General features: G+C 65.0%; 112 protein-coding genes (2 of these 112 running past the window's edge). 54 read left to right on the top strand and 58 right to left on the bottom strand.

Going from position 1 to position 112554, the window contains the following annotated elements:
• A protein-coding gene (locus tag JQ616_RS11690; RefSeq protein WP_212014449.1) for a sterol desaturase family protein crosses the window boundary here: on the top strand, nucleotides 1-178 show its 3' end. Its footprint begins 953 nt before the window's first position; 178 of the gene's 1131 nt are visible here — the last part of the coding sequence; its start codon lies beyond the left edge, outside the window; the stop codon is at nucleotides 176-178.
• 233 nt (nucleotides 179-411) lie between these two features.
• Here the strand turns inward: JQ616_RS11690 and JQ616_RS11685 are convergent, their stop codons facing one another.
• Both JQ616_RS11685 and JQ616_RS11680 read right to left on the bottom strand, forming a co-directional pair.
• The gene (locus JQ616_RS11685) at nucleotides 412-1029 is read right to left on the bottom strand and encodes a hypothetical protein (RefSeq protein WP_212014448.1); all 618 of its coding nucleotides are present in this window, start codon (nucleotides 1027-1029) and stop codon (nucleotides 412-414) included.
• 3 nt (nucleotides 1030-1032) lie between these two features.
• Nucleotides 1033-1635, bottom strand: a complete 603-nt coding sequence (locus JQ616_RS11680) for a PAS domain-containing protein (protein WP_212014447.1) — start codon at nucleotides 1633-1635, stop codon at nucleotides 1033-1035.
• Nucleotides 1636-1975: 340 nt separating this feature from the next.
• Between JQ616_RS11680 and JQ616_RS11675 the strand changes: the two genes are divergently transcribed.
• The 7 genes from JQ616_RS11675 to JQ616_RS11645 all read left to right on the top strand — a co-directional run bounded on the left by JQ616_RS11675 (nucleotide 1976) and on the right by JQ616_RS11645 (nucleotide 8539).
• Nucleotides 1976-2731: an ABC transporter ATP-binding protein gene (locus JQ616_RS11675; protein ID WP_050419084.1), complete on the top strand. Its 756-nt coding sequence runs from the start codon at nucleotides 1976-1978 to the stop codon at nucleotides 2729-2731.
• A complete protein-coding gene (locus JQ616_RS11670) occupies nucleotides 2724-3467 on the top strand; it encodes an ABC transporter ATP-binding protein (protein WP_212014445.1) in 744 nt (247 codons plus the stop codon). Before JQ616_RS11675 ends, JQ616_RS11670 begins: the two co-directional genes overlap by 8 nt.
• Nucleotides 3468-3506: 39 nt before the next feature.
• Nucleotides 3507-4727, top strand: coding sequence for an ABC transporter substrate-binding protein (locus tag JQ616_RS11665; RefSeq protein WP_212014443.1), 1221 nt, complete (start codon nucleotides 3507-3509; stop codon nucleotides 4725-4727).
• A 64-nt stretch (nucleotides 4728-4791) separates the two neighbouring features.
• A complete protein-coding gene (locus JQ616_RS11660) occupies nucleotides 4792-5655 on the top strand; it encodes a branched-chain amino acid ABC transporter permease (RefSeq protein WP_212014441.1) in 864 nt (287 codons plus the stop codon).
• A 1-nt stretch (nucleotide 5656) separates the two neighbouring features.
• Entirely contained in the window at nucleotides 5657-6625 is a 969-nt protein-coding gene (locus JQ616_RS11655) for a branched-chain amino acid ABC transporter permease (RefSeq protein ID WP_212014440.1), read from the top strand.
• A 164-nt stretch (nucleotides 6626-6789) separates the two neighbouring features.
• Nucleotides 6790-7434 carry a DUF47 domain-containing protein gene (locus JQ616_RS11650; protein ID WP_212014439.1) on the top strand — a complete coding sequence of 215 codons (645 nt, stop codon included), beginning with the start codon at nucleotides 6790-6792 and terminating at the stop codon, nucleotides 7432-7434.
• A gap of 100 nt (nucleotides 7435-7534) precedes the next feature.
• Nucleotides 7535-8539, top strand: a complete 1005-nt coding sequence (locus tag JQ616_RS11645) for an inorganic phosphate transporter (RefSeq protein ID WP_212014438.1) — start codon at nucleotides 7535-7537, stop codon at nucleotides 8537-8539.
• Here the strand turns inward: JQ616_RS11645 and sugE are convergent, their stop codons facing one another.
• Entirely contained in the window at nucleotides 8540-8854 is a 315-nt protein-coding gene (gene sugE, locus JQ616_RS11640; protein ID WP_212014437.1) for a quaternary ammonium compound efflux SMR transporter SugE, read from the bottom strand.
• Nucleotides 8855-9010: 156 nt separating this feature from the next.
• Between sugE and JQ616_RS11635 the strand changes: the two genes are divergently transcribed.
• The 9 genes from JQ616_RS11635 to JQ616_RS11595 all read left to right on the top strand — a co-directional run bounded on the left by JQ616_RS11635 (nucleotide 9011) and on the right by JQ616_RS11595 (nucleotide 18890).
• Complete coding sequence (locus JQ616_RS11635; protein WP_212014436.1) at nucleotides 9011-10630, top strand: peptide chain release factor 3; 1620 nt, start codon at nucleotides 9011-9013, stop codon at nucleotides 10628-10630.
• Nucleotides 10631-11014: 384 nt separating this feature from the next.
• Nucleotides 11015-11572 carry a hypothetical protein gene (locus tag JQ616_RS11630; protein WP_433995962.1) on the top strand — a complete coding sequence of 186 codons (558 nt, stop codon included), beginning with the start codon at nucleotides 11015-11017 and terminating at the stop codon, nucleotides 11570-11572.
• An 81-nt stretch (nucleotides 11573-11653) separates the two neighbouring features.
• Nucleotides 11654-12238: an NnrU family protein gene (locus tag JQ616_RS11625; RefSeq protein ID WP_212014433.1), complete on the top strand. Its 585-nt coding sequence runs from the start codon at nucleotides 11654-11656 to the stop codon at nucleotides 12236-12238.
• Between the two features lie 2 nt (nucleotides 12239-12240).
• The gene (gene panB / locus JQ616_RS11620; protein ID WP_212014431.1) at nucleotides 12241-13062 is read left to right on the top strand and encodes a 3-methyl-2-oxobutanoate hydroxymethyltransferase; all 822 of its coding nucleotides are present in this window, start codon (nucleotides 12241-12243) and stop codon (nucleotides 13060-13062) included.
• A gap of 10 nt (nucleotides 13063-13072) precedes the next feature.
• Nucleotides 13073-14662 carry a class I adenylate-forming enzyme family protein gene (locus JQ616_RS11615; RefSeq protein WP_212014430.1) on the top strand — a complete coding sequence of 530 codons (1590 nt, stop codon included), beginning with the start codon at nucleotides 13073-13075 and terminating at the stop codon, nucleotides 14660-14662.
• Between the two features lie 157 nt (nucleotides 14663-14819).
• The gene (locus tag JQ616_RS11610) at nucleotides 14820-15476 is read left to right on the top strand and encodes a tetratricopeptide repeat protein (protein ID WP_212014427.1); all 657 of its coding nucleotides are present in this window, start codon (nucleotides 14820-14822) and stop codon (nucleotides 15474-15476) included.
• Nucleotides 15477-15514: 38 nt separating this feature from the next.
• Nucleotides 15515-16069: a hypothetical protein gene (locus JQ616_RS11605; RefSeq protein WP_212014425.1), complete on the top strand. Its 555-nt coding sequence runs from the start codon at nucleotides 15515-15517 to the stop codon at nucleotides 16067-16069.
• Nucleotides 16070-16204: 135 nt separating this feature from the next.
• Nucleotides 16205-17593: a ribosome biogenesis GTPase Der gene (gene der, locus JQ616_RS11600; protein ID WP_212014423.1), complete on the top strand. Its 1389-nt coding sequence runs from the start codon at nucleotides 16205-16207 to the stop codon at nucleotides 17591-17593.
• Between the two features lie 40 nt (nucleotides 17594-17633).
• Nucleotides 17634-18890, top strand: a complete 1257-nt coding sequence (locus JQ616_RS11595) for an MFS transporter (RefSeq protein ID WP_212014421.1) — start codon at nucleotides 17634-17636, stop codon at nucleotides 18888-18890.
• A 95-nt stretch (nucleotides 18891-18985) separates the two neighbouring features.
• On the opposite strand, the gene JQ616_RS11590 is transcribed toward JQ616_RS11595, so the two are convergent.
• The gene (locus JQ616_RS11590; RefSeq protein WP_212014419.1) at nucleotides 18986-19378 is read right to left on the bottom strand and encodes a YybH family protein; all 393 of its coding nucleotides are present in this window, start codon (nucleotides 19376-19378) and stop codon (nucleotides 18986-18988) included.
• 198 nt (nucleotides 19379-19576) lie between these two features.
• Between JQ616_RS11590 and JQ616_RS11585 the strand changes: the two genes are divergently transcribed.
• The 4 genes from JQ616_RS11585 (at nucleotide 19577) to JQ616_RS11570 (ending at nucleotide 22314) form a co-directional block, all read left to right on the top strand.
• Nucleotides 19577-19837, top strand: coding sequence for a hypothetical protein (locus tag JQ616_RS11585; RefSeq protein WP_212014417.1), 261 nt, complete (start codon nucleotides 19577-19579; stop codon nucleotides 19835-19837).
• Nucleotides 19838-19974: 137 nt separating this feature from the next.
• Nucleotides 19975-20649 (top strand): TetR/AcrR family transcriptional regulator, encoded by a 675-nt coding sequence (locus JQ616_RS11580; protein ID WP_212014415.1) that lies wholly within the window; start codon nucleotides 19975-19977, stop codon nucleotides 20647-20649.
• A gap of 383 nt (nucleotides 20650-21032) precedes the next feature.
• Nucleotides 21033-21695, top strand: coding sequence for a DUF3313 domain-containing protein (locus JQ616_RS11575; protein WP_212014413.1), 663 nt, complete (start codon nucleotides 21033-21035; stop codon nucleotides 21693-21695).
• A 52-nt stretch (nucleotides 21696-21747) separates the two neighbouring features.
• The gene (locus tag JQ616_RS11570) at nucleotides 21748-22314 is read left to right on the top strand and encodes a DUF2147 domain-containing protein (protein WP_212014411.1); all 567 of its coding nucleotides are present in this window, start codon (nucleotides 21748-21750) and stop codon (nucleotides 22312-22314) included.
• Between the two features lie 109 nt (nucleotides 22315-22423).
• Here the strand turns inward: JQ616_RS11570 and JQ616_RS11565 are convergent, their stop codons facing one another.
• The 3 genes from JQ616_RS11565 to JQ616_RS11555 all read right to left on the bottom strand — a co-directional run bounded on the left by JQ616_RS11565 (nucleotide 22424) and on the right by JQ616_RS11555 (nucleotide 26151).
• Nucleotides 22424-23650, bottom strand: coding sequence for an ABC transporter substrate-binding protein (locus JQ616_RS11565; RefSeq protein WP_212014409.1), 1227 nt, complete (start codon nucleotides 23648-23650; stop codon nucleotides 22424-22426).
• A 150-nt stretch (nucleotides 23651-23800) separates the two neighbouring features.
• A complete protein-coding gene (locus tag JQ616_RS11560) occupies nucleotides 23801-24940 on the bottom strand; it encodes a hypothetical protein (protein ID WP_212014407.1) in 1140 nt (379 codons plus the stop codon).
• A 74-nt stretch (nucleotides 24941-25014) separates the two neighbouring features.
• Nucleotides 25015-26151 carry a hypothetical protein gene (locus JQ616_RS11555; protein ID WP_212014405.1) on the bottom strand — a complete coding sequence of 379 codons (1137 nt, stop codon included), beginning with the start codon at nucleotides 26149-26151 and terminating at the stop codon, nucleotides 25015-25017.
• Nucleotides 26152-26300: 149 nt separating this feature from the next.
• On the opposite strand from JQ616_RS11555, the gene JQ616_RS11550 reads away from it, so the two are divergent.
• Nucleotides 26301-27971 carry a hypothetical protein gene (locus JQ616_RS11550; RefSeq protein ID WP_212014404.1) on the top strand — a complete coding sequence of 557 codons (1671 nt, stop codon included), beginning with the start codon at nucleotides 26301-26303 and terminating at the stop codon, nucleotides 27969-27971.
• Nucleotides 27972-27991: 20 nt separating this feature from the next.
• Here the strand turns inward: JQ616_RS11550 and JQ616_RS11545 are convergent, their stop codons facing one another.
• The 12 genes from JQ616_RS11545 to JQ616_RS39635 all read right to left on the bottom strand — a co-directional run bounded on the left by JQ616_RS11545 (nucleotide 27992) and on the right by JQ616_RS39635 (nucleotide 40460).
• Nucleotides 27992-28732, bottom strand: a complete 741-nt coding sequence (locus JQ616_RS11545; protein WP_212014403.1) for an SDR family NAD(P)-dependent oxidoreductase — start codon at nucleotides 28730-28732, stop codon at nucleotides 27992-27994.
• 158 nt (nucleotides 28733-28890) lie between these two features.
• The gene (gene purF, locus JQ616_RS11540; RefSeq protein ID WP_249136719.1) at nucleotides 28891-30390 is read right to left on the bottom strand and encodes an amidophosphoribosyltransferase; all 1500 of its coding nucleotides are present in this window, start codon (nucleotides 30388-30390) and stop codon (nucleotides 28891-28893) included.
• 64 nt (nucleotides 30391-30454) lie between these two features.
• Nucleotides 30455-31090: a CvpA family protein gene (locus JQ616_RS11535; RefSeq protein WP_212014401.1), complete on the bottom strand. Its 636-nt coding sequence runs from the start codon at nucleotides 31088-31090 to the stop codon at nucleotides 30455-30457.
• 188 nt (nucleotides 31091-31278) lie between these two features.
• Nucleotides 31279-32760, bottom strand: coding sequence for a DNA repair protein RadA (gene radA, locus JQ616_RS11530; RefSeq protein ID WP_212014400.1), 1482 nt, complete (start codon nucleotides 32758-32760; stop codon nucleotides 31279-31281).
• Nucleotides 32761-32913: 153 nt separating this feature from the next.
• Complete coding sequence (locus JQ616_RS11525; protein WP_212014399.1) at nucleotides 32914-33522, bottom strand: hypothetical protein; 609 nt, start codon at nucleotides 33520-33522, stop codon at nucleotides 32914-32916.
• A 173-nt stretch (nucleotides 33523-33695) separates the two neighbouring features.
• Entirely contained in the window at nucleotides 33696-33980 is a 285-nt protein-coding gene (locus JQ616_RS11520) for a hypothetical protein (protein ID WP_212014398.1), read from the bottom strand.
• 355 nt (nucleotides 33981-34335) lie between these two features.
• Entirely contained in the window at nucleotides 34336-35061 is a 726-nt protein-coding gene (locus JQ616_RS11515; protein WP_212014397.1) for a sulfite exporter TauE/SafE family protein, read from the bottom strand.
• A 123-nt stretch (nucleotides 35062-35184) separates the two neighbouring features.
• The gene (locus JQ616_RS11510; RefSeq protein WP_212014396.1) at nucleotides 35185-35988 is read right to left on the bottom strand and encodes an outer membrane protein; all 804 of its coding nucleotides are present in this window, start codon (nucleotides 35986-35988) and stop codon (nucleotides 35185-35187) included.
• Between the two features lie 404 nt (nucleotides 35989-36392).
• Complete coding sequence (locus JQ616_RS11505) at nucleotides 36393-37163, bottom strand: exodeoxyribonuclease III (RefSeq protein WP_212014395.1); 771 nt, start codon at nucleotides 37161-37163, stop codon at nucleotides 36393-36395.
• A 30-nt stretch (nucleotides 37164-37193) separates the two neighbouring features.
• A complete protein-coding gene (alr, locus tag JQ616_RS11500; protein ID WP_212014394.1) occupies nucleotides 37194-38498 on the bottom strand; it encodes an alanine racemase in 1305 nt (434 codons plus the stop codon).
• 48 nt (nucleotides 38499-38546) lie between these two features.
• Complete coding sequence (locus JQ616_RS11495; protein WP_212014393.1) at nucleotides 38547-40049, bottom strand: replicative DNA helicase; 1503 nt, start codon at nucleotides 40047-40049, stop codon at nucleotides 38547-38549.
• A gap of 288 nt (nucleotides 40050-40337) precedes the next feature.
• Nucleotides 40338-40460, bottom strand: a complete 123-nt coding sequence (locus JQ616_RS39635; RefSeq protein WP_283812622.1) for a hypothetical protein — start codon at nucleotides 40458-40460, stop codon at nucleotides 40338-40340.
• Between the two features lie 34 nt (nucleotides 40461-40494).
• On the opposite strand from JQ616_RS39635, the gene JQ616_RS11490 reads away from it, so the two are divergent.
• Complete coding sequence (locus JQ616_RS11490) at nucleotides 40495-40815, top strand: hypothetical protein (protein ID WP_212014851.1); 321 nt, start codon at nucleotides 40495-40497, stop codon at nucleotides 40813-40815.
• 20 nt (nucleotides 40816-40835) lie between these two features.
• Here the strand turns inward: JQ616_RS11490 and JQ616_RS11485 are convergent, their stop codons facing one another.
• Nucleotides 40836-42089, bottom strand: a complete 1254-nt coding sequence (locus JQ616_RS11485) for an SAM-dependent methyltransferase (protein WP_212014392.1) — start codon at nucleotides 42087-42089, stop codon at nucleotides 40836-40838.
• 257 nt (nucleotides 42090-42346) lie between these two features.
• On the opposite strand from JQ616_RS11485, the gene JQ616_RS11480 reads away from it, so the two are divergent.
• From JQ616_RS11480 to JQ616_RS11470, 3 genes are all read left to right on the top strand, one after another.
• Nucleotides 42347-43303, top strand: coding sequence for a hypothetical protein (locus JQ616_RS11480; protein ID WP_212014391.1), 957 nt, complete (start codon nucleotides 42347-42349; stop codon nucleotides 43301-43303).
• Between the two features lie 107 nt (nucleotides 43304-43410).
• Nucleotides 43411-44016 (top strand): TetR/AcrR family transcriptional regulator, encoded by a 606-nt coding sequence (locus JQ616_RS11475; protein ID WP_212014390.1) that lies wholly within the window; start codon nucleotides 43411-43413, stop codon nucleotides 44014-44016.
• Complete coding sequence (locus tag JQ616_RS11470) at nucleotides 44013-44474, top strand: PaaI family thioesterase (protein WP_212014389.1); 462 nt, start codon at nucleotides 44013-44015, stop codon at nucleotides 44472-44474. The genes JQ616_RS11475 and JQ616_RS11470 overlap by 4 nt, the downstream gene beginning before the upstream one ends.
• Nucleotides 44475-44514: 40 nt before the next feature.
• Here the strand turns inward: JQ616_RS11470 and rplI are convergent, their stop codons facing one another.
• The 4 genes from rplI to rpsF all read right to left on the bottom strand — a co-directional run bounded on the left by rplI (nucleotide 44515) and on the right by rpsF (nucleotide 46975).
• Complete coding sequence (gene rplI / locus JQ616_RS11465; RefSeq protein WP_176531775.1) at nucleotides 44515-45117, bottom strand: 50S ribosomal protein L9; 603 nt, start codon at nucleotides 45115-45117, stop codon at nucleotides 44515-44517.
• A 52-nt stretch (nucleotides 45118-45169) separates the two neighbouring features.
• On the bottom strand, nucleotides 45170-46135 hold the full coding sequence (locus JQ616_RS11460) for a hypothetical protein (RefSeq protein ID WP_212014387.1): 966 nt from the start codon (nucleotides 46133-46135) through the stop codon (nucleotides 45170-45172).
• Between the two features lie 126 nt (nucleotides 46136-46261).
• Nucleotides 46262-46501: a 30S ribosomal protein S18 gene (gene rpsR, locus JQ616_RS11455; protein ID WP_016844287.1), complete on the bottom strand. Its 240-nt coding sequence runs from the start codon at nucleotides 46499-46501 to the stop codon at nucleotides 46262-46264.
• Nucleotides 46502-46507: 6 nt separating this feature from the next.
• A complete protein-coding gene (rpsF, locus tag JQ616_RS11450) occupies nucleotides 46508-46975 on the bottom strand; it encodes a 30S ribosomal protein S6 (protein WP_163155312.1) in 468 nt (155 codons plus the stop codon).
• A 350-nt stretch (nucleotides 46976-47325) separates the two neighbouring features.
• Here rpsF and JQ616_RS11445 point away from each other — a divergent pair, with 350 nt between their 5' ends.
• The 9 genes from JQ616_RS11445 to gmk all read left to right on the top strand — a co-directional run bounded on the left by JQ616_RS11445 (nucleotide 47326) and on the right by gmk (nucleotide 56119).
• Nucleotides 47326-48030: a TetR/AcrR family transcriptional regulator C-terminal domain-containing protein gene (locus JQ616_RS11445; RefSeq protein WP_212014385.1), complete on the top strand. Its 705-nt coding sequence runs from the start codon at nucleotides 47326-47328 to the stop codon at nucleotides 48028-48030.
• A complete protein-coding gene (locus tag JQ616_RS11440; protein WP_212014379.1) occupies nucleotides 48027-49052 on the top strand; it encodes a fatty acid desaturase family protein in 1026 nt (341 codons plus the stop codon). The genes JQ616_RS11445 and JQ616_RS11440 overlap by 4 nt, the downstream gene beginning before the upstream one ends.
• Before the next feature lie 221 nt (nucleotides 49053-49273).
• Nucleotides 49274-50227: an ACP S-malonyltransferase gene (fabD, locus tag JQ616_RS11435; protein ID WP_212014377.1), complete on the top strand. Its 954-nt coding sequence runs from the start codon at nucleotides 49274-49276 to the stop codon at nucleotides 50225-50227.
• A 20-nt stretch (nucleotides 50228-50247) separates the two neighbouring features.
• Nucleotides 50248-50985 carry a 3-oxoacyl-[acyl-carrier-protein] reductase gene (gene fabG / locus JQ616_RS11430; protein WP_018271293.1) on the top strand — a complete coding sequence of 246 codons (738 nt, stop codon included), beginning with the start codon at nucleotides 50248-50250 and terminating at the stop codon, nucleotides 50983-50985.
• Nucleotides 50986-51274: 289 nt separating this feature from the next.
• Nucleotides 51275-51514 carry an acyl carrier protein gene (locus tag JQ616_RS11425; protein ID WP_011441358.1) on the top strand — a complete coding sequence of 80 codons (240 nt, stop codon included), beginning with the start codon at nucleotides 51275-51277 and terminating at the stop codon, nucleotides 51512-51514.
• 96 nt (nucleotides 51515-51610) lie between these two features.
• The gene (gene fabF / locus JQ616_RS11420) at nucleotides 51611-52876 is read left to right on the top strand and encodes a beta-ketoacyl-ACP synthase II (RefSeq protein WP_212014376.1); all 1266 of its coding nucleotides are present in this window, start codon (nucleotides 51611-51613) and stop codon (nucleotides 52874-52876) included.
• 225 nt (nucleotides 52877-53101) lie between these two features.
• The gene (gene mltG / locus JQ616_RS11415; protein ID WP_212014375.1) at nucleotides 53102-54364 is read left to right on the top strand and encodes an endolytic transglycosylase MltG; all 1263 of its coding nucleotides are present in this window, start codon (nucleotides 53102-53104) and stop codon (nucleotides 54362-54364) included.
• A gap of 210 nt (nucleotides 54365-54574) precedes the next feature.
• Nucleotides 54575-55462: a YicC/YloC family endoribonuclease gene (locus JQ616_RS11410; protein ID WP_212014374.1), complete on the top strand. Its 888-nt coding sequence runs from the start codon at nucleotides 54575-54577 to the stop codon at nucleotides 55460-55462.
• A gap of 3 nt (nucleotides 55463-55465) precedes the next feature.
• On the top strand, nucleotides 55466-56119 hold the full coding sequence (gene gmk, locus JQ616_RS11405) for a guanylate kinase (protein ID WP_212014373.1): 654 nt from the start codon (nucleotides 55466-55468) through the stop codon (nucleotides 56117-56119).
• Between the two features lie 73 nt (nucleotides 56120-56192).
• Here the strand turns inward: gmk and JQ616_RS11400 are convergent, their stop codons facing one another.
• From JQ616_RS11400 to lptF, 9 genes are all read right to left on the bottom strand, one after another.
• Nucleotides 56193-57248, bottom strand: a complete 1056-nt coding sequence (locus JQ616_RS11400; protein WP_212014372.1) for a hypothetical protein — start codon at nucleotides 57246-57248, stop codon at nucleotides 56193-56195.
• A gap of 165 nt (nucleotides 57249-57413) precedes the next feature.
• Complete coding sequence (locus JQ616_RS11395; RefSeq protein WP_212014370.1) at nucleotides 57414-58625, bottom strand: ABC transporter substrate-binding protein; 1212 nt, start codon at nucleotides 58623-58625, stop codon at nucleotides 57414-57416.
• A gap of 48 nt (nucleotides 58626-58673) precedes the next feature.
• The gene (locus JQ616_RS11390; RefSeq protein WP_076860320.1) at nucleotides 58674-59732 is read right to left on the bottom strand and encodes an alcohol dehydrogenase; all 1059 of its coding nucleotides are present in this window, start codon (nucleotides 59730-59732) and stop codon (nucleotides 58674-58676) included.
• Nucleotides 59733-59751: 19 nt separating this feature from the next.
• A complete protein-coding gene (rsmA, locus tag JQ616_RS11385) occupies nucleotides 59752-60606 on the bottom strand; it encodes a 16S rRNA (adenine(1518)-N(6)/adenine(1519)-N(6))-dimethyltransferase RsmA (protein WP_212014369.1) in 855 nt (284 codons plus the stop codon).
• Entirely contained in the window at nucleotides 60607-61608 is a 1002-nt protein-coding gene (gene pdxA / locus JQ616_RS11380) for a 4-hydroxythreonine-4-phosphate dehydrogenase PdxA (RefSeq protein WP_212014368.1), read from the bottom strand. It abuts the gene before it with no gap.
• 17 nt (nucleotides 61609-61625) lie between these two features.
• Nucleotides 61626-62576: a SurA N-terminal domain-containing protein gene (locus JQ616_RS11375; RefSeq protein WP_212014367.1), complete on the bottom strand. Its 951-nt coding sequence runs from the start codon at nucleotides 62574-62576 to the stop codon at nucleotides 61626-61628.
• Between the two features lie 75 nt (nucleotides 62577-62651).
• Nucleotides 62652-65069: an LPS-assembly protein LptD gene (locus JQ616_RS11370; RefSeq protein ID WP_249136623.1), complete on the bottom strand. Its 2418-nt coding sequence runs from the start codon at nucleotides 65067-65069 to the stop codon at nucleotides 62652-62654.
• Between the two features lie 77 nt (nucleotides 65070-65146).
• A complete protein-coding gene (lptG, locus tag JQ616_RS11365; protein ID WP_212014365.1) occupies nucleotides 65147-66244 on the bottom strand; it encodes an LPS export ABC transporter permease LptG in 1098 nt (365 codons plus the stop codon).
• Nucleotides 66241-67407, bottom strand: a complete 1167-nt coding sequence (lptF, locus tag JQ616_RS11360; protein ID WP_212014364.1) for an LPS export ABC transporter permease LptF — start codon at nucleotides 67405-67407, stop codon at nucleotides 66241-66243. The genes lptG and lptF overlap by 4 nt, the downstream gene beginning before the upstream one ends.
• Before the next feature lie 372 nt (nucleotides 67408-67779).
• On the opposite strand from lptF, the gene JQ616_RS11355 reads away from it, so the two are divergent.
• From JQ616_RS11355 to JQ616_RS11345, 3 genes are all read left to right on the top strand, one after another.
• Nucleotides 67780-69282: a leucyl aminopeptidase gene (locus JQ616_RS11355; RefSeq protein WP_212014363.1), complete on the top strand. Its 1503-nt coding sequence runs from the start codon at nucleotides 67780-67782 to the stop codon at nucleotides 69280-69282.
• A gap of 18 nt (nucleotides 69283-69300) precedes the next feature.
• Nucleotides 69301-69753, top strand: a complete 453-nt coding sequence (locus tag JQ616_RS11350) for a DNA polymerase III subunit chi (RefSeq protein WP_212014362.1) — start codon at nucleotides 69301-69303, stop codon at nucleotides 69751-69753.
• A 103-nt stretch (nucleotides 69754-69856) separates the two neighbouring features.
• On the top strand, nucleotides 69857-70417 hold the full coding sequence (locus tag JQ616_RS11345) for a hypothetical protein (RefSeq protein ID WP_212014361.1): 561 nt from the start codon (nucleotides 69857-69859) through the stop codon (nucleotides 70415-70417).
• Nucleotides 70418-70434: 17 nt separating this feature from the next.
• Here the strand turns inward: JQ616_RS11345 and JQ616_RS11340 are convergent, their stop codons facing one another.
• The 3 genes from JQ616_RS11340 to JQ616_RS11330 all read right to left on the bottom strand — a co-directional run bounded on the left by JQ616_RS11340 (nucleotide 70435) and on the right by JQ616_RS11330 (nucleotide 73104).
• The gene (locus JQ616_RS11340; RefSeq protein WP_212014360.1) at nucleotides 70435-72300 is read right to left on the bottom strand and encodes an ABC-F family ATP-binding cassette domain-containing protein; all 1866 of its coding nucleotides are present in this window, start codon (nucleotides 72298-72300) and stop codon (nucleotides 70435-70437) included.
• A gap of 109 nt (nucleotides 72301-72409) precedes the next feature.
• Nucleotides 72410-72592 (bottom strand): hypothetical protein, encoded by a 183-nt coding sequence (locus JQ616_RS11335; RefSeq protein WP_212014359.1) that lies wholly within the window; start codon nucleotides 72590-72592, stop codon nucleotides 72410-72412.
• Between the two features lie 245 nt (nucleotides 72593-72837).
• Nucleotides 72838-73104: a sulfur globule protein precursor gene (locus tag JQ616_RS11330; RefSeq protein ID WP_212014358.1), complete on the bottom strand. Its 267-nt coding sequence runs from the start codon at nucleotides 73102-73104 to the stop codon at nucleotides 72838-72840.
• A gap of 349 nt (nucleotides 73105-73453) precedes the next feature.
• Here JQ616_RS11330 and ndk point away from each other — a divergent pair, with 349 nt between their 5' ends.
• Both ndk and JQ616_RS11320 read left to right on the top strand, forming a co-directional pair.
• Complete coding sequence (gene ndk, locus JQ616_RS11325; protein ID WP_076860309.1) at nucleotides 73454-73876, top strand: nucleoside-diphosphate kinase; 423 nt, start codon at nucleotides 73454-73456, stop codon at nucleotides 73874-73876.
• Nucleotides 73877-73988: 112 nt separating this feature from the next.
• Complete coding sequence (locus tag JQ616_RS11320; RefSeq protein WP_212014357.1) at nucleotides 73989-74828, top strand: TerC family protein; 840 nt, start codon at nucleotides 73989-73991, stop codon at nucleotides 74826-74828.
• 25 nt (nucleotides 74829-74853) lie between these two features.
• Here the strand turns inward: JQ616_RS11320 and ppx are convergent, their stop codons facing one another.
• The 4 genes from ppx to JQ616_RS11300 form a co-directional block, all read right to left on the bottom strand.
• Entirely contained in the window at nucleotides 74854-76356 is a 1503-nt protein-coding gene (gene ppx / locus JQ616_RS11315; protein ID WP_212014356.1) for an exopolyphosphatase, read from the bottom strand.
• A gap of 12 nt (nucleotides 76357-76368) precedes the next feature.
• A complete protein-coding gene (locus JQ616_RS11310) occupies nucleotides 76369-78573 on the bottom strand; it encodes an RNA degradosome polyphosphate kinase (protein WP_212014354.1) in 2205 nt (734 codons plus the stop codon).
• A gap of 131 nt (nucleotides 78574-78704) precedes the next feature.
• A complete protein-coding gene (locus JQ616_RS11305) occupies nucleotides 78705-79382 on the bottom strand; it encodes a chromosomal replication initiator DnaA (RefSeq protein WP_212014351.1) in 678 nt (225 codons plus the stop codon).
• Between the two features lie 81 nt (nucleotides 79383-79463).
• A complete protein-coding gene (locus tag JQ616_RS11300) occupies nucleotides 79464-80006 on the bottom strand; it encodes a CDP-alcohol phosphatidyltransferase family protein (RefSeq protein WP_212014349.1) in 543 nt (180 codons plus the stop codon).
• 160 nt (nucleotides 80007-80166) lie between these two features.
• Here JQ616_RS11300 and purM point away from each other — a divergent pair, with 160 nt between their 5' ends.
• A complete protein-coding gene (purM, locus tag JQ616_RS11295; protein ID WP_212014347.1) occupies nucleotides 80167-81240 on the top strand; it encodes a phosphoribosylformylglycinamidine cyclo-ligase in 1074 nt (357 codons plus the stop codon).
• On the top strand, nucleotides 81237-81887 hold the full coding sequence (purN, locus tag JQ616_RS11290) for a phosphoribosylglycinamide formyltransferase (RefSeq protein WP_212014345.1): 651 nt from the start codon (nucleotides 81237-81239) through the stop codon (nucleotides 81885-81887). Before purM ends, purN begins: the two co-directional genes overlap by 4 nt.
• 89 nt (nucleotides 81888-81976) lie before the next feature.
• On the opposite strand, the gene JQ616_RS11285 is transcribed toward purN, so the two are convergent.
• The 5 genes from JQ616_RS11285 to JQ616_RS11265 form a co-directional block, all read right to left on the bottom strand.
• Nucleotides 81977-82180, bottom strand: a complete 204-nt coding sequence (locus JQ616_RS11285; protein ID WP_021079877.1) for a cold-shock protein — start codon at nucleotides 82178-82180, stop codon at nucleotides 81977-81979.
• A 361-nt stretch (nucleotides 82181-82541) separates the two neighbouring features.
• Nucleotides 82542-83690, bottom strand: coding sequence for a ribonuclease D (gene rnd / locus JQ616_RS11280; RefSeq protein WP_212014343.1), 1149 nt, complete (start codon nucleotides 83688-83690; stop codon nucleotides 82542-82544).
• A gap of 417 nt (nucleotides 83691-84107) precedes the next feature.
• A complete protein-coding gene (locus JQ616_RS11275) occupies nucleotides 84108-85262 on the bottom strand; it encodes an acyltransferase family protein (protein ID WP_212014341.1) in 1155 nt (384 codons plus the stop codon).
• Between the two features lie 68 nt (nucleotides 85263-85330).
• Nucleotides 85331-86554, bottom strand: coding sequence for a chromate efflux transporter (gene chrA, locus JQ616_RS11270; protein ID WP_212014339.1), 1224 nt, complete (start codon nucleotides 86552-86554; stop codon nucleotides 85331-85333).
• An 82-nt stretch (nucleotides 86555-86636) separates the two neighbouring features.
• On the bottom strand, nucleotides 86637-87572 hold the full coding sequence (locus JQ616_RS11265; protein ID WP_212014337.1) for an AEC family transporter: 936 nt from the start codon (nucleotides 87570-87572) through the stop codon (nucleotides 86637-86639).
• A gap of 117 nt (nucleotides 87573-87689) precedes the next feature.
• Here JQ616_RS11265 and JQ616_RS11260 point away from each other — a divergent pair, with 117 nt between their 5' ends.
• Complete coding sequence (locus JQ616_RS11260) at nucleotides 87690-88583, top strand: LysR family transcriptional regulator (protein ID WP_249136619.1); 894 nt, start codon at nucleotides 87690-87692, stop codon at nucleotides 88581-88583.
• Here JQ616_RS11260 and JQ616_RS11255 read toward each other — a convergent pair.
• The 3 genes from JQ616_RS11255 to JQ616_RS11245 all read right to left on the bottom strand — a co-directional run bounded on the left by JQ616_RS11255 (nucleotide 88544) and on the right by JQ616_RS11245 (nucleotide 91575).
• On the bottom strand, nucleotides 88544-89848 hold the full coding sequence (locus tag JQ616_RS11255) for an SLC13 family permease (RefSeq protein WP_212014334.1): 1305 nt from the start codon (nucleotides 89846-89848) through the stop codon (nucleotides 88544-88546). The genes JQ616_RS11260 and JQ616_RS11255 overlap by 40 nt on opposite strands.
• Nucleotides 89849-89954: 106 nt before the next feature.
• Nucleotides 89955-90347 (bottom strand): VOC family protein, encoded by a 393-nt coding sequence (locus tag JQ616_RS11250; protein WP_212014333.1) that lies wholly within the window; start codon nucleotides 90345-90347, stop codon nucleotides 89955-89957.
• Between the two features lie 328 nt (nucleotides 90348-90675).
• A complete protein-coding gene (locus JQ616_RS11245) occupies nucleotides 90676-91575 on the bottom strand; it encodes a LysR family transcriptional regulator (RefSeq protein ID WP_212014823.1) in 900 nt (299 codons plus the stop codon).
• Nucleotides 91576-91678: 103 nt separating this feature from the next.
• Between JQ616_RS11245 and JQ616_RS11240 the strand changes: the two genes are divergently transcribed.
• Nucleotides 91679-92668 (top strand): zinc-dependent alcohol dehydrogenase family protein, encoded by a 990-nt coding sequence (locus JQ616_RS11240; protein ID WP_212014332.1) that lies wholly within the window; start codon nucleotides 91679-91681, stop codon nucleotides 92666-92668.
• Between the two features lie 94 nt (nucleotides 92669-92762).
• On the opposite strand, the gene JQ616_RS11235 is transcribed toward JQ616_RS11240, so the two are convergent.
• Nucleotides 92763-94235, bottom strand: coding sequence for a protein adenylyltransferase SelO (locus JQ616_RS11235; RefSeq protein ID WP_212014331.1), 1473 nt, complete (start codon nucleotides 94233-94235; stop codon nucleotides 92763-92765).
• Nucleotides 94236-94431: 196 nt separating this feature from the next.
• On the opposite strand from JQ616_RS11235, the gene aspS reads away from it, so the two are divergent.
• On the top strand, nucleotides 94432-96204 hold the full coding sequence (gene aspS, locus JQ616_RS11230; protein ID WP_212014330.1) for an aspartate--tRNA ligase: 1773 nt from the start codon (nucleotides 94432-94434) through the stop codon (nucleotides 96202-96204).
• A 240-nt stretch (nucleotides 96205-96444) separates the two neighbouring features.
• Here aspS and JQ616_RS11225 read toward each other — a convergent pair whose 3' ends face one another.
• Nucleotides 96445-98460: a hypothetical protein gene (locus JQ616_RS11225; protein WP_212014329.1), complete on the bottom strand. Its 2016-nt coding sequence runs from the start codon at nucleotides 98458-98460 to the stop codon at nucleotides 96445-96447.
• Nucleotides 98461-98684: 224 nt separating this feature from the next.
• Here JQ616_RS11225 and JQ616_RS11220 point away from each other — a divergent pair, with 224 nt between their 5' ends.
• Together JQ616_RS11220 and JQ616_RS11215 are read left to right on the top strand one after the other, a co-directional pair.
• Entirely contained in the window at nucleotides 98685-100994 is a 2310-nt protein-coding gene (locus tag JQ616_RS11220) for an NADP-dependent malic enzyme (protein WP_212014328.1), read from the top strand.
• Between the two features lie 154 nt (nucleotides 100995-101148).
• Nucleotides 101149-101601 carry a DoxX family protein gene (locus tag JQ616_RS11215; RefSeq protein WP_212014326.1) on the top strand — a complete coding sequence of 151 codons (453 nt, stop codon included), beginning with the start codon at nucleotides 101149-101151 and terminating at the stop codon, nucleotides 101599-101601.
• 101 nt (nucleotides 101602-101702) lie between these two features.
• Here JQ616_RS11215 and JQ616_RS11210 read toward each other — a convergent pair whose 3' ends face one another.
• From JQ616_RS11210 to JQ616_RS11200, 3 genes are all read right to left on the bottom strand, one after another.
• Nucleotides 101703-102260, bottom strand: a complete 558-nt coding sequence (locus tag JQ616_RS11210) for a dihydrofolate reductase (protein WP_212014325.1) — start codon at nucleotides 102258-102260, stop codon at nucleotides 101703-101705.
• A gap of 20 nt (nucleotides 102261-102280) precedes the next feature.
• On the bottom strand, nucleotides 102281-103279 hold the full coding sequence (locus JQ616_RS11205; RefSeq protein WP_212014324.1) for a polysaccharide deacetylase family protein: 999 nt from the start codon (nucleotides 103277-103279) through the stop codon (nucleotides 102281-102283).
• Nucleotides 103280-103451: 172 nt separating this feature from the next.
• Complete coding sequence (locus JQ616_RS11200; protein WP_212014323.1) at nucleotides 103452-104021, bottom strand: glutathione peroxidase; 570 nt, start codon at nucleotides 104019-104021, stop codon at nucleotides 103452-103454.
• Nucleotides 104022-104268: 247 nt separating this feature from the next.
• On the opposite strand from JQ616_RS11200, the gene JQ616_RS11195 reads away from it, so the two are divergent.
• Nucleotides 104269-104859 (top strand): hypothetical protein, encoded by a 591-nt coding sequence (locus JQ616_RS11195; RefSeq protein ID WP_212014322.1) that lies wholly within the window; start codon nucleotides 104269-104271, stop codon nucleotides 104857-104859.
• Between the two features lie 18 nt (nucleotides 104860-104877).
• On the opposite strand, the gene JQ616_RS11190 is transcribed toward JQ616_RS11195, so the two are convergent.
• Nucleotides 104878-106647 (bottom strand): L,D-transpeptidase family protein, encoded by a 1770-nt coding sequence (locus JQ616_RS11190; protein WP_212014321.1) that lies wholly within the window; start codon nucleotides 106645-106647, stop codon nucleotides 104878-104880.
• A 225-nt stretch (nucleotides 106648-106872) separates the two neighbouring features.
• On the opposite strand from JQ616_RS11190, the gene JQ616_RS11185 reads away from it, so the two are divergent.
• A complete protein-coding gene (locus tag JQ616_RS11185; protein WP_212014319.1) occupies nucleotides 106873-107433 on the top strand; it encodes a CreA family protein in 561 nt (186 codons plus the stop codon).
• A 43-nt stretch (nucleotides 107434-107476) separates the two neighbouring features.
• On the opposite strand, the gene JQ616_RS11180 is transcribed toward JQ616_RS11185, so the two are convergent.
• Nucleotides 107477-107704: a hypothetical protein gene (locus JQ616_RS11180; RefSeq protein WP_212014318.1), complete on the bottom strand. Its 228-nt coding sequence runs from the start codon at nucleotides 107702-107704 to the stop codon at nucleotides 107477-107479.
• Between the two features lie 233 nt (nucleotides 107705-107937).
• Here JQ616_RS11180 and JQ616_RS11175 point away from each other — a divergent pair, with 233 nt between their 5' ends.
• The 3 genes from JQ616_RS11175 to JQ616_RS11165 are packed head-to-tail and all read left to right on the top strand — an operon-like array spanning nucleotide 107938 to nucleotide 108739.
• Nucleotides 107938-108132, top strand: coding sequence for a hypothetical protein (locus JQ616_RS11175; RefSeq protein ID WP_212014317.1), 195 nt, complete (start codon nucleotides 107938-107940; stop codon nucleotides 108130-108132).
• A gap of 13 nt (nucleotides 108133-108145) precedes the next feature.
• Nucleotides 108146-108304 (top strand): hypothetical protein, encoded by a 159-nt coding sequence (locus JQ616_RS11170; protein ID WP_171947546.1) that lies wholly within the window; start codon nucleotides 108146-108148, stop codon nucleotides 108302-108304.
• Nucleotides 108305-108343: 39 nt separating this feature from the next.
• A complete protein-coding gene (locus JQ616_RS11165) occupies nucleotides 108344-108739 on the top strand; it encodes a hypothetical protein (RefSeq protein ID WP_212014316.1) in 396 nt (131 codons plus the stop codon).
• A gap of 50 nt (nucleotides 108740-108789) precedes the next feature.
• Here JQ616_RS11165 and JQ616_RS11160 read toward each other — a convergent pair whose 3' ends face one another.
• Genes JQ616_RS11160 through JQ616_RS11150 form a run of 3 tightly spaced genes read right to left on the bottom strand, consistent with a single transcriptional unit; the run spans nucleotide 108790 to nucleotide 110742 of the window.
• Nucleotides 108790-109032 (bottom strand): DUF6719 family protein, encoded by a 243-nt coding sequence (locus tag JQ616_RS11160; RefSeq protein WP_249136617.1) that lies wholly within the window; start codon nucleotides 109030-109032, stop codon nucleotides 108790-108792.
• A gap of 11 nt (nucleotides 109033-109043) precedes the next feature.
• Entirely contained in the window at nucleotides 109044-109193 is a 150-nt protein-coding gene (locus JQ616_RS11155) for a hypothetical protein (protein ID WP_212014314.1), read from the bottom strand.
• A 46-nt stretch (nucleotides 109194-109239) separates the two neighbouring features.
• On the bottom strand, nucleotides 109240-110742 hold the full coding sequence (locus JQ616_RS11150; protein ID WP_212014313.1) for a PLP-dependent aminotransferase family protein: 1503 nt from the start codon (nucleotides 110740-110742) through the stop codon (nucleotides 109240-109242).
• Nucleotides 110743-110848: 106 nt separating this feature from the next.
• Here JQ616_RS11150 and JQ616_RS11145 point away from each other — a divergent pair, with 106 nt between their 5' ends.
• Together JQ616_RS11145 and JQ616_RS11140 are read left to right on the top strand one after the other, a co-directional pair.
• Entirely contained in the window at nucleotides 110849-111541 is a 693-nt protein-coding gene (locus tag JQ616_RS11145; RefSeq protein ID WP_249136709.1) for a pyridoxamine 5'-phosphate oxidase family protein, read from the top strand.
• Between the two features lie 53 nt (nucleotides 111542-111594).
• Nucleotides 111595-112554, top strand: the 5' portion of a protein-coding gene (locus JQ616_RS11140; protein ID WP_212014310.1) for an ArgE/DapE family deacylase. 318 nt of this gene lie beyond the right edge of the window; only the first 960 of its 1278 coding nucleotides appear in the window; its start codon is at nucleotides 111595-111597; its stop codon lies off the right edge, out of view.

Raw genomic sequence — 112554 nt, 5'->3', positions numbered from 1 at the left:
GAACTACGCGGCGCATACGCCGCTGTTCGATATGCTGGGCGGAACCTGGCACCTGCCCAAAGACCGCTGGCCGGTCAACTACGGTACGGTGAAGCCGATCCCCGGCGGCATGCTCGGCCAGTTCGTGCACCCCTTCGTCGGGCCGGTGAAGGAATTCCTCGAACATCGGAATCCATGAAGCGGCGTATTCCGCCGTCGCCAGCACGAGAGTCGCAGCCTGTTTGCTCACTGGGGAAAATCGGCTGGGCGACCGGGTGGAGCGCGCCGTCCATGTCCGAGTCGACGTCCGTAGCGGACACAGCTGAGGCTGCGGCTGAGGTTTGCCTTTGGCCCGAAACCGACATGCCATGGTCGCCCGAAGATGTCTGGCTTGAGGGTAGGGCCGACATGGCGGATTTATAGGGATGCGCCCTAGATCAGCTCGACCGAATCCTGGCTCGCCGGACGATCCGCCGGCACGAACCTGCGATCGATCACCGCCCGCACCGTGACGACCGGGACCGACTTCGGCGTCACGCCCATCAGATTGTGCAGCCGGAAGCCGCCCTCGATGCTGATCGCCTTGTAGGAGCCGATGATGTGCTCGATGTTGTCGCCACGTCCGAACGGCAGCAGCAGCCGTTCATAGGAGACATCCTTGCCGTCGGCGTCGGTGACCTCTGCGACCGTATAGGTCGGGCGCTTTCGCTCGAGGCAGGCGCGGTAGGACCGGATCACGCCGGCGTAGCGCTCGGGACCAATCGCATCATCGAGATAGCGGTTGGTGCGCAGCCGCGGCTCGACATGCTCGTTGCCATAGGCGGTGGTCAGCCGGGCGCCTTCCTGCGTGATGATGAAACGGGCGGCGTCGCCGCTGCCCTCGACGTCAAAGCCCATCATGTCGGCGCGCTCATCGGCGCCGCCGTCGGTGTGGAAATCGCCGAGCGTGGGAAGCGCGTCCGGCGTGCGTAGCGCGCGCAGCCAGGCATTCAGCAGCACCCGCTGCGTGATCGATCTGATCACCGATGGATCGGCGCTCTTGAACGGCATGGGCTAGCCGAATTCAACCACATCCGCGGGCGGGATGCGGCCGGGCGGACGGTGGAACAGGTCGCGGTCGATGATCGCGCACAGCTTGAAGTTCGGCAGCGCGTCGTTGCCGCGCATCAAATTGCGGATCTCGAAACTGCCGTGCTCGCTGATCGTCTTCAGTGACGCGACGAGATGAGTCACAGCATCGCCATCCGAGAACGGCAGCAGCAGCCGCTCATAGGCCACGACATGACCGTAGATGTCGTCGATATCGGTGATGGTGTAAGCGGGCAGCCGCCGCGCGATGCATTCGCGGTAGACCGGCATCACGACCGGCGCGAGCCGCGGTCCGAGATAGTCGTCGAGCAGGCGGCCCTTGCCGCTATGTCCGTAGGCGGTGGCCATCCGCGTGCCGTCGCTCTCGATCGTCAGTTGCGGCGGCTGCATCGTCGCGTCGACGGTGAAGAACACGGTGTCCGGCAGATCGTCCTCGATCCGTTCCGGCTGAAATTCATCGAAGCGGGGGAGGGTCTGAGCGCGGGCATAAAGCCGCAGCCACGTGTTCAGGAAATCACGTTGCCGGATCGACTTGACGACGGAGGAATTGGCGCTCTCGAAATGCAAGGCTGTAGCCGTTCATCATGTAATGGCCAAAGCTTCGGCGAGAAGGCGGAAATATTCTATGAAAGGGAAAGTCCGGAGCAAAACAGCCTTAATGGCGACTTTCCGAGGCGCAAAGCGCGCTCAAATACCATTCGACTAAGGATCAACCGGAACATCCCGTGCCGATACTGCACTGCACAGCTTTCCACCTTGCGTAACCGCCGCAGATGACGGCATATTCCGGCCCGGAGGCGACAGGCCCCCGGACGGTTTCCAAGACGTACGGACAACCTGTCGGACACGAAAAAAGCTGGCCACGCGGGCGAGGCGCTTCGCGGCGATGGCGTATGGGGGAATCTATTTGGCCGATGAGTTCATTCTCGAAACCAGCGGACTGACCAAGGAATTCGCGGGTTTCTTCGCCGTTCGCGACGTCGCGCTGAAGGTGCGTCGCGGCAGTATCCATGCGTTGATCGGGCCCAACGGCGCCGGCAAGACGACCTGTTTCAATCTGCTGACCAAATTCCTGAAGCCGACGGGCGGGCAGATCCGCTACAAGGGCCAGGACATCACCGCGATGCCGCCGGCCGACGTGGCGCGGCTCGGGCTGGTCCGCTCGTTCCAGATTTCGGCGGTATTCCCGCATCTGACCGCGCTGGAAAACGTGCGTGTGGCGCTGCAGCGCCAGCACGGTTCGTCATTCGATTTCTGGCGCTCCAAGAGCGTGCTCGACCGCTTCAATCCGCGCGCCCATGAGCTCTTGAACGACGTCGGCCTGAGTGAATTCGCCAACACGCCCGCGGTCGAGATGCCATATGGCCGCAAGCGCGCACTTGAAATTGCAACGACGCTCGCGCTCGACCCCGAGATGATGCTGCTCGATGAGCCGATGGCCGGCATGGGCCACGAGGACATCGACAAGATCGCGGCGCTGATCAAGCGGATCTCGGCCAAATACACCATCCTGATGGTCGAACATAACCTCTCGGTGGTGGCCAACCTCTCCGACATCATCACCGTGCTGACGCGCGGGCAGGTGCTGGCGGAGGGCAACTACGCCGACCTCTCCAAGGACGAGCGCGTGAAGGAAGCCTATCTGGGAGCGGGTCATGGCTGAAGCACAACTGGCGGAAAAACCCGTCGCTGCGACCGGCGCCGAGGTGCTGACGGTCAAGGACCTGCAGGCCTGGTACGGCGAATCGCACATTCTTCACGGCATCAATTTCAACGTGAAAGCCGGCGAGGTGGTGACGCTGCTCGGCCGCAACGGCGCCGGCAAGACCACCACGCTGAAGTCGATCATGGGCGTCATCAACAAGCGCGCCGGCTCGATCCGCTTCGACAACAAGGAGATCATCCGCGCCACGTCGGACAAGATCGCGCGGATGGGAATCGCGTTCTGCCCCGAAGAACGCGGCATCTTCTCCAGCCTCGATGTGAAGGAGAACCTGCTGCTGCCGCCGGTGGTGCGGCCGGGCGGGCTGCCGCTCGACCAGATCTTCACGCTGTTTCCCAACCTGAAGGAGCGTCTCACCAGCCAGGGCACCAAGCTCTCGGGCGGCGAGCAGCAGATGCTGGCGATCGCGCGCATCCTGCGCACCGGCGCGCGCTTCCTGATGCTGGACGAGCCGACCGAAGGCCTTGCGCCGGTCATCATTCAGCAGATCGGGCACACCATTGCGCGCCTGAAATCGCAGGGCTTCACGATCCTTTTGGTCGAGCAGAATTTCCGTTTCGCCTCGACCGTTGCCGACCGCTACTACATCGTCGAGCACGGCAAGGTGATCGACGGCTTCGCCAATTCCGAGCTGTCCGCCAACATGGACAAGCTGCATACCTATCTCGGCGTTTGATCGCCCGAGCCAGAAAATTTAAGGACTGAGGGAATCCCCATGAAGAACACGATTTCTGCGCTTCTGCTCGGCACCGCGATGGCGCTCAGTGTGGCGAGCATTGCCTCCGCCGACGACAAGGTCGTCAAGATCGGCGTGTTGTCGGATCAGTCCGGCCTCTACGCGGACCTCGCCGGTCCCGGCTCGACGCTGGCGGCGCAGATGGCGATCGAGGATTCCGGCCTCAAGGCCAAGGGCTGGACCATCGACCTGATCTCCGGCGATCACCAGAACAAGCCCGATATCGGCACCACCATTGCCCGCCAGTGGTTCGACGTGGACAAGGTCGACACCATCGTCGACGTGCCGAATTCCGGCGTCGCGCTCGCGGTGAATAACGTTGTGAAGGAAAAGAACGGCGTCTACATCAATTCGGGCGCCGCGACCTCGGACCTCACCAACGCGCAGTGCTCGCCGAACACCGTGCACTGGACCTACGACACCTACATGCTCGCCCACGCCACCGGCCAGGCGCTGGTGAAGGCGGGCGGGGACACCTGGTTCTTCCTGACCGCGGACTACGCGTTCGGCGCGGCGCTGGAGCGCGACACCACCGCGGTTGTCCTCGCTAACGGCGGCAAGGTGGTCGGTAGCGTCAAGCATCCGCTCAACACCGCTGACTTCTCCTCGTTCCTGCTGCAGGCGCAGGCCTCCAAGGCCAAGATCATCGGCCTTGCCAATGCCGGCGGCGACACCACCAACTCGATCAAGCAGGCGGCCGAGTTCGGCATCGTCAAGGGCGGCCAGAAGCTCGCCGCGCTGTTGCTGTTCCTCACCGACGTCAAGGCGATTGGCCTGGAGACTGCGCAGGGCCTCAACTTCACCGAGACGTTCTACTGGGACCTCAACGACAACACCCGTGCCTTCTCCAAGCGCTTCTCGGAGAAGATGAAGAGCGGCGCGCCCCCGACCATGGTGCAGGCCGGCGTCTATGCGGGCTTGATGCATTACTTCAAGGCGCTCGAAGCGCTCGGCGGCAATCCGCATGACGGCGCCAAGGTGGTCGCCAAGATGAAGACGATCCCGACCGACGATCCGCTGTTCGGCAAGGGCGAGGTCGAGGCCAACGGCCGCGTCACCCACGACGCCTATCTGTTCGAGGTGAAGAAGCCGTCGGAGTCCAAGGGGCCGTGGGACTTCTACAAGCTGGTCGGCACCGTGCCGGGCAACCAGGCCTTCACGCCGCTCGACAAGAGCACCTGTGCGCTTCTGAAGAAGTGACGATCATGCCCGCCGGCCATCCGCGTGGCCGGCGGGCTTCATCTATCCAGCGAAAGCTCATTCGATGCAGGCTCTCTACGCACAGCTTCTGGTCGGACTGATCAACGGCTCGTTCTACGCGCTGCTCAGTCTCGGGCTTGCCGTCATCTTCGGCATGCTCAACATCATCAATTTCGCGCATGGCGCGCTCTACATGATGGGCGCCTTCGTGGCGTATTTCCTGCTCAATCTGGGCGGCATCAACTACTGGTGGGCGCTGCTGATCGCACCCATCGTGGTGGGCGTCTTCGGCATGATCCTCGAGCGCACCATGCTGCAATGGCTGGCCGGGCTCGACCATCTCTATGGACTGCTCTTGACCTTCGGCATCGCGCTGATCGTGCAGGGCGTATTCCAGAACTATTTCGGCTCCTCCGGCCTGCCTTACTCGATCCCGGATCAGCTCAAGGGCGGCGTCAATCTCGGCTTCATGTTCTTACCCGTCTATCGCGGCTGGGTCGTGATCTTCTCGCTGGTGGTGTGCCTTGCCACCTGGTTCCTGATCGAGAAGACGCAGCTCGGCGCTTATCTGCGTGCGGCGACCGAGAACCCGACGCTGGTGCGGGCGTTCGGCATCAACGTGCCGCGCATGATCACGCTGACCTACGGGCTCGGCGTCGGCCTTGCCGCGCTCGCCGGCGTGCTGTCCGCGCCGATCAACCAGGTCCGGCCGCTGATGGGCGCCGATCTCATCATCGTGGTGTTCGCGGTGGTCGTGATCGGCGGCATGGGCTCGATCATGGGCTCGATCATCACCGGCTTCGCGCTCGGCGTGATCGAGGGACTGACCAAGTATTTTTATCCCGAGGCCTCCAACACCGTGGTGTTTGTCCTGATGGTGGTGGTGTTGCTGGTGAAGCCAACGGGACTGACGGGACGGGCGGCTTGATATGTCAGCATTGACCGACGATACACTTCCGGTGACGCCGCGCGCGATGCGCGACGAGATGATCGTATTCGCCGCGATGGCGGCGCTGCTGGCGGTGGTGCCGTTCACGGGGATCTATCCCTTCTTCGTGATGCAGGCGCTATGCTTTGCGCTGCTGGCCTGCGCCTTCAACCTGCTGATCGGCTATGGCGGCCTGCTGTCATTCGGCCACGCCATGTTCCTCGGCACCGCCGGCTACGTCTCTGCGCACGCGCTGAAGGTGTGGAACCTGCCGCCGGAGCTCGGCATCGTGGTCGGCACCGCGGCCGCGGCCTTGCTCGGCCTCGTCACCGGCTACATCTCGATCAAGCGGCAGGGCATCTACTTCTCGATGATCACGCTGGCGCTGTCGCAGCTGCTTTACTTCCTGTATTTGCAGGCGCCGTTCACCCATGGTGAAGACGGCATCCAGGGCATCCCCCAGGGGCACTTGTTCGGGATCTTCGACCTCTCCAAGCCGCTCGTGCTATATTATGTCGTGCTGGTCGGATTCCTCGCCGGCTTCCTGCTGATCTACCGCACCATCAACTCGCCGTTCGGCGAGGTGCTGAAGTCGATCCGCGAGAACGAGCCGCGCGCGATCTCGCTCGGCTACAAGACCGACCAGTACAAGCTGCTCGCCTTCATCCTGTCGGGCACGCTGGCGGGCTTTGCCGGCTCGCTGAAGGTGTTCGTGGCGCAGAACGCCTCGCTCACCGACGTGCACTGGTCGATGTCCGGTGAAATCGTGCTGATGACGCTGGTCGGCGGCCTCGGCACCATTTTCGGCCCGGTGGTCGGCGCGTTCGTGATCATTGCCATGCAGCAATATCTCGCCGGTTTCGGCCAGTGGGTGACGGTGATCCAGGGCGTGATCTTCGTGTCCTGCGTGCTGCTGTTCCGCCGCGGCCTGGTCGGTGAGCTGGCCCATCTGCTCAGGCGGTCGCTGTAAGGGCAGGGCGGGCACGAGCGCGCGCGCCCCGCGATTTTCGACCGACATAGCGGTGGACGACCGCCCGTTCGGGCGGTCGTTTCCGGTGTTTTCCCCGCCAGATGCTCTATGACAGTTCTGTGACAGTCGCTAAAAGGGCTGTCCCGGAATGATGGAACTGAGACATGCTGCGCTGGTTTCGCGCCTTCCTGCCCAAGGAAGAGCGGTTTTTCGAGCTGTTTGCCCGCCACGCCCAGACCTCTGTGCAGTGCTCCTTGGCGCTGCAGGACATGCTGAAGGGCGGGGATGAGACCCCGGTCTTCTGCCAGCGCGTCAATCAGTTCGAGAACGACGCCGACAGCGTCACCCGCGAGGTGCTGACCGCGGTTCGCCGCACCTTCATCACCCCGTTCGACCGCAGCGACATCAAGAACCTGATCACCGCAATGGACGACGCGGTCGACCAGATGCAGGCGACCGCCAAGGCGGTGATGTTGTTCGAGGTGCGCGAGTTCGAGCCGCCGATGCGCGAGATGGGCACCCTGATCGTCGAATGCGCCAATCTGGTCGTCCGTGCGCTGCCTCTGTTGCAGTCGATCGGCCAGAACGTCTCGATGCTGACCCAGATCACCGAGGAACTGACCAAGCTCGAGGGCCGGGTCGATGATCTCCAGGATATCGGGCTCAAGGAATTGTACCTGAAGCACCGCGACGCCAACACGATGGACTTCATCGTTGGCGCGGAGATCTACGACCATCTCGAGAAGGTGGCCGACCGCTTCGACGACGTCGCCAACGAGATCAACTCCATCGTGATCGAGCAAGTGTGAGCATGATCCGGAAAAGTGTGGAGCGGTTTTCCCTGCGACAAACGCGACGCGTTTGCGCGGAGATCATGCTCAAGAAAACACAATAGAGCGGGGCTATCACGTGGACGCCACGCTGGGTCTTCCGGTTCTGACCATCCTGATCGCGGTCGCGCTGCTGTTCGACTTCCTGAACGGGCTGCACGATGCCGCGAACTCGATCGCGACCATCGTCTCGACCCGGGTGCTGCGGCCGCAATATGCGGTGTTCTGGGCGGCGTTCTTCAATTTCGTCGCCTTCGCGGTGTTCGGCCTGCACGTCGCCAACACCATCGGCACCGGGATCATCGATCCGGCGGTGGTGGATGCCACCGTGATCTTTGCCGCGCTGGTCGGCGCGATCGTCTGGAACGTGATCACCTGGGCGCTCGGCATTCCCTCATCGAGCTCGCACGCGCTGATCGGCGGCCTGGTCGGCGCCGGCATGGCGAAGGCGGGCATTTCAGCGGCGGTATGGGGCGGACTCACCAAAACCTTGCTCGCGATCGTGCTGTCGCCGCTGGTCGGCTTCCTGCTGGCGCTGGTGCTGGTCGCGATCGTGTCCTGGCTCTCGGTGCGCTCGACGCCGTTCGCGGTCGATCGCGCCTTCCGCATCCTGCAATTCGCCTCGGCCTCGCTGTATTCGCTCGGCCATGGCGGCAACGACGCGCAGAAGACCATGGGCATCATCGCCGTGCTGCTCTACTCGCAGGGCCATCTCGGCGACACCTTCAGAATCCCGTTCTGGGTCGTGCTGGCCTGCCAGAGCGCGATGGCGCTGGGCACGCTGATGGGCGGCTGGCGGATCGTCCGCACCATGGGGCTGCGGATCACCAAGCTGACGCCGATGCAGGGGTTCTGCGCCGAGACCGGCGGCGCCGCGACGCTGTTCATCGCGACCTATCTCGGGGTTCCCGTCTCGACCACCCACACCATCACCGGCGCCATCGTCGGCGTCGGCGCCGCACGGCGGCTCTCCGCCGTGCGCTGGAACGTGGCGAGCTCGATCGTCTACGCCTGGGTGATCACGATCCCGGCGTCGGCCGCGGTCGCCGCCGCGACCTATTGGGCCGTTCAGATTTTGAAGTAATTAACCGACGAGTTTCAGCCCGACGATGCCGGACACGATCAGCCCGATGCTGGCCAGCCGCATCGCGGTCGCGGGTTCACCGAGCAGGATTATGCCGAGCGTTGCGGTACCGACCGCGCCGATCCCGGTCCAGACCGCGTAGGCGGTTCCAATCGGCAGCGTCTTCAGCGCGAGGCCGAGCAGCAGCACGCTGCCGGCCATCGCCGCCAGCGTCAGCACCGACGGCACCAGCCGCGAGAAGCCTTCGGTGTATTTCAGCCCGATCGCCCAGCCGATCTCGAGCAGGCCTGCGGTGAACAGAATGGCCCAAGCCATGACGAACCCTCCGGATAAGGCAGGGTCGTCCCCGCGGATGGTATGGTGAGGCGAAAGTCGTCTTTCTCGTGCCTATATGGGGATGGTCCGACCAGTCCGTATTGCGACAAAACGCCCTTGATTGCGCCCGTTTTCCCTGCCAAACGCTGCCCCGCCATGTCCGATACCGCCGCAACCACCGAATCGCCGTCCCGCTCGCCGCTGTCAGAAGAAGTGGCGCGCCGGCGCACCTTTGCGATCATCTCGCACCCGGACGCCGGCAAGACCACGCTGACGGAAAAGCTGCTGCTGTTCGGCGGCGCCATCAACCTCGCGGGCCAGGTCAAGGCCAAGGGCGAGCGCCGCAACACGCGTTCGGACTGGATGAAGATCGAGCGTGAGCGCGGCATCTCGGTCGTCACCTCGGTGATGACCTTCGAATTCAACGACCTCGTGTTCAACCTCTTGGACACGCCGGGCCACGAGGACTTCTCGGAAGACACCTATCGCACGCTGACCGCGGTCGACTCCGCCGTCATGGTGATCGACGCCGCGAAAGGCATCGAGGCGCGCACGCGAAAACTGTTCGAGGTGTGCCGGCTGCGCGACATCCCGATCATCACCTTCATCAACAAGATGGACCGCGAGAGCCGCGACACCTTTGATCTGCTCGACGAGATCGAGAAGACGCTGGCGCTCGACACCACGCCGATGACCTGGCCGGTCGGCCGCGGCCGCGACTTCCTCGGTACCTACGACGTCGTCAATGGCGGCGTGCGGCTGCTCGAAGGCGGCGGCGCAAAGACCGGCGCCACCGAGCAGATCGACATCGCCGATCTCGGCAAGCGCAACCCCAATCTCGACGTCGCCGAGGTCAAGGACGAGCTCGCGCTGGCCTCGGAGGCCTGCAAGCCGTTCGAGCTCGCGGCGTTCCGCGAGGGCCATCTGACGCCGGTCTATTTCGGCAGCGCGCTGCGCAATTTCGGCGTCGGCGACTTGCTCGAAGGCCTCGGCAAGTTCGCGCCGGCGCCGCGCGCGCAGGATTCCGATCTGCGCAAGGTCGAGGCGGCGGAGCCGCGCATGAGTGCCTTCGTGTTCAAGATCCAGGCCAACATGGATCCGAACCATCGCGACCGCATCGCCTTCGCGCGGTTGTGCTCAGGCAAGCTCAGCCGCGGCATGAAGGCCAAGCTGGTCCGCACCGGCAAGAACATGAGCCTGTCGAGCCCGCAATTCTTCTTCGCCCAGGACCGTTCGGTGGCAGATGAAGCCTTCGCCGGTGACGTCGTCGGGATTCCCAACCACGGCACCTTGCGGATCGGCGACACCCTGACCGAAGGCGAGGATCTGACTTTTGTCGGCGTACCAAGCTTCGCGCCGGAAATCGTCCGCCGCGTTCGTCTGACGGATGCGATGAAGGCGAAGAAGCTGAAAGAAGCCTTGCAGCAGATGTCGGAGGAGGGCGTCGTGCAGGTGTTCCGCCCGCGCGACGGCGCACCGGCGCTGGTCGGCGTGGTCGGTCCGCTGCAGCTCGACGTGCTGAAGGCGCGGCTCGACGCGGAGTACTCGCTGCCGGTCGAGTTCGAGATCTCCGAGTTCTCGCTGGCGCGCTGGATTTCGTCCGACGACCGCAAGAAGCTCGATGCCTTCGTCGCCGCCAACAATTCCGGCATCGCCGACGACGTCGACGGCGATCCGGTGTTCATGGCCAAGAACGAGTTCTATCTCGGCTACACCCGCGAGCGCGCCGAGGGCATCACCTTCTCCAACGTCAAGGACGTGAAGAAGAAGGCGTAAGGCGCGCGCACTCGCCCCATACGCGGTGTCGTCCCTGCGAAAGCAGGGACCCATAACCACAAGTGCTGATTGACGCGCGATGTTGGAACGACGATTCTCGTTCACAACATCCGCCGCGGAGTATGGGTCCCTGCTTTCGCAGGGACGACGCGTGGGAGGGGTTGCGTTCTCATCCTCGACTGTCATCGCCCGGTCGAGCCGGGCGACGAGAGCGGGGGTTGCCGTGCTGGGCGTGACGGTTACGCGCGCGCAAGGATTTGAACGCCGGCCGGCTTGATGCGGTTCGGCCGCGGTACCATGTTCCCCAAAGCGCAATCCGGGTCCGTCTGCATGCTCCGACGCGTCGCCATCTGTCTCGCTTTTGCCGTGCCGGCCTTTGCGCTCATGAGCGCTGCCTCTGCGCAGCAGCGGCAACAGACCAATCCGGTGCCGTTCGCACATACGCCTTGCAGTGTGCTCGACGAAGGGCCTTGCATCCCGTCCTATTGCAGCGTGTTCAATCACGGGCCGTGCTTTCCCGAGATGGATTATCCGTACGGCGAAAATCTCCAGCTCACGATCCTGACCGTGCCGCCCGAAGGGCAGGCCGAGAAGTATCGCAAGCCGGACCATGATCTCAATACCATCGGCGACCTGTTCGCCGCGCTGCGTTCCTGCTGGGCGCCGCCGCCGCCGGACGACGCGCGCGCGGGCATGCAGATGTCGGTGCGGTTCAGCTTCAAGCGATCTGGCGAAATGATCGGCGCGCCGCGGCTGACGTTTTCGACACGGGGTATCCCGGCCGACACCCGCGCCACCTACCTCAACGCGATCAATGCCTCGCTCGACGCGTGCCTGCCGCTGAAATTCACCGGCGGGCTCGGCGGCGCGCTGGCCGGCCGCCCGATCATGATCCGCTATGTCGATAATCGGGAGCTCGCCAAACCGGCCGGCAATCCGTGACCCGCGACCCGGCCTGACGCATTGCCACGCGCCGGGCGAAGATGTTACGCGAAGGCATTAATCAATCAGGGGAGGAACATCGTGGGACTGCTCGTCATGATCCTGGGTCTCGTGCTGTTCCTCGGCATCCATGTGCTGACCAGCCTGCGCGACCTGCGCGCCGGCATCGTCAATGCGATGGGCGAGGGGGCCTACAAGGGCGTCTATTCGCTGGTGTCGTTCGCAGGCCTCGGGCTGATCATCTGGGGCTTCGCGCATTATCGCGCGACCGGCTGGATCGACGTCTGGACACCGCCGACCGCCTTCAAGCACATCACGGTGGCGCTGATGCTGCCTGCCGTCATCCTCGTCGTCGCCTCCTATATCCGCGGCCGCATCTACACCACGCTGAAGCATCCGATGCTGGCGGGCGTGAAGCTGTGGGCGTTCGCGCATCTGCTCGCCAATGGCGATCTCGGCTCGATCATCCTGTTCGGCTCGTTCCTCGGCTGGGCGGTCTATGACCGCATCTCGCTGAAGCGCCGCGCCGATGCCGGTGCGCCGCCGATCCCGGTCGGCGGCCCAACCAACGACCTGATCGCGATCGCGGTCGGTGTCATCGCGTATCTGGCGCTGGCGTTTGCGTTCCACCCGGTCGTGATCGGCGTGCCTGTCATGGGAGCCTGACTATGTCTGTTCAATCCGCCATCAAGCGCAAGACCGCGCCCGATCTGCGCGCCCGCAAGAATGGCGAGCCGATCGTGATGCTGACGTCGTACCACGCGCACACCGCGGCGCTGGTCGACCGTCACTGCGACGCGATCCTGGTCGGCGATTCCCTCGGCAACGTCATGCACGGCTTCGAGACCACGGTGCCTGTCACCCTCGACATGATGATCCTGCAGGGCCGCGCGGTGATGCGCGGCTCGCAGGCCGCGCTTGTTGTGGTGGACATGCCGTTCGGCTCCTATGAGGGCTCGAAGGAACAGGCGTTTCAGTCCGCGGTGCGGATCATGAAGGAAACGCTGTGTGGCGCGGTCAAGCTCGAGGGCGGCGCGCGGATGGCCGAGACGGTGGCGTTCCTGTCCGACCGCGGCATTCCGGTGATGGGGCATATCGGCCTGACGCCGCAATCGATCAACACGCTGGGCTCGTTCCGCGCGCAGGGCCGCGAGGAGGAGACCTGGGCGCCGATCGAGAACGACGCTCGCGCGATCGCGGAAGCCGGCGCGTTCTCGATCGTGGTCGAGGCGGTCGCCGAGCCCTTGGCGCGCAAGATCACGCAGTCGATCGCGGTGCCGACGATCGGCATCGGCGCGAGCGCGGCCTGCGACGGGCAGGTGCTGGTGCTCGAAGACATGCTCGGCTTGTCGCCGCGCGCGCCGAAATTCGTCCGCCGCTACGGCAATCTCGGTCCCGCGATCGAGGAAGCAGTCGCGGGGTATGCGCGCGATGTGAAGAGCCGTGCCTTTCCAGGGCCGGAGCACGTTTACGGAATGAAGAAGAGCTGACGAGGCTGACATGGACTGGTCGCAACACGTTCCGCTCATGCGGCTCGAGCCGCGCTTCGGTGACCGCGTCGTGCCGGCATTCGCGGAGCGGCCGGCCAGCCTGTGGGCGATGATCGCCGACGCCGTCGCGCAAAACGGCGACGGCGAGGCGCTGGTCTGCGGCGCGACGCGAATGAGCTGGCGCGACGTCGCGGAGCAGTCGGCCAAGGTCGCGGCGGGTTTTTCAAAGCTCGGTCTTGCGCCCGGCGACCGTGTCGCGATCCTGCTCGGCAACCGCATCGAATTCGTTCTGACGATGTTCGCCGCGGCCCATGCCGGGTTGGTCACGGTGCTGCTCTCGACGCGTCAGCAGAAGCCCGAGATCGCCTATGTGCTGAACGATTGCGGCGCGACGTGCCTGGTCCACGAGGCCACGCTTGCCGACCGCATTCCTGATGCCGCCGATATTCCAGGTCTCGCGCATCGCATCTCGGTCAGCGACGATGGCGCCTCGCAATTCGGCACGCTGCGTGACAGCGCTCCGGCACAGGCGCCGGCGGAGGTGACGGAAGAGGACACCGCGATGATCCTCTACACTTCGGGCACCACGGGCCGGCCGAAAGGCGCGATGCTCGCCCATTGCAACATCATCCACTCCTCGATGGTGTTCGCATCCTGCCTGAAGCTGACCAAGGCCGATCGCTCGATCGCCGCGGTGCCGCTTGCGCATGTCACCGGCGCGGTCGCCAACGTCACCACCATGGCCCGCTGCGCCGGTGCGCTGATCATCATGCCGGAGTTCAAGGCGTCGGAATATCTCAAGGTCGCGGCGCGCGAGCGTGTCAGCTACACGGTAATGGTGCCGGCGATGTACAATCTCTGCCTGATGCAGCCGGATTTCGACAGCACCGATCTGTCGAGCTGGCGCATCGGCGGCTTCGGCGGCGCGCCGATGCCGGTCGCGACCATCGAAAGGCTCGACGCCAAGATTCCCGGCCTCAAGCTGGCCAATTGCTACGGCGCGACCGAGACCACGTCGCCCTCGACTCTGATGCCGGGCGAGCTGACCGCAGCCCATATCGACAGCGTCGGCCTGCCGTGCCCCGGCGCTGAGATCATCGTGATGGGCGCTGACGGCCGCGAGGTGCCGCGCGGCGAGATCGGCGAGCTCTGGATCCGCAGCGCCTCCGTGATCAAGGGCTATTGGAACAATCCGAAGGCGACCGCGGAAAGCTTCACGGCCGGCTTCTGGCATTCCGGCGATCTCGGCTCGATCGACGCCGACAATTTCGTCCGCGTGTTCGACCGCCAGAAGGACATGATCAACCGCGGCGGCCTGAAGATCTATTCCGCCGAGGTCGAGTCCGTGCTGGCCGGCCATCCGGCCGTGGTCGAGAGCGCGATCATCGCCAAGCCGTGTCCGGTGCTCGGCGAACGCGTGCACGCCGTGATCGTGACCCGCTCGGAGGTGAATGCCGAGAGCCTGCGCGCCTGGTGCGCCGAGCGTCTGTCCGACTACAAGGTGCCGGAGACCATGGCGCTGACCGCCGATCCGCTGCCGCGCAACGCCAACGGCAAGGTGATCAAGCGCCAGCTGCGGGAGAGCCTGGCGGTGACGTGAGCCGGGGCAGCACAAACTTCCCCGGTTAACGCTTTGATCCGCCTCGCTTTGCCTTGCCTCCGCCACACCGTTAGGGTAACGCCGCCGCGATGTGGGGATCGGGTAGGGGCTGTGCTTCACCCAGATTCGCGGTCCCGAGGGGATGGGATAGCTTTAAGTGTCTGAATTATTTGACGAAGTCGACGAGGAAGTCCGTCGCGAACAGCTCAAGAAGCTGTGGGACAAGTACTCGCTTTTCATCATCGCGCTGGCGATCCTGGTGGTCGCCGGTGTCGGCGGCTGGCGTGGCTATCAATATCTCGAGGCCAAGAAGGCCGCCGAGGCCGGTGCGGCATTCGACCGCGCCGTCGAGCTGTCGGACCAGAACAAGCACGCCGAGGCCGAGGCTGCCTTTGCCGACCTGATCACCAAGGCGCCGTCCGGTTACCGCACGCTGTCGCGGCTGCGCATGGCCGCCGAGGTCGCGACCCGCGATCAGCCGGCCGCCGCAAAACTCTATGACGAGATCGCAGCCGACCGCAGCGTCGGCAGTGCCGACCAGGATCTGGCGCGGATCCGTGCCGCGCAGCTCGTGATGGAAACCACGACCTATCCGAACATGCAGCAGCGGCTCGAGGCTGTGGCGACGTCGAAGGATTCGACGTTCCGCCACTCCGCGCGCGAGTTGCTGGCGCTGTCGGCCTGGCACGCCAACGACACCGCCGCGGCGCGGCAGTGGCTCGACCAGATTGCCAATGACGGCGAGACGCCGCCGAGCATGCGCTCGCGCGCCGAAGCGCTGCAGGCATTGTTGCCGCCGGTCGCGAAAAGCTGATCTTGGCGCGAAACCCGAGTTTGAGTGAGAGATCGACTATGCGCCGCTCGCAACGCCTGATCGCAGCCGCAGTTCTCACCGCGCTTTGCAGCGCGTTGGCCGGCTGTGGCGGGGGCGGTATGGCCAATTTCGACCCGAGCGATCTGCTCGACTTCCTCGACACCAAGAAGAAGTTGGCTGGCGACCGCAAGCCGGTATTCCCCGAAGGCGTGCCCGGCCTCGAGCAGGGCGTGCCGAAAGAATTGTACAAGGGCTCGCAGCAGGAGCAGCTCGACCAGCAGAACGCCGCTGCGGCCGCCGCCGCCCAGCCGGCTCCGCCCCCGGAGCCGCCGAAGGGCGCCAAGAAGCACAAGCGCGCCGCGCCGGCCGCTGACCAGGCGGCTGCTCCGGACGCCGCAGCCGAGGAGGGCGCGCCCGCCGCGGTGCCGCCCGATCCGAAGCCGAAGAAGATCGTCCGCCGCCGCACCACCGCGCCGCCCGCCGACGACCAGCAGGCGCAGCCAGCCGCGCCGGCCCAGCAGCAGACCCAGACCACGCAACAATCCGGCGGCGGGTTCCCCGCGCCGCTCCCGAGCGGCGGATTTAGCCGCTAATCGCCTGCGGGATTCTCTTCTCCCCCGTCAGAACGGGGAGAGGGAGAAGTGCTCCATCATTTGCTTCGCCGCATTCCTGCTGTAGTTCTTTCCAGCACTTTGACCCGCGGACGACAGACCGCGCCTGGATGATCCATGTCTTTTACCATCGCCATTATCGGCCGGCCCAATGTCGGGAAGTCGACGCTGTTCAACCGGCTGGTCGGCCAGAAGCTCGCGCTGGTCGACGACGAGCCCGGCGTCACCCGTGACCGCCGCGAGGGCCAGGCCCGGCTCTACGATCTCGACTTCACCATCATCGATACCGCAGGGCTCGACGAGGGCGCCAAGGGCTCGCTGACGGCGCGGATGCAGGAGCAGACCGAGACCGCGATCGAGCTCGCCGACGCTCTGATGTTCGTGATCGACGCCCGCGTCGGCCTGACCCCGACCGACCGTGCCTTCGCCGACTTCGCCCGCAAGGCCAACAAGCCGGTGGTGCTGGTCGCCAACAAGGCCGAGGGCAAGCATGGCGAGATCGGCGCGATGGAATCCTACGCGCTCGGGCTCGGCGATCCCGTGCAGATCTCGGCCGAGCATGGCGAGGGCATGGGCGACCTCCATGAGGCGCTCAGCTCGTTGATTCCGGAGGCCGTCGAGGAGGAAGAGGAAGAGGAAATTGAGGGTGTCGAGGATTGGTCGGACGAGGAGATCGCGCAGCGCCCGATCCGCGTCGCCATCGTCGGCCGGCCCAATGCCGGCAAGTCGACGCTGATCAACCATCTGCTCGGCGAGGAACGGCTCTTGACCAGCCCGGAGGCCGGCACCACGCGCGATTCCATCGCGGTCGAGATCACCTGGCAGGGTCGCCAGTTCCGGGTGTTCGACACCGCCGGGCTGCGGCGCCGCTCGCGGATCGAGGAGAAGCTGGAGAAGCTCTCGGTCGCCGATGCGCTGCGCGCGGTGCGCTTTGCCGAAGTCGTCGTGATGATGATGGACGCGCAGAACAGGTTCGAGGAGCAGGATCTGCGCATCGCCGATTTGATCGAGCGCGAGGGCCGCGCCATCGTGCTCGCGGTCAACAAATGGGACCTCGTCGAGCGCAAGCCCAACCAGATCTCGCAGCTGCGCATCGATGCCGACCACTGGCTGCCGCAGGTCAAGGGCGCGCCGATCGTCGCGGTCTCCGGCCTGATGGGCGAGGGCATCGACCGCCTGATGACCGCGATCCAGGAGGCCTATGCGGTCTGGAACCGGCGCCTGCCGACCTCGGCGCTCAATCGCTGGTTCGAGCAGGCGGTCCAGGCAAGCCCCCCGCCGGCCGTCTCGGGCCGCAGGCTGAAGCTGAACTACATCACGCAGGTGAAGGCGCGTCCGCCGAGCTTCGTGCTGTTCTGCTCGCGCGCCGATGCGATCCCGCGATCCTATCTGCGCTACCTCATCAACTCGCTGCGCGAGACCTTCGATCTGCCGGGCACGCCCATTCGCATCACGCTAAGAGAAAAGGCCAATCCGTTCGCCCACAAGCGCAAACGGCCGTCATGAGCGGGAATAGCGTTTTCGAGCGAAGTGGGTACCGGTTCGCGTGAAGAAAACGCGTCAAAACGGGGCTGACACCGCTGCGGCCGTGCCACAGCCGCGCAGCGGCGCGGTGATCTTCATCTTCATCACCCTGCTGCTCGACATGCTCGCGCTCGGGATCATCATCCCGATCTTGCCCAAGCTGATCGAGGGCTTCGTCAGCAACGACACCGCCAACGCGGCGCGCATCTTCGGCGTGTTCGGCTCGATCTGGGCCTTGATGCAGTTCGTCTGCTCGCCGATCCTGGGCGCGCTGTCCGATCGTTTCGGCCGCCGGCCGGTGGTGCTGCTGTCGAATTTCGGCCTTGCCGCCGACTACGTGCTGATGGCGCTGGCGCCGAACCTGATCTGGCTGTTCATCGGGCGGGCGATCTCGGGCATCACCTCGTCGAGCATCTCGACCGTGTTCGCCTATATCGCCGACGTTACCGCGCCGGAGCAGCGTGCCGCGATGTTCGGCAAGATCGGCGTCGCGTTTGGCGCGGGCTTCATCCTCGGACCGGCGCTGGGCGGCCTGCTCGGCGAGATCGATCCGCGGCTGCCGTTCTGGGCGGCGGCTGGTTTGAGCTTCGTCAACGGGCTCTACGGCCTGTTCATCCTGCCGGAATCGCTGCCGGTGGAGCGGCGTGCGCCGTTCAAATGGAAGAGCGCCAATCCGATCGGCGCGCTGCAATTCCTGCGCGCGAACCCGACGCTCGCCGGCCTGTCGCTGGCGACGTTCTTCGGCCAGCTCGCGCATGTCGTGCTGCCCTCGGTCTTCGTGCTCTACGCCACCTATCGCTACGGCTGGGACACCGGCACGGTCGGTGCGACGCTCGCCCTGGTGGGCCTCTGCGGCATGATCGTGCAGGGCGCGGCGATCGGCCCGATCGTGCAACGCCTCGGCGAGCGCAACGCATTGTTCCTCGGCCTTGTCTGCGGCGCCCTGGGCTTCGTGATCTTCGGCGCGGCGCCATCAGGCCAGTTGTTCTGGATCGGCATTCCCGTGATGGCGCTGTGGGGCATTTCCGGCGCCGCGACGCAGGCCTTGACGACGCGGCTGGTCGCCGCCGACCAGCAGGGCCAGCTGCAGGGCGCGACATCCAGCGTGCAGAGCATGTCGGAACTGATTGGCCCGTTCCTGTTCACGCTGACCTTCGCCTATTTCATCGGCGATAGCGCGCCGCTCAAGATGCCCGGCGCGCCGTTCTATCTGGCGGGCGCGCTGCTGCTGCTCGCGCTCGCGATCGCATGGCGCGCGACGGTGAAGACAACTCCGTAGGGTGGGCAAAGAGCAAGCGTGCCCACCATCGCGAGCACGCCGGGAATGGTGGGCACGGCGCTTGCGCGCCTTTGCCCACCCTACAAGTCTACGTTCTAATCCGTCGCGGGCACTGAATGGTGCTCGTGCGTGATGCGCCAGTCGCCGCCGATCTTGCGCAGTCCGATCGTCAGCCTGAACTGAAAAGTGGCGTCGGGCGGGCCGCACCGCATCACCATGACCGCGAAGGCCACATCATCGCCGGCCGTGATCGCGATCTCATCGATATCGAAGGCGTGGGAGGGGCGGTAACAGGTATAGAACAGGTCCCATGTCTTTCTGTACTCGTCCAATCCGCGCGACTGCAAAGGCGGCGGCACGTCGAACATCACGATGTCCTGATCGTGGTGGGCGAAGATGCCTGGATAGTCCTGTTGGCGGACGGCGGCCGCCCAGGCGTCGATGAGGGACCTGATTTCGGCTTCCGCCGTCTGTTTCTGCTGTGTCATCGCTCGCGGGTTCCGGCTGTTGGTGGATCGATGCTTCGAGGACGAACGCGCCTGCGCCTCTCCGACACGTCCCGACAGACCACATCGATGACGATTGCGTCATTTTGACTGTTTACAAACCATCCGGTTGGTTTGTATAACGGATCGGTGCCGATGAAGTTGCGTGCCTCGCCCGGAGGCCGCGCTGCCAGGAGGAGCATGGTGACCGACGAGGCCGTTGATAACTGCGATGAGTTGACCCGCTTCAGCGACGCGCAGGCGGCGCTGCTGACGTCGCGCAGCCTTGTCTATCTGACCGACCTGAAGCTCGACGGCGGCAGGCACGGGACGATCGTCGCCGCCAGCTATGCCGACGCCCAGGCTGTTGCCCGCGCGCGCGGTCGAGGCGAGAGGGTGATCGGCCGCATGGCGCACGGTTTCCTTCATGGCCTGCTGCAGAAGGTTCGCTTGTGCGCGTGAGCGATGCGTCTCCCGAGGCCGAGACCGGCATGTCGGGGACGTCGTTTCCGCTGCCTGGCAGAACAGATGCAGCGCTTGAGATTGACCGAAGCCGCTGAGATACTGTGATTTCAAGCGACTCCTTCCTGAGTATTTCCATGGATAATCCCTCCCGCTCTGAACGCTCCCGCAACGCCGCGCTCGACGCCGCGATCACCATCGTGACCCGCGATGGTCCGGGACGCCTGACGCTGGATGCGATCGCGCGCGAGAGCGGGCTCAGCAAGGGCGGCGTGATGCATCAGTTCCGCACCAAGGAAGCGGTGCTGCGCGCTCTGCTCGAACAGCAGATGGCGCATTTCGAGGAATTCTCGGACCGCTACATCGAGAAGGTGCGCGGGACTACCGAGCAGCCCGAATTGTCGGCACAGATCGCGACGCTGCGCGAGGCGATCTCGACGCCGCGGGCAGGGGCGTTCGCACTGCTGGCGGCGATGAACGAGAATCCCGAATTGATGGCGATGCCGCGCGATGTCGACATCAAGAAGGTTGCGCTGATGAAGGCCGAGGCGCGCGATCCGGAGCTCGCGCTGCTGCGCTGGGCGGCGGCGCGCGGGCTGCTGCTGAGTTCGTTGTTCGGCCTGTCGTCGCTGTCGGATGCCGAGCGCGACCGGCTGTTCGAGCGATTGCTCGACGACAGCAAATGGACCGCGCTGGAGCAGGGCGCGGCGACGGCCGGCAAGCCGACGAAGGCAACGACGGCGCGCGTGGCATCGCAGCAGCCTGCCGGCGCACGCGCCGCAAAGCCGGCCTCGGTGCGCAAGCGCGGCTGAATTTCCAGACTCGGAAAACACAACGCCGCCCAAGCGGAATATGATCGCTTGGCGGCGTTGGATCGGCACCGGGCCCCTGAAATCCCCCGGCAATTGGTGCGGTATCACAAGAGATATCTCGGGTTTGTGACAGCGCGCGACCGCCGGCTCGCAAAGCGGCGTCACCTGCGTTCACGACAGACCCCGAATTTTTCTGACCGTTTCCTGCGATTGCAACTTTACAAACCGCCTGGTCGGTTTTATGGATGGGCGTACTGAGGCAAGGTCTGGCGGCGCCGCGACGGCGAGCCAGATCGGCAGTGACGGCCGCAGCCGTAACTTTAGCCCCGGACGCGGCTGCGGCCGAGCTGCTCTTCCGCTTTAGCTCGGATGAGGAGATTGGAATGAAGAGCTCGATCGCCGCGCGCGGTCTGGGAGCGATGGCGCTTTGCGTCATCGCAGCAGGATGTGCCGCCGTCACGCCGGTGGCCTATTCGGACGTGGCGTCAACGGCCTACATGACGCCTGATACGTCGGATTCCTCAGGCCGTGTGCCGTATCGCTATGCGCCGCCGGTCGACTGGCGGAGCTACAACAAGGTGATGCTCGATCCGGTCGTGATCTATCGCGGCGCGGATCACCAGTTCGGCGAGATGTCCGAGAAGGACAAGCAGACGCTCGCCGCCTACATGCAGACCCGCTTCGCCGACAAATTGCGCGACCGCTTCACGCTGGTGAATACACGCGGGCCGAACACGTTTCGCGTGCGGCTGACGCTGACCGGCGCAGTGGCGAATACGCCGGTGCTCGGCACGCTGTCGCGGTTCGATATGGCCGGCGCGATCTATAACGGCGTGCAGGCCGCGCGCGACGGCGAGGGCACCATGACCGGCTCGGTGATCTATGCCGTCGAGATGTTCGACGGCCCGACCGCGCGGCTGCTCGGCGCTTACGTCAGCAAGCAATATCCCAACGCCTACGACATCAAGGCCAGCGTCGGCGATCTCGCCGCGGCCACCGCCGGTATCGACAAGGGTGCCGATGCCTTCATGGCGCAACTGAAGTGAGGCGCGCCGCGCGCGCCCTCGCAATGATCCCGATACTGAAAGGTCCCTTGCAATGAACTTTCTGGTTCGCATGTTCCTGCGCAGCCTGGTCGCTGCGCTGCTGATGAGCTCGACCGGCCGCGCCGAGACGATCCCGGCCGATCCCAGCGGCACCTGGCTGACTGAAAACGGAGAGGCGCGCATCCGGCTCGAGCGCTGCGGCGCCGCGCGCGACCACATCTGCGGCTTCATCGTGTGGATGAAGGATCCGCTCGATCCGCGCGGCCAGCCGATCCGCGACAGCCTCAATCCCGATCCCGAGAAGCGAACGCGCGCGCTGCTCGGCCATCAGCTGATCCTGGGATTGAAGCTGACGCCGGAGGGCCGGTTCGATGGCGACATCTACAATGCCGAAGACGGCAAGTCCTATTCGGTCTCGCTGTGGCGCGACGCGTCCGATCGGCTGAAGCTCAAGGGATGTCTGATCAGGTTTCTGTGCCAGACCCAGACCTGGAAGCAGACGCTCGACGTGCAGCCCGGACAACTCGTCGGTCTGACAGGTGATGCCGGCGGCCCGCGCGCCGACAGGGAGTGGGCATCGTTGCCGGCGCAGGCGAAAGCGAAATCGGCGGCGAAGTGAAAGGCGTAGGGTGGGCAAAGCGAAGGCGTGCCCACCATCACGAGCACGTCGCAAGTGGTGGGCACGGCGCTAGCGCGCCTTTGCCCACCCTACGATAGCTCTTACGCAGTCACTTCTTCACCAGCGGACAGTCGCTCGCCTCGAGCGGCTTGGCGGCGTCTTCCGGCGAGATGGTGGCGATCAGCTTGTAATAGTCCCAGGGATATTTCGACTCTTCCGGCTTCTTCACCTCGAACAGATAGGCCGGGATGATGCGGCGGCCGTCGATCCGCAGCGGACCTTTGCCGAACAAGGGATCGTCGGTCGGGATCTCCTTCATCTTGGCAACGACCTTGGCGCCGTCATGCGGATTGCCGCCCATCGCGTCCAGCGCCTTCAAATAATGCAGCACGCCGGCATAGACGCCGGCCACCGTCATCGACGGCATCGAGCCCTTCGGCGAGACCTTCTGGAAACGCTTCGACCAGGCGCGGGTCTGGTCGTTCATGTCCCAGTAGAACGACTCGGTGAAGGTGAGGCCCTGTGCGATCTTGAGGCCCAGCGCATGCACGTCGTTGACGAACAGCAGCAGCGCCGCGAGCTTCTGCCCGCCCGCGGTGATGCCGAATTCGGACGCCTGCTTGATCGCGTTGGTGGTGTCGCCGCCGGCATTGGCGAGGCCGATGACCTTGGCCTTGGAGGCCTGCGCCTGCAGCAGGAACGAGGAGAAGTCCGCGGTGTTGAGCGGGTGCTTGACGCCGCCCAGCACCTTGCCGCCGTTGGCGGTGACGACCGCCGAGGTGTCGCGCTCCAGCGCATGGCCGAAGGCGTAATCGGCGGTGAGGAAGAACCAGGTATCGCCGCCCGCCTTGGTCAGCGCCTTGCCGGTGCCGTTGGCCAGCATGTAGGTGTCGAACGTGTAGGAGATCGTGTTGGCGTTGCAGGCCTTACCGGTGAGGTCGGCGGTCGCCGCCCCCGAATTGAGCACGATCGAGTTCTTCTCCTTGGCGAGGTTGCTTACCGCCAGCGCAACGCCGGAGTTCGGCGTATCGGTGATGATGTCGACCTTCTCGTTGTCGATCCAGTTGCGCGCGATGTTGACGCCGACGTCGGGCTTGTTCTGGTGGTCGCCGCTGACCACCTCGATCTTCCAGCCCTTGGCGAGCAGGCCGGAATCCTGCACCGCCATGTTGGCCGCGGCCACCGAGTTCGGACCGCCGATGTCGGCATAGAGGCCCGACATGTCGTTCAGCACGCCGATCTTGACGTTCTTGTCCTGGGCAAGGGCAGGCGTTGCGAGGCCGAGTGCAGCGCAAGCGAGAAGCACGGCGTGGCGCCGTGCGAGCGTCGTCGTCATCAGACATTCCCTCCACTGTGATTTTTTCCGGACGGCCCTCTTGTGGGGCCTTGTGCCGGTCGTTCGGGTTCCCGCTTACCCTGTCCTTGGGTGAGCGGCAATCCGCATAAAGCCGGATGAACTGCGTCGAAGCGTCATCCCGCGGTCATTCTACTTGAGCGCATCCGAGGTCAGCTTGAACTTCTGGATGCGTTTTCCGGTATCGACCTCGGCGGTGTAGACGTTGCCCTTGGGGTCGACGGCGAGCGCGTGCACCCAGTGGAATTGCCCGGCGTTGCGGCCATTGCGGCCAAAGCTGCCGACCACGGTGCCGTCGTCGCGCCTGACGATGCGGATTTCGTTGTTTTCGCCGTCGGCCGCGAGCAGGTAGGTCTGCTGTGGATCCGGCCACAGCGCGATGTCCCAGACCGCGCCATTGCCGAGCGTGTTCTTCTCGAAGAAGAACTCCTTCACGAAGCTGCCGTCCTTCCGGAACACCTGGATGCGGTTGTTGATGCGGTCGCAGACATAGACCAGGCCGTCATTGGCGATCTTGACGCAATGCACGGGATTGCCGAACTGCTGCGCGACCGGTGCCTTCGGATCGTAGGGCGGCTGCTTGGCATCATCGGGCTTGTTGCCATAGGCGCCCCAGTGCCGCTTGTAGGCGCCGCTGGTGGCATCGAACACGATGACGCGGTGATTGCCGTAGCCGTCGGCGACATAGATCTCGTTGGCTGCCTTGTCGATCGCGGTCTCGGCGGGCTTGCCGAGCTGGGTGGTGTCGTTGCTGCCCTTGCTCGGCGCGATCGAGCCGATCTGCGCGACGAATTTGCCGTCGAGCGTGAACTTCAGGATCGCATTGTCGTTGTCGGCGTTGCCGCCGATCCAGACGAAGCCGCGCTCGTCGACCTCGATGCCGTGCTCGCGGCCGACCCATTGATAGCCGTCGCCGGGGCCGCCCCAGGCGCGCAGCAAATTGCCGTCGGCGTCGAATTCGAGCACCGGCGGCGCCGAGATGCCGCACTTCGAGCGCGGCGGGGTGAGCGCCGCGCCTTTCTCGTCGTCGGTCAGCGAGCGCGGCCGGTGGATCATCCAGATGTGGCCCTGCCAGTCCACCGTGATGCCGCCGACCTGGCCGAGGATCCAGTTGTTCGGCAGCGGCTTCGGCCATGCCGCATCGACCGCGAAGGTCGGGATGTCGCCGGCCTCGGCTGGCGTGGGCGGGGCGAGAAGCGCTGATGAGGCGATGCAGGCGACCAAGGCGAGGCCGGATAGCGTTGCGCGCAGGCGAGGAAACATCGGCATCATGGTTGCTCTCGGTTTCGTTGCGGCGATCCGGGTGACGCCGGACGACGCGATCGATGCGTCATCCGGCGCTGCCGCTACTTGAGCGCGTCCGAAGTCAGCTTGAATTTCTGGATCCGCTTGCCGTCGACCTCGCCGGTATAGACGTTGCCCTTCTGATCGACCGCCATGACGTGGAGCAGGGCGAATTGTCCGGCATTGCGGCCGCTGTGGCCGAAGGTGCCGACGACAGAGCCGTCGTCGCGCTTGATGACGCGGATCTCGTTGTTGGCGCCGTCGGCGTTCAGCAGATAGGTCTGCTTCGGGTCGGGCCACAGCGCGAGATCGAACACCGCGCCGTCGCCGCGGGTGTTCTTTTCGTAGAACCATTCCCGCACGAAGGTGCCGTTCTTCTGGAACACCTGGATGCGGTCCTGGCTGCGATCGCAGACATAGACCAGCCCGTCATTGGCGATCTTGATGCAATGCACGGGATTGCCGAACTGCTCCTGCACCGCAGCGCTGGGATCGTAGGGCGGTTGCTTGTCGTCGGTGGGCAGCTTGCCATAGCCGCCCCAGTGCCGCTTGTAGGCCAGCGTGGTGGCGTCGAACACGATGACGCGGCGGTTGCCGTAACCGTCGGCGACGTAGAGCTCGTTGGCCGTCTTGTCGATTGCGATTCCCGCGGGCCGGCCGAGCTGGGTTGGGTCGTTGCTGTTGGTGCGGGCTACGATCTTGCCGATCTGGCCGAGATATTTGCCGTCGAGCGAGAACTTCAGGATTTCGCTGTCGTCATCGGCATTGCCGCCGATCCAGACGAAGCCGCGTTCGTCGACCTCGATGCCGTGCTCGCGGCCGACCCATTGATAGCCGTCGCCGGGACCGCCCCAGGATCGCAGCAGATTGCCATCGACGTCGAACTCCAGCACCGGCGGCGCGGCCACGCAGCACTTTGCCCGCGGCGGAGTGAGGCTCGCGGCCTTCTCGCCATCGGTCAGCGAGCGCGGCCGGTGGACCACCCAGATGTGGCCCTGCCAGTCGACGGTGATGCCGCCGATCTGGCCGAGGATCCAGTTGTTGGGAAGCTGTTTCGGCCAGGACGGATCGACCGCGAAAGTCGGGACGTCACCGGCCCTGGCGGGCGCAGGCGGAATCAGAAGCGCTGACGATGCGATGCAGGCGGAGAGAAACAACCCAGTGAGAATGGAGCGCGCGCGATTGAACGTCGGCGTCATGATGCCTCCCGAGAGTTTTCTTGGCGGCCGTGCCGCTGGGGAGGGCAGTCAATCGTGGGGCGGGGGTCGAGTCAATCCGTCGCAGGCGCGTTGCGCGACCACTCGGCGTCCAGTATCAAGCTGCTATCTCAGGTAGCGAGGCGGAACGAATGCGTGGATGGGTGGGCGGCCTGGCAGCGTCGATGCTTTGTGTGAGTTCCTCGGTCGCCATTCCGATCGATTGCGCCACGGCGCCGAGCGTCAAATGCCTGGCGGCGGAAGTCTTCCTGCTCGCGAAGAAATTGCCACCCGGTGACGGCAATCGAGCGCACGTTGAATTCGCTGAGCGGGAATTGGCGGACAATGATCTCGAAGTTGCTCTCGATTACGTCATTTCAGACAATCCCGATCCGTCGCCTTGGGAAGATATCGAGTGGATTGCGCGCGCGGGCCGCTTCGCTGATGCCCTTGAGACCGCGAGGCAGCGCAGATCGACGGTGGAGCGGCTTGGCGGAATGCTTGCAGTGGCCTCTCTCCTGGTGGGGAAGGATGCTGCCCAAGCCCGGGAGATTGTCGAGGACAGCGAACGCGAATTGCCGTCGATTGCTGGTGACAGCGATCAAGACGCGCAGGCCATCCCCGCGCTTGCCGGAAAGGTGTGGGCCGGCCTCGAACAGCCCGATCGGGTTTTGCGTCTTGTCGGCGGCCATGGCGCGGACACGGTTGATTCGTTGCTTGTGATCGCCAACACGTATCCGGCCGCGGCGGGCTGGCGCGAGGAGGCGTGGCGTGAAGCCGAGCGTCTCGACGAGCCCTTTGCTCTGGAGCAATTACTGCGGGATGCGCTGAGGCGCGGCGATCAGGCTGAAATTTCCCGTGCCGCACAGCGCGCCGGCAAGGTCGTCGATCGCATCGCGAACAGCGATGCTCAGTCGTCGTCGGTGATCTCGCTCGCGGACGCCTTGCTCACCGCCGGTTCACCTGATCCAGCCGCAAGACTGGTCGCGCCGTGGCCGCAATGGATGAATGGCAAGGATGCGACCGCCCAATTCAATGTTGTCAATGCGCTAATCCCGGTGCTGGCGCGGCTGGCAAGGGATCGTGACGTCGAGACGACGGCGGCGGCCGTGAGCAATTTCACCGATCGCAGCCAGTGTCTCAGCAAGGCCGCGGATGAATATGCCCGGCTCGGACGTCGCGATCTCGTCGAAAAGCTCGATGCGCAGGCCATGACGCTTGCGATGTCGTCGCCCACGGGGGATCAAAAGCTGCAATGGCAGCATGACGCGGCTCTGATCAATCTGGCGCTTGCGCGCGCGGGGCGTGGCGACGTCAATGGCGCGATCGCGGCTGCTACCAAGCTTCGTGACGATGCAAAGGTCCGCGAAACGATATCTTATGTCGTCAAACGCGCGATCGAAACCGGCCACGAGGCCGCGGCCGCGCCGGCGATCGAGGCGCTCGAACAGCGCGCGGGGACAGCACAGGACGCTCCACTACTGCTTGCTGCAGCCAATGCCTGGTACACGACCGGCGACGAAGACCGGGCGCGCGACGATCTCGCGCAAGTCCTGACGATGGCCCGGCTGACTGGCAACGACGCCGGTCTCGCAGTCGAATTGGCCTGGCGACTCGACGGCGCGGGCAAGCCGGAGAGCATGATCACCATCGTGGACAAGTTCGGTGTGACCGACCCGAGCGCGATCGATCATCTGGTCGAAGTCATCAAGCCGTTGTCGCCGGCCGTCGCCGTGCAGCTCGCAGGCCGGCAGGTCGAGGTCTGGCGTCAGATCGACGAATTGGCCAACATCGGTGTCCAGCTTGCGTCCGACGCAAAGTAGATCGGCTCTGGCGCGCTCGATCACGTTGGCGGCTGGAAAGTCCGCAGCGTGCGTGCCTTGTAGTCGTACAGCTTGCCGGTCTCGGTCCACGCGGGCGAACACATCGGCACGATGAATTCGGCGGCCATGTCGGGCGTGTCCAAGATCATCGGGTCTTCGCCGGGAAACACCTGCGCGCGCATCCGGGTGCGGATCGGGCCGGGGCTGAACAGATTGATGCGCAGCGCCGTGTTGGCGGTCTCGTTGGCCCAGGAACGCACCAGCGCATCCAGTGCCGCCTTCGAGGCCGCATAGGGGCCGAGATAGGCGCTGGCCTTGTGCGCCACGCCCGAGGTCACGAACACCGCGCGGCCGGCGTCGGACTGGCGCAACAGCGGGTCCATGCAGCGGATCAGCTGGAAGTTGGCGGTGACGTTGATCGCCATCACGTCATTCCACGGCTTCAGCTCGATATGGCCGAGCGGCGATGAGGGACCTGCCGTGCCGGCATTGCCGATGAGGATGTCGAGCTTGCCGTGGCGCTCGTGCAGCGCCAGCCCGAGCCGCGCAATGCCGTCATAGTCGGTGAGCGAGAGCGGGACCAGCGTGGCGCTGCCGCCCGCTTTCCGGATCTCGTCGTCGAGCTCTTCCAGCCCGCCTTGCGTGCGCGCCACCGCCACGACATGGGCGCCGGCCTTGGCGAGCGAGATCGATGTCGCATAGCCGATACCGCGCGAGGCGCCGGTCACGAGGGCAATACGGGAGGCGAGGGGCTTTGTCATGGAAGGGACTCTAACAAATCGTCGTCCCTGCGAAAGCAGGGACCCATACGCCGTGACGGCGATAATGGAAGAAAGTGGTCGTGTCTAACACTGTCACCAGCCACGAGGGCCGGTGGTTATGGGTCCCTGCTTTCGCAGCGACGACAGCGGTGGTGGCCTCAGCTTGCCTCGGCCAGCAGCGAGAGCTGCCGCGGCGGGGCCTCGGTTTCGCTCTGGTCGGTGAGGTGGGTCGGATAGGTGCCGGTGAAGCAGTGGTCGGCGAATCTCGGATTGGCCGGGTCGCGTCCCTCGTAGCCCATCGCGCGGTACATGCCGTCGATCGACAGGAAGGCGAGCGAGTCGGCGCCGATGATGTCGCGCATCTCCTCTAGCGAATGGGTCGCGGCGAGCAGGCCGCCGCGGTCCGGCAGGTCGATGCCGTAATAGTCGGGATAGAGGATCGGCGGCGAGGCGAGCCGGAAATGCACCTCGCGGGCGCCGGCGTCGCGCATCATGCGCACGATCTTCTTCGAGGTGGTGCCGCGCACCAGCGAGTCGTCGATCAGGATGATCCGCTTCCCCTCGATCGCGGCGCGGTTGGCCGAATGCTTCATGCGCACGCCGAGCTCGCGCACCGTCTGGGTCGGCTGGATGAAGGTGCGGCCGACATAGTGGTTGCGGATGATGCCGAGCTCGAACGGCACGCCGGAATACTGGCTGTAGCCGACCGCGGCGGGTACGCCGGAATCCGGCACCGGCACCACGACGTCGACCTCGGGATGGCTCTCGCGTGCCAGCTGGGCACCGAACGCCTTGCGCACGTCGTAGACCGAGCGGCCGCCGACGATGGAGTCGGGCCTGGCGAAATAGATATACTCGAAGATGCAGGGCCGCGCCGGCTTCGGCGGGAACGGCTTGTGGCTGTGCGCGCCGTGTTCGTCGAACACGATGATCTCGCCGGGCTCGATGTCGCGGACATATTTGGCGCCGATCATGTCGAGCGCGCAGGTCTCCGAGGTCAGGATCGGATGGCCGTCGAGATCGCCGAGCACCAGCGGACGGATGCCGAGCGGGTCTCGCGCGCCGATCAGCTTCTTGTTGGTCAACGCGACCAGCGCATAGGCGCCCTCGATGGTGCGCAGCGCTTCGATGAAGCGGTCGATGAAGCGGGAGCGCTTCGACTGCGCGACCAGATGCAGGATCACCTCGGTGTCGGTGGTCGACTGCATCATTGCGCCGCCCTTGACCAGCTCGCGGCGCAAGGTCAGGCCGTTGGTCAAATTGCCGTTGTGGCCGACCGCAAAGCCGCCGGCACTGAGCTCGGCGAATAGCGGCTGCACGTTGCGCAGGATGGTGCCGCCGGTCGTGGAGTAGCGGACATGGCCAACTGCGGCATTGCCGGGCAGGCGCTCGATCACCTCGCGGCGGGAGAAGGCGTCGCCGACCAGGCCGAGGCGGCGTTCACTGTGGAAGCGGGCGCCGTCGAAGGAGACGATGCCGGCGGCTTCCTGGCCGCGGTGCTGGAGCGCGTGTAGGCCGAGCGCGGTGATCGCGGCGGCCTCGGAGTGGCCGAAGATGCCGAACACGCCGCATTCCTCGCGGAGCGTGTCGCCATCGAGATCGGGGTGGTATCTGAGAGGGTCGTCTTGCAGTTCCGTCGGGCCGAGGTCGAGATCCATTTGGTCGCTATGATCCGAAGGGGTCTGCATCTCGTTCATCGCCTCTCGTAAGGGCCCAAATAGTTTATCGGCCCGCGGGTTTCTCGATCAGCTTTTTCAAGCTGTCACGCGCAGGTTTGCTATAGCCATCACCCGACGCCGGCGTCGCCTGATCATTGGTATCAGCCGCAGAATCGTCGTCTGGCTTATTCTTCTTGAACTTCTTTAAGATGGTGTTCTCGGGGTCATCAGGCAAGAGCGTCATGAGCCAATCCCCGGTTCCCTGCAGCACCACCCGGGACTTTGCGCCGGTCACCCAGTCGGGCCGCTGCTTGTCCGGAACCAGCCAGGTGAAGAACATGAACGCCACGACCACGATCAGCAGGCCGCGGGCGAGCCCGAACAGGAAGCCGAGGGTGCGGTCGAGCGCGCCGATCCGGGAATCCAGGATCATGTCGGAAATCCGCACCGTGATCACGGAAACCACGATCAGCGTACCGATGAAGGTGCCGGCGACCACGACGATGGCCGCGACCGTGTCGTTATTGAAGTAAGTCTTGGCGGTCGGCAGCAGCTTCGAGAAAGCATACAGCGTGACCAGCGCGGCGGCGCCCCAGGCCGCGATCGACAGGATCTCGCGCATGAAGCCGCGCACCATGGCAAGCAGGCCCGAGATCAGCATCACGCCGAGCAGGACGAGATCGAGTATTGTTACGGGCATCGGCTGGTCAGGTCCGCTGGTACGTTTCGGTACGCTGTTAATGGCTTACGCTGTGAAGAGCTCTCGCGAATCGGCAAAGTCGGTGCCGTCCTAACTGAGGCGCATCGGGGGCATCCGGCAAGACCGCAACACCACCTGTCCCGCGCGGCGGATGTATAGCGGCGAGGGGCTGAGACGTCACGCCTGCTTTAGGTGGTCTCGCGACGGAATCGGGCCGGTGTGGCATTTTTCCCAGCCTTATCAGCGTCTCCGGAGCCGGTTTCGTCGTTCCTTGGCGCCGCCCGGCCGCCGCGGGGCGTTCCGCGCGCGGCGATTTCGGCAACCAGCGTGGTCAGATTGCCGACGCTGTTGAGCGAGAGGCCCATATCGCCGCCCGGTTCGCCGCGGGCCGATTCGGGCAGGATGGCGCGGCCGAAGCCGAGCTTGAGCGCCTCCTTGAGCCGGGCCGGGGTCTGCGCCACCGGGCGGATCGCGCCCGACAGCGAAATCTCGCCGAAATAGACCGCATCCGTCGGCAACGGCGCATTCACCAGCGAGGACACCAGCGCCGCGGCCGCGGCGAGGTCGGCGGCCGGCTCCTGGATGCGCAGGCCGCCGGCGACATTGAGATAGACGTCATGTCCGGACAATTTGACGCCGCAATGCGCCTCCAGCACCGCCAGCACCATCGACAGCCGGCTCGGGTCCCAGCCGACCACCGCGCGGCGCGGCGTGCCCAGCGAGGTCGGCGCCACCAGCGCCTGCAATTCGACCAGCACCGGGCGGGTGCCCTCGATACCGGCAAACACGGCCGTGCCGGGACTGCCGAGCTCGCGTTCCGAGAGGAACAACTCAGAGGGATTAGTGACCTCGCGCAGCCCGAGCCCGGTCATCTCGAACACGCCGATCTCGTCGGTGGCGCCGAAGCGGTTCTTCACCGAGCGCAGGATGCGGAACTGCTGCGAGCCTTCGCCCTCGAACGACAGCACCGCATCGACCATATGCTCGACCACGCGGGGGCCGGCGATCTGGCCGTCCTTCGTGACATGGCCGACCAGGATGATCGCGGCACCGGTCTTCTTGGCGAAGCGAATGAGCGCCTGCGCCGAGGCGCGGACCTGGGTCACGGTGCCCGGTGCGGATTCGACCGTGTCGGTCCACATGGTCTGGATCGAGTCGATCACGATCAGCCGCGGCACCGCGCCTTCCGACAGCGTCGAGACGATGTCCTCGACCGAGGTCTCCGAGGCGAGCTGCACGGGCGCGTCCGCAAGCCCGAGCCGCTCGGCGCGCAGCCGTACCTGGGCGACGGCCTCTTCGCCGGAGATATAGACCGCGCGGTGGCCGGCGCGCGCCATCATGGAGGTGGCCTGGGTCAGCAGCGTCGATTTGCCGATGCCGGGATCGCCGCCGACCAGCAGCACCGAGCCGCGCACGAAGCCGCCGCCGGTGACGCGGTCGAGCTCGGTCATGCCCGACGACAGCCGCGGCGCGTCCTGGGTTTTGCCGGACAGCGATTCCAGCGCGAACGTACGTCCCTTGCGCTTTGAGCGGATCGAGACCGGCACCGAGCCCGTGGTGTCCTCCTCGGCCAGCGTGTTCCACTCGCCGCAGGAGTCGCACTTGCCCTGCCAGCGATTATACGCCGCGCCACAGTTCTGGCAGACGAAGGAGAGGGTGGATTTGGCCATGAAGGAACTCGATTCCGCATCCCTTCAATAGCACGGATCGGGAGGTGGCAACGCCCGGCGCCGTCGCCGTGCCCAGGCATGTTCGGTCGAAGCCGGATCCAGGACAGCGACAGTTCGAAGGATTTCATGTTGCGAGGCTCCGGCGGATGGCAGTCAGCGGGAGAACACCCGTGTTCCAGCCGGCCATCGCGGCTTGTCGCCGATCGGGCTTGCGCCGATCTCCCAGCCGACACCGCCCCAGAGCACGTCGACAGCACCAAGCTCCCCTGCGATGTCGCGGACGTAAAACACGTTCGGCTTGGCGTTGATCTCCAGCGGACCGCTGTTGCCATTGGGCTGTTGCTTCAACGTGCACCAGACGTCAGCCAATCTGCTCTCCTGGCTCTGACCCAATTTGGCCAGGATCTCCCTGTCGCTTGCGGCCGCGCTCAGGACGAAGCTTTGCAGCGATGCGTCGCTGATATCGTCCTCGACCTTGTTCGTGAAGCGTTGCGCGAAGGTTGCACCCAGCCAGGAGATTTTCACCGCTGCGCTCGAGGCGATGTCTTCCTTGAAATGTTCCCGCGCAACGAACTTTTCAGGGTGAGGAATGGCCGAGGTCGACGACGGATCGGGTGGTTCCTCAGGCTTTGGTTGCAACGAGCATTTGACACGGTCAGTGGCGACAGCCGATTGGCCAGGTCTTGTATCGTCCGCGGCGACGCTGAAGCCTTGCGCTGCCAGAAGCAAAGCCAGCGACAGGGTGAGGCTTAGCTGACGCATCGTGTTGTCCCTGAATCCGCTGTGTTCGCGGAGACAAGGTAAACCACACCTTGTGGATGTAAATTAAAGATCGTGTTTCTGGTTAAGGATAAAAAGTAAGTTCAACTACAGCGAGAATTTGAATCAAATGCTCTCCGGCGCGAGGAACCCAAATGTTGCTCGAGGCCGCAACGCTAGACGTGGATGTCTCGCCCGGACAGCAGCAGAGGATTCTCACGCGGCACCAAGGCCGTCGGCAAAGCCCGGCAGCATCTTGCTTGCGCGCGCAGCGGATCGCTCCAGCTCCAGCGCACGCGCCATGACGGATTGCTCGCGTAGGCCGGAATTCGCCAGACCCAGATCGTCTCGTAGACGCTGTCTCCGAACTGCGCGACATCGGGCTTTGCTGTCGGCCAGAAAGCCGCGCCGGCAACAGCGAGCGTCACGACCGTCATGCTTGTGATCATCAACTTGCGCATCGCGCGTCTGCCTTTCCCGCCTGTCACGGGTTCTCACAACCCGCTTGTCCAAATGCTTCGACTTGCGATCCCGAATCCGTCAGGCCGACATCAGACGTCGAGCTGCGCGCTCGATTGCGCGCCTTGTGCCGCCTGACTCCTGGAGATTCGCATCCGGGTCGTCGATCAACCCTGTGATGCCCGCTGGAGCAAAGTTCTTGTCCGCAAACGATCGAGTGCAAGTAATGAGATCGTCATAAACGCAGTCGCCCGATGGGGGCAATCCGGATAACACCGGGAACTGGGCGCTCAGCGGGCTCTTTAGTACAGCGTCCAGGAGCGTCGACCCCCGTAAAATCACGCCATGCCCGCGAGCCTACTGCGTCATTGCCGACCACAGCAGCGACACGCCGGCCGCCAGCATGATGCCGTCCATGATCAGGCGGAACGCCTCCGGCTTCATGTGCAGCACGAAGCGTTTGGCGATGAAGGCGCCGGCCATCAGCGAGGCGCCGGCGATCAGGCCCTTCAGCGCAATGTCTGGTGTCAGCGCGCCGAACCGCTCGAAGGTCACCGACTTGCTGACATAGAGCCCGAGCGAGCTCGCCGCCTCGGTGGCGAGGAAGGCGCCCTTGCTGAGGCCGTAGAACAGGAACAGCGGCACGCTCAGCGGGCCGGTCGAAACCACGACGCCGGTGAGATAGCCGATCACGGCGCCGCCGACGGCGAGATGCCAGAGCTTGGCCTTCAACTCGTGTTGCGCCAGCCAGTGCCGCACCGGCACCATCGCGATCAGGAACACGCCGATCGCGATATCGACCGCATGCGAGGGCAAAGCGAGCAGAGTGCGCGCGCCGAGGGCGGCGGCCGGAATGCCCGTGATCGAATAGGCGGCGCAGGCGCGCCAGTCGACCTCACGCCACCAGGCCAGGATGCGCGACAGGTTGGCCATGACGGCGGCCACCGCCATGATCGGCACAGCCTGCTTCGGGCCGTATTGATAGACCAGCACCGGCATCAGCATGATCGACGAGCCGGTGCCGACGATGCCCGAGATGGTGCCGGCAACCAGGCCGACGATGAGGACGAAGAGGAAGCCCACGTGCGCTCCGGGACGTGCTCGCGAGCAACCGTTCAGTCTCGGGAGCGGAGGCTCAGTGTGACCTGATGGGTCGAGGCGGCGCAAGGGCGCCGCTGAACCACGGACAGGCGATCGTGCGCGGCGTCAGTATTTCGCGACGACCGGGCCGCCGAAGCGGTAGTTGACGCGCACCGTCACCATGTCGACGTCCTGGCGGACGCGCTCGTCATGGTTGATCGCGGCGATGAAGGCGGGATCGTAGGTCAGATGAACGGTGTCGGTCCCCATGAACAGGTGATCGTATTCGAGCGCCATCGACCAGTTGTGCGCGATGGCATATTCGGCGCCGGCGCCGATCACGCCGCCCCAGCGCGTTTCGCTGCCGCGGTCGGCGATGAAGCCCACCGGCAGGCCGAGGCCGAAGGCCGGAGTGATGACGCTCTCATAGCGATCGCGCATCACGGCCGCGCCGCCCTTTGCGTAAAGCAGGAAGGCGCCCCAGGAGTAGCCGATCTGTCCGGTGAACAGGCCGATGGCATCGATCTTGGTGCGGTTCTCGAAGCCCGTAAACAACGGCGCGATGGACGGGTTCGAGCCGGAGAGGTCGGCCCAATTGCCCTGCGCTTCCAGGCCGAATACCCAGGCCGCATGCTGCCAGCGATAGCCGATCTGGCCGCCGGCGGTGGCGCCGCTCGCAGTATGGCAACCTTCGGGTCCGTTGAAGTTCAATACGCCAAGCGTCGGATTGGCGATGGTGAACGGCACGATGTCCCAGCAATTGCGGCTCCAGCCGCCGCCGCCATTGGCGCCGACATAGAAGCCGCTCCAGTCAGTCGTGGCCGCGACGATCGGCGGCGCCTTGACGTAAGGGCGGGCGGCGAGGTCGGCGGCTGAGGCGCTTGCAATGCCGAGCATCAGCATGGAGGCGGCGACAAAATATGTCTTCATGAGCAGGCCCAATGCATGAATCAAAAATCGTCGCGATTGTAAGCGAAGGGCACGACCTGCGGCTGTACCCGGTTCGCCACATCCGGCCGCATTCGCCGGCACCGCCCCACCCACATCTGTCATCGCCCGGCTTCGACCGGGCGATCCAGTACGCCGCGACTTCTCGGCTCAAGCACTGCTGCCTCTGGAATACTGGATCACCCGCTTTCGCGGGTGATGACACCCTAGCCAGGTGGATCGATTTCTCACCGTCGTCCCTGCGAAAGCAGGGACCCATAACCACAGGCAATCATTGTTGAGCGACGCCCGAACGACGAGTCCCATTCACAACACTGGCTGCGGAGTATGGGTCCCTGCTTTCGCAGGGACGACAGTCGTTGTGGGGCAGGCGCCATCACCAGCCATCACCGCAACACCACCCATGCCGGGGCATGATCACTCGCACCTTCCTCGCCACGAACGTCGCGGTCGACGCCGGCTTTCGCGAGCCGTGCCGCCAGGTCCGGGCTGAGCAGGAGATGATCGAGCCGGAGGCCGGCATCGCGCGGCCAGCGCTGGCGCATGTAGTCCCAGAACGTGAACATCGGCTGATCGGGGTGCAGCGTGCGGATCGCATCGCACCAGCCCTGATCGACCAGCGCCTTGAATGCGGCTCGGCTCTTCGGCTGGATCAGCGCGTCCTTGTCCCAGGAGCGGGTCGGATAGATGTCGAATGGCGTCGGCGCGACGTTGTAGTCGCCGGCGAGCACGACGGGGACCTTCTGCCTCAGCAGCTTGCCGGCATGGGCACGCAGCCGCTTGAGCCAGGCGAGCTTGTATTCGAATTTCGGTCCGGGCTGCGGATTGCCGTTCGGCAGATAGAGGCTGGTGACGACGATGCCGCGCACCGCGGCCTCGATGTAGCGCGCCTCGTGGTCGTCGCGGTCACCGGGCAGGGCGGTGCGGATCAGAACCGGGTCTGCCTTGCGCGCGAGGATAGCGACGCCGTTCCAGGTCTGTTGTCCCTGCCACACCGCGCCGTAGCCGGCCTTCGCGAGCGCAGCGGCCGGAAACTCGGCGTCGCTGGCCTTCAACTCCTGCAAGCTGACGACGTCGGGTTTGGCGGTCTTGAGCCAGCGCAGCAGGTTCGGCAGCCGGCGGTTGACGTTGTTGATGTTGAAGGTCGCGATCTTCATGCGCACGTGCAATCGCGACGGATCACGTCGTCAGGCGGAGGGCAATGGCGGCGGCGCAGGCGGCGCTGCTGTCGGCAAGCCTGGCGGCGCTGCTTGCGCCGCTGCCGGCTCGCTCTTCTCGGCGACCGCATCGACTTTCTCGGCGTCCGCGTTGCTCGTCGCGGCGACGGCATCGCCGCCCTTGTAGATGCGCACGAAGCGGCGGCCGAGGCTGGTCAGCACCTCATAGCCGATGGTGCCGAAATGATGCGCGACCTCGTCGACGGTGATGCCTTCGCCGATCAAGGTCACCATGTGGCCGCGGCGCACCGCATTCTTGTCGAGGTCGGTGATGTCGACCGCGATCAAATCCATCGAGACGCGGCCGGCGATCGGGCAGCGCTTGCCGGCAACCACGACCTCGGCGCCGCGGGTGCCGTCATTGGCGCTCGCGGCGCGGAAATAGCCATCGGCATACCCGGCGGCGACGATCGCAAGCCGGGTCGGCCGGCGCGCGGTCCAGGTGCCGCCATAGCCGACGGTCTCGCCGCGATCGATGTTGCGGATCTGCACGATGCGCGCCTTGAGGTCGACGACCTGCTGCATCGGGTTGTCGGCTTCCGGTGTCGGATTGACGCCGTAGAGCGCGCAGCCCGGCCGCACCATCTCGAACTGGAATTGGGCACCGAGGAACACGCCAGAGGAGTTCGCCAGCGAGACCGGCACGCCGGTGAACAGGCTTGCGATCTCGCGGAAGCTCGCCAGCTGCCTGGCGTTGACCGGACTGTTGAGCAACTCGGCGGAGACGAGGTGGCTCATCACCAGCGTGATGCCATGATCGCCGGCATTGATCCGCGGGATGATGCCCTGCGCTTCGCTGACCGTCAGCCCGAGCCGGTTCATGCCGGTGTCGATATGGATGGCGGCACCGCCGGACCAGCCTGAGCGGCGGCAGAACACGTCCCATTCGGCGAGTTCGTTGAGATCGCCGATCACAGGCTTGCAGTCGATCTTGGCGTAGGCCTCGCCGGTCTGCTGGAAGAAGCCGCCGAGCGAATACACGGTCGCCTGGGGGGCGGCCGCGCGCACCGCGGCGGCCTCCTCGATATTCGCGACGAAGAAGGTTTTGCAGCCCGCCTTGGCGAGCGCCCGCGAAACCTGCTCGGCGCCGCAGCCATAGGCGTTGGCCTTGACCACGGCGGCGCATTCGGCGGGGACTGCGGTCTTCTCGAGCTTGCGCCAGTTGGCGATGATGGCGTCGAGGTCGATGGTCAGGATGCCGGTGGCGGCCGGGTGGGCCGCCAGCAGATTGGCTTCGGGCGTCAGCTGCGATTTCGCGTCGGTCACGATGTTCATGGCGCAGTTGTACGCGGCGGGCTTCCGCCGTTCAACCGCGCAGCGGAATCAATGGGAGTGATCCGGAACCTGACCGTCGGCCGCGAGATCGCCGAACCGGGTGACGCTGGCCTCGAAGTGCAGTTCGACGGTGCCGGTCGGGCCGTGACGCTGCTTGCCGATGATGACTTCGGCCTTGCCGTGGGCGAGACCCATTTCCATCTGCCACTTCTCGTGCTCGGGGGTGCCGGGGCGAGGCTCCTTGTTCGCGAGGTAGTATTCCTCGCGGTACACGAACATCACGACGTCGGCGTCCTGCTCGATCGATCCGGATTCACGCAGGTCGGACAATTGCGGCCGCTTGTCGTCGCGGTTTTCGACCTGACGCGACAGCTGCGACAATGCGATCACCGGGACGTTGAGCTCCTTGGCCAGCGCCTTCAAATTGGTGGTGATCTCGGTGATTTCCTGCACGCGGTTGTCGTTGCCCTTCTTGCCCGAACCCTGCAGCAGCTGGATGTAGTCGATCACGATCAGGTCGAGACCCTTCTGACGCTTGAGCCGCCGCGCACGCGCGGTGAGCTGCGAGATCGAGAGGCCGCCGGTTTCGTCGACATAGAACGGCAGCGACTGCAACTCGATCGAGCAATCGCGGATCTTCTCGAAGTCGAGCTCGGAGATGCCGCCGCGGCGGATGTGGCTCGATGGGATTCCGGTGCGTTCGGCGAGAATACGGGTGGCGAGCTGCTCGCCGCTCATTTCGCAGGAGAAGAAGCCGACCGAGCCTCCGTTAGCGGCCTTGACGGTGCCGTCGGCCTGGACCTCGGGCACATAGGCCTTGGCGATGTTGTAGGCGATGTTGGTGGCGAGCGACGTCTTGCCCATGCCGGGGCGGCCGGCGAGCACGATGAGGTCGGAGGGTTGCAAGCCGCCCATGCGGGCGTCGAGATCGCGCAGGCCGGTCGAGATGCCCGACAGCTTGCCGTCGCGCTGGAATGCCTTTGCCGCCATGTCGACGGCAACCGTGAGCGCATCGGCAAAGCGCTGGAAGCCGCCGTCATAGCGGCCGGTTTCGGCGAGTGCGTAAAGCTGCCGCTCCGCGTCCTCGATCTGCGCACGCGGAGCGAAATCGACCGGCGCGTCGTAGGCGACGTTGACGATCTCCTCGCCGATCTGGATCAGGTTACGGCGCAGGCTGAGGTCGTAAACCGTGCGCCCGTAGTCGTGGGCGTTAATGATGGTGGTCGCTTCGGCAGCAAGGCGGGCGAGATATTGGCTGACCGTCATGCCGCCGAGGTCGAGCTCGGCCGGCAGGAAGGTCTTCAAGGTGACGGGCGTCGCAACCTTGCCCATCCGGATCAGGCTACCGGCTGTCTCGTAGATCTGCTGATGGATGATTTCGAAGAAGTGCTTCGGTTCGAGAAAGTCGGACACGCGATAGAAGGCGTCATTGTTGACCAGGATGGCGCCCAGCAGACCTTGTTCCGCTTCGATGTTGTGCGGCGCATTCCGATAGCTCGGCGATGCGGCGTCGGACGGGAGCTTGTGGACGTTCGAATCAATCAAGGCCATGGACGAGCTTATTCTTCTGATTTCGTCGTTGCTGCGATTTTCGGATGTGGGGCGGCGATCAAGCGCCAGCCGGGCACGAAGCGAAAGGACGGATGTTTCTTATGCACGATTCACACAACGCCATGTGTGAATCCGCGGCAGCCGGATGCATTCCGCTTGACGGGGTTTTGCCCGAAATCGGGCGGAAGGCGGCCGATCAGAAATGGTCAGCAAAACCCGGACGCGGCCTGAACCTTTTTTGAGGGCGAGCCGACCCATGCAAAGGCGAGGCGGCTGCTGGCCGGTTCCTCAGATCAGGATGAGGAAAGCCAGCGCAACCAAGGCGGCCACCACGCCGGTGGCGATCAGGGCGTAGTCGGTCGCGATATCGCGCTGCGGGTCCAACATCGTCTGGTGCGTTTCTCGGGTCATTCCGGACCACTACGACAGCCCGGAACAGACCTCTGTGAAGCAGATCACACCTGACGCATTTTCTTTGCGGCAGGATCGCGGGAACGACCCGGCGGATTCCGGGTTGTATTCGCTCAGGGAAGATACGGCGGCGATGGCTCAGGAGTTTCAGACAGCGCGATCGGGGCTTGGCCGGGCAGGCGGTATGGACCGCCGCTGGCTGGTGGCGCTTGTCGACGCCATGGAGCAGACCGCGCGTCCGGAGGTCCGGAATACCCCCTGCGATGCCAGGTTGATCTCGGCCGCCGCGGCCCATCTGGCCCGTCCGGCGCCGACCTTTACCCATTGCGGGTCGGCCTACAGCCTCCGCAACTAGCAGCACCCATTCTTGCAGGTTTACTCGCCGGCGAGTTGCAGCCGGGGCTTCGCCGCGCCGGCTTCCTTCAGCCGCAGCCGGGCTTCCTCGCGGCCGATATAGTCGCGGGTGATCGGGACAACGCCCTGGCGCTTGGTGAGCTGGAGCTGGAAGTTCATCATGTTCTGCACGCGGAACGACATCTCCGAGGCTGCGAGGTAGAATTCCCACATCCGCGCGAAGGTCTCGTCGTAGAGCCGCACGGCCTCCTCACGCCGCGCCATGAAGCGCTCGCGCCACGCCTTGAGCGTCTCGGCATAGTGCAGCCGCAGGATCTCCATGTCGCAGATCAGCAGGCCGGCCTTCTCGATCGCCGGCATAACCTCGGACAGCGCCGGGATGTAGCCGCCGGGGAAAATGTACTTGCGGATCCAGGGGCTGGTGACGTCGGGGCCGGTCGAGCGGCCGATCGAATGCAGCATCATGACGCCGTCGTCGCTCAAGAGCTCGGCGCAGCGCTTGAAGAAGGTCTCGTAATAAGCGACCCCGACATGCTCGAACATGCCGACCGAGACGATGCGGTCGAACGGGCCGGGGATGTCGCGGTAGTCCTGCATCAGGAAGCGCGCCGACTGCGACAGGTTCCGCTCCGCCGACCGGGCGTTGGAGATCTGCAGCTGCTCGGTCGACAGCGTGACGCCGGTCACGTTCGCTCCGCTCATCTCGGCAAGATAGAGCCCGAGCCCTCCCCAGCCGGATCCGATATCGAGCAGGCGATGGCCGGGCTTGATCAGGAGTTTTGCCGCAAGGTGGCGCTTCTTGGCGAGCTGGGCGTCGTCCAGCGCCGCGTCCGGAGTCTCGAAATAGGCGCAGCTGTATTGCTTGTCGGCGTCGAGGAAGAGGGAATAGAGCCGGCCGTCGAGGTCGTAATGGCGGGCGACATTGCTTCTGGAGCGGCCGCGCACATTGATCTGCTGGGCACGGCGTCCGAGGAAGCGCAGCCAGGCCTGCAGCCGGGCAAAGTTCGGCAACATGGCTGCCTGGCCCATCAGGACGGCCAGCACATCGGCGATGGTGCCTTGTTCCACCACGAACGTGCCGTCCATGAAGGCTTCGCCGAGATAAAGTTCGGGATCGACCAGGATGCGGACTTCGGCCGCCCTGGTCATGAAGCGCGCGGCGACCGGAACGCCGGTGCCGTCACCGCATTTGAATCGAGCGCCACTTGCGGTCGTGAACGTGATCGAACCGCGGCGGATGAAGCGCCCCAAGAAATATCGCAACAATCGGTCCATCGAGACACCAACGGAACGGCAAGCTGCACACCGACACCACCGGAGCTGATCACTCCAATGTGTCCCCAAACAAAACATAGGAAGGGAATTGGATCGCGCTATTGCGTTGTGCTCAAAGCCGATATTCCAAAATGTGACAATTGCGTGGATGCGTCACGCGCGCGCTTCCATTCGCGCGATAATCGTCTAAAAGGTGACCGCCGCGGCCGATCCATCAGGCGCAGGCGGCGAATTTTCCGGAATCTGGAGACTTAAGGATGTTGAGCCGAGCCCTCAGTCTGGCGACGGTGACGCTTCTGATTGGCCTGTCGGCCGGGTCAGTGCGCGCACAAAACCTCGAGGCCGGCAAAAGCCCCTCCCAGATTTTCGCAAACACCTGCACCGCCTGCCACAAGAGCCCGCGCGGTCTGCTGAAGACCGTGCCGGCCGGTTCGCTGCCGGGCTTCCTGCGCCAGCATTACACCACGTCGAGCGACATGGCCGGCGTGCTGTCGTCCTACCTGATTTCGAACGGTGCTAACGACCCGCGTTACCAGGCCAAGGATCAGCCAAAGGGAGCCAAGGGCAGGGAAGGCAGGCAGGAGGCAAACCAGCCTCCGGAGCAGGCCTCCGAGCGCCCGTCGCGCCGGCAGCGTCAGGGTGCCGCGCCACAGGAAGGCGCCAGGGAAGGTGCAAAGCCGGATGCCGACGGTCTGACCCAGGCGCCGGGCGAGGGTCGTCAGGGCCACCGCGGCCGGCGCATGGCGCGCCCGACCGAAACGCCCGAGGGCGCCAAGCCAGAGGACGGCCAGCCGCCGCAGGCCGCAAGCGAGGGCAAGCCGTCGCGCCAGAAGCATGGCCGCCGTGGCAAGCCGGTCGAGGAACCGAAGTCGGGGGAGGCGCCCAAGGGCGAGACCTCCGGTGACGAGCCGAAGGCCCAGACGGCTGTGAAGCATGAGGACAAGGGTGAGGCCGAGAAGCCGGCGAAGCCCGCCAGCCAGCCTGACGCGGCCAAGCTCGACGCGCCGAAGAGCAGCAGCGAGCCTTCAGCCGTGCGTTCCGACCCGGTTCCGCAGGTCACGCCGGCACCTGAGCCTGCCGCTGCCGCATCCCCCGCACCGGCACCCGCTGCACCGCCGGTGAGTGCAGCCGCGCCGCCGCCGCCGCCGCCGCCACCACCTCCGCCCCCGACGACGTCGGGCTCCGGTACGCCGGAAGCTCCGACCTCGAAGTAATCGGTAATCGCAAACGCCGGGCCGTGAGGTCCGGCGTATTCATTTGACTGTCACTAGAGTAAAACTCTAGAGTGTTGATCTAGGCGAGGCGACGACGGGGAGACGGTGTGAGCACGGCACGCGACGATCTGCTGGCGGCGGGACTGGCGGTGTTCGACCGCGACGGCTTCGACGGTGCCACGGTGGCCGAGATCCGCTCCCGTGCCCGTGCGTCCAACGGCAGCTTCTTCCACTTCTTCACCTCGAAGAAGGAGCTCGCTGGAACCCTGTTCCTGGAAATCCTGCAGGCCTATCACGCCGCGATCATCACCTCCGTCGATGACGCGCACGGCGCCAGCGAAGGCGTCGCGCGGCTGATCCACGCCCATCTCGATTGGGTCGTGACCTCGAGGCGCGAGGCGCGTTTCCTGTTCGAGATTTCGCGCAGCGAGTGGGGCGAGGAGGTGCGCGACGCGCAGCGCACCGAGAATTCGCGGCTCACCGAGGGCATCGAGCGCTGGCGCGCACCGCTGCTCGCGCGCGGCGAATTGCTGCCGATGAGTCCAATGCTGTTCTTCAGTCAGATCATCGGGCCGGCGCAGATCTTCTGCCGCGCCTATCTGTCGGGCCGCCACACCAGCGATCCGCGCGAACAAGTCCAGACGCTGATCGCCTGCGCGATCCGCGCGGTGGTGGCGCCGGGTGCGCCGGAGCGAGCAGGAGGAACGTCATGAGCGAGATCGATCCGGACTTTGCGCCGATCGCGACGCGGATTCGCGACAATGTCGGCCGCCAGGGCTTCATGGGCTTGGTCGGTGCTGAGGTGGCCGAACTGTCGCGCGGGGCGTGCACGCTCGCGGTCGACCGGCGACCGGAGCTGTTGCAGCAGCACGGCCTGTTTCACGGCGGGGTGACGGCGTTCCTGGTCGACAACGCCACCACGATCGCGGCGGCGACGTCGCGCGGCCAGCCGGCGTTGACCGCGGAGTACAAATTGAACCTGCTGTCGCCGGCGTCGGGCGATCGGCTGATCTGCCGGGCACGGGTGATCAAGCCGGGACGTCAGGTCGCCGTGGTCGCAGCCGACGTGTTCTGCCTTATCGACGGCAAGGAGAAGCACACCGCGACCGCGCTCGCATCGATCGCCATGCTCGACGACCAGGCGGCGGCACGAATCCAAAGCCCGGCCTGATGAGGGCCGGGCTTCAGTCGATCGAGCGATGGCGAGAAGCTTACTTCTCTTCGGCGGCCGGAGCCGGCGCGGCTTCGTCGTCGTGCTGGGCTTCCGGATCGAAGAACTCGCCGGCGGCGGCGAGCGCCTCGGCGGCGGCGTCCTGGTCTTCCTGACGGGTCGAGATGTCCTCGCCGCGCTTGATGCGCTCGGCTTCTTCGGCGGAGCGGGCGACCGTCACGGTGACGCTGGTCTCGACCTCGGGGTGAACCGCGATCGTGACCTTCTGCGCGCCGATCACCTTGATCGGCGAGTCGAGCCAGACCTGCGGACGGGCAACGGTGACGCCGTCGGCGGCGAGCGCAGTGACGATGTCGCGCACCGTGACCGAGCCGAACAGCTGGCCGGACTCGGAGGCCTGGCGGATGATGATGATGTCACGGCCGTCGATCTTCTCGGCGACCACGGCGGCTTCGCCCTTGGCCTTGATGTTGTTGGCCTCGAGCTCGGCCTTCATGCCGTCATACTTGGCGCGGTTCGCCTCGGTGGCGCGCAGCGCCTTGCCGCGCTTCAGAAGGAAATTGCGGGCGAACCCGTCCTTGACGCGCACGACTTCGCCCATCTGGCCAAGCTTGGCAACGCGTTCGAGCAGAATGACTTCCATTTTCGTTCTCCTTTGAGATGCTAAGTATCGGTTTAAGTGGTTGGATCGAATTTCACTCCGCGGGCAACGGCGGCGGCCGTGTCTGCAGATAGCGTTGGCGCAGTCCGAACACCGCGTCGGCGATGCCGAGCGCGAAAATTGCAATGATTGGCCAGCCGAACATGACGACGACGGCGTAGATGCCGCCGAGCCAGAGGCCGCGATTGGCGAGCGACAGCGTCAGCGTGTGCAGCACTGCGAAGCCGACCAGTGCATAGGTGATCACGAGCGCCATCGTGACGATCTGCGCCAGCAGTGCCAGCATGCCGCCGACGAAGCTGAACGCTGTCGCCACCAGCAGCGCGACCAGCGTCATGGCAGGGAGCGCCGTGCTGCGGAGCTCCGGCCACGGCCGGTTCAATCGCCCGGAGGTCTGGGTGATCTTGCCGGCGAGCCACAGGTTCAGCGTCAGCGTGACCATTGCGATGACCGTTGCCGCGAGCGGCGCGAAGATCACCAGGACGTCGACCAGCCGTTCGATTTCTCCGCTGGGTTGGCCCTGCTCGCCGGCGCTGAGCATCCTGAGCAGGCCACGCCGCAACGTGCCGGTGATCGTGTCGGTATCGGTGCCGAGCGTGAGCAGCGCGGCGGTCGTCGTGATGATCGCGAAACCTGTAATCCAGAGCAGGATGCGGCCGACGGGATACCATTCGAACGCAGGCGGCTGCTGGGTGGCGCTATCGCCCGTAGCGCTCGGCCGTCCGAGCAGCGCGAGATGGCCGAGCCACCAGCCGGGCACGGCGACCATCATGGCAAATGCGATGCTGTAGGGAAGTCCGAAGATCGCGCCGAGCACGGACGCCGCACCGACACCGCCGATGGCAGCGGCGAGGGGGCCCCAGCCGAGCGCCGCCACCATGATCGGCAGCGGTGCGAGATAGAACAGCAATATCGAGATTGCCGCGCCCGAACTGATCGAGGCGAACATCAGTGCCGACGCGGCGCCGGCTGCAAGTGCAACGGTGAATATTCCGATCATCAGCTGTCCCGCCCCCTTTGAGCGGTTAGGGGTCCTGCTTTGAGAACCCCAACCATCGGCGACCGGACGACCCGGAAGCCTTATGAGAATGAGCGGCCGGCGGCGTATGCCGCCGGCCGGAAACGATTAGCGGATCACGTAGGGCAGCAGGCCGAGGAAGCGCGCGCGCTTGATGGCGCGGGCGAGCTCACGCTGCTTCTTGGCGGACACGGCCGTGATGCGGCTCGGCACGATCTTGCCGCGCTCGGAGACGTAACGCATCAGCAGCTTGGAATCCTTGTAGTCGATCTTCGGCGCATTCGCGCCCGTGAACGGGCAGGACTTGCGACGACGGAAAAACGGACGGCGGGCACCAGCATCAGCCATGATTCATTACTCCTCGGTCGCAGCTTCTTCTTCGCGCGGACGGCGCGGGCCACGGTCGCCACGGAAACCACCACCTTCGCGGTCACCACGGAAACCGCCTTCGCGGTCGCCACGGAAGCCACCACCACGGTCATCGCGCTCGCGATCGCGGTCGGCCTTGCGCATCATCGCGGACGGGCCTTCCTCGTGCTCTTCGACGCGCACGGTCAGGTAACGGATGACGTCTTCGTTGATCCGCTCCTGGCGCTCGATCTCGGTGACGACAGCCGACGGAGCGTCGATGTTCATCAGCACGAAATGCGCCTTGCGGTTCTTGTTCATGCGGTAGGTGAGGGAGCGCACGCCCCAGCTCTCGGTCTTGGTGACCTTGCCGCCGCCCTGTTCGACGATGCCCGTCATCTGGGCCGTCAGTTCATCCACCTGCTGGGTGCTCGCATCCTGACGCGCGAGAAAAACATGCTCATAAAGAGGCATGGTTGTCCTTTCCTGTGTTGGCGCGGTTTCCGGCGACAAGCCCTTCGAGACCTTCGGAAAGGACTCGAGCTGCTCAGAAGGCGGGAGCACGGGACGACGGGCCGACTGGCCCTGCCACATCAAAATCAACAAGTGAGTTTGCTGAGACCGTCCGTTCAGCTCCCGGCCGGAGCCCACGAATGGCGCGCTTATACGGATTTTGGCCGCGAAAGCAAGGGTCCGCGGCGGGGCCTCGGCCTCCGGATTTGCAGGGAAGACCTAGCCTGCCGGGCCGTCCGGCACAACTTAGCCCGGTTCCATGTTGATTTCTTTGTTTGTATGTCATACAAATATATTCGGGAGGACGATCGATGGGTTCGGAGACCGCGAGCGGCACGTCAGCGCCCGATCCGAAGCATGCGGTCCGCGCGACACGGTCGGCGGGGCGCAAGATGCGCTCGTTGTTGCTCGATGCCGCCAGTCGCCTGTTCAAGGAGCGCGGGCTGTCGGGCACCTCGATCTCCGATATCGCCGCGGCCGCGGACGCCTTCCCGAGCCAGATCACCTATTACTTCCGCACCAAGGAAGCGCTGTTCGTCGAAGCCGCCAGCCGCGACATGCTCTATCTTGCGCGCGCGACCGAGCAGGCCGCCCTGAAGGCCCACACGCCGCGCGAATACACCCGCGCTTTGGCCGAGACCGTGACCGCGACCGACACGGTCGCCTTCTTCGCCGAGGCCCTGACGCTGACGCGGCGCCGGCAGGATCTCGCGCCGCTGGTCGAGCGCACCATCGAGCGCCTGCACAGCGAGGGCGCGCGGGCCTATGCGGGCCAGGTCGAACGCCATGGCTGGCGATCGCTGCGCGCGCCCGAGGAGAGCTCGCGGCGCTTTTGGGCGATTGCGATTGGCGTGATCGTCGAGGGTTTTGCGATGGGCCGCGGCGCCGAGGAGATGTGCCGCGAATTGCTGCGCGCACTCGGCGAGCAGGCAACATCGACACCGGCTGCTGACACGACGCGCCTGCGGCTGGTCAGCGATCACAGCACTTCAACGGACGGGGAGACCAGCTCATGACCGCGCTGCGCATGCGAGCCCGCGATTTCCTGACCGAAGACGAACTGGTGTCCGTGCGCGAGCGCACGACGTGGAAGGGCGTGGCGCTGATCGCGCATGCCTGGGTACTGATCATCGGTGCGATCGCGCTGGTCGCATGGTGGCCCAATCCGCTGACCTATCTGCTTGCGGTCGCGATCATCGGCTCGCGCCAGCTCGGGCTTGCGATCCTGATGCATGACGGCGCGCACGGCTGTCTCTCGGCGGACGAGACAACCAATCTCACGCTGAGCCAATGGTTCTGTGCCTATCCGATCTTCGCGGAAACCCGCGGCTATCGCCGCTATCATCTGCAACATCACGCGCGGACGCAGCAGGAGGATGATCCGGATCTGGTGCTGTCGGCGCCGTTTCCGATCACGAAGCTGAGCTACCGCCGGAAATTCCTCCGCGACATCACCGGACAGACCGGCTACCAGCAACGCAAGGCGCAGCTGCTCAATGCGATCGGGCCGAAGGAGTGGCCGCTGTCGCGGCGCGCCGCAAACTTCTGGCAGAAGCTCGGGCCGCAATGCGTCACCAACGCGGTGCTGTTCTTTGGCCTCGCCGTCGCCGGCGTGTGGTGGGCCTATCCGCTGCTATGGCTGGTGCCGCTCTTGACCTGGATGATGGTGATCACGCGGATCCGCAACATCGCCGAACATGCCGTCGTGCCCGACAGCTCCGATCCCTTGCGCAATACCCGCACCACGCGGGCCAATATCCTCGAACGGCTGTTCATCGCGCCGTATTACGTGAACTATCACCTCGAGCATCACCTGCTGTTCTACGTGCCCTGCTACAACCTGCCGCGCGTCCACCGTATCCTCAGCGGAAGCCGCTATGCCGAGCGGATGGAGGTGCAGCCGGGCTACGCCGCCGTGCTGCGGCTGGCGACTGCCAGGCCCGCCCACGAGGACCGCCCGGGCCAGCTGGTCAACAGCGCCCGCCGGGCGCGGGCCGGGGGCAAGGTTAACGCCGACCAGAATGCCGGCGGATTTTAGGGCCGAACCCGTCCGGCATCCCCAGGGTTCCTGCCGCGCGGCTTGACAGCGCGCCCCCCATCAGTGTCTTACGGCCCGGTCTGGAGCCGGTTGCAAGGCTTGGTTGTAAGGGATTGGCCCGGACCCGCTGTGGCGCGCATCGCGCGACGCGGATACCGTTTTCCCCTGCGGCAGGCGAGGCGCTTGCGCGGGGATCACGCTCAACAAGGTAGGGATCGCCGATGACGGCAGCATTTACGTTTCCCGGGCAGGGCTCGCAGGCGGTTGGCATGGGCAAGGCCCTGGCCGACGCCTTTCCGGTCGCCAAGGCGGTGTTCGACGAGGTCGATGCAGCGCTCGGCGAGAAGCTGACCGCGATCATCTGGGATGGTCCGGGCGAGACGCTGCAACTGACCGAAAATGCCCAGCCGGCGCTGATGGCGGTCTCGATCGCCACGCTGCGCGTGCTGGAGAGCGAGGCCGGCTTCTCGGTGAGCCGCAACGCCGCCTTCGTCGCCGGGCACTCGCTCGGCGAATACTCGGCGCTGGCCGCCGCCGGCAGCCTGACCGTCAGCGATACCGCGCGGCTGCTACGCACCCGCGGCCTTGCCATGCAGAAGGCGGTGCCGGTCGGCGTCGGTGCGATGGCCGCGCTGCTCGGCCTCGATTATGAGGCCGCGGTCGCCGTCGCCAACGAGGCTGCGCAGGGCCAGGTCTGCCAGGCCGCCAACGACAATGGCGGTGGCCAGGTGGTGGTCTCCGGCGACAAGGCCGCCGTCGACCGCGCGGTTGAGATCGCCAAGACCAAAGGGGCAAAACGCGCGATGCTGCTGCCGGTGTCGGCCCCGTTCCACTGCAAGCTGATGCAGCCGGCGGCCGATGCGATGGCAGAGGCGCTGGCCGGCGTCACCATCAAGGCGCCCGCGTCGCCGCTGGTTTCCAACGTGCTGGCCTCGGCGATTACTGATCCCGACGAGATCCGCCGCCGCCTGGTCGAACAGGTCACGGGCACGGTTCGTTGGCGCGAGTCGGTTGGCTATATGGCCGGACAGGGCGTGACGCGGTTCTTCGAGATCGGCGCCGGCAAGGTGCTGAGCGGCCTCGTCAAGCGCATTGCCGATGGCGCGGTCGGCGTCTCCGTCGGCGGTCCGAACGATATTGCTGCAGCCAAGGATGCGCTGGCAGCGTCGGCGTAAAGAGCCGGAAGGAGAATTCGATGTTTGATCTGACTGGCAAGACGGCGCTCGTCACGGGCGCCACCGGCGGAATCGGCGGCGCGATCGCGCAGGCGCTGCACGCGCAGGGTGCCACCGTTGCGATTTCGGGGACGCGGCGCGAGGTACTGGACGGCTTCGCGGCCAAGCTCGGCGAGCGCGTTCATGTGCTGCCGTGCAATCTCTCCAGCAAGGATGATGTCGAGGCGCTGGTGCCGGCGGCGGAAGCTGCGATGGGCCAGGTCGACATCCTGATCGCGAATGCCGGCATCACCCGCGACAATCTGTTCGTGCAGCTGCGCGACGAGGATTGGGATGACGTGATTGCGGTGAACCTGACCGCGACCTTCCGCCTCGCACGTGCGGCGACCAAATTGATGATGCGCAAGCGCTTTGGCCGCATCATCGCGATCACCTCGATCGTCGGCGTCACCGGCAATCCGGGGCAGGGCAATTACACCGCGTCGAAGGCCGGCATCATTGGCCTGATCAAGACGCTGGGCGCCGAATACGCCAAGCGCGGCGTGACCGCCAACTGCATCGCACCCGGCTTCATCAAGACGCCGATGACCGACGCGCTGAACGACAAGCAGCGTGAAGCCATCCTGGCGAAGGTTCCTGCGGCGCGGCTTGGAACGCCCGAGGATATCGCTGCGGCGGCCGTCTATCTGGCCTCCAACGAGGCCGCCTACGTCACCGGACAGACGATTCACGTCAACGGTGGGATGGCCATGATTTGAGCTATTTGCCGGTTCTCGCAATGCGGCGAAAAGCCGTTTTCGGGAGCCGGTTCAGGCGTGTAGTCAAGGCTTTGGAAGTATGGTAGCTGAAGCCCCCGTGGATGGGCGAAGAACGCCATTGCAGGATTTTGAAACCCTGTATATTGGCGTGGCGACGCCTGCCGTTCGCCGGGGCTTTAGTCGGCTACGACCGGGCCGAATCAAGACTATGCGCGATTGAGTAATCGAGACGACCACGATGGCTCGTAGCGTCTTGGGGTCGGGTCCAATGGAACAACGAGGTTGAACGATGAGTGAGATTGGCGAGCGGGTTAAGAAGATTGTGGTCGAGCACCTTGGTGTCGAGCCCGAGAAGGTGGTCGATGGCGCGAGCTTCATCGATGACCTCGGCGCCGACAGCCTCGACACGGTCGAGCTCGTGATGGCTTTCGAAGAAGAATTCGGTTGCGAGATTCCCGACGACGCGGCGGAGACGATTCTCACCGTCGGCGACGCGACCAAGTTTCTTGAGAAGAACGCGAAGAGCTAACGCCGATCGCGAAGTTGACGGGGCCGGACGGACCGCGATCGAGCGGTCCCCCGGCTTCTTATTATCAGCCGCGCATTGCTGGCCGGAGACGTGGATATGAGACGGGTTGTCGTCACGGGGCTGGGCATGCTTACACCGCTCGGCTGCGGCGTTGACGCAACTTGGACGCGCATCCTCGCCGGGGACAGCGGCGGCAAGAAGATCGACACCTTCGAGGTGTCCGACCTGCCGAGCCAGATCGCCTGCTACATTCCGCGCGGCGACGGCTCTGGCGGTACCTTCAATCCCGATCAGTGGATGGAGCCGAAGGACCAGCGCAAGGTCGACGACTTCATCCTCTACGCGATGTGCGCGGCCAGGCAGGCGCTGGACGATGCCAATTGGCATCCGACCTCCGATGAGGACCAGTTCGCCACCGGCACGATGATCGGCTCCGGCATCGGCGGCCTCACCGGCATCGCCGAGACCGCGGTGCTCCTGAAGGAGCGTGGACCGCGCAGGATTTCTCCGTTCTTCATTCCGGGCCGCCTGATCAATCTGGCGTCCGGCTATGTCTCGATCGAGCACGGCCTGAAGGGGCCCAATCACGCCGTCGTCACGGCGTGCTCGACCGGCGCGCATGCCGTCGGCGATGCGGCGCGGCTGATCGCGCTCGGCGACGCCGAGGTCATGGTTGCGGGTGGCGCCGAATCGCCGATCTCGCGCATCGGCATCGCCGGCTTCTGCGCGGCACGCGCGCTGTCCACCGGCTTCAACGACACTCCGACCAAGGCATCGCGGCCCTACGACAAGGATCGCGACGGTTTCGTGATGGGCGAGGGCGCCGGCGTCCTGGTGCTCGAGGAATACGAACACGCCAAGCGGCGCGGCGCCAAGATCTACGCCGAGGTCACCGGCTACGGCCTGTCGGGCGATGCCTTCCACATCACGTCGCCGCCGCCGGACGGCAATGGCGGCTTCCGCAGCATGAGCATGGCGTTGAAGCGCGCCGGCCTCGCGGCATCCGATCTCGACTACATCAACGCGCACGGCACCTCGACGCAGGTCGGCGACGAGATCGAGCTCGGCGCCGTCGAGCGTCTGCTCGGCAATGCGGCCTCGAAGGTGTCGATGTCGTCGACCAAGTCCGCGACCGGACATCTGCTCGGTGCGGCCGGCGCGATCGAGGCGATTTTCGCGGTGCTGGCGATTCGCGATAATGCGGTGCCGCCGACCATCAATCTCGACAATCCGTCGGTGCAAACCGCGATCGATCTCGTGCCGCACACGTCGCGCAAGCGTGACGTCAATGTGGCGCTGTCCAATTCCTTCGGTTTCGGCGGCACCAACGCCTCCGTGATCGTGCAGCGCGTGACCAATTAGTCGGTCTTGAGAGCGTTTTCGAGCGAAGTGGGTACCGGTTCGCGTGAAGAAAACGCGTCAAAATAAGAAGCTGAAGTCCCGTTCCGATTCAGTCGGAATGGGACTTTAGAACTAGTCCACCGTTTTGCCGTATTCCGCGGTGACTCCTAATAGCGGGCGTATGCTATTGGCAGGGCAGGGGTTTGTCCGGCCACGATTCAACCGGCAGGATATTGGTTTGCATCGATGAGTGAGAGGCCGCCCATTTCTCCGAGGAGTCCACGTGCTGCGCTGGAGCCCGAACAGGTTCCGCCGCCGCCCAAGCGCTCGGATCGCGCACGCAATCCTTTCGTGATCGTCGGCAATGCCATTTTCACGATCCTGATTATCCTGATGCTCGGCGCCGGCGCGACGTACTACTACGGCAAGCAGGCGCTGGAATCGCCGGGACCGCTGCAGGAAGACAAGATCGTCAACATCCCCGCGCGCGCCGGCAAGCGTGACATCGCCGACGTGCTGTCGCGCGAGGGCGTCATCAACGTCAATCCGTGGGTCTTCATCGGCGGCGTGTTTGCGCTCAAGGCGAGCTCGGATCTCAAGCCCGGCGAATATTCGTTCCAGAAAAATGCGAGCCTGCGCGACGTCATCGCCACCATCGTCGACGGCAAGGTGGTGCAGCACGCCATCACGATTCCGGAAGGCCTGACCTCCGAGCAGATCGTGTCGCGGCTCTCCGACAACGACATCTTCACCGGCTCGGTGCGCGAGATTCCGCGCGAGGGCACGCTGCTGCCGGAGACCTACAAATTCCCGCGCGGCACCACGCGCGACCAGGTGATCCAGCGCCTGCAGCAGGCGCAGAAGCGCGTGCTCGCGGAGATCTGGGAACGCCGCAACACCGATACGCCGCTGAAATCGCCGGACCAGCTGGTGACGCTGGCTTCGATCGTCGAGAAGGAAACCGGCCGCGCCGACGAGCGCAGCCGCGTCGCCGCCGTGTTCGTCAACCGCCTGCGCCAACGCATGAAGCTGCAGTCCGATCCGACCATCATCTATGGACTGGTCGGCGGCAAGGGTACGCTGGGACGGCCGATCAAGCGCAGCGAGATCACGCAGCCGTCGCCCTACAACACCTATGTGATCGACGGGCTGCCGCCCGGACCGATCGCCAATCCCGGCCGCGCCTCGCTGGAGGCGACCGCCAACCCGGCGCGCACGCGTGACCTGTTCTTCGTCGCCGACGGAACCGGCGGCCACGCCTTTACCGAGACCTACGACCAGCACGCCAAGAACGTCGCCAAGCTGCGCGCCTCGGAAAAGCAGATCCAGAACGACACCGTCGAGCCCGCGGATGATCCGGCGCCTGCCGCCGCTGCGACGCCCGGGGCGGCCGACACCAATCCCACGGCGACGACGCCGCCGAAGCCCACCAATCAGAAGAAGCCGCCGCGCGGCGGTCGCCAGGGCGCAGCCCAGCAGACCACTTCGCCGCCCGTTGTGCAGCGCTAAAGCGCGAGCGTCATCGCGCTTTAGCTTCTTGTTTGAGCATGATCTTTCGGAAAACCGCTACGCACTTTTCCGGATCATGCTGTAGCTCTGCATTTTCCGAGGGTGGACGTAATTCCACTTTCACGGAATCCGTTTTAAGGTCACACGGCTTCCCAGGAGTCTCTTCGGCTCCGGGTGAGTCCCATATCCTTCTGTTGGAGAGTTCACGCGATGGCGCTGTCGAGCATGACTGGCTTTGCCCGAAGCCATGGCGCGAGTGGTCCCTATACGTTCGAGTGGGAGCTGAAATCGGTCAATGCCAAGGGCTTCGATCTGCGGCTGCGGCTGCCGCCCGGCTGGGACGAACTGGAGGCGCTGGCCAAGAAGCGCGCCGGCGAGTTGCTGTCGCGCGGCACGGTCTACGCCAATCTGAGCGTCAAGCGCGCCGACGCGGCGCAGACCATCCGTATCAATGAGGACGTGCTGGCCGCCGTCGTGAAGGTCGCTGGTACCCTGGCGCAGCAGATCGACGCGGTGGCGCCGAGCATCGACGGACTGCTCGGCATCAAGGGCGTCATCGAGGTGGTCGAGCCCGATAGCAATGAGGACGAGGACAAGGCGGCACGCGAGGCGGCGGCGAAGGCCTTCGAGCAGGCGCTCGGCAGTCTCGTCGAGATGCGCCGCCGCGAGGGCGATGCGCTGGGCCAGATCCTGATGCAGCGGATGGATGAGATCGAGCGGCTCGCCAAGCGCGCCGAGACGGCGCCGGGCCGCAAGCCCGAGGCGATCAAGGCGCGGCTGGCCGAGCAGATCGCCGCGCTGCTCGAGACCTCCGATCGCTTCGATGCCGACCGGCTGAGCCAGGAGGCGATCCTGATCGCCACCAAGGCCGATATCCGCGAAGAGCTCGACCGCATCGCCTCGCACGTCGCCCAGGCGCGCGAGATGATCGGCAAGGGCGGTCCGGTCGGGCGGCGGCTCGACTTCCTCGCCCAGGAATTCAACCGCGAGGTCAACACCTGCTGCTCGAAGTCGAACGATGTCGAGCTGACCAACACCAGCCTCGAAATGAAGAACGTGGTCGAGCAGTTCCGCGAACAGGTCCAGAATCTGGAGTGAACGATGACGGCGCAGGGCTTTGACGGCGTTGAGCGGCGCGGACTGATGTTCGTCCTGTCGTCGCCCTCGGGCGCCGGCAAGACGACGCTGTCGCGCATGCTGCTCGAGCGCGAGCCGGGCCTGAAAATGTCGGTGTCGGCGACGACGCGCCCGAAGCGGCCGGGCGAAGTCGAGGCCCGCGACTATTTCTTCGTCGACAAGAAGAAGTTCGAGAACATGGTCGAGCAGGGTGAACTGCTCGAATGGGCGACCGTGTTTGACAATCTCTACGGCACGCCGCGCGCGCCGGTCGAGGCAGCGCTATCGGTGGGGCAGGATGTTCTGTTCGACATCGACTGGCAGGGCACGCAGCAGCTTCACCAGAAAGCCAGCGTCGACGTGGTGCGGGTGTTCATCCTGCCGCCGTCGGCCGCCGATCTCGAGAAGCGGCTGCATACCCGCGCGCAGGATTCCGAAGAGGTCATCCGCGGGCGGATGAACCGCGCCAGTCACGAACTGAGCCACTGGGCGGAATACGACTACATCGTCGTCAACCAGAACGTCGACGACGCCTTTGCCGAAGTGCAGTCGATCCTGAAGGCCGAGCGGCTGAAGCGCGAGCGCCGCACCGGTCTCACCGAATTCGTGCGCGGCCTGCAGCGTCAGCTCGAGAAGTAGTCCCCTCAAGAGGTCGTCCCCGAAATCGTGATGCGATCGCAGGGATCGCATCACGAACCATTTCCTTGCTGACCTAGTTCGCCGCGCTGCGTGCCAGCCGCTGCAGCATCGCCGCGATCTGCCGATTGTCCTGCTCGGCCTGAGCCGGATCACGTGCCGCCTCACGACGCGGGGCCGGCGTCTCGGCGCGGCGCGGAACCGGTGTCTCGGCACGGCGCGGTGTCGCCTCCGACAAGCGCAGTGGACGGTCACGGCTGACGACCGCCATCGGCGGCGCCGGCTCGGTGTGGAGGGAATCCCAGGGTGCGTGCCACTCGTCCTTGATCTTGTAGGGCGGCGTCCGCGTGCGCGTCAGGCGGAACACCAGCGCGCTGACGAGGCCGGCGAGCGCCAGAGCACCGACCATCACGATCAGCAGCATCTGTGTCGAGGAGGAAGACTTCTCGACGGACGCATCGGCTGTCGCAGGGGCGGCCGGTGCCGGCGCGGCCGCCTGTTGCGCCGTCGCATCGGCCTGCGCGACCACGGTCGGCTGGTCCGCAGCGTGCCGGGTGCCGTTGGTTCCGGCCATGCTCGATGCATCCAGCCACCTGGCGTTGACGTCTGATGGCTGGGTGTTGGCACCGGCGGGCGCCGCTGATGCCACCGGATCGGTCGAGGCCGTCGTGCCGCCGGCCTGACCGGCATCGGGGCTTGCAACGGGCGCGGCAGCTGCCTGCTGCGAGGGCCATTCGGCATGGGCGTTGGCGACCGATTTGCGCATCGCCGGCTGCGGCGCCGGCGCTGGCTGGCTCTGCGGTGGCGCCTGTGGCGGTGCGGCGTCGGCTGTTGCGGTATCGGGCGCAGCCGCGGGCTGCTGCTGCGCAGTCGCGGTCTTGGCGACAACCTTGTTCCTGGCGTCACCGAGGTACCAGCACTTCTTCTGGGTGCTGCGGTCGAGGTGATAGAACCAGTGGCTCCCCGCCGGCGCGGTTCCCTTCGGCGCGGACTGACAGGTGTCGGCGGTCTTGGTATTCGCCGTATTGGTTACCGCCGGAGCGGCGGCGTTCTGGGCCACGGCGCCAAAGTTGGCCCCGGCCACAATGCTGGCGGCAAGCGCCGCAGCGAATTTCGCTGAACGATTTGACATACGCGTCCCCGGTATTCTTTTTTACGCAAACGCTGGTGCAACCAATCTCGGTAAAGAGTTGGGTCGCAATGCGCCGCAAATCCGGAACGGGTAGGGCTTAATTGAGGCTTGCGGCGTGCCGCAATTGCGGCGAGCCGATGGCTACGGAACCGATCGCAAGCCCGCCTAATTGCTCTCGAGCACGTCGCTGAACAGCACGTAGCGCTCGCCGTTGAAGCGGACCAGACGCATTTGCTTGATCGGCCGTAAATCGGTCGGCGAGGTCCGCAGACGGATGCCGGGCAGCAGCAGCGGCAGCGCCATGTCGAGATGCGAGGCCTGCTTCATGACGTTCTCGCGCGTCAGCTCGTTGCCGCACTGCTTGAGGATCTGCACCACCGCGTAGCCGATGTTGTAGCCGTAGGGTGCGTAATAGTCGCTCTTGTCGACATGCGGATTGTACTTGTCCATCCAGAGGTTCCAGGCCTGCATGGCAGGATCGTCCTTCCATTGCGGATCGGCAGGGTCTTTCTGATAGGCTGCGGAGATCACGCCCTTGGCGGCCTCGAAGCCCGCGGGACGGATCGCGCCCGCGATCGAGGAGCCGACGCTGGAGAGGAATTCCTGCGGGTGCCAGTCGATATCGTAGGCCTTGCGGATCGCTTGCGCCGCGAATTTCGGCACCGCGGCGATGAACAGCACATTGGCGCCCGCGGCCTTCAGCGACACGATCTGCGAATCCACCGTGGGATCGCTGGTGTTGTAGGCCTGCTGCGACACGATCATCGTCGCGGCCTTGTCGCCGAGCCCGCGCTTGAAGCCCAGGATGTAGTCGCGGCCCAGATCGTCGTTCTGCGCGAGGATGCCGATCCTGGCGTCCGGGAGCGTCGACAGGATGTGCTTGGCGTAAATCTCGCCTTCGGACGCGTAGTGCGGTGTCCAGCTCATCGTCCACGGATAATGCTCGGGATCGTTGAAAATCGTCGCGCCTGATCCGACGAACAGATGCGGCACCTGCTTCTGGTTGATGTATTTGACCACCGCCATGTTGGGCGCGGTGCCGACCGGGTTGACCAGGAACAGCACCTCGTCGCTCTCGATCAGGCGGCGGATCTGCTCGACCGTCTTGGGCGGGCTGTAGGCATCGTCGAGGCTGATGAAGTTGATCTTGCGGCCGTTGACGCCGCCCTGATCGTTGATCATCGCGAAATAGGCGGTGATCGAGATCGCGCCGGCCGAATAGGCCGACGCCGGACCGCTATAGGGCGTCGTGGTGCCGATCTTGATGTCGCTGTCGGTGACGCCGGGCCCGTAACGCTTTTGCGCAAGGGCCGGCGTCACGGCAAGGGCGAACGCAAGCGCCGCCCATGCCTGGATCGTCGAACGTGTCCTCCTCATTCGCGTCCTCTCCCATTTTTGTCGGGCGAGGCCGGCGGGACGTCCTTGCTAATTCTTCAGTACGATGCGTCCCACGACCTTGCCGGCGCGCAGCTCGTCGATCCATTTCTGGACGTCGGCCATCGGCTCTTCCTTCATCGGCGTCGGCTTGATCTTGCCGGCACGGGCGAGCGCCATCAGCTCCTGGCCTTCGGCCAGCGTGCCCACCATGAAGCCTTCGATGGTCATGCGCTTGTAGACCCATTGCACCATCGGCAGCGTGAACTGGCCGCCCATCAGGCCGGACACCACGATCTTGCCGCCGCGTGCCACCGTCGACACCGCAAACGCCATCGACTTCTCGTTGCCGGCAAAGTCGACGACGCCGTCGAAGCCGCCGTCGCTTTCCTTCAGCATGCGCTTGACGACATCGGGCTCCGCCGGATCGTAGGCCGCCGCGGCGCCGTTCTTCAGCGCGGTCTCGCGCGCCGCTGGGCTGAGATCGGCCACCGTGATCGGCTGCTTGAACATCGCCTGCGCGAACGACAGGCCCATCATGCCGACGCCGCCGAGGCCGATCAGCAGCAGGTTGCGCTGGCGCGGACGGTCGACCAGGCGCTTCAGCGCGCCATAGGCGGTGACGCCGGAGCACATCAGCGTGGCGGCCTGATTGACCGGTAGCGGATCGTAGTCGAGCAGGTACTTGGCGTCGGGCACCAGCACGTGGGTGGCGAAGCCGCCGTCGATCGAGACGCCGAGGAAGCGCTGCTTGACGCAGAGGTTCTCGTCGCCGGCGAGACAGTCGCGGCACTGGCCGCAGCCGATCCAGGGGAAGACCGCCTTCTTGGTGCCGACCAGATCCTTCGGTGCATCGGGTCCGACCTCGTCGACGATGCCCGCGATCTCATGGCCGAGCGTGAAGGGCAGGGTCATGCCGCGGGTGGTGTCGAGCTTCTTGCCGCCGCCGAGATCGGCGTAGCCGTCCTGGATGTGGAGATCGGAATGGCACAGGCCGCAGCGCTCGATGCGGACAAGCACTTCGCGTCCCTGCGGCTTCGGTGTGTCGACGATGGTTTCGCACAGCGGTGCGTCGAATTTGACGAGGGATTGGCGAACCATACGCGCCATGACGTTTTCTCCTGTTGTTCTATTTTGTGGACCGTATATCGGCCAATTCCCTCGCCATGGCAACAAACCCCGAGACCGGGATGGTCTCGGCGCGCCGCGTCGTGTCGATACCGGCTGCGGCCGCCAGCCGCGCCGGATCGACCGAGAGCGATTTCAGGCTTTGGCGCAGCATCTTGCGGCGCTGGCCGAAGGCCGCGGCGGCGACCTGCTCGAGCATGCGGCGGTCGCACGGCTCGGGCACGGCGCGCGGTATCAATCGTACCACCGAGGACGTTACCTTCGGCTGCGGCACGAAGGCTGCGGGCGAGATGTCGAACAGGATCTTGGTCTCGGCGCGCCAGTTGGCGAGCACCGCGAGCCGGCCATAGGCCTCCTCGTCCTCATGGGCGACGATGCGTTCGGCGACCTCGCGCTGGAACATCAAGACCATGGTGTCGTACCAGGGCGGCCACGGCTCGATCGACAGCCAGTCGACCAAGAGCTGGGTCGCGATGTTGTAGGGCAGGTTGGCGACGATCTTGGCCTTGGCCCCGTCAAGCAAAGGGCGCGGATCGAAGTGCTGCGCATCGCCATGCACGATCTCGATGCGGCCGGGGTAGCGCTTGACGATGTAGTCGAGCGCATCAATCGCCCGCTCGTCGCGCTCGATGGCGATCACGCGCTTGGCACCCATCGCAAGCAGTGCGCGTGTCAATCCGCCGGGGCCGGGCCCGACCTCGATCACGGTGCAGTCTTCCAGCGGGCCCGCGGCGCGGGCGATGCGCGCGGTCAGGTTGAGATCGAGCAGGAAATTCTGGCCGAGCGATTTGCGCGCCGACAACGAATGCTCGCGAATGATGTCGCGCAGCGGCGGCAGATCGTCGATCGCGCTCACTTAGCACGACGCCGCGGCCATGCGCGCGGCGAGCCGCAGCGCGGCGATCAGGCTAGAGGGATTGGCCTTGCCGGTGCCCGCGATGTCGAACGCGGTGCCGTGATCCGGCGAGGTCCGGATGAACGGCAGGCCCAGCGTGACGTTGACGGCATCCTCGAACGCGACGGTCTTGATCGGGATCAGCGCCTGGTCGTGATACATGCAGAGCGCACAGTCATAGGTTTTTCGCGCGGCGGCGTGGAACATGGTGTCGGCGGGCAGCGGGCCGCGGGCGGCAATGCCGTCGCGGCGCAGGATCTCGACCGCGGGCGCGACGATCTCGACGTCCTCCATGCCGAGCGTGCCGTCTTCACCGGCATGCGGGTTGAGGCCGGCAATGGCGAGCCGCGGCGCCGCGAGGCCGAACCGCGCCTTCATGTCGGCGACCACGATCCGCGCGGTCGACACGATCAGGTCGGTCGTCAATTGCGCCAGTGCGTCGCGCACCGACACGTGGATCGTCACCGGAACGACGGCCAGCGCCGGCGACCACAGCATCATCACCGGCTGCGGCGCAGCGCCGCCGCGGGCGGCCAGCTCGGCGAGGAATTCGGTGTGGCCGGGATGACGGAATCCGGCACGGTACAACACGTTCTTGGCGATCGGATTGGTGACGACGGCGCTGGCCTTGCCTGACGCGACATCGGCGACGGCCTGGCGGATCGACGCCAGCGCCGCATCGGCGCTGGTCCCGTCGGGCTTGCCGGGTTGCGCCGTCGCTGCCTTGCCGATTGTGACGACGGGCAGGGCGCGTGCAAACGCTGCGGGGGCCTCCTCGGCTCTGACCTCGGCAAATTCGACGGCAAGCCCGAGCGCCTTGGCGCGTTCGGCAAGCGCGGCGCGGTCACCAAGCAGATAGAAGGGCGGGAGATCGAGCTCGCGGCGCCGCAACCATGCCGCGAGCGTGATGTCGGGGCCGATGCCTGCGGGCTCGCCGGATGTCAGTGCGAGAGGTTGAGCCATGCGTCAACGATAGTCGATCATCGCTTGCCTGGATATTCGATCATCGCGGCCTTGCGGACTTCCTGCAGGTAGGCCTTCGACTTCGCCTCGTACTTCTGCACGTACATCTTGTCCCGCATCTCACGCTTCTTCGGCGTGTCCACGGTGGTTGCCTTCCGGCCGCAGAGGGCGACCATTTCGACGCCCTGCTTGGTGACCTCGGGAGGGGTGAGGTGACCGACCGGGGTCTTGTCCAGGATGTCGCGCAGCGACTGCGGCAGGTCGGCCGATGTCTTCACGACGATCTCGCGGATCGCGGCGTTGCGCATCGACTTGAAGAAGGTGTTGGCCTCTTCGCAACTGGTCACGCGCTCGCGCAAGCTGTCCGCTTCCTTGCGGCGTGTCTCGAACTCCGACTGCGCAGCGCCGCGCGGCACGATCAGGACGACCGGTTGCATCCTGTATTCGAAGGCGTCGGCGTCGGGGGCATCGCCGGTCTCCTTGACCGCGGTAGCGACGTCCTTTTCGCCGACCTGCAGGCTCTCCTTGAAGCGGCCACGGACCAGGCTGGTCCACACCATGTCGGCCCTGATGCGCTGCTTCAGCGTATCCGGACGGATGCCTTTGCCCTCGAGCACCTTGGTCAGCTGGTCGTTGGACAGCCGCATCCGTTGCGCCATGCCGCCATAAGACTGATCGATGTCGCTGGCGGAGGGGTCGACGCCAAACTTCTTGGCTTCCTTGATCTTCAGCTTCTCGTCGATCAGATCGTCGAGGACGGCCTTTCGATCGGGGACCTTGCCGCCGGTCAGCGCGTTCAGCTTGGAGCGCTGTTCGATGTCGAAATTGGTGATGGGCTCGCCATTGACCATCACGGCGATGGTCTGGGCATGCAGCCGAGCACTAGCCCCCAACAGCAGGACTAGAGCCAGCAGGGAGCTCAGCACGAGTGAATGGCGGCGCGTTAGCAGGCGAGCGGCGGTCGTCATTATCGTCATGTCAGCCGTTTAAACCAATTCAAGCCGAGGGCCACAGGCCCGCGGGCAAAACAAGCCCCCGCTCGTTTACTGCATGCCAGCCGAACTGCTGGTCGTCGAGGTCTGGGCGATCGTTCGCAGCCCGATCTGGAACATGATCGCGTGGCTGAGGACAGGAGGCGTCGAGCCGGCCTGATAGGTATAGGACGTGACATAATTGGCAGCCAGCACGAAGCAGTCGTCCACGTAGCCCGCGCCGATCGCATACTGGTTGATCTTGTTCGCTTCAAGGTCCCAGCGCGCCGCACCCTGAACCACCCAGTTCGCCGCCACCTTGACCGATCCGCTGGCCAGGATGCCTTCGCGGCGCGTCAGATAGCCGAGTTCCGGCTGTGCCGCGTAGTCGCCATACAGCAGGCTGACCGACCAACGGTCGAAGTTCGCGGTGGCCTGGGCCTCGAACCGGTTGATGTTCCAGGTCGCCTCATCCATTCGCGTGCGGACGCTGAACGTGTAGGTGCGGTTCGGCGAATAGGCGAGGCTTGCGACGTAATCCGAACGCGCGTTCTGCAGGCCGGAGTCGACGCCGGTATTGGTGACGTCGGCGACCGCGAACGAGTTCAGCCCGAACAGCTGATAGGACTGACCGAACACCGCCTTTACGCTGCCGCCATGATCGAACTGCGTGGTGGCCTGCACGCCGACATTGGCGCGGCTGCCGCCCTCGACGCGGTCATAGCCGGAGAACTTGTCGACGGAGAACAGGTTCGAGGTGTCGAACACTAGGCTCTGCGCGTCCTCGTTCGGAAGCTTGCCGGCGTTGGGCTCGTTGGGCCGGATGATGACCTGCGCGATCGGCTCGACGGTCGTCGTGCCCCACGGCTGCACGTTGATGAAGGGATAGCGGTATTCGAAGCCGACGGTCGGCATCAGGCGGACCGTCTGGGTGTCGCCGACCGGCAGGTAGTTGGACACGCCGGGCTGGTTCGAGATGTCTGCGTTGATGGCGTCGGCGCGCACGCTGACGAACGGCGTCCATATCTGGCCGAGCGGGTCGGTGTAGGACTTGCGCCACTGCGCCTCGGCCGTCAGCCGTGTGTAGGTGCCAGGCATTCCGCGCAGCAGGCACTGCGACGGTGTCCGCGCCATCGGATCGGCTGACGTGGTCAGGCACAGGCTGTTGGTGTTCGCGGTCGTCGTGATCGGGTCGAACACCGCGGTTTCGCGGGTCAGGTTGACGAAGTTCATCTTGTAGCTGAACTCGCCGCCCAGGATCGGACTGTTGATCACGTTGTTGTAGTCGATCACAGGCGCGACCACGGGAACCTGATTCTGGTTACCCGAGTAGCTGAGATAGTAGATCGCGCGCGCGTCGAAGAAGCTGCGATTGCCGACGCCGGTCAGATAAAGCTGCGAGATCGCCTCGGTCGGCAGCGACAGGAACGATCCGAACGGGTCCTTGTACTGGGCGAGCCGGTAGTCGGACATGAAGAAGTAATCGGACAGCACCACGCCGTCCCAACCAAACACCCATTTGTCGTTCAGTGCGAACTGACCCTTGGTGTCGACGCCCCAGCGGAACTGGCGATCACCGGGCTGACCGGCGAACGCGCCGGGATCGGTCTGGTCGATGCCGTACAGCCGGACCTGATAGGAGCCGTTCGACAGGCGCTGACGGAATTCGGTCTGCAGCAGCACGCCCTGCTTGGACGTGACGCGCGGATTGAAGGTCGCGTCCATGTCAGGCGCGATCGCCCAATAATACGGGATTTCGACGCCGTAGCCGAACGCAGTGTACGAGGTGAAGCCCGGCATCAGGAAGCCGCTCTTGCGCTTCACCGTCGGATCGGGCGTCGAGAAGTAGGGCAGATAGGCCATCGGAACGCCGAAGAATTCGAGCTGGGCGTTCTCGAAATAGAGCATCTTCTCGGTCTGGTCATGGATGATGCGCGCGCCCTTGACCTGCCAGAGCGGCGGCTTCTTCGGATCATCCTTACAGGGCGCGCAGGCGGTATAAACGCCGTTGTCGAACACCGTGTAGTTGCCGCTGGACCGATCGGCGCGAGTCGCCGCCATCCGGGTCTGGTCTTCGGTATCGACGCGCAGCGAATCGACGAAACCGTCGCGGTAGTCGTCGCTGAGATCCATGATGTTGGCGTAGGTGATCTTGCCTTCCGCATCGGTCATGCGGATGTTGCCTTCGGCATGAAGACGCTTGGTCTTCTGGTCGTAGATGACCTTGTCGGCCTCGACGCTGGTGCCGTTGTAGAACATCTGGACGTTGCCGACCGCCGAGATGCGCGAGTTGTTGTAGTCGTAGTCGACCTCGGTCGCCTGGACGAGCATCTGCCCGTCATTCTTGGCCGGCGGGCGGGGCGGCTTCGGCGGACGCGGATTGTAGGTGAACGCCTGCGCGGCGGCCGGCGTCGACTCGACGACGTCGAGCGCGCTGACCGCGATGAACGCGGCGAGGAGAGTTGAGATCGAAACGCCAAACGCGGCCATACGGCTCCGTTGACGGCGCAGAGCACTGCGCCGCCCGCAAGCAGGCGACCTCAACTGGCGGGAAGCGACACTGGCCACTACCCGTCCTCCTGGTACAGCAAGGCTAAGAAGCCGGTGAGGCTACCCACGACGACGGGTAACCACGCCGCAGCGATGGGATGCATCAACTCAGCCTTGCTCAAATCTTCAGTTACTTTCGAGAGCACGTAGAGCAGAAAGCCTGCGCCCACGCCACTCAAAACCATCTTCTGCACGCCGCCCATCCGAAAGAAGCGGAGGCTCACAGAAGCCGCCAACATCACCATCGCAGCCAGCAAAAACGGCTGTGCGATGAGCTTGTGATACTGCAAGCGATAGCCAGCCGTCGCGAACCCTGAACTCTCTGACGAACGGATGTAGTTCGGTAGTTGCCAAAAGGACACAGTTTCGGGGGTGGAGAAGCTGTTGCGCACCTGTGCCGGGGTGAGGGTGGTGGTCAGATAGAAGGTGTTCTGGTCCACGGGAGGCTTGTCGAGGGTGTATCGGCGTACTCCGGTGAACACCCAGCGGCCTTCTTCGAGCGTCGCTTCGCGCGCTTCGATTCGTTCCTTGAACTGCAGCGCCGTATCGAATCGAAACACGGTCAGTCCGGTCAACCGGACGCCCTGCTGCTCGCTGCGCGCGGCATTGATGATCGCCTGGCCTTCGTCGTTGATCTGGTTGAGCCAGAAGCCCGACGCGTCCTGGATGCCGCCGCCCGGCGCCGAGCCGAACAGCTCGGCTTCCATCCGTTTGGAGAGCTCGCGCAGATTGGCCGAGATCGGATTGTAGGCCGTGGTCGCGAAGATGCCGAGCACGATCGCGCTGGCCAGCGCCGGCGAGATGAATTGCCAGGCCGAAACGCCGGCGGCGCGCGCCACGACGAGCTCGAGCCGCCGCGACAGAGCGAGGTAGCAGGTCATCGCGCCGATCAGCACGCAGAACGGCATCAGCTTCTCGAGCAGCTGCGGCACGCGGAACAGCGAGGTCTCCGCGACGGTGATGGCGGAAGCGTCGACCAGGCCGGACGTCTTGCGCACCATCTCGATGTAATCGACCAGCACGAGCAGCACGAAGATGCCCGCGAACACGCCCACAGCCGCGACCACGAAGCGGCCGGCGAAATAACGCCCGAGCGTGTTTGTGACCATGCTCATGCGGTTGCCGGCCTCCGGAAGAGGCGCGCGATACGCTCGTTGTTCCTGTTGATGGCTTCTATCAGCGCCGCCGGCGGTTCGACGACCACGCCGCCGACGATCATCCAGATCCCGATGCCGATACCGCCGAACAGCATCAGATATTGCACCAGCGCTGCGATCGGCGTCTTCACCGCGATGACCGAGCAGGCGAATCCGACCATGCGCAGGCCGAATACCGCGAAGACCGAGCCGCCGATCGAGAAATTGCGGCTTTGCCGCGTGGTGCGTGGCGCGCCGAGGAAGGCGAAGGTGAGGGCTGCGAACGCGAACGGATAGACCGGCGCCATGAAGCGATCATGCAGCTCCGCGAAGAACTGACCTGACAGCTGCTTGTAGGTCTGGTCGTTCTGGTCGGGCCACATCAGCTCCCAGAGATAACGCTCGCGAATCCCGAGCGTGACGTCACGGCCCTGCGAGAATTTCGACATGTCGAAGGCGTAGCGCTGAAACACCACCAGCGTCGGATCACGCTTGCCGACTTCGAATCGCTCGAGATTGCCGTCCTCCAGCACGAGATATGAGCCGCTCTCGTTCTTCAATACGGTGCCGTGGTCGGCGACGATGGTGACGCGCTGCTGCGGATCGCGGCGATCGTCGACGAAAACACCGCCGAGCACGCCGCCCGGCAGCCGCTCGCGGATGCGAATCGTCAGGTTCTGATCGAGTTGGGCGAAGCGGCCGGGCTGCAGGATGTTGGTCAGAACGTCGGCGGTGATCTCGGCGTCCCACTGCTTGATTCGGCGCATCCCGTCGGGAGCGAGATAGGCGCCAATGAAGGCGACCAGCGCCGCCACCACGCAGGTGGCGAAGAAGAACGGCCGGAACAGCCGGAACGGCGAGAAGCCGGCCGCGTTCATCACGATGATCTCGGAATCGGTCGCGAGCTTGTTCAGCGTATGGGAGATCGCGATCATCAGCGCGATCGGGGCGATGATCAGGACCAGAGCCGGAATCACCAGGCCGGTGATGCCGAGGAAGGTGAGGATGGTCTGACCCTGGCTGGTCATCAGGTCGATGCCGCGCAACGCCTGCGTAATCCAGATCACGCCGGTGAGGCTGACCAGAACAAGCGCAAACGACGCCAGCGTCGTTTTGAAGATGTACTTGTCGATCGACCCCATCGCTACCGCACGACCCCCAAGAGCCCCTTCACGCGCAACCAAACGCACGGCTTTCGACCAATCCCGTCAACCCGGGTTCCCCTATGGTCGAGCCGCGGACTCGTCCGGCTCATTCTGTGTCCACTCTCTCACTACCATCCCTTTGATCCGTCAACAAAATGGCCGAGCCAAGGCGCGCTTAATTTATGGTTAATTAATCGCTTTTGTGGCCTTCCGGCCACTCCGGCGCTTGGCAGCGGAGCAGCCGACAGGTCATAGTGTATGCCAAGCCCGGTCCGGGCTGCTCCCGGACCGCCATCGCAATGCTCACCCCGCGTGCCGGAAGGACCGCCTCAGGTCCGAGCAACACCCTGAGTTCTGGAGGATTTTCCTATGTCCGACGCCGTCAAGGTCGGCTTTGTCCCATTCTCCGCGTCCGCTCGCGGCATTCTGGTCGCCTTTTGCGACGACCAATTGAAGCTGGGAGCCACTACAAGGAAGGCGCTGGGGGCCGCCGCCGAGACGGTCAAGCGGGCGGCCGCCGCCAACCAGTTCAAGGGCAAGAGCGGGGCAACCCTGGACATCCTGGCGCCGGAGGGACTCAAGGTCGATCGCCTGATCGTGATCGGCACCGGCAAGCCGGCCGACCTCAAGGAAAAGGACTTTCTCAAATTCGGCGGCGTGCTGGCCGGCAAGCTCAACGCCGGCAGCGGCGCGATGACCGTCATCGCCGAATTGGCCGAGGCCGCGATGGCAGCCGGCCAGGCGGCCGCGATCGCCACCGGTATCCGCCTGCGGGCCTACAAGTTCGACCGTTACAAGACCAAGAAGAAGGACGGCGAGAATGGCGCCGTGCGGGCCGAGGTCTCGATCGCGGTCGACGACGTCGCTGCGGCCAAGAAGGCGTTCGCGCCGGAATCGTCCATCGTCGACGGCGTCAATCTGGCGCGCGAACTCGTCAACGAGCCGCCGAACGTGCTGTATCCCGAGGAGTTCGCCCGCCGCGCAAGCCAGCTGCGCAAGCTCGGCGTCACCGTCGAGGTGCTCGACGTCAAGGCGATGACCAAGCTCGGCATGGGCGCGCTGCTCGGCGTCGGGCAGGGCTCGGCGCGGCCGAGCCGCACCGTGATCATGCGCTGGAACGGCGGCAAGAAGAGCGAGGCGCCGGTCGCCTTCGTCGGCAAGGGCGTCTGCTTCGACACCGGCGGTATCTCGATCAAGTCAGCCGGCGGCATGGAGGATATGAAAGGTGACATGGGCGGTGCGGCCTGCGTGGTCGGGCTGATGCACGCGCTCGCCGCGCGCAAGGCCCGCGTCAACGCAGTCGGCGCCATCGGCCTCGTCGAGAACATGCCCGACGGCAATGCGCAGCGTCCCGGCGACATCGTCACCTCGATGTCCGGCCAAACCATCGAGATCATCAACACCGACGCCGAGGGGCGCCTCGTGCTCGCAGACGTGCTCTGGTACGTCACCAGAAAGTTCAAGCCGAAATTCATGGTCGATCTGGCTACGCTGACCGGCGCGATCATGGTCGCGCTCGGCACCGACCACGCCGGCCTGTTCTCCAACAATGACGAGCTCGCCGAGCGCCTCGCCAAGGTCGGCCTCGAGACCGGCGAGAAGGTCTGGCGCATGCCGCTCGGTCCGGAATACGACAAGCAGATCGACTCGCAATTCGCCGACATGAAGAACACCGGCGGGCGCAATGGCGGCTCGATCACGGCGGCGCAATTCCTGCAACGCTTCGTCGACGGCACGCCTTGGGCGCATCTCGACATCGCCGGCACCGCGATGGGCGCGCCGAAGACCGAGATCAATCAGAGCTGGGGATCGGGTTACGGGGTGCGGCTGCTCGAGCGGCTGGTCTCGGAATATTATGAAGCCAAGAAGTAAGGGAGTGTCAGCCGGCGCATGACCGAGGTTCTGTTCTACCATTTGCAGAACATGACGCTGGAGAGCGTGCTGCCGCCGCTGCTCGAGAAGTCACTCGAGCGCGGCTGGCGCGTGGTGGTGCAATCGACGTCACAGGAGCGCGCCGAGACTCTCGATGCGCATCTGTGGACCTACAGCGACGATTCGTTTCTGCCGCATGCGACGGCGCGGGTTGCCGACGCACAGGACCAACCGATCATCCTGTCGATCGAGGAGGGCAATCCGAACCGGGCCAATGTCCGCTTCCTGGTCGACAATGCGGCGCTGCCGGCCGACTGCGACAGCTATGAGCGGGTGGTGCTGGTGTTCAACGGCGAGGACCCGGACGCGGTGGCCGCAGCGAGGGAGAGCTGGACCGCCTGCAAGGCGCGGGGCTTCGAGGTCACCTATTGGCAGACCGACGAGCGGGGACGCTGGCAGCGGCGCCAATAGCGATATCGACTAATTAATGATAATTCGACCTTTCTTGGGGCGGGTCACGGTCATGCCGCAAAGTGATGTTCGGACAAGCCCTTACCTCATGGGGTTAGGAGCCTTGTCGATCGTGCGAGACGGAACATTCAGTCGGAAGTCGCTGCTGGCGTTACTGGTGCTCGCGCCAGGCCTTGCCGGCTGTTCGGGCGCGTCCGACATCTTTTCGCGCGATGCGGATTGGTTCTCGCGCCCCGGACGGGTGTTCATCCGCAACATCTCGATCGAATCGCCGCCGCTGACGCCGGACAAGCCGGTGACCAACGACGATCTCGTCAGTGCCGACGGCGGCTGCCCCGGCATGGCACCGCCGGCGGGCGCCACTGACGCGAATGCGCAGGCTCCCGGTGCTCCGCAGCCGACGGGCGGCAGCGTCGCACTCGGCCACACCGAATGCGACGTGGTGCGCGGCATCGGCGCCCCTGACAGTGTCAATCTGTCCAGCGGTTCGGGCGGCGAACGCGTCGCGGTCGTGACCTGGTCGCGCGGCCCGCGTGCCGGCATCTACACCTTCACCTCGGGGCGTCTGACGTCGGTCGAACGTGGGCCGGACCCCGTGCCGGAGCCGAAGGTCGCGAAGCCGAAGAAGAAGCCGAAAAAGCCGGCGCCAACCTCGAACGGTTGAGCGCTATCCGGCAGATTCTAGTTGGCTGCCTCGTCGAGTTCGGAGCTTGCCTCCAGCCATTCTTCCTCGGCGCGCTGCAGCGCGCTCTCGGCGCCGGCGCGCGCCTTGGTCAGCTGTGCGGCCTGCTTGGGATCGCGGGTAAAGATATCGGGCAGCGCAAGCGCGGTATCGATCTTGGCGATGATGCCGTTGATGCGCTCGATCTCGGCCTCGGCCTGCGCGATCCGCTGCCGCGGTGACGCGCGCTTCTCATTCCTGATCCGTTCGGGCTTTGCCGGCTGCTCCCTGACGCGCTCGCGTGCCGCCGCCCGTCCGTCATTGGCCGACAGGATCATGCGGCGGTATTCGTCGAGATCGCCGTCATAGGCCGTCACGGTCTGGTTGGCCACGACCCATAACCGGTCGGCGCAGGCCTCGATCAGATAACGATCGTGCGAGACCATGATGATGGCGCCGGGGAATTCGTTGATCGCCTCGGCCAGCGCTGCACGGCTGTCGATATCGAGATGGTTGGTCGGCTCGTCCAGGATGATCATGTTCGGGCCGTAGAATGTCGCGAGGCCAAGCAGCAGCCGCGCCTTCTCGCCGCCCGACAGGCTCCTCACCAGCGTGTCGCCGGCCTTGCCGGAGAAACCGATCGCGCCGACCCGGCCACGCACCTTGCTCTCCGGCGCCTCGGGCATCAGCTTGCGGATGTGATCATAGGGCGAACCGTCGAGATTGAGCTCGTCGACCTGGTGCTGGGCGAAATAGCCGACCGATAGTTTGTCGGCCTTCGTGATCCTTCCTGAGAACGGAGCGAGCTTGCCGGCCAATAGCTTGACCAGCGTCGACTTGCCGTTGCCGTTGGAGCCGAGCAGCGCGATGCGGTCGTCGGTGTCGACGCGCAAGGTGACGCGATTGAGCACCGGCTTGCCCGGCTCGTAGCCGACCGAGACGTCGTCGACCGCGATGATCGGCGGCGACAGCAGTTTCTCCGGCGCCGGGAACGAGATCTCGTGAACGTCCTGTGTCACCAGCGCGGTGACCGGCTTCATCCGCTCCAGCATCTTGACGCGCGACTGCGCCTGCCGCGCCTTGGAGGCCTTGGCCTTGAAGCGGTCGACGAAATCCTGCAGCCGCTTGCGCTCGTCGGCCTGCCGCTTGGCGTGCTTGGCGTCGAGCAATTCGCGCGAGGCGCGCTGCTCCTCGAATGAGGAATAGGTGCCCTTGTAGAGCGTCAGCCTGCCGCGATCGAGATGCAGGATCTGATCGACCGAGGTGTCCAGCAGGTCGCGGTCATGGCTGATCACAATCACGGTGCGCGGATAATTGGCGAGATGGTTCTCCAACCACAGCGTGCCTTCGAGATCGAGATAGTTGGTCGGCTCGTCCAGCAGCAGCAGATCGGGCGCCGAGAACAGCGTCGCCGCCAGCGCCACGCGCATACGCCAGCCGCCGGAAAATTCTGCGCACGGCCGCGCCTGGTCTGATGTCGAGAAGCCGAGGCCGGAGAGGATCGCCGCGGCCCGCGCGGGAGCGGAGTGGGCGTCGATGTCGACCAGCCGGGTCTGGATCTCGGCGATCCGGTGCGGATCGTGCGCAGTCTCGGCCTCGTGCAGCAGCGCGTCGCGCTCGAGATCGGCCTTCAGCACGACGTTGATCAGGCTTTCCGGCCCGTCGGGCGCTTCCTGCGCGAGGCTGCCGATACGCCAGCGCGGCGGCAGCGTGATCCTGCCGCTCTCGGTCGGGAGGTCGCCCCGGATGGCGTGAAACAACGTCGACTTGCCGACGCCGTTGCGGCCGACAAATCCGACGCGCGCGCCGGGCACAATTTGCACAGAACTGTGATCGATCAACAGCCGCCCGGCGATCCGGACCGAGATGTCAGTGATGGAGAGCATGCCGCGTTGTCACCGGACCCGGTGACAAACGCAACCCCGTCTGTTCGTAAAATCTCTCCGGAAGGCGGTTGCAAAAACGCAATTGGGCTGTTCGTGGGCCCGTTACTTCTCAATGGCGGTCGTTTTCCCGACGGTGCATTTCATCAAGCAGCTGCTGCAGGCGGGACGACAGCGCGGGCTCCGGCCGTATGCTTTGCTGGAGCCGTTCACCCACGGCATCGCAGATGTAACGGCAGGTCTTGTGATCGATCTGATCTGGATCGGTGTCGATCTGGGTCATGGTCATCGTCATGGCAGGTCTCTTGGCAGGTCTCTTGGTATGTCTCTTGGGATGTTTCTTGGCGAGTTCCACCTCGCGTGTTCGAGCATTTTCGCCAAGACAAGTCGCGACTCCGAATTTGGTTTCCGTTCCGCCTTACTCTCGCCTTGAGGTCGTGGGGCGGATCACGCGGCTAGGTTCCCCGGCAGGCATGAAAAAAGCCCCGGCGCGAGGCCGGGGCTGAGCAAGTCCGGGGAGCAGTCGACAGAACAGATGGATCAGTAGCAGCGATTGACCACGCGCCAGCGGGGACCCCATGGGGTCGGTACGACGCGGCGGACATAGCAGCCGCCGTAGCCATATCCGTAACCGCCGTAGTAGGCGGGACCTCCGACGATGACGCGCGGGCCGCCCCACCAGCCGTGATGCCATCCACCGTGCCAGCCGCCATGCCAACCACCCCAGGCCGACGCGGAGGTCGGGGCGAGCGCGGCAGCACCGAGCGAAATCGCGGCAACGGCGGCGAGCGAAATCTTGCGTAACATGATCGTCTCCTCGAGCTATGGGCGCGCGTGACGCGCCCGCGGTGACATCGTTTCCCGAGACGTCCTGTGAGGCTTGCGGATGGGGGGCCAGCAAGGCGTCCGATCGATGCAGAGCCTAGATGGCGGCAGCTGAACGGCGGCGGCACGGCGCTGACAGAATGGGTTCACCTAGGTGAAATCGCGGTAAGCCGGACGCGTCGGTCGCGGTCCCACGACCGTCCGGATGATGGTTTTCGTCGTGAAAATGCATCAAAACTAAAGGCTAACGCGTCACAGGGTCGCTTGCCGTTACCCCATCGCGCCGATATAAGCCCCGGCAACTCCCAGCCACGTTTACAAGGACGAAATCATGGCGATTGAACGCACCTTTTCGATCATCAAGCCCGATGCCACCGAGCGCAACCTGACCGGCGCGGTCAATGCGGTGATCGAGAAGGCGGGCCTGCGGGTCGTGGCGCAGAAGCGCATCCAGATGACCCGCGGCCAGGCCGAGACCTTCTACGCCGTCCACAAGGCGCGCCCGTTCTTCGGCGAGCTGGTCGAGTTCATGACCTCGGGCCCGGTCGTGGTCCAGGTGCTGGAAGGCGAGGGCGCCATCCTGAAGTATCGCGATGTGATGGGCGCGACCGATCCGTCGAAGGCCGCCGAAGGCACCATCCGCAAGCTCTATGCGAAGTCGATCGGCGAGAACTCGGTGCATGGTTCGGATGCCCCGGAGACCGCGGTGATCGAGATCGCGCAGTTCTTCGCCGGCAACGAGATCGTCGGCTGACGCCGCACAACTGAAAGCGACGCGGTCTCCCAGCGAGACCGCGTCGAAATAAAACTGGGGAGCGGCGGACGTCCGCCGCCAGGGGCGGCCGCAAGGCCGAATAGGACTCGCTGTGGACTGGCTGTGGCAGATCTTTGATCCGGCGTACATCGGCGCGTTCTTCACCGAGTTCAAGAACGAGATGGCGACGCCGACCTTCTGGGTCGCTGTCGGCAAAATCATCTGGATCAACGTCCTGCTGTCGGGCGACAACGCGCTCGTGATCGCGCTCGCCTGCCGCGGGCTCGCGCCGCGCCAGCGGTTGTGGGGCATGATTCTCGGCGCCGCCGCGGCGGTGCTGTTGCGCGTCATCTTCACCGGCATCGTCGCCAGCCTGATGGAGCTTCCCTACCTGAAGCTGGTCGGTGGCCTGGCGCTGATCGTGATCGCCGCCAAGCTGCTGGTGCCGGAGCAGGAGGACGAAGACGGCGTGCAAACGGCCTCGCATCTGTGGGCCGCGGTGCAGATCGTCGTCGTCGCCGACATCGTGATGAGCCTCGACAATGTGATCGCGGTGGCGGCTGCCGCCAATGGCAGCGTGCCGCTGCTGGTGCTCGGTCTTGCGATCAGCGTTCCCCTGATCGTTGCCGGTGCGGCGCTGATCATGGCGCTGCTCACCAAGCTGCCGATCCTGGTCTGGGCCGGTGCCGCGCTGCTCGGCTGGATCGCCGGCGACGTCATCGCGACCGATCCGGCCGTGCATCCGAAGCTCGATGCGCTATTCGCCGGACCGCTCGGCGCCAAGCTCGATTCCTGGCTGACCTCGATGGGGATGGCGCCGCAATTCGCCCATGGCGGCAATGGCGGCGAGATCACGCTCGCCGTGCTCGGCATCATCGTTGTGCTGGTGATCGGAACGCTGTGGCGACGCCGCGCTCTCAGCAAGGCCAAGCACGCCGCCAAGGCGGCGTGAGACTTAAAGGCAACGTGAGATATTGTTAGCGCCGGACGATCGAGCCGGCGCGCCCGACCAGCCGGGCCAATTGCCTGAAGCGGCTGCCGACGCGATCGGCGACCAGATCCACCATCCGGTGCTCGAACACCAGCATCAGCTTGCGGCCCTGGGTGCGGAAGTGCGTCAACGGCAGCACGCCGGTGCGCGCCGCCGTGATCAGATGCGCGACGCGGAAGGCGGCGCCGAGCACGCGCGCGCGCTCATCCATTGCCGGCGTCACCAGCGCGCGGATCTGCGGCGGCGGTTCGTTCTCCTCGCTGAGGCCGGCGTAGCGATAGAACACCGACAGCGCGACGAAGGCGCGGCCCTGATGCGTGATCGAGCCGAAATTGCCGTTCATGATCAGGCTGAGGGTTTCCTCGCCGCGATGATCCGGATGCACGCGCCAGCCGATGTCGGACAGCAGACAGGCGACGTGACGCAGCCTGCGGTCTTCCTCGGTCTCGCGCAGCCTGACCACACGCACCAGCCGGTCGGTCCATGCCGTCAGCTCCCGGGCGTGGCGCGCCGAGCGAGACAGCAATTCGTTGAGGTTCTGCGCGGCGCAAACCAGCCCGTCCTTGGCGCGCTCGGCCGGCGGCAGCATCTCGTAGAGCAGGCCCTCGCGCACGCCGAAGGTCGAGAACACGATGGTCTTCGGCTGGGCCACGCGGATGATGTATTCGAGCACGAGCGCGGCATAGGCCAATAGCGGCCGCCGCGCATCGGCGATCGATTCGATATTGGCCAGCATGTCGGTGGCCGCCAGCCGCCGCAGCCGCTGCGCGAAATCGAGCGCGTCGGCGGCCGGGATCGAATAGCCGTGCATCACCTTGAGCGGATAGCCGCTCTGGATGATGTGGATGCGCGCCAGCGCGCGCCAGGTGCCGCCGACTGCGTAGAAGGTGCGGCCGCGGCCGGTCTTGAGCTGGGCGACGCCGAGCAGCTCGTTCTTGACGATGCGTTCGGCGCGCTTGAGCGATTTGTTCGAGAGATCCTGCAGCGCGAGGCTGCCGAGCGGCAGCGTCACGCCGCTGCGCACGCGGTTGCCCTTGACGTCGATCAGTTCGAGCGAGCCGCCGCCGAGATCGCCGACGATGCCGTTCGGATTGTGGATGCCCGAGACGACGCCGAGCGCGGACAGTTTCGCTTCACGCGGTCCGGTGAGAATCTCGATCTTGGCGCCGCAGATCCGCTCGGCCTGCGCGATGAAGTCCGGGCCGTTCTTGGCGTCGCGGCAGGCTGCGGTCGCGATCGCGTAGACGCGGCCGACCTGTTGAATCCTGCACAACGCTCGAAAGCGCCGCAGCGCGGTGAGCGCCTTGTTGACGGCGTCGGTCGCGAGCAGGCCGGTGCTCTGCACCTCGCGTCCGAGCCCGCATAGCGCCTTCTCGTTGAAGATGGTGATAAGGCTGCGCGCCATCGCCTCGTAAACCACGAGACGAACCGAGTTCGAGCCGATATCGATCACAGCGACGCTGGAAGCGCGCTTCCGCGGCCGCTTCACCGGTAGGCCCCCTTAAGACGATGGCTGCTGACGTTCGTTGCGACGCGTGAGACGGCGCGGTGAAGATTCCTTGAGAGACTTACCACGGCCGGACAGACTCGGATTTGTCATGAAGTAGTCATGCAGATTGAAGGGCTCTTCGCCTTTCGCGGCCTTCATACGCGTAGACGACCCATCCGGCAACAATTGCCAGCTTTGCTCGGTGTCTTTCAGGTTCGCGACCATGATCTGTTCGAGAACCTGCTGATGCACCGTGGGATTTTGCAGCGGACAGAGAACCTCGACGCGGCGGTCGAGGTTCCGCGGCATCATGTCGGCGGACGAGATATACACAGCAGCTTTCGTGCTCGGCAGGCCCTGGCCCATGCCGAAGCAATAGATTCGGCCGTGTTCCAGGAACCGGCCGATCACCGATTTGACGCGGATGTTCTCCGACAATCCGGGCAGGCCGGGGCGCAGGCAGCAGATGCCGCGCACCACGAGCTCGACCGCGACACCGGCCTGCGAGGCCTCGTACAGCGCGTCGATGATGTCGGGGTCGACCAGCGCATTCATCTTCATCCAGACCGCGCCGGGACGGCCGTGCTTGACGTGGGCGATCTCGCCATGGATGTGCTCGATGATCCGCTTGCGCAAGGTCAGCGGCGACACCGCCATCTTCTCGATGTCGCTCGGCTCGGCATAGCCGGTGATGTAGTTGAACACCCGCGCGACGTCGCGGCCGATGATCGGATCCGAGGTGAAGTAGGAGAGGTCGGTGTAGATGCGCGCGGTGACCGGATGGTAGTTGCCGGTGCCGGTGTGCACATAGGTGGTGAGATTGCCGCCCTCGCGGCGCACCACCATTGACAGCTTGGCGTGCGTCTTCAGCTCAATGAAGCCGTACACCACCTGCACGCCGGCGCGTTCGAGGTCGCGCGCCCAGCGGATATTGGCTTCCTCGTCGAAGCGCGCCTTGAGCTCGATCAGCGCGGTCACCGACTTGCCGGCCTCGGCGGCCTCCGCCAGCGCGCGCACGATCGGGGAGTTGTTCGAGGTGCGATACAGCGTCTGCTTGATCGCGACCACGTCGGGATCGCGCGCCGCCTGTTGCAGGAACTGGACGACGACGTCGAAGGATTCGTAGGGGTGGTGGACCACGAGGTCCTTCTGCCGGATCGCGGCGAAGATATCGCCGCCATGGTCGCGCACCCGCTCGGGATGACGCGGCACATAGGGCGGGAATTCGAGGTCGGGGCGATTGAGGCGGGTGAGCTGCGACAGCTCGTTCATCGCCAGCACGCCGTCGACCAGGATCACCTCATCGTCCGCGGCCGACAAGGCGTGCTGCACGAAGATGCGCAGCTCTTCCGGCATCGTGGCCTCGATCTCGAGCCGGATCACCGATCCGCGTCGGCGCCGCTTCAGCGCGGTTTCGAACAGGCGAACGAGGTCTTCGGCCTCTTCCTCGATTTCGAGTTCGGAGTCTCTGATGATGCGGAACGCGCCCTGGCCCTTGACGGTGTAGCCGGGGAACAGGCGGCCGATGAACAGGCCGGTGGCCTGCTCGAGCGTGATCAGCCGCGCCGGCGCGCCTTCCTTGTTGGAGGGGATGCGGATGAAGCGGTCGATCTTGCCGGGCATGCGGATCAGCGCGTTCATCGCCTTGCCGTCGGAGATCCGCGACAGTTGCAGCGCAACGGTGAAGCCGAGGTTCGGGATGAACGGGAACGGATGCGCCGGGTCGATGGCGAGCGGGGTCAGCAGCGGGAAGATGTTGTGGAGGAAGTGATCCTCGATCCAGGTGCGCTCGGACTTGGTGACGTCGCGCCCGTCGACCAGCTGGATGCCGACCTTGGCCAAGATGTCGCGCAGGTCGCTCCAGATCGCCTGCTGGTCGGAGGCGAGCTGCGACACCGTCTTGTTGATCATCACCAGCTGCTCGGCCGGCAGCAGCCCGTCCGGGCTGCGCTCGGCGATGCCCTCGCGGACCTGCGCCTTGATGCCGGCGACGCGGACCATGAAGAACTCGTCGAGGTTATTCGCCGAAATCGACAGGAAGCGGACCCGCTCCAGCACGGGATGGCCGGTGTTGACCGATTCCTCGAGCACCCGGCGGTTGAAATGCAGCCAGGAGAGCTCCCGGTTGATGAATCGCTCGGGGCTGGTCGCGATCGCGGGGACGGGCGGGAGTTCCGCCTCTTTCTCTTTGATTTCAGTTGCTTGTGCCGAGTCCATCAAGTGCTGGTCCAATTCGGGGCAGGGGGCCGAGCGGTCTAGCCGAGGGCCGCAGAGACCATGTGATATTGCGATGACGTTTCGATGACATTGATGTTCCGCCGGCCCGCGCCGTCAAGCCGCAGGGCCGCTCAGGCGTCGCGCAACAGCTCTGCCGCCAGCGCCCGTGTGACCGGCCGGCCGAGCCGGAGCGCCTCGGTGTCCAGCAGTTCGACCGCCTGGCGGACGGCGGTATAGGAGCGCTCGATCCGGGTGCAGAGGTAGCTGACCAGCGGCTCGTCCACGCTCATCTGGCGGTCGGCGCAGAACTTGACGATCAGGCCGCGGAACAGCTGGTCGTCGGGCGGCAGCAGCGTCACCGTCGGCACCGCGCGGAGCCGCGACCGCACGTCACGCAATTCGATCTCGAACGCCGACGGCGGGATGCGGGCTGTGATCAGCACGAAAGCATCGTCCTGGCGCGCCAGATTCATCAGGTGAAACATCGCGCGCTCGTCGAAATCCGTCGGCCTCAAATCCTCGACCACCAGCGCGCCGGTCGCAAGCGCGGTCGGCACCGCATCGGCGGTCAGCGCGTGTGCCGCGGTCGAACGCGCGCCGGCGCTCTCGGCCCAGATCGCGGCGAGGTGGCTCTTGCCCGAGCCGTCGGGGCCGACCAGCAGCATGATTCGGTTCGGCCAGTCGGGCCAGCTGTCGATGAGCGCGAGTGCTGCTTCATTGGCGGGGCCCTCGAGGAAATCGTCGCGGGTCAGTTTCTCCTCGTGCGGCAGGGCCAAAGCCAATTGACGAGGTTGAACGCTACCGGCCACGCAAGTCTCCAAACCACTTCATTTTAGCATGATCGCTGCGCAAACGCTTCGCGCCTGTCGCGGGCACCGGCTTCCAGTTTTCTACCGAGCCTCGATCGTGCTCATGTGCCGCACCCACTCCACGAGATAGAGGGACACCGAACCCAATGTAAAGATCGTGACCAGGCCCATCAGGATCCAGTCGTAGGGGTGCGGCTCGAAGCCGAAGCCGAGCGAGGCCAGCACCAACGCCGCGAAGCCGACCTGCGCCGCCGTGTTCAGCTTCGACACCATCAGGGGCTTCATCTCGACCGGCTTGTCGAACAACCATGACACAATCACGGCGGAGACGATCATGATGTCGCGCGACACGACGAGAATTACGATCCAGCGCGGCACCGCGCCCCAGATTCCGAGCGCGACATAGATCGACACCAGGAGCGCCTTGTCGGCGAGCGGGTCGAGCAGGGCGCCGAGCTCGCTCGTCATGTTGAAGCGCTTGGCGAGGAAACCGTCGACCGCGTCCGACACGCCGGCGATCACGAAGATCGCGAATGCGATCTCCATCTGGCTCGACACGATGGCCCAGACGATCACCGGCACCAGGATGATGCGGCCGAGGGTAATGATGTTCGGAATGCTCAACTTCGGTCGCTTCCCGGCTAGAAGCCTGATTTTACTCGATATCCGGCTCTTTTGTGCGGCGGCCGGGTGTTATCTACATAGTATCGCGGCGGCAATGCCGCGAGCCATTGCGCGGGGGCGGAATTCCTCGTAACCAGCCCCTTATCATCTGGAATTGGGCATGACCGAGCGCAAAAACGGGCTCACTTACGCGGATTCGGGTGTCGATATCGACGCCGGCAATCGTCTGGTCGATCTGATCAAGCCGATGGTGCGGGCCACCGCACGGCCGGGCGCGGACGCCGAGATCGGCGGATTCGGCGGGCTGTTCGACCTCAAGGCCGCGGGCTTCAAGGATCCGGTCTTGGTGGCCGCGACCGATGGCGTCGGCACCAAGCTGAAGATCGCGATCGAGACCGGCATCCATAGCGGCATCGGCATCGACCTGGTCGCAATGTCGGTCAACGACCTCGTCGTGCAGGGGGCGGAACCGCTGTTCTTCCTCGATTATTTCGCCTGCGGCAAGCTGCATCCGGAGGCCACCGCGCAGATCGTTGCCGGGATCGCTGAAGGCTGCCGCGAATCCGGCTGCGCGCTGATCGGTGGCGAGACCGCCGAGATGCCCGGCCTCTACAAGGATGGCGATTACGATCTCGGCGGCTTTGCGGTCGGCGCGGCCGAGCGCGGCACCCTGCTGCCGACGGGCGATATCGCGGCCGGCGACGCCGTGATCGGCTTGGCGTCCTCGGGCGTGCACTCCAACGGTTATTCGCTGGTGCGCAAGCTCGTCGAGCTGTCCGGCGTGGCCTATGACGCGCCGGCGCCGTTCGCGCCGGTCATGACGCTCGGCGCGGCGCTGCTGACGCCGACCAGGCTCTATGTGAAGTCCTGCCTGCGCGCGATCCGCGAGACCGGCGCGGTGAAGGGGCTCGCCCACATCACCGGCGGCGGCTTCACCGATAATATCCCGCGCGTGCTGCCGAAGCATCTCGGCGTCGGCATCGACCTGGCGCGGCTGCCGGTGCTGCCGGTGTTCAAATGGCTGGCCGAGCAGGGCGGCATCGCCGAGTTCGAGCTGCTGCGCACCTTCAACTGCGGCATCGGCATGATCGCGATCGTCAGGCGCGATGCGGTCGATGCGGTGACCGAGGCCTTCACCGCCGGCGGCGAGACCGTGACGCTGCTCGGCGAGGTGATCGAGGCCAGCGGTGAGCATCGCGTGGTCTATGACGGTCATCTCGATCTCTCGCGATGAAGCGCCGCACAGCCATCCTGATCTCCGGCCGCGGCTCCAACATGGCCGCGCTGATCGAGGCCGCCAAGGCCGCGGATTTTCCGGCCGAGATCGTGGCCGTGATCTCCAACCGCGCCAATGCGCCCGGGCTTGAGAAGGCGGCCGCGAGCGGCATTCCGACCGTCGTCATCGAAAGCAAGCCGTTCGGCAAGGACCGCGCCGGCTTCGAGGCGGTGCTGCAAAAAACGCTCGACGACAAGCAGGTCGAGCTGATTTGCCTCGGCGGTTTCATGCGGCTGTTCACCGCCGACTTCGTGCGGCACTGGTATGGCCGGATGCTCAACATCCATCCGTCGCTGCTGCCGTGTTTTCCCGGCCTCGATCCACACGGCCAGGCGCTGCGCGCAGGGGTCAAGCTGTCGGGTGCGACGGTGCATTTCGTGATCCCGGAGACCGACGCCGGGCCGATCGTGATGCAGGGCGCGGTCACCGTGGCCGACGACGACACGCCGGAGACGCTCGCCGCGCGCGTGATCGGAATCGAGCATCGCATCTATCCGGAGGCGCTGCGGCTGCTGGCGTCTGGCCGGCTCAAGCTCGAAGGTGACGTCTGCAAGACCCAAGGCAGCGCCGCAACGGACAGCACACTGATTGCGCCGGCGCCTTAGCGCGCGGTGACAGAGGCAATCCCCGAGAGCGATCCCCCGGGTGATGCGGCCGGGGGAGGCATCGGGATGAATTCCGCCAGCAGCGGCGTTCAGTGAACCTTGAGGTTCTCTGCCGACGCCTTGCCGCGGTTCTCTACCAGCTCGTACTCGACGGTCTGGTTCTCGTTGAGTGTGCTGAGGCCTGCGCGTTCGACCGCCGAGATGTGGACGAACACATCCTTGTCGCCGACGGCTGGCTTGATGAACCCGTAGCCTTTGGTCGGGTTGAACCATTTGACGGTACCCTTCGGCATCGTCTCTCTCCCAGTCTAGACATAAAAAAGACGCGGCCACGTTTTCCACGTGCCACGCCACAAACGGGCTTTCCGCTGACTGCTCGGTTTCCGGGTCTTCAGATCCAACGTCTTCAAGTCCGAAGTTTCGCCTCTCGAAGCCTTGGATATCGAAGTTTTGGATATCAACGTCGTGAAACGCACAGTCGAACGGCCACAATCCGATTGTGAAGGGATTGCAACACGAAAATTGCCCCTTAGCAAGCGCGGTGGTTTCGTGTGACGCAACCTCAGCCTGTGCCAGGCCAGCCTCGGCACAACGCGTTCGGCCACTGGCCGACGGCCGGATGTGCCGGAACTTCGCGTTGCAACGTAACGTGCGCTAGCCCCGATCGACCCGCACCACGCGGCCCTTGTCGATCGCGAGCGCGAGCTGGCCGTGCTTAAGCTTCAGCGCCGCCTCGCCGAACAATTCGCGCCGCCAGCCATGCAGGGCGCCGACTTCGGCCTGGTCGCTGGCCGCGATCTGTTCGAGATCGTCGACGGTGGCGATCACCTTGCTGGCGACGCCGTGGCGCTCCGAGGTCATCCGCAGCAGCACCTTCAGTAGCTCGACGGTCGCGGCACCGTTGGAATTGTTTCTCGGCTTTTCCAGCTTGGGCAGCGTCGCCTGATCGCGCGCAAGCCCGCGCTGCACCGCGGCGATGATGTCGGCGCCCCATTTCGAGCGCTCGAAGCCCTTTGGCAGCGAACGGAGGTTGCCGAGCTTGTCCAGCGAGGTCGGCGCATGGGTCGCGATATCGCCGACCGCATCGTCCTTGAGCACGCGCGAGCGCGGCACGTCGCGGCTCTGCGCCTCCTGCTCGCGCCAGGCCGCGACCTCGATCAACACCGCGAGCTCGCGCGGCTTGCGGACGCGGGTCTTGAGCCGCTCCCAGGCGCGCTCGGGATGAAAGTCGTAGGTCTTCGGCGAGGTCAGGATCTCCATTTCCTCGCTGACCCATTCGCTCCGGTCGCGTTTCCGCAAATCGGCATCGAGCGCCGCGAACACCTCACGCAAATGGGTGACGTCGGAAACCGCGTAATGCAGCTGCTCCTCGCTCAACGGACGGCGCGACCAGTCGGTGAAGCGATGGGTCTTGTCGGGGCGGTGACCGGTGACGCGGTCGACCAGCTGGTCGTAGGCGATGCTGTCGCCATAGCCGAGCACCATGGCTGCGACCTGGGTGTCGAAGATCGGATGCGGGATCGTGCCGGAGAGGTGCCAGACGATTTCGATATCCTGCCGCGCAGCGTGGAAGACCTTCAGCACGGCTTCGTTCGACATCAACTCGAACAACGGCTTGAGGTCGATGCCGGGCGCCAGCGCGTCGACCACGACGGCTTCATCCGCGCTTGCCATCTGCACGACGCAGAGCAGGGGATAGTAGGTCGTCTCCCGCAGAAACTCGGTGTCGACGGTGATGACCTTGTGTTTGGCGAGCCGGTCGCAGGCGGCGGCGAGGTCGGAGGTCGTGCTAATCAGATCCATGAACAGTCCATGACGGCTTGCCCCCACGCGTTCTGCCGAAAGGGCAGCTATGTCAAGGGTCTTGCAGGGATTTTGGCCCTGCATGGAGTGAGGGGCAGGGCATTTTTGAATTGATTGGGTGTGATTCGAGGGTGTTTTCCGCCTGATCGTGCCGGGAATTCGTTCGTTGTGCTGGCTTTCGCCGGGACGACGATGAGGATGGTGCTCGCGCGATCGGCGCCGTTAGCGAACCCGGTGTCATCGCCCGGCCTCGACCGGGCGATCCAGTATTCCAGAGGCGCCTGCGCTTAAGCCGAGAAGCCGCGGCGCACTGGATCGCCCGGTCGAGCCGGCGATGACAGTTTAGATGGCGATGCAGCTCAGCTTCTCGAGACATGAATCGTCCGAGACTAGCCATCGCTTGCACCACCGAGCAACTCAGCGATTGGCGATACGCCCGGCCTCGACCGGTGCGGCGATGCGGCCTGGATCGCTCAGCGATTTGCCCGCACCAAAGCGCGATGGCCATCCATGCCGCGAGGCCAGCAGCGTGAGCTTGTCCCGGACAAGGTAATGCGCGGGCGCTTCGAGGAAGCGCCAGACCAGCCACGCCAGCACGACCGTGCCCGTAACCACGAGGGCGGTCGAGAGCGCGTCCGGCACAGGCGTGATCAGCAGCAGGATCACATAGCCGAGCTGCAGATGCAGCAGATAGAGCGGATAGGTGATGCCGCCGACGGCCCTGACGAAGCTTGCCGGTAGCGGCACCGACTTGATGCGGGTGGCGGCGAACACGATGCCGAGCGAGACGATGCAGATCACCGTGACGACGCCCGGATCGAAGCTGCCATGGGTGTGCACGCCGAGCCGCTCCAGCTTGTGTACGGCCTGGAATGTCGCCGTGCCCATCGCCAGCGTCAGCAGGCTGTAAAGCCGCATGTCGCGCCGTCCGCGGTAATGTTCATAGATCAGCAGCCCGACGGCGAAGAAGCCGCTGTCGTCGGCCATGAACAGTTTCTCGAACAGGGGGATGTCGAGCGTCAGCTCGTTGACGAAGGTGATGGCGATCCACGCCACGATGATGGTATCGATCCGTCGCGGGAAGATGCCCCAGGCCAGGAACAGCGCGACCCAGACGTAGAACACGACCTCGATCACCAGCGACCAGTAGGCGTCATCCATGTAGGGCTGGCCGAGCATCGGCGCGGCGATGAACAGGTTCGCCAGCCACTGTCCCCATGTCACCTGAAACCAGGGGTGGCCCAGCAGAAGCGTCACCAGGAAGGTCAGCGTCATGCAGATGATGAAGGTCGGATAGATCCGGCTGAACCGGGCGATCGCGAAGCCGACCGGCGTGCGGCCCTCGGCGGAGTAGGCGATGACGAAGCCGGAGATCGCGAAGAACACGGGGACGCCGAGGAAGCCGTATTGCGCGACCGGGGCGAGGTACGGCAACGCCACCTTCTGAACGCCGTGCGATGCGGTGCCCCAGAAGCCGTAATGGTACAGGATCACGGCCCCGACCGCGGCGAGCCGCAGCAGGTCCAGCACGGGAACACGGGTCGGATCCGCATGTTTGGAAACATTTGGCATATGCCGGTATTTTGGCCACCAGCCGTGAAAGCGTTCTTAATCCGGCGAGCGAAATGGCTAATGGCCGTTCACGATTGCTGGAGCCCGGTGGCGATGCCGGCGGCGGCGCTGAGGATGACCACCACGAGCGGCGGCGCCCGCCAGGCCGTGAGCAGCACGAAGCCGGCCAGCGCGATGCCGAAATCGAGCGGGCGCTGCACGCTGCTGGTCCAGACCGGATTGTAGAGCGCGGCACCGAGGATGCCGACCACGGCGGCGTTGACGCCGCGCATCATCGCCTGCGCCGTGGGCTGCTTGCGGAAGCTGTCCCAGAACGGCAGCGCGGCGAGCAGCACGAGGAGTCCCGGAATGAAGATGCCGATCAGGCCGACGACCGCGCCCGGCATGCCGCCGATCAAGGTGCCGAGATAGGCCGCGAAGGTGAACAGCGGGCCCGGCACGGCCTGCGCGGCGCCGTAGCCGGTCAGGAACGCATCGTCGCTGATCCAGCCCGGCGCCACCACGGCTTCGCGCAGCAGCGGCAGCACGACATGGCCGCCGCCGAACACCAGCGCGCCGGAGCGGTAGAAGGCCTCGAACACGCCGAGGCCGGGCCATGTTCGGGCGAGCAGCGGCAGCCCGACCAGCAGGGCAAGGAACAGGATCAGTGCCACGACGCCAACGCGGCGTGACACCGGCATCGCGATGTGGGTGGCGCCATTGGCCGCTTGCGCCCGGCAGAACCAGAGTCCGGCGATGGCGCCGAGCACGATGGCACCGATCTGCGCGATCGACGAGGCGCTGGTGAGAATGAGCAGCGCCGCCACCGTCGCTATCGACGCGCGCTCGCGGTCGGGGCAGAGCGAGCGGGCCATGCCCCAGACAGCCTGGGCGACGATTGCGACTGCGACCAGCTTGAGGCCATGCACCAAGCCCGCTCCGGCCGGGCCGCTCAATCCACTGGCGCCATAGGCGAACAGCACCAGCGCGATCGCCGACGGCAGCGTGAAGCCGGTCCAGGCCGCCAGCGCGCCGAGATAGCCTGCGCGCATCAGGCCGAGCGAAAAGCCGACCTGGCTGCTCGCCGGGCCCGGCAGGAATTGGCAGAGCGCGACCAGATCGGCATAGGCCTGCTCGTCGAGCCAGCGCCTGCGGGTGACGAACTCGTCGCGGAAGTAGCCGATATGGGCGATCGGGCCGCCGAAGCAGCTGACGCCGAGCTTGAGGAAGATCAGCAGCACCTCGAGCGGCGAATGTGCGGAGCTCGCGGTGCAAGCCGGTGTGTTGGGTTGCCGGACGTCGGTGTCGTTCAAGCGTCAAATCCCCTGACCTGCGTCCCGTGTCAGGACTCGTCAGGGCAACCATATCGCCGTTCGATGACGTCGGAGCGCGATATTATCTGGCCATTGCAAGATAGGCACTGAGGGTGACGACGGACACCACGGTGGAGGCCAGGATGACATTCGACGTCATGTTGGCTTCGCGCCGGTAGAACTCGGCCAGCATGAAGGGGCCGGTGCCGGTCGGCAGCGCGGCGAGCAGCACCGCCGTATGCGTCAGCAGCGGAGAGAGGCCGAACACGGCTGTCGCCATCACCCAGGTGATCGCCGGTTGCAGCACGAGCTTGCAGCCGACCAGAAGCGCCGCCGAGCCGATGTCCTGTTCGTTCGCCTCGCGCTTGGCCGCGAGGAACAGCCCGAGCGCGACCAGCGCGCAGGGCGAGGCCGCACCGCCCAAGAGCTTCAGGAAATTCTCGGCAGGACCTGGAATGGTGAGGCCGGCGAGCGGCAAGATCGCACCGAGCACCGGCGCGACGAGCAGAGGATTGCAAAGCAGCGAGCGGCCGACCTTGACGATGATTTGCCTGCCGCGTCGTTCGGTTTGCAGACCGGTCTCGATCAACACGATGGCGATCGCGAACAGGATGCACACCGTCATGATGGTTGCGACGAGGGTCGGCGCCAGCGCCTCGCGGCCGAGCGCGGCGACGGCGAGCGGGAAGCCGACGAAGCCGGTATTGCCGTAGCCGGCATTGAGCCCGTCGATCGCGGCATCGACCAGATGCCGCCGGCGGCACAGCGCGACGATGATGGTCAGGCAGAACACCATCGCGGCGCCGATGCCGAACGCTGCGATGAAGGAAGGTTGCCAGACATCGCTCCACTTGGCGTGCGCGATGACATCGAATAGCAGCGCCGGAAGCGCCAGATAGACGACGAAGCGGTTCAACTCGCTCGACGCGGCCGGGCCGACCACGCCGATCCGGCGGGCGAGCCAGCCGGCGAAGATGAGCGCGAAGATCGGGAGGACGGCGGCGAGGGTCGCGAGCATGGGAAGAGCCTGAACAGCAGATTTCGCGGTTAGCTCTAAGCCGCGGCTCTGATATCATCCAATACTGAATGAGGCCCCAGTTCATACCTTTTCGGTATCATGATCGACATCAGGCAAATGCGCTATTTCGTGGCCGTGGCGGAGACGCTGCATTTCGGCCGCGCCGCCGAGCGGCTGCATATCAGTCAGCCGCCGCTGAGCCGCCAGATCGCGGCGCTGGAGAGGGAGCTCGGCGTTCACCTGTTCGAGCGGGAGCAGCGCCGGGCGAGCCTGACGCCGGCCGGCCGCCGCTTCCTGGAGGATGCGCGCGCGGTGCTGATGAGTTTCGACCAGGCCTGCCGCAATGCACGGCTCGCCGAACGCGGCGAGATCGGCGAGCTTTCGATCGGCTTCATGATGCACGCCGCCTATACCAGCCTGCCGGCGCTCGCGCGGCGCTTCATGGCCGGCCATCCCGAGGTGCATGTCGAACTGCGCGAGGTGGTGCCGGGCGCGCTGGCGGACGCCGTGCTCAGCGGGCGCTTCGATGCCGCCATCATGTTCAATCCCGGGCCGATCAAGGGGCTCGAGACCCGTATCATCCATCGCGAGCGCATGTGTCTCGCGTTGCATCCGAGCCATCCGCTCGCCAAGCGTACGACCATCAGTGCCAAGCAGCTCAAGGGCCAGCCGCTGATCGCGACGCCGACAGAGGCGGCGCCGATGCTGCGCGAGGCGATCGTGCAGTACTGCCGGTCCGGCGGATTCGAGCCGACCATCAGGCTCGAGGTCGAGCTGCAGCAGACCATCGTCAGTCTGGTCGCGGAAAATCTCGGCATCGCGCTGGTGCCGGAGTCGATGGGCAAGCTCGGCATCGACAATCTGGTGCAGCGCGACCTTCAGGCCGCGCCGGCCATCGAGCACGTGATCGCGTGGCGGCCGGGCAATCTCAACCCGGCGCTGCGGCCCTTCCTTGATGAGGCGCGTGCCGTTCAGCCGATCCAGCCGAGCAGCCGGAACCAGACCAGATAGAGTGGCGCCAGTACGGCAAACGAGATCGCGCCGACGACGAGGCACATCTTCACCGCCGCGCTGGTCGGCACCCGCGCCATGCCGGCGGCGACCACGATCGGCGCGGCCTGATACGGCAGCAGCGGCGTCGCATAGGCGAAGACTTGCGACATCAGCACGGTCGGCAGCGTGAGGCCGGTATGCGCGGCAAGCGAGGAGGCGAGCGGCGTGAACACCGCGGGGACGCCGTTGGCGGTGACGACGAAATTCAACAGGCTGGCGAGCCCGATCATCGAGGCGAAATCCGCCGCCGGCCGCGCCGGATCGAGCGGCAGATGCGGAATGATGAGATCGCCGATCGCTGTGCCGAGCCCGGACCAGGCGACGACGGCGGCAAGCCCGAGAATGCCGCCGAGATAGATGCAGGTGCGGACATTGACGCCGGCGGCAAATTCCTCGCCGTTGAGGAAGCCGATGCGCGGCAGCAGGCAGAGGCATGCCGAGACCAGCCCGACCCAGGCCGGGCGGATGCCGTGCAGGGAGTCGGTCATCCAGAAGGCGAGCGTCGCAAGCAGGATGATCGAGAGCCGCCATTCGGCCGCGCTCATCGGTGTGGTCTCGGCGTGGTCAGCGATCGGCTTCGGCGATGCCGGAAACAGCCACACCAGGCATCCGATCAGCACGATGCCCTTGAGGATGCCGATCACGGGCGCATGCAGCGCGAGATAGGACATGTAGTCGAAGCGGACGCCGTAGGCGCGCTCGGCCGCGCCGGTCATGATCAGGTTCGGCACATTGGCCGGCAGGATCGAGGCCGAGAGCTGATAGGTGCCGAAGCCGACCGCGAGCGCGAGCGCGCAGCGGCCGCGCGATCCCTCGGCGAGGCCGGCGCGATCGGCCAGCGCCAGGATGATCGGCATCAGCAGCGCGATGCGGCCCATGTTCGAGGGCATTACGAAGGCGAGCGCGTAGGTCAGCAGGATGACGCCGCCGACCATCCGGAGCCAGGAGCCAGTAAGATGGCCCGCGAGCAGCCCGGCGATCCGGTCGGCGAGGCCGACCTTGCGGATCGCGGTGCCGATCACGAAGCCGCCGAGCACCAGCCAGAACGCTTCCGACTGAAAGCCGGAGAACAGCACGTCCGGCGGCGCCGCGCGGAACACGGCCACTGCCGCAAAGAACAACAGCGCGGTGAGAAATTCCGGTAGCAGGCTGGTGGCCCACAGCAGGATCGCGATTGCGGCGAACCAGCCGGGATGGATCAGCGACGAGGCGGTCTCGGTCATGGCGGGGAATCAGATCGAACAAGGGCAGAGCGGCGCGACCATAGCATCGCGGAAGGCGGCTGCGCGGCTGGGATCGGACAGGGCTGGTTTGTGGGGAGAGGAGGCGTTACGCGAAACGCCGATGGCAGACGGCTTCGATACGGTTGCCGTCGTGGTCGCGCAGGAAGGCGCCGTAATAGTGTGGATGGTATTCGGGACGAAGCCCCGGCGCGCCGTCGTCCGATCCGCCTGCCGACAGCCCGGCATGCCAGAACGCGTCGACCTGCTCGCGGTGTTGCGCCTTGAAGCACCAATGCCGCCCATAGGCTGCTTCGGGCATCGGCCCGGGGCGTATGATCAAGTAAGTGAGGTCCGGATGATCTGCGTCGCAGCGTTCGCCGTAGCTGATCCAGGTGTCACCGCTGCTCATCTTGGTGACGCCGAGCGCGGCCATCACCGCGTCGTAGAACGGCTCCGCAGCGCGTATGTTCGAGACGGTGATGGAGACGTGGTCCAGCACGAACGATCTCCTGCTTGTCGACGGCAGCCCGATCGAACTGCCTGTCTGTCACGCATGCCGATCCGCGCCGCGTTTGGCAACTATTCGTAACGCATGTTCTTCGACGGCCGGCGCGCCGCAGGCATCGCCAGCACGACGAGACACAGTGCGATCATCGCCAGTCCCATGAATTCAAATGCAAACGCGTCCACGACCCGTTCTCCCCCATTGGAAACAGTTAGACTTGTTGGGGGAGCGTTGACGCGCTGTTAAGCCTTATGGTTACCGCCGAGGGCTGCGGCGCATGGTGCATAGTGAGTTAACGCTCACGGGGAACAGGATGCTCGCGCTAGGCCACCAGCTTCGGTAGTGCGGCGGCGAGTGTATCCACCGCAAGCCGGACTTTTGGCGGCAATCGCGGTGTAGGCAGCCACATCGCATGGCAGTCGTAGGGCAGTTCGCCTTCGTCGCCGAGAACGCGGACCAGCGCGCCGCTGTCGAGGCGCTCGCGCACCAGCCAGGACGGCAGCCACGCCAGCCCCATGCCGCGCGCCGCAGCGTCGGCGATCGCTTCGAGATCGTCGAGCCTCAGCCGTCCGGCCGGCCAGACCTCGCGCGGTGGCTGGCCGTCGCGCGGGAACAGCCACGGGCGCGCGCGCCCCAGGCGGCGATAGACGATCGCCTGGTGCTCGCCGAGTTCATCGAGCGTGCGCGGTCTGCCGTGGGTTTTCAAATACGCGCGCGAGCCGCATACCACCATGCGCTGGCGTGCGATGCGTCGCGCGATCACACCGGACTGTTCGTTGAGTTCGCCGGTCCTGATCGCGAGATCGTAGCCGCCCTCCATCAGATCGGCGACCGGATCGCCGAACGAAAGATCGAGCTCGAGAGCAGGATATTTCTGCGCCAGCTTGAGCAGCAGCGGCGCCACGCAGCGCCGGCCCAATAGCGCCGGCATCGTCACCTTCAGCCGCCCGCGCGGCTCAGACAGTTGATCGGCCGCGAGCGCGTCGGCAGCTTCCGCTTCGGCCAGCACCGTGCGGCACCGCTCGTAATAGGCCTGTCCGAACTCGGTCAGGCTCTGACGCCGAGTGGTGCGGTGGAGCAGGCGGACGCCGAGCCGCTCCTCAAGAAAGCGGACATGCTTGCCGACCATCGGGCCGGACATCTCGAGCGCATCGGCGGCGGCCGCGAAGGAGCCGAGATCGACCGCCCTGAGAAACACGGCCATGCTGGTCAGGCGATCCATCATTCGAAACTCCCAGTTTTGATTGTTCTGTCTGCGGGATGATTTATCCGCTGAGATGGTCTTGGCATAGCTCATTCAAATCAACTGTTTTGGAGTGTTGCCGATGACTCGTGTGGTTCGTTTCCATCAAACCGGCGGTCCCGAGGTGCTGCGCATCGAGGACGTTGCGATCGCGCCGCCCGCGCGCGGTGAGGTCCAGATCCGGATCAAGGCGCTCGGACTGAACCGCGCCGAGGCCCTGATGCGCACGGGGACCTATGTCGAGACGCCGCCGCTGCCGTCCGGCCTCGGCCTTGAGGCCGCCGGCCTTGTCGAAGCGGTCGGCGAGGGCGTCCGCGACTTCGCGCCTGATGATGCCGTCAGCATCGTGCCGCCGGTCTCGATGGCGCGCTGGCCGGCCTATGCCGAGCTCGCGACATTCCCAGCCGAGTTGGTCGTCAAGCATCCACCGGCGCTGGGGTTCGAGACGGCGGCCGCCGTGTGGATGCAATACCTCACGGCGTACGGCGCCTTGATCGACGTTGCGAAGCTCACCCGCGGGGAGTTCGTCGTGATCACGGCGGCATCGAGCAGTGTCGGGCTTGCCGCGATCCAGATCGCCAATCGGATCGGCGCGATCCCGATCGCGGTCACGCGAACCTCCGTCAAGAAGCAAGCGCTACGCGACGCCGGTGCGACGCATGTGATTGCCTCCGCGGAGGAGGATTTGCTGTCAAGGCTGGAGCAGATCGCGGGTCGCGACGGCGTTCGTATCGTATTCGACCCGGTCGGCGGCCCCGTCTTCGTGCCGCTGACATCGGCGATGGCACATGGCGGCATCCTGATCGAGTATGGCGGGCTCAGCTCCGAGCCGACGCCGTTTCCGCTGTTCACCGTGCTGAGCAAGAGCCTGATCCTGCGCGGCTACCGTGTGCATGAGGTCGTCCAGGATCCCATGCGGCTCGCGGCGGCTAAGGCGTTCATTCTCGACGGGCTCGCGGACGGTGCGCTGAAGCCGATCATCGCGCGGACGTTTGCGTTCGACGAGATCGTCGAAGCGCATCGCTATCTGGAATCGAACACGCAGTTCGGCAAGATCGTGGTGACGGTGTGAGAGCGGTGCGTAGGGCGGATTAGCCGAAGGCGTAATCCGCCGCATCGTGCGCGCGAAAGTGGCCGATTACGCTGCGCTACTCCGCCCTACAAAGCTAGGTCCCGCAGAACGTCTGCGTCACAAGCTGCTCGGGGAGCGGCGGCTCGGCGTAAGCCGCGAACTGCGGCTGATCCTCGAACGGCCTTGCCAGCACCGTCAGCAATTCCTCGAACGGCGCGTAGTCGTCGCTGTTGACGGCTGCCTGGATCACCGCCTCGATGCGATGGTTGCGCGGGATGAAGGCCGGGTTGACGGCCTGCATCGCGGCCTTGCGCTCGGCGGATGTTTGAGGCTCCAGGGCGAGGCGGGCGCGCCAGCGCGCGGCCCATTCGTCGAACGCTGCGGGATCGGTGAACTGCGCGCGGACATCGGCAGCGTCATCGGCTGCGGCCGCACCGAGATGGCGGAAGGTCAGCGAGAAGTCGGCGGCATTCTTCGCCATCGCGTCGAGCAGGTCCTGGATCAGCGCCTCGTCACCGTCGCGCGTGGTGAACAGGCCGACCTTGGCGCGCAGCCCGGCCTGATAGGCCGCGGTGAATTTATCCGGGAATTCGCCGAGGATCGTCTGGGCCTGCTCGATCGCCTTCTCCCGCTCGCCGTCGAACAGCGGCAGCAGGCATTCGGCGAGCCGGGTCAGGTTCCACAACGCAATACGCGGCTGGTTGGCGTAGGCGTAGCGTCCCATCTCGTCGATCGAGGAGAACACCTGCGCCGGGTTGTAGGCATCGAGGAAGGCGCACGGACCGTAGTCGATGGTCTCGCCCGAGATCGAGGTGTTGTCGGTGTTCATCACGCCGTGGATGAAGCCGACCAGAAGCCAGCGCGCGACCAGCGCCGCCTGCCGCGCGACGACGCCGGCGAGCAGGGCGTGATAGGGCTGGGCTGTGTCCTTCAGCTCGGGATAGTGCCTGGCGATGACATGGTCGGCCAGCGCCCGCACGCCGTCGGTGTCGCCGCGGGCGGCGAAGAACTGGAAGGTGCCGACGCGGATGTGGCTCGAGGCGACGCGGGTCAGCACTGCGCCGGGCAGCGCGGTCTCGCGCATCACGGGCTCGCCGGTCACGACGGCGGCGAGCGAGCGGGTGGTCGGGACGCCCAGCGCGAACATCGCCTCGCTGACGATGTATTCGCGCAAGACCGGGCCGAGCGCGGCGCGGCCGTCGCCGCGGCGGGAAAACGGGGTCGGGCCCGATCCCTTGAGCTGGATGTCGCGGCGGACGCCGTCCTTGTCGATGATTTCGCCGAGCAGGATGGCACGGCCGTCGCCGAGCTGGGGAACAAAGTGGCCGAACTGGTGGCCGGCATAGGCCATTGCGATCGGGTCGGCGCCGTCGGGCAGCCGCTTGCCGGCGAGGATTTCGGCTCCCTCAGGCGTGGAGAGCAGGTCGGGATCCAACCCGAGCTGGACCGCGAGCGGCCGGTTAAGCTTGATCAGCCGGGGGGCGGCCACCGGGGTCGGCGCAACGCGGGCGAAAAAGTTCGCCGGCAGCGCCGAATAGGTGTTCTGGAACGGGAAATGGATGGTCATATCGGGAAGATAGGCCTGCGGGCCGAATAGGCAAACGATTGGCAGCCTTCGCTCCGAAAATCTGCCGTTTGGCCCGAAAACCGGGCGTTCCATTGGTTGCCGCACCCGGCCTCGTCGGGTAAACCCTCCGCAACTTCGGACAGGGCATTTTGGCCCCGTCGCGATTCGACCCTCCGACATCAGTTTTGGAACGAATATGCATCGCTACCGGTCACACACATGCGGCGCGCTCCGAGAGAGCGATATCGACCAGACGGCCAGGCTGTCAGGCTGGGTCCACCGGGTCCGCGACCATGGCGGCGTGCTGTTCGTCGATCTGCGCGACCATTACGGTATCACCCAGTGCGTGGCCGACCCGGACTCGCCGGCGTTTGCCGAGGTCGAGAAGTTCCGCTCGGAGTGGGTAGTGCGGATCGACGGCAAGGTGCGCCGCCGTCCTGCCGGCACCGACAATCCGGAATTGCCGACTGGCCTGGTCGAGGTCTACATCAAGGAAATCGAGGTGCTGGGCCCGGCGGCCGAGCTGCCGCTGCCGGTGTTCGGCGAACAGGAATATCCCGAAGACATCCGGCTGAAGTACCGCTTCCTCGACCTGCGTCGCGACAAGCTGCACCAGAACATCATGACTCGCGGCGCGATCGTCGATTCCATACGCAGGCGGATGAAGGGGCAGGGCTTCTTCGAATTCCAGACCCCGATCCTCTCGGCGTCGTCGCCGGAAGGTGCGCGCGATTTCCTGGTGCCCTCGCGCATCCATCCCGGCAAGTTCTATGCGCTGCCGCAGGCGCCGCAGCAGTACAAGCAGCTCCTGATGATGTCGGGCTTCGACCGCTACTTCCAGATCGCGCCGTGTTTCCGCGACGAGGACCCGCGCGCCGACCGGCTGCCGGAGTTCTACCAGCTCGACGTCGAGATGAGCTTCGTCACCCAGGACGACGTGTTCGCGGCGATGGAGCCGGTCATCACCGGTGTGTTCGAGGAATTCGCCAACGGCAAGCCGGTGACCAAGAACTGGCCGCGGATTCCGTTCGCTGAGGCGGTGCGCAAATACGGTTCCGACAAGCCGGACCTGCGCAACAAGATCGTGATGCAGGAGGTTTCCGAGCACTTCCGTGGCTCCGGCTTCAAGGTGTTCGCGCGGATGCTGGAAGACCCGAAGAACCAAGTCTGGGGTATCCCAGGTACCGGCGGCGGGTCGCGGGCGTTCTGCGACCGCATGAACTCCTGGGCGCAGGGTGAAGGCCAGCCCGGCCTCGGCTACATCATGTGGCGCGAGGGCGGCGAGGGCGCAGGTCCGCTCGCCAACAACATCGGTCCGGAGCGCACCGCCGCGATCCGCGACCAGCTCGGCCTCAAGGAAGGCGATGCCGCCTTCTTCGTCGCCGGCGATCCGGAGAAGTTCTGGAAGTTCGCAGGCCTCGCGCGCACCAAGCTCGGCGAGGAGCTGAACCTGATCGACAAGGACCGGTTCGAGTTCGCCTGGATCGTCGACTTCCCGATGTATGAGTATGACGAGGAGAACAAGAAGGTCGACTTCTCGCACAACCCGTTCTCGATGCCGCAGGGCGGCCTCGAGGCGCTGCAGTCGCAGGATCCGCTCACGATCAAGGCGTTCCAGTACGACATCGCCTGCAACGGCTACGAGATGGCGTCCGGCGGTATCCGCAACCACAAGCCGGAAGCGATGGTGAAGGCGTTCGAGATCGCCGGCTATGGCGAGCAGGAGGTCATCGACCGGTTCGGCGGCATGTACCGCGCGTTTCAGTACGGCGCGCCGCCGCATGGCGGCATGGCGGCCGGTATCGAGCGCATTACGATGCTGTTGTGCGGCACCAACAATCTGCGCGAGATCTCGCTGTTCCCGATGAATCAGCAGTACGTCGACTTGCTGATGGGCGCCCCGTCGGAAGCCACGCCGAAGCAGCTCAAGGAACTGCATATCCGGCCCAATCCGCCGGCGAAGAGCTAGCGGGGGGCTTCACGTTGCCCCGCCTATGGCGGGGCAATCGCATAGGGCTGCGGCCTCGACCGATGGTCGGGGTAAAGCGTGACTTGGCAAAATTCTGAATAATAGAATTATGCCACTGAGTTGCCCGACATGTCAAGGTGCCGTGTCGAACGCCGGGAGGCCGACGGCTACTTTGCATGGGGTTGTTTTCGATGTTTTGGCAGTGCGTAGCCCGGATGGCGCCAACCGGGCTACGGGAGGTTACAAGCCCGTCGAGGCCTCGATCTTGAATTGCGCCAGCGCCGATTGCGGATCGGTCTTGAGCAGTTGCATCAACTGAAGCGCCGGCGCTTTGGCACGCGGGGTCAGCTTGATGACCAGCGTCTGCCCCGGCGTCTCGATGAACTGGCTGACCGCGGTGACGAGGGCGGTGGCATCCGGATTGGCTGCCCCGATCGCCTCGCTCTGCGCCTTGATGCTGTCGAGGACGGCCTTGCGCGCCTCGTCGCGGCCGACATTCTGGGTGCGGGCAAACTGGGCGACCGCGAGATCGATGACGCCGAGGTCGTGCACCGTCAGTTCGATCGTGCCGGCCTCGATCTGCGCGGCCGCGCCCATGGACTCCGCTGCGCTGGTCGAAAACGCCTCGCGCGGAACGTTCGCGAACGCGACCTTCGCCGATGCATGCAGCAAGCCCGCCATGTCGAGCTTGACCGGCTCGAGCGCGAGCGTGCGTGACGCCTCGGTCCACGCGGCACCGAGATCGGCATCGATTGCCATCCGGTCTATACCGGCGGCGACCAGCGCCTGCTGCTGCGGATCGGCGGCATCCAGCGGCGCCGCCATCTTCGCGATCAGCCGCAGCTTACTCGGGATCGGTCCGACGAACTGACCCCAGTCGAGGCTGAAGACGTCGATGTTGACCGGCTTGCCAGTAGCCTTGTAGGGCGACGTGACACCCTTGACCTCGACGCCCTCGATCAGCGGGAGCAGCGCCAGCGCCTGTTCAGCCGACGGCTTCTGTCCAGCGAACTGCGCCGAGAGCCGCATGAGGCTCGCGACGTCGAGCGACTTCAGCGCGAAGCGTCCGACCTTGAGGGGGCCGTTCGGCGCACGGGCGTCCAGTCCTTCGACGGCCAACTCGCCGATCTTGCCATGCTCGAAGTTGAAGCGCACCGAGGACAGCTTGAACGGGCCCTGCGGCGTCTCGACAGCAAGACCGTGGATTTCGGCATTGCCGATTCCTGCACCGGAATAGAGCCCCGCGACCTTCTCCAACAGCTCGCGCGCCTGTGCCGGGCTCGGTGGTGCGCTTCCCTGCGGCGGGATCATCGCCAGCAGTGCCGGCAGTTGCATCCGCGACGGATTGATCTTGATGTCGTCGACGGTCAGGCCCTCGATCCGCATGTTGAGGCCGGGCATAGCGGTGGCGGCATCGGCTTTCGCTGTGATCACGTAGGGGCCGGCCGAAACGTGGCCCTGAATCCGATAGTCCCGGTCGTCGGCGGCCTTGGCCGGATCGAACATTGCCGCCATCGCGCCGACGTCGATATCGGTCGCGGCGAGATTGGCGAGGTCGCCGGTCATCGTGACCGGCTTGCCTGCCGGCGGCTGCGTATTGATCTTGAACGCAACCTTGTCGGTCTTGCTGGAGGCGATCTTTCCGTCCTTCAGATTCTCGATGGCAAGGCCCGAATAGTCGAACGTGCCACCTGCGCCGTCGCCGGCACGGGCCGCAGCGCTGAAGGTCATCGTTCCGGCCAAGGTGGGTGCGGTCATCGATGACGCGTTGATGCTTGCGATCTGCGTGAATCCAAACCGGTACAGCTCGAGGATCGACGATGAGGCTGGAAGCTGAGGCAGGCCGGCGGGACCGGAATAGTTCTTCAGCGTGATCCGCGGCGCCTTGTAGGCGAGGATGGCGATCGTCGGGGTCGGGTTCACGACGCCAACCTCGACATCGTTGAGCTCGATGTTATCGGCGGAGATCCGTGCTGCGTCCGGCTGACCGAGGCCCGCCATCGTGAGGCTGCCGATCTTGACGTTGACCGGGGATTGCGCGCCCGACTCGGTGGCGATGTCCGTAATCGTCAGCGTGCGGCTCTTGGTGTCGAAGGCGATCTTGCCGTGGCTCGCCTTGGCGCCGCCGGCGCGGACCTGCTCGAAGGCGGCCTCGACGTCACGTATCACCCGGCGCTGGGCATAGAAGTCGAAACCGAAATAGCCGCCGGCCGCGATGACTGCGACGGCGACCAAGCCGAGCAGAATTTTCTTCATTCGGTCAACTCCGGATCATCAAGGGAAAAAAATTGCCAATCCGCGGCCGGAAGGTGCAGCATCGGCGAACGGGGCCCGCCCGGGCCTGTTGACGGGGACATTATCGGATGTTGCATCCAAGCGGCGGGACATGCTTCACATCCGGCTCGATTTGCCGGACAAATGACTTTCGCCTGGATTAGCACAGAAACAAGAAATTTGGGCCGGAAACGCGGGGAGCACGTATGTCGTCATCGTCTGAAGAACTCCATAACGCCGCGCTCGCCTATCACCGGCTGCCACGGCCGGGCAAGCTCGAGATCCAGGCGATCAAGCCGCTAGCCAACCAGCGCGACCTGGCGCTGGCCTATTCGCCGGGCGTAGCCGCCGCCTGCACCGAGATCGCCAAGAACCCGGCCGAGGCGGCGACGCTCACAGCCCGCGCCAATCTGGTGGCCGTGGTCTCGAACGGCACCGCGGTGCTCGGGCTCGGCAATATCGGCCCCCTGGCCTCCAAGCCCGTCATGGAGGGCAAGGCGGTGCTGTTCAAGAAATTCGCCGGCATCGACGTGTTCGACATCGAGATCAATGCCAACACGATCGAGCGGGTGGTCGAGACGGTCGCCGCCCTGGAGCCGACCTTCGGCGGCATCAATCTGGAGGACATCCGCGGGCCGGAGTGCTTCGAGATCGAGACGCAGCTCAAGGAGCGCATGAAGATCCCGGTGTTCCACGACGACCAGCATGGCACGGCCATCATCGTCGCAGCCGCGATCACCAACGGGCTGCTGTTGAACGGCAAGCAATTGTCTGACGTGAAGATCGTCTGCTCGGGTGCCGGCGCCGCCGCGATTGCGACCCTCAATCTGCTGGTCTCGATGGGCGCGCAGCGCAAGAACATCTGGGTCTGCGATATCGACGGCGTGGTCTATGACGGCCGCAACACGACGATGGATCGCTGGAAGGCGGTCTATACCCAGAAGACCGACGCACGCGTGCTGGCCGACGTCATTCCGGGCGCGGACATCTTTATCGGACTGTCGGCGCCTGGCGTGCTGAAGCCCGAAATGGTCAAGCAGATGGGCGACAAGCCGCTGGTGATGGCGCTCGCCAATCCGGTGCCGGAGATCATGCCGGAAGAGGCGCGCGCGGCGCGTCCCGACGCGATGATCTGCACCGGCCGGTCGGACTATCCGAACCAGGTCAACAACGTGCTGTGCTTCCCGTTCATCTTCCGCGGCGCGCTCGACGTCGGCGCCACCGCGATCAACGAGGCGATGAAGCATGCCGCGGTGGATGCCATCGCGCAGCTCGCGCGCGATCCGCCGTCGGATGCGGTGGCGCATGGTTTCGAGAGCGGCGAGACCCAGGGGTTCGGCCCGGGCTCGCTGATCCCGAGCCCGTTCGATCCGCGCCTGATCCTGCGCATTGCGCCGGCGGTGGCCAAGGCCGCGATGGAATCCGGCGTCGCGACCCGGCCGATCACCAATTTCGACGAATACGCCGCCAGCCTCGAGCGCTTCGCGTTCCGCTCCGGCCTCACCATGAAGCCGGTGTTCGCCAAGGCGAAGACCCAGCCGGTGCGCGTGATCTACGCCGAGGGCGAAGACGAGCGGGTGCTGCGCGCGACGCAGGTGGTGCTCGAGGAGAAGCTGGCGCGGCCGATTCTGGTCGGCCGTCCGTCGGTGGTCGAAACGCGGATCAAGCGCTTCGGCCTGTCGATCAAGGCCGGGCGGGATTTCGACCTGGTCAATCCTGAGGACGATCCGCGCTACCGTTCCTATGTGCAGTCCTATATCGACGTTGCCGGCCGGCGCGGCGTGACGCCCGAGGCGGCACGGACGGTGGTCCGCACCAACAACACGGTCATCGCCGCGCTTGCGGTGTCGCGCGGCGAGGCCGACGCGATGCTGTGCGGGGTCGAAGGCCGCTACATGAGCCATCTGCGCCACGTCCGCGAGATCATCGGCTTCCTGCCGGGGGTCAGCGACTATGCCGCGCTGGCGCTGATGATCACCTCCACCGGTGCTCATTTCCTCGCCGACACCCAGGTGCGGCCGAACCCGAGCGCGGAGGAACTCGCCGAAGTGGCGTCGCTCGCGGCGATCCACGTCCAGCGCTTCGCCTTCAAGCCGAAGGTCGCCTTCGTGTCACATTCCGACTTCGGCAGCTATGATACGGACTCCTCGCGCAAGATGCGGCGGGCCACCCAGCTCCTGAAGGACAAGCATCCGGAGATCGAGGCCGACGGCGAAATGCAGGGCGACACCGCGCTGTCGGCCGTGGCGCGGCGCTTGGTGCTGCCGCAGTCGCGGCTGGAAGGCGAGGCCAACATCCTGATCATGCCGAACCTCGACGCCGCCAACATCGCCTACCAGATGATCAAATCGCTGGCCAACGCGCTGCCGGTGGGGCCGATCCTGATCGGTCCGGCGCGTCCGGCGCACATCCTCACCCCCGGCGTGACGGCGCGCGGCATCCTCAACATGACGGCGGTCGCCGCCGTCGAGGCCCAGGAGCGCGCCGGCCGTGCGCAGCCGACGCTGTTCGGCTGATGGGGTTGTTTGAGCACGTTATGTTCGGAAAACCGCAGCGCGGCTTTCCGGATCGTGCGTGAGCGAGATGGATTCGATTTGATCGAAGCTGGCGGGGCGGCCATAATCGCTCCGCCTGCTTCGTCCGATTTCTGCCATCCAGTGAGGCCGACCCATGCCAGCGTTCATCACCTTCGGACGAATCCTGTTTGCCGTGCTGTTCCTCTATTCGGGAGCCAGCAAGCTGTTCGGCATCCAGGCAACGGCGGATCTGCTTGCGGCCAAGCTGACGATCCCCGCCGTGGTCGCGCCCTATACGCAGCAGATCGAAACCTTCGTCGGCATGCCGTTCATGCAGCTGCTGGCGATCACGGTCGGTGCCTTCGAGATCATCGCGGGGCTGATGATCGCGGTGAACGTGCTGGCGCGGTTCTTCGCGCTCCTGCTGATCATCTACGTGTGTGTCGTCACCTTCTATTTCCATGATTTCTGGAATCAGCCGGCGCCCGACAATCTCAGGACGCTGATCGATGCGCTGAAGAACCTGTCGCTGATCGGCGCGCTGTTCATCATCGCCGGCTACGGCCGCGGCCCGCGCCGCGACGATCCGGCGTATGGGGACGTGTAGGGCGCATTAGCGAAGCGTAATCCGCCGACCTGCGCATCAGCTAAGGGAGATCCGGCGGGTTACGCCCTCGGCTAACCCGCCCTACAAACTGCGACCAACCTTCAACCCGCGCGTCGCCACGGCGTGACGCTGACCTCCTGCTCCGGATCGATCAGCTTTGACGCGCCGGCGTGCAGGCCGTGCGCTGCGAGCACCTGCTGCGGGGTGCGGGCAGGGACGCCGGGGAAGCACGGCTCGCCGTCGGGGATGTGTACCTTCGATGCGACCGATAGCCAGAACGTGTCGTAGCGGTCCATGAACATGCCGAACACGCCGGGACCGCCGATGATCGCGACCATGCCCGCGGTCACGCCGGCCGCGCGGCTCGCGGTCTCGAACGGGCAGCCGGCGGGATTCCACAGCAGCGCCTTCGGATTGTCAGGGTCGGGTGCGGTGGTCGTGACCTTGCTTGTCAGGATCAGGCGGCGGCGCTTCGGTGCGTTCGGCTGCTCTTCCTGGGAATGGCGGCCGTGGACGACGAGATCGGCGCGCTCGAGCGCCGCGGTGAAGAACTTCTTGTCGCCCTCGATCTTGAGATCGTCGGGCATCACGTTGCGCGCATTCGCCAGTCGGCCGTCGGCCGAGACGATGACGAAACCCTCGATACGCAACGCAGACACCAGAACGATCGCTGGTGCCGTTACTGATCGACTGTGGTGACGACGCTGTTCACCGGCCGCGAGCTCACGGTCGGCAGCTTGACGTCCTTGGCGAGCTCCTGCTCGTACTGCGGCAGCACGGTCGCCGGGAATTTCGCCCGCATCGCGACCACCTTGTAGCCGCCGGCCTTGAGCTGCGCCAGCAGCGTCGGCAGGGCTTCCGCCGTGTGCTTCTGGAAGTCGTGCATCAGGATGATGCCCTTGCCGAGCTTGGCGAGCTTCTTCATCACGTTGTCTATCACCTGTTGCGGATTCTTCGACTTGAAGTCGAAGGAGTCGATATCGCAGGAGAAGATCGCGATGTTGCGGGTGCCGAGATAGGTCACCATCTCCGGCGGATGCTGCAACGCCGGGAAGCGGAAGAACGGTGCGGGGGAGGTCTCGAGCGCCCATTTGACCGCCGCGAGGCCGCGCTCGATTTCGTCTTTGCGTTGATCCTCAGTGAGCTTCTTGTTGTTCAGATTGGCGTGCGACCAAGTGTGCGAACCCACCGTGTGGCCGGCGGCATAGACCTGCCGCAGGATCTCCGGGTGATAGGTCGCGTGCTTGCCGATCGAGAAGAAGATGCCCGTGGTGCATTCATCCGCGAGCGCCTTGAGCACCGCCGGCGTGTTGCCCGGCCACGGACCGTCGTCGAAGGTCAGCACCACCTCGTGGTCGCGCAGGAAGTCGAGCTGCTTGAAATGCTCGAAGCCGAAGCCGGGACCGCCTGTCGTATCGATCTCGACGGTGCGGGCGACGCCGAGCGCGTTCGGATTGGTGCAGGCAGCGCGCGCCGGCTGCGGCGGTTGCTTCGGCGGCACGGGTGCGGCCGCTGCGGTGGCGGGCGCGGGCGCAGCGGCGGCAGGTGCAGGAGCTGCGGCCGCTGCCGCCGGCGCTGCGGCGGCGCCCTTGGCGGGCGGTGTCTGCTGCGACCAAGCTGCGCTCGACGCGAGCAACGATACGGTCCCCGCGAAAATCAGACCTGCTGCAATGCGCATGGTGTGTTCCCTGCTGATCGCGCTCCGAGTGGCGGCCTTGCCGCGACCGGGCCGCTTTCGCCCCCATCCGATCGTACCCTAGTCGCAGTCGCGACGCCAAGGCAATGAAGGCGGCGGGCGCGGGTCAAAAATCCTCGTGGGATCAGTTAATTCCGGGGATTATCGCCGCGTCTCAGGCGACCGCCAATGCCCGTGCGATCCCGGTCTTGATGCGGGTGTCGTCTGGTGTGACCGACTCAGGGAAGACGTCGGCGATGTAGCCGTCGCGACCGATCAGGTATTTGTGGAAATTCCAGCGCGGCACGTCCTTCGGCCGCGCCTCCGCCGCCCAGCGGTAAAATGGATGCGCGTTCGCGCCCTTGACCACGGCCTTCGCTGCGATCGGGAACGTGACGCCGTATTGATGCTGCGCGGTCTCGGCGATCTCGGTCGGGCCGCCGGGTTCCTGGCCGCCGAAATCATTGGACGGCACGCCGATGATGACAAAGCCGCGCTCGCGGAATTCGGTCCACAATTGCTGCAGGCCGGCATATTGCGGCGTGAAGCCACAGAGCGAGGCCGTGTTCACGATCATCAGCGGCCGGCCGGCATAGTCGGCCAGACGAATGTCGCCGCCGGCGAGTGCCGGGAATGAGAAGGCGTAGGCCGTGATCCGGCTCATCGCGGGCTGCTCGGCATGCAGCGCACGAGATCCTGCGGCCGCGGCGAACGCCGCCATGATCAGTGTCCTGCGGTCCATCATGGTCTCGTCCCCGGAACAGATACGAGGGAGATCATAGTCCAACGGGCAGGCGCGAGTTCTCAAGAAGGCGTTATAGGTACCTGTGAACGCGCGACGCGATTGGGTTGAATCGTGATTGCGCTTTCGCGCGGCGCATCAGCATGGTCTCGGGAGGGGCGCATCATCGCTTACGTGCGTATTGCAAATCTTTCAACTTAAAGCTTGTCTTCCCCAAAGGGCGATTTACCGTCTGGGTGGGAGAAGCAGGATGGGTCTCTTCGTTCGGCGACTAGGAACAGCGATGGTCTGTGCGTCGCTCGTCGTTTCGGGGGTGACCAAAGCCGTCGCGATGGTGGATCGGCCTGCAACAACAATCGAGGTCCTTAGAAACCTAAAATTCGCTCTCGAGCACGATCTGTTTTTGCACGCAGACTTCTATGCCGACGAGAACCTGAAGAAGGTTTTTGCTGCGACAAATATCTCATGGGACGAGGTCAGTCCGATGCGTACATCTGGCAGGATGTTCGCAACGTTCGGCGCTTTTTTTCTGATCCGCGGAAAGGTGGATGGGCAAGGAAGAGAGGCATTAGACGGGAAAATGTACGGAAGCGGTATCATCGCCGCAAACTGGAATGCGCCTGCGGTTATCGCGGCATTTGGCAAGCCAGCCAAGATAACAAATCCGTATGCCGCGGAAAACCCGGTACACCCTACGCCCGTAATGCCCAAGACCCACGAGCTGGGCAATCTGGCAATCGAATATCGTTTTGAGAGCTCAAAGGCCGTCGCGTCATTCTACTGTCTATTCAACGGAGACGGGACAGTCCTTCGATGCAACTTCGGCGACAGGGAAAAATAATGGGTAGGCCGGATCGCCTCAGCGCAGCGGCACGATGAAGTCGGTGCCTTCGCCGGTCTCGCCCTGGTTGATGCCGAGGTCGGAGACGATGATCGATCCGCCGCTACCGAGCGCCTCGCTGATCCGCGCCATCACGTCCGACGGAATCGAGATACGGTCGAGCGCCTCGGACGGGGTGTTCGTCACGGGTTGTGGCTTGACTTCGAGCGGCGCTGCGGCCGCCACCTTGCGGCGATGCGAGGTGCGCTCCTCGACGTCGATGCGGGCGTTGCGGCTCGGCAGCGTCACCACCGACCAGCGCAGCAGGTTCGCATCGGTCTTGTCGGCTTCCGCGGTGAACACATGAGTGCCGAGCGGCCGGTCGCTGGCCGCGATCGTCACTGGCACGTCGAACAGCGGCGCAAAGTTCTGCCGCACATAGAGCTTGGAATCCTTGCGGCTGATGAACACCGCGATTTGGCCGGCGCGCTTCGACACGTCGATCTTGGCGAGGCCCGGCAGCCGTGCCGGATCCTTCTTGGCATCGGCGCTGTCGGCTGCGGTCGCCGCCTCGGCGGGCTTGTCTGCATCCGTTGCCCTGGCTGCGTCCTTGGCCACGTCAGCCTTCGGCGCCTCGGTCTTGGACACCTCGGTCTTGGGCGCATCGACCTTCGGGGTCTCGGTCTTCGAAGCATCGACCTTGGGCGCCTCGGCAGCGTCGGGTTTGGCGGCGTCGGCTTTCGGCTCGTCGGCCTTGGCTTCCGCCTTCACCGGATCGTTTGCCGAGACCTCGGACTTCGGCGTGTCGGTCGTGCCCGTGGTTTCGCCGACGGTCTTGTCGTCGGTGGCGACGTTGCTGTTGGCGGCGGTGGAGCTGGTCTCGGCCGGCTTGTCGCTCTCGGCCGTCTCGGACTTGTCGGCCGCGATCTTCTCCGCAATCGCATCGCGCGCGGAGGAGGCATCGGACATCGTCGCCGAGGCGCTCGCCGCCGGCATTGCGCCGCTGGCGTCAGCGGTATGGGTGTTGTCGCGCAGCGAGGCGGTATGGCCGACGCTGCTGCGCAGATCGAGGTCGGACTGCTTGTCGGCGCCCTTGTCGCTCTTCACGCCGAGCGGCGCGTCCATCTTCAGGATGTCGTCGGCAACCGGCTGCTGCGGCGCGACCCTCTGCGTCACCAGCAGCGGATGCGAGAAACTCTCCGGCGAGATCGTGCCCGGCGTGACGAACACGCGGGCGCCCATCCGCGTCCAGTTGTACATCTTGACCGCAAACGACATCGGCATGCGGATGCAGCCATGGGAGGCCGGATAGCCGGGCAGCACACCGGCGTGCATCGCGATGCCCGACCAGGTGATGCGCTGCATATACGGCATCGGCGCGCCGCTATAGATGTTGGACTGGTGGTACTTCTGCTTCTGGATGACGCTGAAGACACCCATCGGGGTTGAATGCCCCTTCATGCCGGTCGACACCGGGCTCTCGGCGTAGAGTCCATTCGAGTCGTAGACGCTGACGCGCTGCTGATCGATCGAGACCGAGATGACCAGGGGGCCCTGCGGCTTGCGTCCGGCCTCCTTCTCGGTCGCCGGAGTCTTCTTCGCCGTGCTGCGCTTTGGCTTTTGCCGGTGCGGCTGCGGCAGCGGCTCGTAGTCGCCGCCGTAATAGGCGGAGTCACGGTTCCAGTAATAGAGGGCTGCATCAGCCTGCGTGGAAGCGGCGACGGTGCCGGCCGCGGTCAGAATTGCAAACTGCCAGAACCGTCCCCTCGCAGAATCAAAAATCGAAATCCGACGACCGCTTGCGCGCATATTCCGAATCCCAGTCCAAGGTATTCATTGGTTGTCGCAGACGCGGAATGCGTTCACCAGCGCCAGCGATCTAACCCTTCCGTGAGGGGCCGATTTTCGACGAAAGCGTAGCAAAAAAGCCTCACAAGAGGTTAAACGCCCTGGTCCGATCACCGAACTGTCAGCGCCTTCCTGTGCGGCGTTTGCGCACTACATAGGCGGGACCCAGCCCCCGCGGAGACCTCCATGACTTCGAGAACTGTGAGCCTGTGTGACGTGCGACTGTTGTCTCGATGGGGGTGTGCGGCGCTGCTGATGTTCCTGACCTTGGTGCAGGTCGCTCCCGCGGCCGCGGCCGACGAGCCGGACCTGATCTTCCGCCGCTCGACGGTGTTCAAATGGATGAGCCCCAACGACAAGCTCGCGACCTATGGCGTCGACGACCCCGAGGTCGAGGGGGTGGCTTGTCACTTCACGGTGCCGGAGAAGGGCGGCTTCAAGGGCTGGCTTGGCCTTGCCGAGGAAGTCTCTGATATCTCTTTGGCTTGCCGGCAGATCGGGCCGATCCGCTTCAAGAGCAAGCTCGGCCAGGGCGACGACATGTTCAGCAAGCGCCGGTCGCTGTTCTTCAAGAAGATGCAGATCGTGCGGGGCTGCGACGCCAAGCGCAACGTGCTGGTCTACATGGTCTATTCGGACAGGCTGATCGAGGGCTCACCGAAGAACTCGACGTCATCGGTGCCGATCATGCCCTGGGGGGCAGCGGACGCCACCGCCGTGCAGAAGTGCAGCGAGTTCATTCAGTAGGAAAAGCAGGGGCTTGGCCCGGTCGGCTGAAGCGGCGGACGAGCTAGCGCTTGGTTTGCCCGAACTGCTTCGCGCCGATGTTGAAGCCCGGCTTGAGCTTCGAGTCGCGGCAGCCGACGAGGCGGACCAGCTTCTGCGGCGCGCACTCATTGTCGCCCATCACATACGCGCCCTGCTGCGGCATCGCGGCCGTCATCTGTTGCTGCTGGCCGGATTTGCTGGCCGCGGATTCATTGCCAACACCCATGTTGCCATTGCCCACGACTGACATCCTTCGTTGGACTGCTTCGTTGGATCGGATTGCGACAACGTGCCACCGCGAAGTTGGTTGCACGGTGCCCAGATGAGTCGGCCGACGAGCCGCCGGGTTCAGCGGCGCCCGATAGCAACTCTTGCTGCGCTGCCCACTGTCTCAGCAGACGAAAGTTAAGAAAGCGCGGTAGCCCGCTCGGTTTGCGCGCAAGTCTGGAGCGACGCGCACCGGCGGCCCCAGCGCGCGAAATCTTGAACACGCGGACGGCCGCCGATGCCGTCACTGAATACATTGATGTTTTTCGGCTGATGTTTCGTGGTTCCCTGGTCGACGAAACAATTCTCATGCCCGACGAAACCATTTTCGGCTTGTTCCGCAGAACTCCGGAAACGCCAGATCGTTATCAAACCGTCAACACAACGGCGCCGGGCGCCGGATCGGAATGACGGAGACAGACAAATGCGGACCATGAGCCTGATCCTCGCTTTCGCCTTCGTGATGGCCGGTTCGTCGATGGCTGGGACCCCGGACAATGGTTTGCCCGGCATCGGCACCTTCTCTTATAACGGCTCGCCGGTCGTCACCTCGGCCCCGATGGTGATGGCGCAGGCCAACTGAGCGCGACGCGAAAAACAGAACTGCCGGCAAAGGCTCCCCATGTTGCTCCGTATCTGCTCCGCCGCGATGTTTGCATCGCTTGTTCTGGCGGGTTCCGCGCAAGCCCAATCCCAACTCCCGCTGGAGTCGATGCAGATCCGGTCGCTGTACCGGGTGCCTGAGCCGCGCGATGAGTTCGTGCGCCAGTGCGCACCGCATATGCTCGGTCGCTGGGCGCATCCCGAGGCTGTCTGCGGCTGTCTGCACGACCATGCTGCGGCGACGGTGGACGATCCCGATCTGCGCCAGGCACTGCTGCGCGGCATCAGCGAGACCGGCGTGCCGACCATCGAGACCGATTGGGTGCCGCCGTCCAAGCAAAGCGAGATCGGACCGACCTTCACCAAGATCGCCAAGCCGACGCTGCAATGCATGTTCGAGCCGATCTCGAACTGAACGGCGCGTTGCTGCAATGACGAGCAGGCGCCTCGCGGAAGCGGGGCGCTTTACTTTTTGGCGAGGCGCGGCACGCAGCTGTGGGTCCGCACCACGCCGTTCTGGCTCAGCTTGGCGCCGACGACCTGCTTGATCTGGCCGGCCGGGCAGGAGCCGTCATCGACCATGACGCGCTGACCGACCCGCAGATCGACGATATCGGCCTCACGCATCACGGTTTGCGCGGAAGCGGAGTTTGCCAGCACGACAACTGCGACGGCACCGATCAGCGCGACCAATCCGATGCGCGGCATCGCGGCCTCCCTCATTTGTTTTGGATCTTGACCCCGTCGGGGCCGACATTGATCTGCAGACCTTCGGGCTGCTTCTTCGCCTGATACAGATTGTAGCCGAGCATGCCTGTGATCACGCCCAGCGCGCCGATCACGAGATACAGGACGTTGCGATTGGGCATCCGGTATCTCCGTAAGCGGACACTGACTAAAGCGCGGCGACCTTAGTCAGGTGGCTGCGATTCTCCTAGAGCGCCGCGGCCTGGCGAATGTCTTGCGGGATGCGCGCAGCGCGGTCAGCGTCGCCTTCGCCAATTGTTCCGCCGATGCGACGAGCTGCGGAACCGGATGACCGGAAAATCCCAGCACAAAGCCGGGCAGCGGGCGCGCGCGATGATAGGTCTCGGCGAGCAGCCAGCCGCCGACGCCGGCGTTACTCTTTGCCTGCGCCGCAATCAGCGGATCGGTCGCGGGATCGAGCCGTGCCACGAGATGCAGGCCTTGCGACGGCACGGGAACCGTGAGCTCGCCTTCGGATGCATTTTGTAGCGTCGACGCCAGCACATCGCGCGCCTCGCGATAAAGCTTGCGCGCCTTACGAAGGTTGGCGGCGAAGGCGCCGGAGTTCAGCATGTCGGCGACGGCGCCTTCCATCAGCGTGCCGGGAAAGCGGTCGAGCGCGGCGCGCGCCGCCGTCACCGGACCGATCAAGGCTTCGGGCAGGGCGCAATAGCCGATCCGCAATCCCGGAAACAGCGTCTTCGCAAACGTGCCCATGTAGATCACGCGGCGCAGATGATCGATGCCGGCGAGCGACAGCAACGGAGCGCCGTCATAGCGGAACTCGCTGTCGTAGTCGTCTTCGAACACGAAGGCGCCGGCGTCGCGGGCCCAATCGAGCAACTCGAGCCGGCGCGGCATCGACATCTGCACGCCGAGCGGAAACTGGTGCGAAGGCGTGACATAGGCGGCGCGTGCGGCGGGCGCTGACGCGCGCCCCTTGTCGATGCGCATGCCGGAGCCATCGACTGGCACCGACACCGGGCGATAGCCGCAATGCTCGATCGCGCGGCGCGCGGCCGGATAGCCGGGATCCTCGCACCAAACCTGGTCGCCGGGCTTGAGGATCGCCCCGAGCACAATACGCAGCGCATGCAGCGTGCCCGACGCCAGCATGATCTGGTCGGGATCGCAGCGCAGCCCGCGTGCCGACAGCAAATGGTCCGATATCGCGGCGCGCAACTCGCTGCTACCGCGGGGATCGCCGTAATGCAGATGCTCTGACCCGAACGCGCGCAGCCTGCGGCCGGCAAAGGCGCGGAAGCGCTGCAACTCGCGCTCATCGATATGGGTGCAGCCGAGCGACAGCGCACTGTGCTGCGGCGGCTCGATCGCGATCTTCGTGCGTCGCGGCGCTGTGGCCTGCGCCGGAATGCGCGCCGCGACGAAGGTGCCGGAGCCCGTAATCGCTACCGCGAAGCCATCGGCGATCAGCCGCTCATAGGCCGTGGTGACGGCATTGCGCCGAAACCCGGTCCGTCTGGCGAGCGCCCGCGACGGCGGCAGTGGCTCGCCGGGTTTGACGAGGCCGCCGACTATGGTGTGGCACAGCGCCTGATAGAGCCGCTGCTGCGAGGCCGCGCCTTGCGTCACATGCGGGCCGGTGAGGTCGAGCGGCAGCTCCGGCTTGCGCGCCGCCGGCTTGCGGGAATTGGTCGGAATTTTTCGCATGGAATTGGCACTATCGCAGACCAAATGGCGCGCTACAACTCTGGACAGATTCCAGATCTCACGAGGCCTAACCGTGACCGAAGGCGCATCCACTCCGTCCTATCCCATGTCGTCCCGCAACCGGGTCAAGCGTCGTCACGACCGCGGCTTCTACGACCACGCCACCGTGCACAAGATCCTCGACGTCTCGATGCTGTGCCACGTGTCCTACGTGATCGACGGCCAGCCCTACTGTACGCCGACCTTCTTCTGGCGCGAGGGCACCAGGCTCTATTGGCACGGCTCGAGCGCGAGCCGGATGCTGGAGAACCAGTCGGAGGGACAGCGGGTCTGCCTGACGGTTGCGCATCTCGACAGCCTGGTGCTGGCGCGCTGCGGCTTCAACCATTCGGCCGACTATCGCGCGGTGATGGCGTTCGGCTCCGCCTATCTCGTGACCGATCCCGCGGAGAAGGAGCGGGCGATCGTCGCGATGGTCGATCGCTTCTTCCCCGATCGGACCGCGGGCCTGCGCGCCAGCAACAAGCAGGAGATCAAGGCGACCTCGTTCATCGCGATGGAGATCGAGGAGGCTTCGGCAAAGGTGCGCGCCAAGGGCGTCGCTGACGACGATGAGGATTACGAGTTGCCGATCTATGCCGAGCGCATTCCGGTGCGCACGGTGCTCGGCGCGCCCGAGCCGTGCCCGCGGCTGCTCGACGGCGTGACGCGGCCTGCGACGCTCGATGGCTATTCGGAAGGCCGTCTGCTCGAAGATGCATTGCGGGATGCCTATTTTGCGCAATACCCGGCGGAATGAAATCGGGCTACGCTGCGGCTCCCGCCTTCTGATGTCCCCCATGGAGCCAAAGCATGACTGCCGAGACGCAACAACGAATCCTTAGCGCCGTTGACGAAGGATTCGATGCGCAGCTTGCGACGACGCAGGCCTTTGTCGCGATCCCCTCGACCCGCGGCGCCGAGGGGCCGTGCCAGGACATGATCGGCGATCTCTTGCGTGAGCGCGGTTATGAGGTCGACGACTGGCACATCAATCTCGACGATCTCAGGGATTTGCGCGGCTTCGGCCCGATTGAGCATGATTTCTCCAAGGCCCGCACGGTGGTCGGCACTTACCGTCCAGCGACCAATGCCGGCAAATCGCTGATCCTGCAGGGCCACTGCGACGTGGTGCCGACCGGCCCACTCGAGATGTGGGAGACGCCGCCGTTTTCGCCTGTGATCAAGGACGGCAAGATGTATGGCCGCGGCGCCTGCGACATGAAGTCCGGCACCATCGCTGCGCTTTATGCGCTGGATGCGATCAAGAAGGCCGGACTCAAGCCGACGGCGCGGATTCACTTCCAGTCCGTGATCGAGGAGGAGAGCACCGGCGTCGGCGCGCTCTCGACCTTGCAGCGCGGCTATCGCGCCGATGCCTGCTTCATCCCCGAGCCGACCAACGGCAAGATGATCCGCTCGCAGGTCGGCGTGATCTGGTTCCGCCTGAAGGTGCGCGGCTTCCCGGTGCATGTCTTCGAGGCCGGTGCGGGCTCGAACGCGATCATGGCGGCCTATCATCTGGTGCATGCGCTGGAGAAGCTCGAGATCGCCTGGAACGAGCGCGCCAAGACGGATCGGCACTTCAAGGACGTCAATCATCCGATCAATTTCAATCCCGGCATCATCAAGGGCGGCGACTGGGCCTCCAGCGTGCCGGCCTGGTGTGACGTCGATTGCCGGATCGCGGTGCTGCCGGGCTGGTCGATCGCCGAGTGCCAGAAGGAGATTCTGGCCTGCGTGTCGGCGGCTGCGCGCGATCATCGCTTCCTC

Source organism: Bradyrhizobium tropiciagri, assembly GCF_018130545.1.
GTDB lineage: Bacteria > Pseudomonadota > Alphaproteobacteria > Rhizobiales > Xanthobacteraceae > Bradyrhizobium > Bradyrhizobium tropiciagri_A.
This window is presented reverse-complemented; position numbering and strand designations above follow the sequence as displayed.

Bases quoted from the DNA above. Each gene is read 5' to 3' on its own strand.
- JQ616_RS11160 (WP_249136617.1), bottom strand. From the start codon at position 109,032: ATGCCGCGCATCGGATTGGTCGCGCTGATCGGTGCCGTCGCAGTTGTC.
- JQ616_RS11575 (WP_212014413.1), top strand. From the start codon at position 21,033: ATGAAGAGCTCGATCGCCGCGCGCGGTCTGGGAGCGATGGCGCTTTGC.
- JQ616_RS11260 (WP_249136619.1), top strand. From the start codon at position 87,690: ATGCGCTATTTCGTGGCCGTGGCGGAGACGCTGCATTTCGGCCGCGCC.
- JQ616_RS11310 (WP_212014354.1), bottom strand. From the start codon at position 78,573: ATGGACTCGGCACAAGCAACTGAAATCAAAGAGAAAGAGGCGGAACTC.
- JQ616_RS11400 (WP_212014372.1), bottom strand. From the start codon at position 57,248: ATGTCAAATCGTTCAGCGAAATTCGCTGCGGCGCTTGCCGCCAGCATT.
- JQ616_RS11650 (WP_212014439.1), top strand. From the start codon at position 6,790: ATGCTGCGCTGGTTTCGCGCCTTCCTGCCCAAGGAAGAGCGGTTTTTC.
- JQ616_RS11615 (WP_212014430.1), top strand. From the start codon at position 13,073: ATGGACTGGTCGCAACACGTTCCGCTCATGCGGCTCGAGCCGCGCTTC.
- lptF (WP_212014364.1), bottom strand. From the start codon at position 67,407: ATGGGGTCGATCGACAAGTACATCTTCAAAACGACGCTGGCGTCGTTT.
- JQ616_RS11240 (WP_212014332.1), top strand. From the start codon at position 91,679: ATGACTCGTGTGGTTCGTTTCCATCAAACCGGCGGTCCCGAGGTGCTG.
- JQ616_RS11460 (WP_212014387.1), bottom strand. From the start codon at position 46,135: ATGATCGGAATATTCACCGTTGCACTTGCAGCCGGCGCCGCGTCGGCA.
- JQ616_RS11180 (WP_212014318.1), bottom strand. From the start codon at position 107,704: ATGTCAGTCGTGGGCAATGGCAACATGGGTGTTGGCAATGAATCCGCG.
- JQ616_RS11285 (WP_021079877.1), bottom strand. From the start codon at position 82,180: ATGCCGAAGGGTACCGTCAAATGGTTCAACCCGACCAAAGGCTACGGG.
- aspS (WP_212014330.1), top strand. From the start codon at position 94,432: ATGCATCGCTACCGGTCACACACATGCGGCGCGCTCCGAGAGAGCGAT.
- JQ616_RS11525 (WP_212014399.1), bottom strand. From the start codon at position 33,522: ATGCGTCAGCTAAGCCTCACCCTGTCGCTGGCTTTGCTTCTGGCAGCG.
- JQ616_RS11660 (WP_212014441.1), top strand. From the start codon at position 4,792: ATGCAGGCTCTCTACGCACAGCTTCTGGTCGGACTGATCAACGGCTCG.
- JQ616_RS11150 (WP_212014313.1), bottom strand. From the start codon at position 110,742: ATGCGAAAAATTCCGACCAATTCCCGCAAGCCGGCGGCGCGCAAGCCG.
- radA (WP_212014400.1), bottom strand. From the start codon at position 32,760: ATGGCCAAATCCACCCTCTCCTTCGTCTGCCAGAACTGTGGCGCGGCG.
- der (WP_212014423.1), top strand. From the start codon at position 16,205: ATGTCTTTTACCATCGCCATTATCGGCCGGCCCAATGTCGGGAAGTCG.
- JQ616_RS11200 (WP_212014323.1), bottom strand. From the start codon at position 104,021: ATGATGGACCGCAGGACACTGATCATGGCGGCGTTCGCCGCGGCCGCA.
- JQ616_RS11570 (WP_212014411.1), top strand. From the start codon at position 21,748: ATGAACTTTCTGGTTCGCATGTTCCTGCGCAGCCTGGTCGCTGCGCTG.
- purF (WP_249136719.1), bottom strand. From the start codon at position 30,390: ATGGATCTCGACCTCGGCCCGACGGAACTGCAAGACGACCCTCTCAGA.
- JQ616_RS11480 (WP_212014391.1), top strand. From the start codon at position 42,347: ATGTTGAGCCGAGCCCTCAGTCTGGCGACGGTGACGCTTCTGATTGGC.
- JQ616_RS11425 (WP_011441358.1), top strand. From the start codon at position 51,275: ATGAGTGAGATTGGCGAGCGGGTTAAGAAGATTGTGGTCGAGCACCTT.
- JQ616_RS11630 (WP_433995962.1), top strand. From the start codon at position 11,015: ATGAGCGCTGCCTCTGCGCAGCAGCGGCAACAGACCAATCCGGTGCCG.
- fabG (WP_018271293.1), top strand. From the start codon at position 50,248: ATGTTTGATCTGACTGGCAAGACGGCGCTCGTCACGGGCGCCACCGGC.
- JQ616_RS11235 (WP_212014331.1), bottom strand. From the start codon at position 94,235: ATGACCATCCATTTCCCGTTCCAGAACACCTATTCGGCGCTGCCGGCG.
- JQ616_RS11440 (WP_212014379.1), top strand. From the start codon at position 48,027: ATGACCGCGCTGCGCATGCGAGCCCGCGATTTCCTGACCGAAGACGAA.
- JQ616_RS11580 (WP_212014415.1), top strand. From the start codon at position 19,975: ATGGATAATCCCTCCCGCTCTGAACGCTCCCGCAACGCCGCGCTCGAC.
- panB (WP_212014431.1), top strand. From the start codon at position 12,241: ATGTCTGTTCAATCCGCCATCAAGCGCAAGACCGCGCCCGATCTGCGC.
- JQ616_RS11585 (WP_212014417.1), top strand. From the start codon at position 19,577: ATGGTGACCGACGAGGCCGTTGATAACTGCGATGAGTTGACCCGCTTC.
- JQ616_RS11195 (WP_212014322.1), top strand. From the start codon at position 104,269: ATGGGTCTCTTCGTTCGGCGACTAGGAACAGCGATGGTCTGTGCGTCG.
- JQ616_RS11470 (WP_212014389.1), top strand. From the start codon at position 44,013: ATGAGCGAGATCGATCCGGACTTTGCGCCGATCGCGACGCGGATTCGC.
- JQ616_RS11330 (WP_212014358.1), bottom strand. From the start codon at position 73,104: ATGTTACGCAAGATTTCGCTCGCCGCCGTTGCCGCGATTTCGCTCGGT.
- JQ616_RS11170 (WP_171947546.1), top strand. From the start codon at position 108,146: ATGCGGACCATGAGCCTGATCCTCGCTTTCGCCTTCGTGATGGCCGGT.
- JQ616_RS11275 (WP_212014341.1), bottom strand. From the start codon at position 85,262: ATGCCAAATGTTTCCAAACATGCGGATCCGACCCGTGTTCCCGTGCTG.
- JQ616_RS11445 (WP_212014385.1), top strand. From the start codon at position 47,326: ATGGGTTCGGAGACCGCGAGCGGCACGTCAGCGCCCGATCCGAAGCAT.
- JQ616_RS11265 (WP_212014337.1), bottom strand. From the start codon at position 87,572: ATGCTCGCGACCCTCGCCGCCGTCCTCCCGATCTTCGCGCTCATCTTC.
- JQ616_RS11495 (WP_212014393.1), bottom strand. From the start codon at position 40,049: ATGGCCTTGATTGATTCGAACGTCCACAAGCTCCCGTCCGACGCCGCA.
- JQ616_RS11355 (WP_212014363.1), top strand. From the start codon at position 67,780: ATGTCCGACGCCGTCAAGGTCGGCTTTGTCCCATTCTCCGCGTCCGCT.
- rplI (WP_176531775.1), bottom strand. From the start codon at position 45,117: ATGGAAGTCATTCTGCTCGAACGCGTTGCCAAGCTTGGCCAGATGGGC.
- JQ616_RS11590 (WP_212014419.1), bottom strand. From the start codon at position 19,378: ATGACACAGCAGAAACAGACGGCGGAAGCCGAAATCAGGTCCCTCATC.
- JQ616_RS11665 (WP_212014443.1), top strand. From the start codon at position 3,507: ATGAAGAACACGATTTCTGCGCTTCTGCTCGGCACCGCGATGGCGCTC.
- JQ616_RS11555 (WP_212014405.1), bottom strand. From the start codon at position 26,151: ATGACGCCGACGTTCAATCGCGCGCGCTCCATTCTCACTGGGTTGTTT.
- JQ616_RS11255 (WP_212014334.1), bottom strand. From the start codon at position 89,848: ATGACCGAGACCGCCTCGTCGCTGATCCATCCCGGCTGGTTCGCCGCA.
- sugE (WP_212014437.1), bottom strand. From the start codon at position 8,854: ATGGCTTGGGCCATTCTGTTCACCGCAGGCCTGCTCGAGATCGGCTGG.
- JQ616_RS11565 (WP_212014409.1), bottom strand. From the start codon at position 23,650: ATGACGACGACGCTCGCACGGCGCCACGCCGTGCTTCTCGCTTGCGCT.
- JQ616_RS11545 (WP_212014403.1), bottom strand. From the start codon at position 28,732: ATGACAAAGCCCCTCGCCTCCCGTATTGCCCTCGTGACCGGCGCCTCG.
- JQ616_RS11605 (WP_212014425.1), top strand. From the start codon at position 15,515: ATGCGCCGCTCGCAACGCCTGATCGCAGCCGCAGTTCTCACCGCGCTT.
- JQ616_RS11185 (WP_212014319.1), top strand. From the start codon at position 106,873: ATGACTTCGAGAACTGTGAGCCTGTGTGACGTGCGACTGTTGTCTCGA.
- JQ616_RS11370 (WP_249136623.1), bottom strand. From the start codon at position 65,069: ATGGCCGCGTTTGGCGTTTCGATCTCAACTCTCCTCGCCGCGTTCATC.
- JQ616_RS11505 (WP_212014395.1), bottom strand. From the start codon at position 37,163: ATGAAGATCGCGACCTTCAACATCAACAACGTCAACCGCCGGCTGCCG.
- JQ616_RS11215 (WP_212014326.1), top strand. From the start codon at position 101,149: ATGCCAGCGTTCATCACCTTCGGACGAATCCTGTTTGCCGTGCTGTTC.
- rpsR (WP_016844287.1), bottom strand. From the start codon at position 46,501: ATGGCTGATGCTGGTGCCCGCCGTCCGTTTTTCCGTCGTCGCAAGTCC.
- JQ616_RS11340 (WP_212014360.1), bottom strand. From the start codon at position 72,300: ATGCTCTCCATCACTGACATCTCGGTCCGGATCGCCGGGCGGCTGTTG.
- JQ616_RS11390 (WP_076860320.1), bottom strand. From the start codon at position 59,732: ATGGCGCGTATGGTTCGCCAATCCCTCGTCAAATTCGACGCACCGCTG.
- JQ616_RS11375 (WP_212014367.1), bottom strand. From the start codon at position 62,576: ATGACGACCGCCGCTCGCCTGCTAACGCGCCGCCATTCACTCGTGCTG.
- JQ616_RS11685 (WP_212014448.1), bottom strand. From the start codon at position 1,029: ATGCCGTTCAAGAGCGCCGATCCATCGGTGATCAGATCGATCACGCAG.
- JQ616_RS39635 (WP_283812622.1), bottom strand. From the start codon at position 40,460: ATGACCCGAGAAACGCACCAGACGATGTTGGACCCGCAGCGCGATATC.
- mltG (WP_212014375.1), top strand. From the start codon at position 53,102: ATGAGTGAGAGGCCGCCCATTTCTCCGAGGAGTCCACGTGCTGCGCTG.
- fabF (WP_212014376.1), top strand. From the start codon at position 51,611: ATGAGACGGGTTGTCGTCACGGGGCTGGGCATGCTTACACCGCTCGGC.
- gmk (WP_212014373.1), top strand. From the start codon at position 55,466: ATGACGGCGCAGGGCTTTGACGGCGTTGAGCGGCGCGGACTGATGTTC.
- JQ616_RS11550 (WP_212014404.1), top strand. From the start codon at position 26,301: ATGCGTGGATGGGTGGGCGGCCTGGCAGCGTCGATGCTTTGTGTGAGT.
- JQ616_RS11410 (WP_212014374.1), top strand. From the start codon at position 54,575: ATGGCGCTGTCGAGCATGACTGGCTTTGCCCGAAGCCATGGCGCGAGT.
- JQ616_RS11220 (WP_212014328.1), top strand. From the start codon at position 98,685: ATGTCGTCATCGTCTGAAGAACTCCATAACGCCGCGCTCGCCTATCAC.
- ndk (WP_076860309.1), top strand. From the start codon at position 73,454: ATGGCGATTGAACGCACCTTTTCGATCATCAAGCCCGATGCCACCGAG.
- alr (WP_212014394.1), bottom strand. From the start codon at position 38,498: ATGAACATCGTGACCGACGCGAAATCGCAGCTGACGCCCGAAGCCAAT.
- JQ616_RS11190 (WP_212014321.1), bottom strand. From the start codon at position 106,647: ATGCGCGCAAGCGGTCGTCGGATTTCGATTTTTGATTCTGCGAGGGGA.
- JQ616_RS11655 (WP_212014440.1), top strand. From the start codon at position 5,657: ATGTCAGCATTGACCGACGATACACTTCCGGTGACGCCGCGCGCGATG.
- JQ616_RS11670 (WP_212014445.1), top strand. From the start codon at position 2,724: ATGGCTGAAGCACAACTGGCGGAAAAACCCGTCGCTGCGACCGGCGCC.
- pdxA (WP_212014368.1), bottom strand. From the start codon at position 61,608: ATGGCTCAACCTCTCGCACTGACATCCGGCGAGCCCGCAGGCATCGGC.
- JQ616_RS11635 (WP_212014436.1), top strand. From the start codon at position 9,011: ATGTCCGATACCGCCGCAACCACCGAATCGCCGTCCCGCTCGCCGCTG.
- JQ616_RS11205 (WP_212014324.1), bottom strand. From the start codon at position 103,279: ATGCGCATTGCAGCAGGTCTGATTTTCGCGGGGACCGTATCGTTGCTC.
- rpsF (WP_163155312.1), bottom strand. From the start codon at position 46,975: ATGCCTCTTTATGAGCATGTTTTTCTCGCGCGTCAGGATGCGAGCACC.
- JQ616_RS11535 (WP_212014401.1), bottom strand. From the start codon at position 31,090: ATGCCCGTAACAATACTCGATCTCGTCCTGCTCGGCGTGATGCTGATC.
- JQ616_RS11335 (WP_212014359.1), bottom strand. From the start codon at position 72,592: ATGACGATGACCATGACCCAGATCGACACCGATCCAGATCAGATCGAT.
- JQ616_RS11520 (WP_212014398.1), bottom strand. From the start codon at position 33,980: ATGCGCAAGTTGATGATCACAAGCATGACGGTCGTGACGCTCGCTGTT.
- JQ616_RS11145 (WP_249136709.1), top strand. From the start codon at position 110,849: ATGTCGTCCCGCAACCGGGTCAAGCGTCGTCACGACCGCGGCTTCTAC.
- JQ616_RS11395 (WP_212014370.1), bottom strand. From the start codon at position 58,625: ATGAGGAGGACACGTTCGACGATCCAGGCATGGGCGGCGCTTGCGTTC.
- JQ616_RS11225 (WP_212014329.1), bottom strand. From the start codon at position 98,460: ATGAAGAAAATTCTGCTCGGCTTGGTCGCCGTCGCAGTCATCGCGGCC.
- JQ616_RS11485 (WP_212014392.1), bottom strand. From the start codon at position 42,089: ATGGACCGATTGTTGCGATATTTCTTGGGGCGCTTCATCCGCCGCGGT.
- purN (WP_212014345.1), top strand. From the start codon at position 81,237: ATGAAGCGCCGCACAGCCATCCTGATCTCCGGCCGCGGCTCCAACATG.
- rnd (WP_212014343.1), bottom strand. From the start codon at position 83,690: ATGGATCTGATTAGCACGACCTCCGACCTCGCCGCCGCCTGCGACCGG.
- JQ616_RS11155 (WP_212014314.1), bottom strand. From the start codon at position 109,193: ATGCCCAATCGCAACGTCCTGTATCTCGTGATCGGCGCGCTGGGCGTG.
- JQ616_RS11350 (WP_212014362.1), top strand. From the start codon at position 69,301: ATGACCGAGGTTCTGTTCTACCATTTGCAGAACATGACGCTGGAGAGC.
- fabD (WP_212014377.1), top strand. From the start codon at position 49,274: ATGACGGCAGCATTTACGTTTCCCGGGCAGGGCTCGCAGGCGGTTGGC.
- JQ616_RS11510 (WP_212014396.1), bottom strand. From the start codon at position 35,988: ATGAAGACATATTTTGTCGCCGCCTCCATGCTGATGCTCGGCATTGCA.
- purM (WP_212014347.1), top strand. From the start codon at position 80,167: ATGACCGAGCGCAAAAACGGGCTCACTTACGCGGATTCGGGTGTCGAT.
- lptG (WP_212014365.1), bottom strand. From the start codon at position 66,244: ATGAGCATGGTCACAAACACGCTCGGGCGTTATTTCGCCGGCCGCTTC.
- JQ616_RS11245 (WP_212014823.1), bottom strand. From the start codon at position 91,575: ATGGATCGCCTGACCAGCATGGCCGTGTTTCTCAGGGCGGTCGATCTC.
- JQ616_RS11560 (WP_212014407.1), bottom strand. From the start codon at position 24,940: ATGATGCCGATGTTTCCTCGCCTGCGCGCAACGCTATCCGGCCTCGCC.
- JQ616_RS11165 (WP_212014316.1), top strand. From the start codon at position 108,344: ATGTTGCTCCGTATCTGCTCCGCCGCGATGTTTGCATCGCTTGTTCTG.